The sequence below is a fragment of the Sorangium sp. So ce590 genome (assembly GCF_051521365.1).
Taxonomy (GTDB): Bacteria; Myxococcota_A; Polyangia; order Polyangiales; family Polyangiaceae; genus Sorangium.
On record NZ_CP150346.1, the window covers coordinates 9,628,509 to 9,743,851 of the forward strand.

The following is a 115,343-nucleotide window of genomic DNA, read 5'->3' on the forward strand; positions in this document are numbered from 1 at the left end:
GGCGCGCCGGGCCGGCACGCCGGTGACGAGCGCATAGTCGGGGACATCGCGGGTGACCACGGCGCCGGCGCCGATGAACGCGTGGCGACCGATCGTGACGCCGCAGACGACGGTGGCATTGGCGCCCACGGTGGCGCCGCGGCGGATGCGCGTCCGGTCGAGGAAGGCGCGACGGTCGATCTGCGCGCGCGGGTTGATGACGTTGGTGAGGACGGCGGAGGGGCCGAGGAACACGTCGTCCTCGACCAGGGTGCCATCATAGACAGACACGTTGTTCTGGATCCGGACGCCATCCCCGATGACGGCGCTGCCCGCGACGAAGACGTTCTGGCCGAGGACGCAGGCGCGGCCGAGCCGCGCGCCCGCGGAGACATGGCAGAAGTGCCATATCCTCGTCCCCTCGCCGATGTCGCAGGGCTCGTCGATGCACGCCGACGCGTGCGCGAAGAACGGCCTCGCGGGCTGGCTCACGGCGCCTCCTCCGGCGAAGGGCCGGCGGGAGGCGCCGGGCGCCGGGAACCGTCCTCCGGGGCGGCCCGCAAGGCGCCGGCCGCCGAGGGCGCGGGCCAGAGCCCCCAGGCGCCGCGCGTCGCGAGCGGCGGGCCGGCGAAGGCGATCACAGGCGGCCTGACGCGCCCGATGAGGTAGGCCGCGCCCAGGCCGGCGACGCGGCGCGCGAGCGACGCGGGGTCGTCGAAGCTCGACCGGACCGGGGGATCGCGCGGATCGATCGAGCGATCCGGGTGCGCGCCCCCGGGACGGGCCAGGGCGGCGAGCGTCGCGAGGTGGCCATAGTCGACGACCTCGACGAGGAGGGGCGCCGAGGGAGGCGTGAGCTCCGCGGCGGCGCGGCCGATGGCGACCTCGTCCGTCCGCGGGTTGAAGTGCTCGCGGCGCAGGTGGGGCCGGAAGAAGACGCCGGCGCAGAGCACGGCCAGGAGAGCGCCGCCGAGCGCCCTCCGCGCCCCGGCCGAGCCGCCGCGGAAGGCGCGCGCCGAGAGATCCCCCACGGCGAGGGCGAGCAGGAGCAACGCGAGGAGGGTCGCGCGCTCGGGGTGATGCGTGGGAGCGCCGTCGCGCACGAGGGCGAGCGAGAGCGCCGCGATCTGGAAGGCGGCGACCGCGCCGGGGAGCGCGTACGGACGGGCCGCGCGGAGGAGCGGCGGGAACGGGCGGGCGCTCCCCGATGCGGCGCCGCGGCGGGCGCGCCAGGCGATGAGGGCGAGGGCGATGGAGCTCAGAAAGAGCTCCGGCTCCTCGCGGACCATCGCGGCGGGGTACGCGAAGAGCCGCAGCAGGGTGCCGTCATCGCCCGGGCCGAGCGCGCTGCGGTAGGAGGCGACGCGGGCCAGGAAGTGCAGCGCCTCCCCGTGGGCGACGCGGTTCCATGCGATCCACGCGGCGGGCCCGGCGAGCGCCGCGAGCGCCGCGAGCGCGAGCTTCGCCTGCGCGGCGCGGCGCTGGCCGAGGCGGGCGGCCGCGAGCAGCGCCATCGCCGCGAAGGCGACGGCGACAGGCCAGGGCTCGTAACGGGAGAGGGTCGCGAGCACGAGCGCGAGCGCGCCGAGGAGGGCGCGCCCGGGCGGCGGCGCAGGCCCGGCCGGCGGCGTGACGAGCGACGCCACCGCGACGAGCGAGAGGGCCGCGGTCGACAGCTCGGGGACCGTCGCCACGCCGAGGCAGGCGCTCCACGGAAACGCGCCCGCGAGCAGCGTGCCGGCGAGCGCGGCGCGGCGGTCGCCCGTGATCCAGCGGGCGGAGAGGTAGACGAGCGCGGCCGACGCGACGCCGAGCGCGAAGGCGACGGCACGGGCGACCTCGAGGGTCGGCCCAAGAGCGCGGAAGAGCGCGCCGTTGAGCCAGAATGGGGCAGGGAGCCAGCTCGTCCCGGTCGGGTCGAGCCGGGGCGCGTCGGCCCACGCCTGCGCGAGGACCACGCGCGCGAAGTCGTCGTCGCTGACGGCCCGGAAGCCGAGCGCGAGGACCAGCGCGGAAACTGCAGCCTTGGCGAGGGCGACGAGGGCAAGGTCGCGCGCGAAAGGGGCAGCGGAGGCCACGGCCCCTCCCGCGGACGACCCCGCGTCGAGCGCCCTGCCCGCTTCCCTCCCCGACGCGGGAGCGGGCCGTAGCACGCGGGCCTACTTCTCCTGGGATTGCTCGAACTCGCGCAGCGCGCGGTCGCCCGCCGACGAGAGATAGGCGAGCGACAAGCTCGTCGCCATGAAGACGGCGGCGCAGGCGGCCGTGAGGCGGGTCATGAAGTTGCCGGCGCCGCGGCCGCCGAACACCTGGGCCGTCGCGCCGCCCATGGCCGAGCCCATCCCGCCCCCGCGGCCCTGCTGGAGGAGCACGACCAGGATCAGGAACAGACAGACGAACACGTGCAGGATGTTGAGGAACGTGTGAAGCATCGACGTCTTTCGGCTGGGTGCTCTGGCCCGCGCGACGGGCCCAGGGGGCAAGGGGGCAGGCCGGCGCTCCCGTCGCGCGACGGGAGCGGCCCGCGATCTACCCCTGTTCGGCGCGCTCCGCCAGTCGGTGCGCGGCCTCGACGATCTTGGCGAAGCCGGCGGCGTCGAGCGAGGCCCCGCCGACCAGCGCGCCGTCGATATCGTCCTGGGCGAGGAGCGCATCGGCGTTGTCGGCCTTGACGCTGCCGCCGTAGAGGATGCGCGTGACGCCGGCGAGGTCCTCCGAGGCCTTCGCGAGCAGGCCGCGGATGAACGCGTGCACCTCCTGGGCGTCCTCGGCGCGGGCGACCTTGCCCGTCCCGATCGCCCAGACCGGCTCGTAGGCGATGACGCCGAAGCCGGGCTGCTTGGCGAGCTCGTCGAGGAAGGCGCGGACCTGGCGCTCGACCACGGCGAGCGTCTCGCCCGCCTCGCGCTGCTCGAGCGTCTCGCCGACGCAGACGATGGGGCGCAGCTCGGCCGCGATCGCCGAGGCGACCTTCCGGGCGACCGACTCGTCGGTCTCGGCGAACAGCTGCCGCCGCTCGCTGTGGCCGAGGATGACCCAGGTCGCGCCCGCGTCCTTGAGCATGCCCGAGGCGATCTCGCCGGTGAACGCCCCGGAGATCTCGGCGCTCATGTTCTGCGCGGCGATGCCGACCTCGCTCCTCGCCTCCGCGAGCTCGTGGGCCACGGCGGCGATCGCGGTGAACGGCGGCGCGACCACCACCTCGGCCCGGTTGAGCTCGCGGGTCGCCTTGGCGACGGCCGCCGCCAGCGGGCAGGCGTCCTGCCCCCCGGCGTTCATCTTCCAGTTGCCGGCGATGAGCGGACGACGCGAGGCCGCCCGCGGGGCGACGCCCGTGGCTTCGGGCGTGCCCCCGTCGTTCACGGGCTTCACTCGCTCACCTCGGCCGACCGGAGCGCCTCGACGCCGGGCAGCCGCTTGCCCTCGATGAGCTCGAGCGAAGCGCCGCCGCCGGTCGAGATGTGGTCGAAGCCCTGGGCGATCTGCTCGCCGGCCTGCTTGACCGCCGCCGCGCTGTCGCCGCCGCCGACCACCGTGAAGCCGGACGCGCCGCTCATGATGCGCGCGACGTCGAACGTGCCCCTGGAGAAGGCGGGCGTCTCGAAGAGGCCCATGGGGCCGTTCCAGAACACCGTCTTCGCCTTCTCGATCGCCTTGCCGAACAGCTCGATCGAGCGGGGGCCGATGTCGAGCGCCATCGTGCCCTCGGGGATCGCGTCGACCGACGCGGGCTCGCCCTGCGTCGCGTCGATGCTCGAGGCGACGACGGCGTCGACGGGCAGCAGGAGCTGGATGCCCCGGTCGCGCGCCTTGCTCATGATCGTGCGCGCGAGCGGGAGCTTGTCCTCCTCGATCCGGCTCTTCTGGACGTTCTTGCCCTGCGCGGCGAGGAAGGTGTTCGCCATCGCGCCGCCGATGCACAGGGTGTCGACAACGTTGAGGAGCGCCTCGACGACGTCGATCTTGTCGGAGACCTTGGCGCCGCCGAGGACGGCGACGTACGGCTTCTCCGGGCGATCGGTGAGCCGGGTCAGCGCCTTGAGCTCCTTCAGGAGGAGCAGGCCGGCGGCGCGCTCGCGCACGAGGCGCGGCAGCGCGTGCACCGACGCGTGGGCGCGGTGCACGGCGCCGAAGGCGTCGTCGACGTAGACGTCGCAGAGCTCGGCGAGCTGGCGCGCGAAGCCCTCGTCGTCCTTCTCCTCCTCCGGGTGGAAGCGGAGGTTCTCCAGGAGACAGATCTGGCCCGCGCGCAGGTCGTAGATGACCTTCTTGGGCGAGTCGCCGACGCAGTCGTCGGGCAGGTGGACCTCGTAACCGGTGAGCTCACTGAGCCGCCCCCCGCACGGCTCCAGCGAGAGCCCCTCGGTCTTGCCCGGCTTCGGGCGGCCGAGGTGCGACGCGAGGATCACCTTCGCGCCCGCTTCCATGACGAGCTTGATCGTCGGGATCGCCTCGCGGATGCGCGAGTCGTCCGTGATCTTGCCCGTCTTCTTGTCGAGCGGGACGTTGAAGTCGACGCGGATGAAGACGCGCTTGCCGCTGAGGCCGCCGGCATCGCCGGCCGCGGCAAGGTCCTCGACGGAGCGGATTCCGGTGAGCTTCACGGCGCTACACGCCCTTCTTCGCCACGAGCCGCGTGAGGTCGATCATGCGGTTCGAGAAGCCCCACTCGTTATCGTACCACGAGAAGATCTTCGCGAAGCGGTCGCCGAGGACCGACGTCATGGTGGCGTCGAACGTGCTGGACGCAGGCGAGCCGATGAAGTCGCCCGAGACGAGCTCCCGCTCCGTGTAGTCGAGGATGTCCTTCATCGGACCCTGGTCGGCGGCCTGCTTCATCGCGGCGTGGATGCTCTCCTTCGTGACCGGCTTCTCGGTCTCGAGGGTGAGGTCCACGAGCGAGACGTCGACCGTGGGGACGCGGATCGCGAGCCCGTCGAACTTGCCCTTGAGCGCCGGGATGACCTCGGAGAGCGCCTTGGCGGCGCCGGTGCTCGAGGGGATCATGTTGACCGCGGCGGCGCGCGCGCGGCGCAGGTCGCCCTTCCTGTGCGGGACGTCGAGCAGGTGCTGGTCGTTCGTGTACGAGTGCACCGTCGTCATCAGGCCGCGGACGATGCCGAAGTTGTCGAGCATCACCTTGGCGACGGGGGCGAGGCAGTTCGTCGTGCAGGAGCCGCACGAGATGATCGTGTGCTTTTGCGCGTCGTAGAGCTCGTCGTTCACGCCCATCACGACCGTGAGGTCGTGGCCCTTGGCCGGCGCGCTGATGATCACGCGCTTGGCGCCGGCGCTCAGGTGAGCGGCGGCCTTGGCCTTGTCCGTGAAGAGGCCCGTGCACTCGAGGACGATGTCGACGCCGAGGCTCTTCCACGGCAGCTCGGCCGGGTCCTTCAGCGCGAGGATCTCGATCTTCTGGTCGCCGATGCTGATGTGCTTGTCCCCAGCGCTGACCTTCGCCGCCTTGAACTCGCGGTGGACCGAGTCGTACTGGAAGAGGTGGGCGAGCGTCTTCGGATCCGTCAGGTCGTTGATGGCGACCAGCTCGATATCCTTCACGCCGCGCTCGACGAGCGCGCGGACAATGCAACGTCCGATGCGCCCAAAACCGTTAATTGCGATCTTCGTCGCCATCACGAACTCCTGGGAAAGTGGCCGGCGCGATACGTAGTCACCTCGCGCGCGACGGTCAAGCAAAGCCTCAGCGCGCGCGACGCACGCGACGGAGCGGCCTCTCGCCGGGGCATCGTGGCGCGCGCGCGCCGAGGCCGGTGGGTCGGGCGGGCGTTCGAGCGGGCGGGGTGGTCGGTCGACGTTTGCCCGACGCTTGGCCCGCGTTCGAGCGGGCGAGGCGTTCGGTCGACGTCGCGGGGCTGCGTCGCGCGGGCCTCGAGGCGGGGGAGCTCTCGCTCAGACGCCGAGGAGCCGGAGGAGGTTGTCGCGGCTCGTGAGGCCGACCTGCACCCCCTTCTTCTCGCCGCCCTGGAACACCATCACCGTCGGAACGCTCCGCACGCCGTACTTGCGGGTGGTCTCCGGAGCACCGTCGATGTCGAGCTTGGCGACCTTCACCTTGCCCTGGAAATCGTCCGCGATCTTGTCGACGATCGGGGCGAGCGCCTTGCAGGGCCCGCACCAGGTGGCCGTGAAATCCACGAGAACGGGGACGGGGGATTTCAGGACTTCAGACTCGAAATTCTGGTCGGTGAGGGTGTGGACGTTCTGGCTCGCCATGTTTGTCTCCGTCGGTGCCGCGCTGTTCAGGTTCAGGGCTGCACCCGTGTGCGCAGGGTGCGACCCCACGAATTGACCGAGGCTGCTCCAGCCGATCGGCCCGATGCAGAGCGGACGCCCTGTCGGGAAAGGAAATTAACTGGCGCGCACCTTTCCGGCAACCGCCAACCGGCAAGGCCCGGGGCGTGCCCCCCACGGATCCTTCCGCTCGCGCCGCCGTTTTGGTAGATCGCTCGGCCCGGATGTCGTCGGACGAGATCACCCTGAAGCACCTCCGGCGCCCGCGGGGCCGCGGCGCTCCCGCAGCGGCCACGGGAGCCACGGCGACGACGGGCGCCTACGACGTCGAGGAGACCTGGCGCCAGACCGGCAGGGCGCTCGTCGTGCCGCTCGAGCGCGCCCTCTCGCTCCCCGCGCTCCGCGCCGCCTTCACGCGGCTGACCGTGGCGGCCGAGCGGCAGAAGCTGACGATCGTCGAGGAGCCGCTGTTCGGCCTGAGAGGCGATCCCGAGAAGGATCCGCTGCAGCGGTGGGACTACGAGGCCGTGCTCCCGATCCGAGGCGCAGCCAGGCCGGAGGGCGCCGTGAAGGTCGCGCGCGTCGAGGGCGGCATGCACTTCGCCGCGACCACGCCGCGCGGCCTCGACGACCTGAAGCGCCTGTACGGCCACCTGCTCGGGACGTCCTTCCCCGCCAAGAAACAGCGCCTGGCGCGGCCGTACATCCTCCACCGGGTCCACCGCCTCGCGGACGGCCAGGCGCGCGAGCCCGACGAGGTGCTCGCGGTCGCGGTCTATCTGCCCGCGGTGCTGTCGATCGAGCCGGTTCCGGTGCCGGCCGACGAAGCGGAGGCCTGAGCGCAGGCGGACGCGCGCGGACGCGGCGCGGGGCGCCGCACGATCCGCGCACGAGCGTCCGCTCGCGCCGCGCCGAGCCAGGATGGCCCCCCGAACCCTCATCATCACGCCGACGTACAACGAGCGAGACAACCTCGCCGAGTTCGTGAGCTCCGTCCTCGCGACGGTCCCGGACGCGCACGTGCTCGTCGTCGACGACGCGTCGCCGGACGGGACAGGCGCCCTCGGCGATGCGCTCGCCGCGCGCGACGGGCGCGTCCAGGTGCTCCACCGCCCGGCCAAGCTCGGGCTCGGCACCGCCTACCTGGAGGGGTTCCAGCGCGCGCTGGACGGCGGCTACGACGTCGCCTTCGAGATGGACGCGGATCTCTCGCACGACCCGGGCCACCTGCCGGCCTTCCTCGACGCGATCGCCCGGGGCGCGGACGTGGTCCTCGGCTCGCGCAACGTGCCGGGGGGCGGCGTCGAGGGCTGGGGCCTCGGGCGGCACGCGCTCTCGAAGGGCGGCTCGCTCTACGCGCGGACCCTCCTGGGCGTCGGCGTCCGCGACCTCACGACCGGCTACAAGGCGTTCACGCGGCGCGCGCTCCTCTCGCTCGATCTCGGCAGCGTGCGCTCGAACGGCTACGCGTTCCAGATCGAGACGACCTACCGGGCGCTCCGCAAAGGGCTCCGCGTGGTCGAGGTGCCGATCGTGTTCGTCGACCGCCGCGCCGGCCACTCGAAGATGAGCCGGAGGATCTTCGCCGAGGCGATCGTCGAGGTCTTCCGCCTGAAGCTCGACGCCGCGCGCGGGCGCATCTGACCGCCGCGCCCGGCCGGAGCGCGACCGGCGCTCAGCGCCTGCCCGTCCGCGATGGTCTCGACGCGGCGCTCGGCCTGGCCCGCTCGTCGGCATCGAGAGCGCCGAGCTCCTCGTCCTGCGCCTCGTCGAGATCGACGTCGTGGATGCGCGATCGCCCGGGGGGCTCCTGGTCCTCGACGCGCACGCGCGCCGCCGCGCCCTGATCGCGCTGGGCGGCGCCGTCCGGCGCGGGGCGCCCGCGAACGACGCGGGTGGCGCGGAGCAGCGCGAGCTCGGCGACGCGGCCGGCCCGGCGCACGCTCGGCGCGGCCTGCTCGCGCAGCACCCGACCGAACACCAGCGACAGCAGCGTCAGCACCGTCGGGACGACCACCCCGAGCGCGAGGCCGACCGCGATGCGCGCGACGGTGAGGCCGAACATCGCGCCCACGAGCGGCAGGCCGTCGAGGCCGCGCCACGGCGCCGCGGCCCCCTCGGGCCCGCGCGGGCGCCGGTCGTCCTCGTGCGCGCGCCGCGCCGCCTTGCGCGCGTCGCGGTACGCCTTGCGCGCGTCGCGCTGCGCCTTGCGGGCGTCGCTGTACGCCTTGCGCGCGTCGCGCTCCGAGGGGCGCCCGGCGCGCGGCCGCTCGGGGGGCGCGCCGCCCGCGTCGAGCTCCGCGAGCAGCGGCGCGAGGCGCGCGGCGCGGCGCTCCGGATCGGGCTCCAGCATCGCGGAGAGGGCCCGGACGAGGCGCGGATCCGCGCGGCCGCCGAGGGCCGCGGGCACGTCGATCGCGAGCCCGCGGTGCGGCAGGTTCTCCGGCTCCTCGCCGGTGAGCAGGCAGAGCGCGGTCGCGCCGACGGCGTAGACGTCCGACGCCGGCAGCGCGCGCCCCTGGAACTGCTCCGGCGCCATGTACCCGAAGGTGCCGACCACGGTGCTCCCGCCCTCGGGGCGCAGGCGATCGCGGACCGCGCCGAAGTCGACGATCGCGAAGGAGCCGTCGGGCCGGCGGATCACGTTGTTCGGCTTGATGTCGCGGTGGATGACCGCCGGCGCGCGGCCGTGCAGGTAGTCGAGCACGCCCGAGGCGTCCCGCAGGAACCGGACGACCTCGTCCCGCCCGAGCACGGCGCGGCGGCGGCGCATCGCGCCCAGGCTCTCGCCGTCGATCTTCTCCATCACGAGGAAGAGCGCTCCGTCCTCCTCGAAATGATCGAGGTAGGCCGGCAGGCTCGGATGCGAGAGCGAGGCGAGCACGCGCGCCTCGCGCTCGGCGAGCTCCACGCCCTTCCAGCTCGAGGCGCCGCGGATCTGGAACCGCTTGATCGCGACGAGCTTGCCGAGCCGCTTGTCGACCGCCTCGAGCGTGTGCCCCTGAGCCCCTTCGCCCAGGGCGCGCGTGACCACGTAGCGCCCGTCGCGCAACGGCTGGCTCGGCTCGTCACCCATCGCGGGAGCGAGGGTACACCGCCCGCGCAGCGACACCAGGGCGAAGCCGCGCCGGGACGCCCGCGGTGGCCGCGCATCGCGAGCGTCCGCCCGCGCGGCCACCGCGGGGCGCTCTGCTAGAGTCGCAGGCGATGTCCCTGATCCTCACCCTGCTCGCGGCGTTCGCGGTCTTCTACCTCCTGTCGGGGCTGCGGCAGATCAACCAGTGGGAGGTGGCGCTGCGCTTCACGCTCGGCAAGCTGACGGGCCGCGTGACCCCCGGGATCACCCTGTACCTCCCGGGGATCCAGGAGCTCCGGCGCATCGACACGCGGATGAAGAACCGCGATCTCCTCCAGCAGATGGTGATCACCCGCGACAACGTGACCACGATGGTCGATGCGGTCGTCTACTACCGCGTCGTCGATCCAGAGCGGGCCACGCTCGCCGTCGAGAACTACGAGACGGCGATGAAGGACCGCGCGAAGGTCGTGCTGCGCGACGTGGTGGGCGAGACGCGGCTCGACGAGCTGCTCGCGCACCGCGAGGAGGTCGCCGCCAAGGTGCGCGCGCAGGTCGAGGCGGTCGCGGAGGCGTGGGGGCTGCACGTGGAGATGATCGGCCTCCAGGACATCGCGCTGCCGCCGCAGATGCAGGAGGTGCTCGCGAAGGGGGCCATCGCCGAGCGCGATCGGCGCTACGTGGTCATCAAGAGCGAGGCCGACGTGGAGAGCGCGAAGAACTTCGCCGAGGCGGCGAGCATCCTCGCGCGCTCGCCCGGGGCGATGGAGCTCCGGCGCTTCGAGGCGCTGGCGAACCTCAGCCAGGGCAACACAAAGGTCATCTTCGACCTGGCGAAGCCGTACGACGACGTGCGTCATGCGGCGGTGGCCATGGCGGAGGCGGCCGTCACCGAGTCGAAGCCCCAGCGCGTCCATGAGGGGCACCGCGCGGTCGACGCCGAGGCGCAGCGCGAGGCCGAGGCGGCGCTCGAGGCGGACGCCGCGCTCGAGGAGCAGCGGACGGCGCGGCGCGGACGCATGGGCGGGGCGTGATCCAGGCGCTGACCGCGCTGAAGGCCGCCGTCGCGGCGCTGCTCGAGGCGCGCGGCGAGCGCGGGCTCTCCGCCCTCGTCGTCGGCGCCGAGCTCGCGGTCGCCGGGCCGCCGCAGCGGTGGACGATGGGGTCGCGCGAGGTGAGCGCGTCGCGCCTCTCGCTCGCCGTCGACGCGCCCGCGTTCGCGGCGCTCACGGCGGACGCGGCGCGCCTCGCGGCGGTGAAGGAGGCGTTCGCGAGCGCGGTGCGCACCCCGGAGACGGAGCTCGCCGATCTGACGCTGCTCCTGCGCCTGCCAGGCGCCGGGCGCGGGTGGAACCAGGTCTACCGGGAGGCCGCGCTCCCGGCCGCGCCGGAGCGACCGCACCCCGACGCGGTCCTCGGCGGGGCGGCGGCGCTGCTCGACGCCTCGGGCGACGCGCGGGGCGCGGCGATGCTCCGCCGCGCGCGGCTCGAGGCAGCGGAGGTCCCGGGCAGCGGCGGGGTCCCGCTGGTCCGCTGCGTTGTGCGGCTCGACCCGGCGGACCGCGCCGCGCTCGACCGCGACGGCGAGCGGGCGGAGCGGCTGCAGCGCGCCGTGCGCAGCGCCGGCACGCGCGCCGCCGAGGCGATCGCGTCCGTGGAGCTCGCCACGGCGCTCCGCCCGCTCGGCGGGGCGCCGCCGCTCGGCCCGGCCGAGGCGCCGGGCGCGCGGCTCGCGCGGGCGCTCGAGGCGCGCGGCGCCGTCGTGGTGCCCATCTCTCGCGACGAGGGCGGGTCGAGCGGCGGGAGCGTGGAGCTCGCCGTCGTGGCGTCCGGGGAGCTCCTGCGCGTCCGGATCGTCGCGGCCGCCCCGGGGGGCGAGCGTGGCCGCAACGGCTGGAAAATAGATAAAATTCGCACACTTACGGTCGATGCCCAGGAGGTGGCGGCGCCGGAGCGCGCCGCGGAGCTCGCCGCGCTGCTCCTCGGCGGCGGCGACCTCGCCTGACGGCGCGCTGCGAGGCCGAGCCCGCCGGCCCTCGCGCTCGGCCCCGTCAGGCGAGGGCGGCGCCGCCGCGCTACGTTCCCGCCCCGGCGCGCGAGCCCTGCGCAAGGATGCGCCTGAAGGTCAGGTTGATGCGCGGCCCTGCGCCGCGCTGCCTGGGCACGCCGTGGCGGTGGTGGTGCTGGGTGGTCCCGCCCATCACCAGCAGGCTTCCCCCGCCGAGCTCCAGCTCGACGGCGGGAGCGTCCTTCCATTTCCGGGCGGGCTTGAGGACGAAGCGGCGCGGCGCGCCGAGCGACACGGAGGCGATCAGCGGATTCGGCCCGAGCTCCTTCTCCGCGTCGGCGTGGAAGCCCATGGAGTCGGCGCCGCTGCGGTAATAATTCAGGAGGACGCTGTTGAACGCCGGGCGCGACGCGCGCGGAGGCTCGGCCACGGGGAGCTCGGCGCACGCCGACGCCACGCGCGCCTCGAGCTCGGCGAGCGGCGGCGACCACGGCTCGGGCGCCAGCGTCAGCCCCGAATAGGTGTAGACCGCGCCGGGGTCGCCGTACCACGCCGACAGCCGCGGCTGGAGGAGCTCGCGGCCGAAGAGCTTGATCTTGTCCTGCCGCCACGCGACCCCGGCGCGCAGCGCCTCGAAGAGCGCGTCCGCCTCCGCGCGCGGGAGCCACGGATCGAGGAGGGCGAACCAGCCGCCTTCGAGGAGGTGCTCGATCCGCGTGCACACGGGGACCGACTAGCGCGCTGGCCGCGCGCGCGCCAGACGGCGCTGGCGCAGGGCCGTCAGCTCGCCGGCGCCTTGCCGGCGGGCGGCTCGCCGGAGCGCGCGGGCGACTCCGCGCGGGTCATGCTCCGGATCGCGTAATTGAGCGCGGCGCGCAGGTTTCGCTGCGTGTTGATCTGGGAGAGATCGAGCCCGAGCGAGACCATGGTCTGCGCGACGTTCGGCTTGATGCCGGCGACGATGCCGTCGGCTCCGAGCAGCCGGATCGCGGTGACGAGCTCGATCAGGTGGCTCGCGACCTTGGTGTCGACGACCTCGACGCCGGTGAGGTCGAGGATGGCGTAGCGCGCTTGCTTCTCGACGATCTTCGAGAGCAGGCTGTCCATGACGTCGGCGGTGCGCACGCTGTCGACCGTCCCCACCATGGGGAGCGTGAGCACGCCGTCCCAGACCTCGATGATCGGCGTGGAGAGATCGCGGATGACCTGCTGCTGCGCCTCGATCTGGTGCAGCTGAGCGCGCAGCTCGTTCTCTATGCGCTTGGACTCCGAGATGTCGAACGACAACCCGAGCACGCCGCCCCCGGGCTCGCCGCGCCGGTCGTGAAGCGGGGTGACCCAGTTGTCCCAGTGGATACCGAACGATTCCGTGCGAAAGCGGCGCACCTTCCCGTCGAACCACGTGCGCATGTCGCGCATCTCGGGCGCGGGCATGTCGACGCCGGCTGCGTCTGGCTGCTTCCCATAGAAGTCGATCCAGTTGACCCCGGCGAGCTGCCCGGACTTGAGTCCGACGCTCTCGAGCCCCCTGCCATCGTGATAGAAACAGACCCCATCGGGGTCGAGCGCCCAGAACGATATGCTGGCGACGTGCTTGACCATGCTGTCCAGGACACGCGCCTTGTTGCGGAGGGTCGTCAGCTCCTCCTCGGCGATCTCGGGCGTTTCCCGGAGCGACCCGAAGACCGCGCTGCGATCGGGCGATCGCTTCGCCTTGCACGACAGCGACCGGTACGCCCCGCGCGCGTCGCGAAGGCGGACGCGGAACGAGGCGGGCTCGCCCGTCTGCTCGAGCTTCGCCCACGCCTCCAGGAGGGCGGCTCGATCCTCCGGGTGAGCGAGCTCTGCGAGCATCGTGCCCTCCTCGCTCACGGGGCCGATGACCTCTCGCAGCGCATCATTCTCGTGGAGCAGTCCGCCGGCGGCCGACGCGACGAAGAGCAGTTCAGGACAGCTGGCGAAAAACTCCGCGAGCAGCGAGTGCGAAGCGATCTCCATCACGCAAGCATCTCCCTGAGGCAAAAAGACGGGCTCGAGGCTATCGCGCGTGATCCCGCGGGGGAACCCCCATGCCCCGCTCATGCTGACGGGCAAGCGGCAAGACCCGGCAGGGGCGCCTCCTGCGCAGGTAGAGGGGCCGGGCAGGACGCGATGGCTCGATAGATCGACGCTGCGCTGCAGGCACCGGGCGTCCCTGGCCGAGGGGCGGCGCGCGTCCTACATAGCTCGTCCGTCCAAGATGCTGAGCTCGCCCGCCCCGCGAAGGAGCCCTGTTTTCCTCGCCCTCATCCTCGGCGCGCTCACCGCGCTGGGTCCGCTCTCGATCGACATGTACCTGCCGAGCCTGCCGACGCTGCAGCGCGACCTCGGCACCACCGCGTCGGCGGTGCAGCTCACGCTCGCGGCGTACTTCGCGGGGCTCGGGCTGGGCCAGCTCGCCTACGGGCCGTTGACCGATCGGTTCGGCCGCAAGCGCCCCCTGTACGCCGGGCTCGCGCTCTACGTGCTCGCCTCGATCGGGTGCGCGCTCGCCCCGAGCGTGCAGTCGCTCATCGCGCTGCGCTTCCTCCAGGCCGTCGGCGGCGCTGCGGGGCAGGTCGTGACGCGGGCCGTGGTCCGCGACCTCTACGCCGGGGCCGCCGCCGCGCGGCTGCTCTCGCTGCTCATGCTCGTCATGGGGGCCGCGCCCATCCTCGCGCCGACCCTCGGCGGCTGGTTGCTCCTCGTCGCCGGCTGGCGGGTCATCTTCGCGCTGCTCGCCGCGCTCGGCCTCGGCTGCCTGGCGCTGATGGCCGCGGCGCTCCCCGAGACGGCGGCCGCGCGGACCGAGCGGCTCGATCTCCGGGCGATCGGCGCGCACCTGCGCGAGCTCGGGCGCGATCGCGCCTTCGTCGCGTACACGCTGACGTGCGCCTTCGCGCAGGCCGGCATGTTCGCATACATCTCGGGCTCGCCGTTCGTGCTCATCGAGCTATTTCACGTCTCGCCCCAGCACTACGGCTGGCTCTTCGGCGCGAACGCGTTCGGCCTCATCGCCAGCGCCCAGGTGAACCACCGGCTGCTCGGGCGTCGCTCGCCGGCCTGGCTGCTCGCGCGGGCGACGGCCGCGATCACCGCGGTCGGCGCGGTCCTCCTCGCCGTCGCGATCAGCCGCTGGGGCGGGCTCCCCGCCATGGTCGGGTCGCTCTTCGCGTTCGTGGCGAGCCTCGGCTTCATCGGCTCCAACGCGACGGCGCTGGCGATGGACGGGCAGGGCGCGCGCGCCGGGCTCGCCTCCGCGGCGCTCGGCTCGATTCAGTTCGGGATCGCGGCCGGCGCCTCGTCGCTTGTCGGTCTCCTGAACGACGGCTCCGCGCGGCCGATGGCGGCCGTCATGGCGGCCTGCGGAGCGGCCTCCTGGGCCGCGGGCGCGGCGGCCCGGCGGCGCGACGCGCGGGCGCTCAGACCCGCGACGAGGCCTTGAACGAATCGGACACGACCTTCTTGGCGAAGTCGATGATCTGATCCTTGGGGGCGTTCTGGATCGCGTACTTGACCACGTAGCCGCCGGCGACGAGGGTGAGCTGGCGCAGGATCTTCGAGCTCGCGAGCACGCCGAGCGCAAACGCCGCCCCGCCGATGGCGAGCGGAACGATGTACGGGACGTCCTTGACCTTGCCCTGGATGTCCTTGGCGAACTTGAGCAGCATGTCGAGGCTCACCCCGCCCTCGCCGCCCTGCGCCTGCTGCGAGCTCGACTCCTGCGCGCCGCCCTCCTGCGCGCCGCCCTCGTAGATCCCGTTCTTGTACCCGGCCGACGTGTACTGGTCATTACCGATAATGGTCATAGCCCTCTACCTCGTCCTGAAATGATCAGCCTCTGAGATGGCGATAGCTCCCGGCTCTATGCGAAGCACATACCAATCTGGACGACGGCGCAACGGACGCCGCAGCGACGATGAGCCGAGCCACTTGCCGCGGCCGCCGGGGCGAGTCGCGTGCGCGGGGGCGCGCCAGCGATGGGGCAACCTGGTGATGCGTGGCAAATGATCCCGCACCGAGCGCTCCCGCGCGATCGGTGCGCTCCATGTGGGCGCCGGACGTCCTCAGGGGCCCACCACCACGCGCGCTCCCGGGCGAGCGACACGATCGCGGACGAGAGCTCGTGCGGGTCGTGGCGGAGCCGGGCGGCGACTCCGAGCGCGCGGGCGGCGAGGGTGCAGCCAAGCAAGAGCCCGGTCGTCTCAGGGAACGCTCGGCATCCGTAAGAAAAATCACAACAGCGCGCTCTCGACGAGGTCGTGGCTGTCGAGGACGTTGACGCTTGGCCGGCGCAGGAGGAACCCGGCCGCGCCGGCGCCGAGGAGAGCGTGGGGGCGTGGAGGACGTCCGCGACGCAGTCCGCAGCCCCGACCACGGGTGGTCCTCCCTCGCTCGCGCGGACCGCTCCGCACGACGCGCGCGTGACCGCGTGTGTTGTCGATTCGAGCGATCGGCCTGTGTGCTCGATCGGGCCGAGAGCGAGGTCGCATTGGAGCTGCGAGAAGCCGTCAGTCTGGTCTCGCATTCGGTCGATGCCGGCCGCTCGCATGGAGCAGCGCTCGTGCTCGACCAGCATTGCGTCGACGTCGCCAAGAATACCTCGGCGCGCGATGCAATCAGCGTGTGCACGCCGCGCCTCGGCGACGCGCGCGCGAGGGCGCTCTCCCCGGCACATGGTTTGCTCAGCCCCCACGCGCATGTCCCTCACAACGCTCCTGTTCGGCAGGCGGCTGGCCTCGGATGAGGAGGAGAAGGAACAGATAGGCCCGTTCTCCGGGATTCCTGTCCTCGGCCTCGACGCCCTCGCTTCTGCGTCGTACGGGCCCGAGGCCGCGCTCACCGTGCTCCTCCCCCTCGGCACGCGCGGCCTCCGCTACATCGTGCCGCTCAGCGCGATGGTCATCACGCTGCTCGCGATCGTCTATTTCTCGTACCGCCAGACGATCGTCGCCTACCCGAGCGGCGGCGGCTCGTACATCGTCGCGAAGGAGAACCTCGGCACGTCTGCAGGCCTCGTCGCGGCGGCGGCGCTGCTCCTCGATTACGTGCTCAACGTCGCGGTCGCCGTCTCGGCGGGGGTGGGCGCGCTCGTCTCCGCGGTGCCCGCGCTGCTGCCCCACACGCTGGGCCTCTGCCTCGGCGTCCTGATCCTGCTCACCGCGGCCAACCTGCGCGGGCTCCGCACCGCGGGCCTCGTGTTCATGGCACCGACGTACGCGTTCCTCGGCTGCCTGTTCGCGGTGATCGCGATCGGCATCGGGGAGACGCTCCTCCAGGGCGGGCACCCGGCGCCCGTGGTCGCCCCACCCTCGCCCCCGGCCACGCTCGGCACCGCGAGCATTGCGCTGCTCTGCCACGCCTTCGCCAGCGGGTGCACCGCGATGACCGGCGTGGAAGCCGTGAGCAACGGCGTCCCTGCCTTTCGCAAGCCGAGCAGCCTGCTGGCGCGCCGGACGCTCTCGTATATCGTTGCCTCGCTCGGCATCCTGCTCGCCGGGATCGCGATCCTCGCGCAGGCCTACGGCATCACCGCCACCGAGCCCGGCAAGAGCGGGTATCAGAGCATCCTCTCGCAGCTCGTCGGCGCCGTCGTGGGGCGCGGCCCGTTCTACTACGCGACCCTGTCCGCGGTCGTGGCGGTGCTCCTGCTCTCCGCGAACACGAGCTTCGCCGACTTCCCTCGCATCTGCCAGCTCGTCGCGATCGATCGCTTCCTGCCCGAGCCCTTCATCCACCGCGGCAGGCGCCTCACCTTCTCCTACGGCATCGGCGTCCTCGCAGGGCTCTCGGCGCTCCTGCTCGTCGTCTTCCAGGGGATCACCGACGCCCTCATCCCGCTCTTCGCGGTGGGCGCCTTCCTCGCCTTCACCATGTCGCAGGCGGGCATGGTCGCGCACTGGTCCAGGGTCCGCGGCGAGCGTTTCCGGCTCCACCGCGCCATCAACGCCGTCGGCGCCACGGCCACCGCCGTGACGCTCGTCGTCATCATCGTCTCGAAGTTCGCCGAGGGGGCGTGGATCTCGACCCTGCTCGTGATCGCGACCTACGTCACCTTCCGCGGCGTGCAGGCGCATTACGAGCACATCGACGAGGCGGTCCGCACCCACCAGCCGCTCGACCTCACCCCGCTCCCGCCGCCGATCGTGGTGGTGCCGATCCGGCGCTGGGATCTCGTGGCGCAGAAGGGGCTCCGCTTCGCGCTCCAGCTCTCGCCCGAGGTCTACGCGTTCCAGGTGCTCCTCGACGACCCTCGCGTCGAGGATCTGAGCGGCGAATGGCGCGATCTCGTGGAGGAGCCCGCGAGGGCGAAGGGGATTCCGGCGCCGCGGCTGGTGGTGGTCCGGTCCCGCTACCGGCGGCTCTTCCGATCGCTGCTCCGCTTCGTCACCGCCATGGCGCGCGCTCACCCCGACAGGCAGGTGGCGGTCGTCGTGCCCGAGGTGGTCGAGTCACACTGGTACCATTACCTGCTCCACAACCACACGGCCTCGGTCCTCAAATGGCTCCTGCTCATCCGCGGCGGGAAGGGCATCGTGATCGTGAACACGCCCTTCTACCTGTACGATACGCCGAAGACGGCTTGACCGTCGCGCGTGACGTGCCGCGAGCGCCCTCGGGGCTCACCACCACGCGCGCTCCCGGGCGAGCGACACGATCGCGGACGAGAGCTTGTGCGGGTCGTGGCGGATCAGCTTGCCGCCGAACAGCAGGTCGGCGGGGACGAGGAGGTCGGAGGCGAGCCGCCTGTCCGGCGAGGTCACGACCGGCTCGGAGCCGGCGGAGGCGTACTCCGGGAGGCTGGCCGAGGGCCACACGTCGTTGAACAGCACCGCGTCGAGCCGGGCCTCCCCGAGGTACATCGCGATGGTCCCCACGAAGTCCTCGACCGTGTAACCGGGCGTCTCGTTGGGCTTCGTCATGAGATTGCACACGAACAGCGCGCGGGCGCGGCTCGCCGCGATGGCCTCGCGCACCCCCTTGACGAGGAGGTTCGGGACGAGGCTCGTGTAGAGGTCGCCCGGCCCGAGGATGATGAGATCCGCGTCCGCGATCGCCTCGAGCGCCGCCGGATAGGCCGTGGCCTCGGGATCCAGATAGACCGAGAGCACGGGCGCATCGAGCATGTCGGAGAGGTTGTCGATCGACGCCTCCCCGCGGATGGTCCGGTCGTTCTCGAGATGCATCACGAGATCGACCTGATCCATCGTGACGGGGAGGACGCGGTTCTTGACGGAGAAGATCTCGTGCAGGCGCTCGACCGTGAGGGGGAGCGAGCCGGTGATCTCCTGCACCGCGGTGAATATCAGATTGCGCAGGGTGTGCCCGCCGAGGCTCCCCGACCGGAAGCGGTGGCCGAGCAGCTCCTTCAGCGCCGCCGGGTGCTCGGACAGGGCGACGAGGCAGCGCGTGAAGTCGCCGGGGGGCAGGAGACCGTACTCGTCCCGGAGCCTGCCGGAGCTCCCGCCCGAGTCCATCATGGTCACGATCGCGGTGATGCGAGCGCTCAGGTCGCGCAGGCCCGTGAGGAGCGTATAATGGCCCGTTCCTCCTCCCACCGTCACGATCCTCGGCGTCGCCATGAGGGAGCAGGGTACCATGCGGCGCAGCGAGGCCGACACCGGCCGTCACGCCGCCGAGATCTCGGCGCGCGGCCGCGGCATGCACTTCGCGAGGCGGCTCGACGCGACGGCGTGGTATGCGGGCGCGATCTCGGCGCTGTAGCAGCGCCTCCCCGCGGCGAAGGCCGCCACCGCGACCGAGCAGAGCCCGCCGAACGGCTCCCAGACGACATCGCCCGGATCCGAAGAGGCCCGGATGATGCGATCGAGCAGCTTGAGGGGCTTCTGGTTGCCGTGGACGGACCGGGTCTCCTCCTTGAAGCGCTCGGCGCCGCGGACCGCGGGCTCGCGCCAGACGTTGGTCACCCCGACCTCGCAATGGAACTTCGCGCGCAGGCTGGCCCATTCAGGGCCCGTCAGCGACCGCTTGCCGTCGACCGAGAAGTAGGGCCGCCCCTCGGGGCGGCCGTGCGCGTTCGCGAACGCGACGATCCGCTCGAACGCCTCGGCCGGAGGATAATACCAGAGGTGGCAGCGCGTGAAATACTTCCTCGTGGCGGCGTTCTTCACGCCGCACGCCTCGTTCGTGTGGCGCAGCGGGAGTCCCGAGCGCTCCCATTCGCGCCGTAGCCAGGCCTTGAGGGGCAGCCCCGCGCCGCCGCTCTCCAGGAGGACCTTGCGCACGTACTGCACGCACACCTCGCTCACGACCGGGAACTTGCGCAGCGTCCGGGTGTTCGCGTTGCCCGCGATGTGGGCGATCCCCTTGTCCCACACATTGCAGCTCCGGTACTCCCAGCCGTGCTGATCGAGCAGCGGGTGCACGGTCGCCCAGCCGATCTCGGTCCCCCAGAACCACAGGGTGGCGGACGGCAAGGCGCGCTCCGACCAGGCGGCGACGTGGGGCGCGTACCACGCGCCGAGCTCCTTGTGCGTCGGCGGGTCGCCGGGAAAGCCGGAGACGCCATAAGCGCCGTCGGAGACGATCACCGTGGGCCTCGGCCAGGAGGCGTAGTGCTCCAGCGCGTCGCCGAGCGTCAGGACGGGGTGGGGGTCGGTCGATGCGCGCTTCGCGGGGGGCACGCGGCCATCCAATCCAACTGCGCGGATCTGTCAACAAAACGGCAGAGATAGGGGCCGGCGAGGCGGCCGGCGAGGCGGCCGGCGCCGCTGGGCCTCCCCGAGGGAGCGATCTTCTCCTGGAGCGTCCTCGCGAGCGCCTGGAGCTGACGTGCACGGGTGTCGTCCGGAGGAGACAGGCTGTGGAAATGGAGGGAACACTGTTCGAATGGAATCCCGCGTGGAACCGAGTGTGGAATCCCACGTCGACCCGACCGACGCGCGTGGCTCGCTGTCGCGACGGTGATTGTAGCGGCCGGGCGAGCGGCGTATGTTGAGCAGCTTCGTGCCCCCACTTCGCTTGGCCGGCACTCCACCGCGACGCCGGCGGAGCCGCCGGTGCTGGTGTAGCCAGCCCACGCGGGACCATCGATTTCACACGGGAGGAAAGCATGAATGCAATGAATTGCATGAGCTCACGATCCGTTGTTCGCGCGCTTCCGGCCGTCGCCCTTTCGGGATTGAGCCTGCTCGCGCCGCTCCCGGCAGAGGGCCAGTCGGCCGGAGAGCCCAGCCATTTCCGATGGGCCGACACCCTCGTGGCCCACATCGCCCCGGAGAACAACGAATACGGCAGCGGCACGAGCTATGTTCAATGGGCCGGCATCGAAGGGGCCACGGCGTACCGGAGCCGCAGCCTGTGCGCGTCGTTCGTCACCCACGTCCTCAAGCGGGCCTATGGTCTCTCGAGCTACGACATGACCACGTGGTTCGGCAGCACAAGCCCCAACGCCGTCCTCTACCACGACAGGATCATCGATGAGATCGGCTTCGAGCAGGTCCTGACGGTGAGCCAGATCGAGGCGGGCGACATCATCGCGATCGAGTATCCGTGGGGGAGCACGGCCTCCGGGCACGTCGCCATCGCGGCAGGGCCCGCGGTGCTGCGCTCGGCGACCTATCCGCTCGTCGCGGGGACGAGCCAGTACGCGCTCGCCGTCCTCGACGCGAGCACCACCGGCCACGGGACGACGGACACCCGGCACAACGCGGACGGCTCCTGGCACCCGGGCGTCGGGCGGGGCGTCATGCGCATCTATGCGAGCAGCACCACCGGCGCGATCGCGGGACACGCCTGGAGCACGCAATCTGGCTCGACGTACTACGCGAAGCAGGCGCGCGATATCGTGATCGGCAGGGTCGCGGATCCCGACCTCTACCTGCCGCAGTAGCGGCGCGCCCCGACCCCCCGCGCCGCCAGGGCCGCAGCGCCGCCTGGCCCCGTCGGCAGGATGTCTGACGTACCGAGCTAGCGCGGGCTCGACGCTGTCGTCCGGCCCGCCACGCGCCGGAGCCCCGGCGCGTGCTCCAGCGGCTCCGCGTCGAGCTCGAGGCCGTCGAGCATCGCCGCCGTCGCGAGGACGCCGGGCAGCTGGACCTCCGGCGCCCACGCATCGAGCTCCATGAGCTCTCCGCCGACGACCTCCGACGAGCGCATCAGCACCCGGCCCGCGTGCAGGCACACGTTCACGTGCGCCCTCGCGTCGCGCCCCTCGCGCTCTACGAGCGCTTCGGCGAGCGCGCTGCCGCGGACGACGCGCTGCTCATCGCCCGCATCCAGGCGGCGCGCGGTGACTTCAGGGAGGCGGCGCGCCTCGTCGCGTGGGTCGCCGAGCGGTGCCTCCCCGACGCCTCGGCGCCGGCGCTGTTCGCGCTGTTCCGGACGCTGAAGCTGGTGCTCGCGGCCGAGGGGCTCGAGATCCCCGCGGGCGCGGAGGAGCAGGGGGACAGCTGGGAGGCGCTCACCGATCTCGCGGAGCGCACGTTGCCGGTGGAGGAGCTGCTCGAGGTGCTCTACTTCCGCGCGCGCGGCCGCCTCCACCGGGCGTCACTGGGAGGCGTCGGCGGTGCTCGACAGGGCGAGGCTCACCGCGCTACGGACGGCCGTTGCGATTCCATCTCTTGCGTTGTTCGGGTGCGCATCCAGCGCCGATCCGGGCACCGAGGAGGCCGTGGGACGTCGGGAGAGGCGGTGACCTCGGCCAACCGCCTCTCGATGAATCGCCTCTCGATGAATCGCCTCTCGATGAACAGCCTCTCGATGAGCCGCCTCACCGCGGACGGCCGCGCGCTGGCCACCACGGATCTGCTGCTCGACGAGGACGGTCGTGAGCTCCTCCGCTACACGATCGCCTGCGCGCTCCCCGAGGGGCAGTCGCTCGTCGGCGAGGTCGGAGCGACGAGGTACCGGTTCGATGGGCGGATCGGCCTCGCGCCCGGCTGGTTGCGCTCCCCGCTCCCCGAGAAGTCGCAGCGCTGGGTCACGGCGTGCCTGCTGGCGCACGTGAACGGGTACGGCGTCGAGGTCGCCATCTCGCTGCGCGGCCGCCATCCAGCGCTGGCCACGGACAGCGCGGAGCGGCGGATCTACCGGCAGGAGGAGATCTCCTTCTTCGGCAACGCATTCCAGCCGCTCGGCAAGCGCGACGAGCTCGGCGACATCGGCTCGCGGATGTATTCTTGCGGCGGCGCCTTGCTCCAGCTGTCGTGCGCCGAGAACGAGACCGCCTTCGCGCCGGAGCGGACGTGCGCGTCGAGGAGCGACTGCAGCCTCGACTTCCTCGGCCCGTGCCGCGACCTGTCGGACGCGAAGGGCAGCGTGTGCAAGGACGCCTCCCTCGACGGGTACGAGCGCTGCCAGGCCGCAGCGAGCAACCGGGCGGACAAGCCCAAGACGACCCGTTACGACGAGGTCGTCACGGTGTTTCTGCAGCGGCCTGACTTCTCCTCCTTCTATCCGCTCTGCACGCCCCTGTTCCCCTGAGCGAGCCCGCCTGCCACGCCGCGCAGCCGCGTGATCCGCGGCGCGGCGCGCCTCATCCTCCCGACCGGCGACACCGCCGTCGACCGGGCTGGCATGCAGGGCGGAGAGACGTGGGCACGAGCTCTTCAATGGCAAGAAGGAAGGCTGCGTGGAGGTCGAGCTCGAGCCCTGAAGGCCTGGCGCGACCGAGGCGCCGTACCGTGCCTCGACCAGACCGAGGCAATCCGTCGTTCATTGGCAAAGGGCGAATCTACCCATATGACCGAGGCCGAGGCACGCGCTCGTGCACCCGGGCGCAGGGGATTGCCGTGTTCTCCTCCACCAGCTCGGGCGGGAGCGAGATCGCAATGGCGGTTTCACAGGCCAATGCTGCTTGGCGAGGCTCGACCGGGCAACAGCGGCCCGAGTCCTCCGTTTCCAGTTGACATCCGCCACGACGCATGGATCAACCAAATTGAGCGCGTTCATGGTTGTCGACCTCGTGCGATACTCTCGCCTGCCATGCTGCTGGAGAGCTCCCATGCACCGACCCCTCCTCGCCCAAGGCCTCGTGCTGTCGCTCGCGCTGTTCGGGTGCTCGGCTAGCCCGGAAATTCCTGAAGCCTACGGCAAGGCGATCATGACCGTGAACGGGGAGGAGCTGGTGCTCGACACGGGCGATGACGGCAAGCGGCCTGTCCCCCGATTCGACAACAGCTGGGACGTTGACTGCTCCCTCCTCAATGGCGAAACCAATCTGGAGCTGGTGGATCACTCGAAGGGCAGGAGGGGCTTCTACTACCTCGATCTCCACCTGCTCGGCAGCGAGCGCGAGGGCGGCGACGCCGCTGTCGTGAACATGCGAATGTACGTTGACGACGAGCTTTTTCATGGCTCCTGTCCGGCCACGCTCCGGACGTCTCAACAGGGGTCGCACGAATGCAAGTTCTCTTTTGCCAAGTGCGATTTGAACGTGTTCGGCGGTGACCAGGACGTTATCCCGGCGCGCCTCGATCTCGCCTCATTTCACTTGAAATGGTGCTTCGTCCCGTGAGCCGGCGCGCCCGCGTCGCGATGCGTCGCGATTGTGTACCCGAGGCAGCGCTGGCCGGCGCGTCCGCCCGCAGGTAAACATCGAACGATGGTGGATGCGTCCCCCCGGCGACGGTTCAGCGCCGCGTTCGCTCGCTGGTCTCGCCGCGTCCGGCGGCGGCTCGCGCTGGAGCTGATCCTCACAGGCGCCGCCGCGGGGCTGATGCTCGGGGCGGCGGGCGCAGCGGCCGCCTGGCAGACGCGGTACGGCGCGCTGCGCCCCTGGATGGCGGGCGGCGGCTTGCTCGGCGCGGTGACCGGCGCGGCGGCGGCGCGGCGGCGGCGGTGGTCGGATCCGAACGTCGCGCTGTTCCTCGACGGCAAGCTCGGCGCCTCCGAGTCGGTCTCCACGGCCGTGGAGCTCGCGGCCGCCGAGCGCGCGGGCGACGGCGCGGCCCGGGCCGGCGCAGCGGCGGCCCACGAGGTGGTGTTCGCGCACGCCGCGGCGGCCCTCGACCGGGCGACCGCCCCGCAGGTCCGCGCGCCGCTGTGGCGGCCCTGGCACGCCGGCGCGCCGCTCGCAGCGGCGGCCATCGGCTACCTCAGCTGGCTCCCGCTGCCGCCTGCGCCTGCGGCAGCAGCGCCCCCGCCCGGGGCCGAGCAGGTGCGCCTGGCCGAGATCGCCGGGCTCGAACGGGTGATCCAGCTGGCCGAGGTCGACGCTCGGGACACCGCGCAGCGCGATCGGCTGAAGCAGCTCGCGGACGACGCGAGGCGGCTGCGCGAAAAGCTGAGGAGCGGCGTCGAGCGCCGCGAAGCGCAGGCCGAGATCGGCAGGCTCCGCGACGCGATCACGGCCGAGCGCCTGTCGCTCGGCGAGGGCGAGCAGCGTCACGGGATGGAGTCGGCGCTCGGCAAGCTCGGGGAGGACCCTCAGCTGAGACGGGCGGCGAAGGCGCTCGGCGACCGCGATCTCGTGGCGCTCGACGAGGAGATGGAGCGGCTCGCGAACCGGGTCGAAAAGACCGACCGCGAGCGGGCCAGGAAGACGCTCGAGGAGGCCGCCGAGGCAGCGAAGAGGGCCGGCGCCCCCGGCGTGGCGGAGGCGCTCGAGGAGCAACGCGAGCTGCTGGATCAGCGCGGCAAGCAGGCCGACAAGCTGAGGGAGCTGGCCGAGGCGCTCGGCGAGGCGCTCGGCGACGAGGGGCGCGAGGCGCTCGGCGAGCTCGGCCGGACCGGGAGCAGAAGGGACGCGCGGCGGCTCGCCGACAGCCTCGAGAAGGCGCTCGAGAAGCTGAGCCCCGAGGAGCGCAAGCGGCTCGCCGAGCGCCTGAAGCAGCGGGTGGCGCGGTCGCCCGAGGGCGCGCCCGGGGAGCCCGCGTCCGAGGAGCAGATGCGCGAGCTCGCGCGGCAGCTGGCGACGCCCGAGGGCCAGCGGCAGCTCGAGGAGCAGCTGCGCCGGATGGCCCAGGAGGGAGGCCCGAGCAGCGAGGAGGCGGAGCGCCAGGGCGCGCTCGACGACGCGCAGCGCGGGGCCGGCGAGGCCGAGGGGCAGCTCGGGGGGACGCCCGTCCCGATGCCGGTCGCCGGCGGCTCGGGCAGCCAGGGATCGGGCAGCGGAGAGCGCGGCCAGGGCTCGCAGGCGGGCGGCGCAGACAAGCAAGGGCCCGGGCAGCCAGGTCATTCCGAGGGAGGCGGGCCGGGCAGCCACGAGGGGCAGACCGGCGCGATCGCGGGGGGCGAGCTGCGCTCACGCGCCGGCGCGAGGCTCAATCCAGGCAGGCCGATGCCCGGGATCGCGATGGGCCGGACAGCGGGGCGCGCCGGAGACACCGCCAACGTGCAAGGCGAGGGCGCGCTCGGCGTCGTGGGTCCCCAGGAGATCGGCGGCGTCGAGCGCAGCGACGTCCCGGAAGAGTACCGCGAGCAGGTCGGTCGCTACTTTCAACCACGGTGAGCCCGGATCGGGCTCCTGGCGGCGGGCTCAGAAGCTCGCGCCGACCAGCAGGCCCTTCGCGTCGGCGGTGACGAGGGGCGCGGCGTGGAAGCGGGGGAGCGCGGCCCGCGGCGCCGGCGGCGTGCGGCCGGACGTGCTGAACGCGTACACGGCCGTCCCGGCGAGCACCACGCCGCCGCCGACGAAGCTCCAGAACGAGAGGTTGGCGAGCGTGGTCTGGCTGTCGCGCAGGTCGATGCGCCGCGCGCTGCCGGAAGGCTCCGCCGCGGCGGACTCGCCCTTCGCCGTGGAGAGGATCGCGAAGGTCACGCCCGACGCGACCCCGAGCAGACCGACCGCTCCGCCCGCGACCACCAGCGGGAGGTTCGAGCCGGCGTCGAGGCTCAGGGCGATGCTCTGGTCCGAGCCCCTCGCCACGAGCAGCGACGTCGACGTCCGGACGCCGGAGCGGCGCGCCTCGATCGTGCGCTTGCCAGGATCGACGAACACCTGGGCCTCGATGGGCGACCGGCCGATGACCTTGCCGTCGATCAGCACCTCGGCATCGTCGACATTCACGTCGATGCGGAGCGCGCCGACCTGCGATTTGGCCTCGGCGAGCCGCTGCTGCAAAAAGAGCTTCTTCTCCTCCGTGTCGCCGAGAGGAAACGTGTTGAGCGCGTACAGGAGGTGCTCGGCCGCCTCGCGGGGCTGGCTCACCTCCAGCTCGACGTTCCCGAGATTGCCCGCGACGTCGAAGCTCTGCTGGAGGTCCCACGCCGCCTGATAGCGCGCCTCGGCCTCGACGAACCGCGCCTCGTCGTAGAACCTGTTCCCCTCCCGGTAGAGCTGCGCGGCACGCTCGCCCGCGCTCGAGTTCGCGGCCGGCGCGTCGGCCGGAGAGGTGGGCATGAGCCGAGCTTTGCCGGTCGCGCTCGCGACGCCCGGCGCCAGAGCGACCGTCGAGCACAGGAGGAACAGAGGCGCGTATTTCAAGAATGGCTTTCGCATGGTGGCTGCCGGAGGATTGCAATCCGGAGAGGCGACGCCTCAGGGGAATGGGCGCGGGGGCGCGGTCGTCCCCGGGGGCGTCGTGGGCAACGCAGAGGACGCAGACGGCAGGACCGGTGGTGGGCTCGGAGGGCTCACGGACGATTCGTAGAAGTCTTCCGGCGCGACAGGCGGCTTGGGGGGACGCTTCACCTGTCCCCCAGGGCGCGCCGACGGCGGGCGGGCAGCGGCCACGGAGTGTGCGGGCGGCGAGGAGGTCCGCTCCGCGGAAGGCGACGCGGACGGTACCGGCGCGGTGGGGACCGGCTGCTCCGCGGTGGGGAGCGGCTGCTCGCTGGCCGCCACCGGAGGCGGCGGCGGCTCGGGCAGCGCGTTCGGGGTGGGCGTCGCGATGCCGGGCTCGGGGGCCGGGACGCGTGCGTCCTCGACGACGGGGGCGTCGCGAGGGCCCGAGGGGTTGGCGGCGCGCCACAGCACCCAGAAGCCCGCGACCGTCGCGCTGCCGAGAAACACGAGCAGCGCGAACAGGCCGAGCGGCGCCGCGCGGCGGCGCGCCGCGAGCGCTGCCGCGGAGGCAGCGGCGGCGACGGCGGCATCGGGGCGCGCTGCGGCCGGCGGCGGGTCCGCTCGAGGGACGGCGGCGGCGGGCTGGGGAGCGGCCGCCGCAGCCGGCCGCTGCTTGCGGGTCGGCTCTTCGGGCGGCGGCCAGACGCCGCTGCCCACGCCGACGCGGGCCGTGCGCACGCCGCCGGGGCGCGCGCCGCCCGGCCCCTCGGGAACCGCCGGCGGGGGGCTCGGCATGCCGTGCACCGGGATCCGGCGCATCGTCGGCCGGTTCCGCTCGTCAACGCCCTTCAAGAGCGACGGGGCGACCTGGATCTTCTGCAGGTCCATCGCCTGGTGCTCCCGGTTCGGGGGCAGGGTGACCGGGGGAACATACACCTGCTTGTCGCTCGGCCCCGCCTCGCGGTCCTGGCGGCGCCGCGGCCTGGGCTCGCCCCACTGCATCATGCGCTCGACGGGCGGCGCTGCGGGGGCCGGCGCTGCCTCGTCCGGCCTGCGGCGCGGATCCTGCGCATGCGCTCGCGGGTGCGCCAGCGACGGGTGCTCCTGCGGTGCGAAGCTCGGCGCGTCGTAGCCGCGCGGCGGCTGCTGCGGCTGCGTCGGCGGCTGCGGCGCGGCGTCGCCCGCAGCGCCCTGACCCGCCGGCTGCCCTGGCGAGCTCTTGTTCGCGTTCCTGTTGGTCATGCCTGCCCCTCTCGCCACGCGCAAAAGGCGCGCCGCTGCCCTGCGTGGGCAGCGGCGCATCGAGCATCCGGTCCAAAGCTCCGCGTCGTCATGGACGTGCTCCCGAGGCGATCTGCCTCGACCGCTGCTCCGCAGATGGCGCGGCGGGCGCCGCGGCAGCGCTCCGGCTGGCGCGGGTGCGCCGCGGGCCAGCGGCGAACGTGCGCTGGCCGGCGCGCGATACGTCGGAGCTCGCTCGGGGATAGGGCCACGGCATAGCCCCGAAGATACCCCACTCAGCCGTCGCCACCACGCACCCAAGCATCACGACCCTTTCGCAGCGATACAACGACGGCGTCCAGGGATGCACCGGGATCGGGAGCCACCGCCGTCACGGGCGTGACGGCGCCGCTCGGCGGCGGCGCGCGCCGGGGCCCCGGACCGCGACCTCGGGCGAGGCGCGGCCCTGCGGGCCGACCGAACGCGAAGTCGACCCTGGCCACCATCCTGCCGCCTCCCTGGACCCCGTGAGTGTTGTCCATGGCTAGGCTGGCGTGTCTTCCTCGATACCGCAGCCTCGATTTATTACACCCACCCTGCATCTGCCTGTCCCCCCACCCGGGTTGAGCCGCCCCCCACCCGGGTTGAGCCGCCTCCCACCCGGGTTGAGCCGCCCCCCACCCAGGTTGAGCCGCCCCCCCGGCGCCAGCGCTGCCCGTCCATCCCACCCACGCATGGTAGCGGTTTCGTTGCCCCGGGTGAGGTTCCTTGCAACTGCGGCGACGTCGCGGCCGTCCGTCAGCCCGCGACGCTCACCAGCAGCGCCACGGCGAAGCCGAACAGCACCACGCTCACCACCAGCATCGCCATGACCGCCAGGCTGGGCTCCGCGCGCGCCGGCCGCCGTCGCGCGCGCCTCTCCCCGCCCCGCCGCGCCTCCGGCCCGCGCGGCAGCGCAGGTCCCGAGGTGGGCTGCGCCGCCCCGCCGGGCGCCGTGAGGCCGAACGCCTCCACGGTCGCGCTCAACGTCGGTGCGACCAGCGCGCGGACCGGCGGCACCGTCAGCGGCGCCGTGCTCTGCCAGCACGACCCCGTCGGCAAGGTCGGCGCCGGCGTCGCCCCTCGCGAGAGCGCGGCGGCGATGCGCGACAGCTCGTCCGCGAACGCCGCGGCATCCGGGAAGCGGAGCTCCGGGCGCTTCTCGAGCGCCCTCATGACGGCGCGGTCGAGCTCCGGCGGCACCGGCCGCGGCGCGTGACAGGACGGCGGCGCGGGCACCTCGCTCGCGTGGGCGCGCACGAGCTCGTGCACGCGCTTCATGTGCTCGAACGGATCGCGACCAGCGATCAGCGCGTAGAGCACCACGCCGGCTGCATACACGTCGGTGCGGGCGTCGACGGCGAGCCCGCACGCCTGCTCGGGCGAGAGATAGCGCGGCGTGCCGACGAGCACCCCCTCCTCGGTCTGGTAGAGCGACGGCGCCGGCGCGCGGCCGTCGCCGCGCGGAGCGACCACCTTGGCGATGCCGAAATCGAGCACCTTCACCACGCGCCGCCCCTGCGCGTCCGCGTCGCACACGAAGAGATTCTCGAGCTTCACGTCGCGATGGACGATGCCCGCGCCGTGCGCCGCGGCGAGGCCGGCGAGCGTCTGCGTCACGAGGTCGAGCGCCTCCAGCGGCGGCAGCGCGCCGCGCGCCGCGAGCTCCTCGCGCATCGTCCGGCCGTAGAGCCGCTCCATCACGAGGAACGTCCGCCCCTCGGCCGTCCGCCCGAAGTCGGTCACCGTCACCAGGTTGGGATGGGCGAGCCGCGCCAGCGACTGCGCCTCGACGCGCATCCGCTCCACGAGCCGCGGCTCGCGGTTCAGATCGCGGTGCAGGAGCTTCACCACCACGGGCTTGTCGAGGCCCACGTGCGCGGCCTCGATCACCTCGCCCATCCCGCCCCGCCCCAGCCGGCGCACGGGCCGGTACGGCGTTCCGTACAGCAAGGTATCGCTCAGCTCGAGCGTCGAGCACCGGCGGTCGTCGTGCGAAGACAAGGCCATCCCCCGCGGGTCGAGGTGGTGCCGCTGTCGTCACGCGACGCGAGAATCGAGATCCCCTCTCGCTCCCGGACCTCGAGCGCGGGCGCATTTTTCACACGCCCTCAGGAAGCGCTCAAGATTTCGACAGATCCGCGCGCAGGCGCATCCTGAAGCATTCCCGAACGCCGATCCAAATTTCCAAACAATGAACCCGGCGCGTACGATTTCAGGGCACGTCGCGGTGACGCGCTCACGCGAGGGTGCCCGCGGCGCTCCCTGGCTCGGCGTGCTCCGGAGCGGCTGGGGGCGCCGGAGCCGCCTGTTCGGCCGCGAGCGCCGCCTCGTCTTCCTGGGCGAGGAGCGTGTCCGTCACGGCGAGCGCCGCCTCGCGCTGCGCGATGAGGGCGGCGCAGCGCGAGCGCGCCGCTGCGAGCAGGCCGAGCCCGACGGCGACCCAGGCGACGGCGGCCGTGTGCCCGGCGACGACGACGGACCCCGGATCGCTCTGCGCGGCCCTGTCGAGCATCACGAAGGCGTAGAACGGCGAGGGGGCCGCGATGAGGAGGGCGCTCTCGCTGACGCTGAGCTCCGTGACCAGGCCGGCGATGGCCGCGACGATCCACGGGCCGACCGCGATCGAGAAGAGGAGCGTCAGGAGCAGCACCCGCGCCACCATGGGCGCGGCGATCCGCGCGCGAAGAAAGGCGCCGAGCCCGACGAGGAACACGTAGAAGGCGAGCGCGTAGACGGCGAAGTACTGGAGCTGCCGCATCTGGATCTCCGGCGGCCCGAGGGGCACGCCGAGGAGCAGCCGGTGGCCGGCGGCCCAGAGCGCGGCGACGCAGGGGATCCCCACCGCGAGCAGCAGGTACGCCGAGCGGGTCACGCCGGGGCCGAAGAAGCGACGCAAGCGGCTGGCGCGGCTCCGGGCCCAGGTCACCTCGACGCGGCGCGACGGCCCGATCGGATCGCCGGCGAAGAGGCACACGCAGAAGATCAGGAACGAGAACATCGCGCACATGCCCGCGATGATCGCGGCCAGGCGCTCGGACGGCTCCACCGCGAACGCCGGCACCGCGACGGCGGCGGCGACCACCGGCGCGCAGGCAGCGAACCACGTCTTCAGGCCGGAGGAGCGATCGTCGCCCTCGCTCGTGAGGTTCGCGACGGTCACCTGGTACAGGAACCACGCGGGGACGACGACCGCCGCGAGCGGCAGGAGGATCAGGAAGAGCACGTAATCGAGGCCGAGCGGCGCGCGCTGGTACGCGACCGGGAGCCAGATGGGGGGGCCCTCGGGTACCTCCGGCCACGCCAGGTGGGCCGCGTACGAGAGCCCCGTGCCCCCGGCCGAGAACAGGCAGATCGACAGGGGGAACGCGAGCAGCAGCGTGACGAGGATCGCCCCGCGGAGGCTCGCCATCTTCGAGCTGATCGCGAGGCCGAAGGCGACGCTGAGCAGCGCGATCAGGAAGAGGAACAGGAAGGCGATCACCACCTCCATCGCGGTGATCCCGCCGAACAGGAACGGCAGCGCCCCGACCGGCGCGAGCATCACCACGTACATCGAGATCGCCGTGTAGGCGGCGAGGAACTTGCCGCGCGCGATCTCGCCGGGCGGGATGCCCGTCAGGAGCACCGCCTCCCAGGTGCGGCCCTCGCGCTCCGAGGCGATGCTGTTCGCGGCGACCGCCGGACCGACCAGCGCCACAACGAAGTACGCGAGCGAGAAGAAGACCTGGAACAGGATCACGCCCGTCTTCGCGGGCGCGATGTCCCTCGCCACGATGCCGCCGATCGACGCCACGAGCAGCGTCATCAGCACGGCGAGCACCAGGAGGATGATCGGCGTGCGGGCGAGGCGCGCGGCCTGCTTGAGCTCGCGGATCCAGATCGGGTTCGGCTCGCCGAGGAGGCGACCCACGCGGCGCCGCGCCCGATCGACGAGCCGCTGAGACGCCGGGCCGCCGGGCGGCGATGAGCCAGTCTGCACGCTCACTGCACCTCTCCTTGCGTGACCTCCAGGAAGATCCGCTCGAGCTCGTTGCGCTCCGGCTCGACCCCGATCACGCCGATCCCGCGCTGCACGAGGTGCTGCACGATCTCGGCGATCTTCACGTCGTTGCCCGTGTAGCCGACGTGCACGGCGCCCGCGACGATCTCGATGTCGGTGATCCCCGGGCCGCCCCGGAGCAGGAAGGCCGCGCCCTCGGGATCGCCGAGGACCCGCACCTTGACCTTGCGCCGGGAGAGCTGCGACATCCCGGGATAGCCTGCCGCAGGGCCAGCAGGGCCCGCGGGGCCCGCGGCGTGACGCGCGTGCGGGCCGTACCCGGGCGGCGGACCGGCGGCCTGCAGGGGATCGACGGCGGCCGGATCCCCCGGCGCCCCGGGAGGCGGGGGCGCCTCGGGCCCATACGGCGGCGCGTGATGCGCCTGCGCCGGGTACGCGCCCGGCGCGGCGGCGTACCGCGGCGGCGCGTGCCCGAGCGCCTGCGCGGCGCGCAGCGCCTCGAGGCGCGCCGCGATCTCGCCGATCGGCCCGGCGACGACGAGGCGGCCCTTCTCGAGGATGCCGATCGACGTGCACACGTCGGAGAGCTCCGTGAGGATGTGCGAGGAGAGGAAGATCGTCTTCCCCAGGCTCCGGAGCTCGAGCAAGAGGTCGCGGATCTCGATGCGCGCGCGCGGATCGAGATCGCTCGCCGGCTCGTCCAGGATGAGGACCTTGGGATCGTGCAGCAGGATCCTCCCGAGCTGGAGGCGCTGCTTCATGCCCTTCGACATCGTGGCGACGATCCGGTCCTGGATCTTGCCGAGATCGGTCAGCTCCAGGACCGCGTCGACAACGTCGAGCGACGGCACGCGGAACGCATCCGCGAAGAACTCGAGGTACTCGCGCACCGTGATCCGGTCGTAGACGCCGGCGTGATCCGGCATGTACCCGATGCTGCGGCGGACCGCCGCCGGGTCGATCGTGACGTCGACCCCGTCGATCTCGACCCGCCCCGCCATCGGCTCGAGCAAGGTCGCCATGACCCGGATCGTCGTCGTCTTGCCCGCGCCGTTCGGCCCGATGAAGCCGAAGATCTCGCCGGGGCCGACGTCGAAGGTGACGTCCCGGAGCACGTCGAGCGAGCCGAAGCGGTGCGAGAGGTGGCGGACGCGGATCGTCGGCGCAGGCCGCTCGATCTGCGCCGCGGGGGGCGGGGCGCCGCCGGGCGCGGCGCTCACGGCCGGCCTCCGAGGCCGACGATCCGCACGAGCACGCGGTCGCTCTCGATCCGCAGCCCGGAGTCGCTCGCGCGGCCCTCGCCGCCGTCGAGCTGGCCGAGCAGGACGGGCACGCCGGCGGGGAACCAGTCGACCGCGGTGCCGGCCGCCTCCTCGATGGCGAGCCACGCGGCGCCGAGCCCCGGCGCGTCGGGCTCGAGCAAGGCGACCAGCAGGCTCCCGCCGAGATCGTGGATGTCGATGCCGCCGACCCGCCGCCCGAAGCCCGCGTGCGCGAGCCAGCGCTGCCCCTCGGCCCGCGCCGCGAGATCGACCCCCGCGCGCGACGAGACCTTCTCCCCGTCCCGGATGCGGGCGAAGTAGCGGGCCGCGCCCTCCGGCAGCCACAGGACGCCGCCCCGGAGATCGCGGCCGCTCCGGTTGCTCACGACGAGCTCGCCGCTCGGCTCGGCGACGATCGCGATGCCGTCGCCGAGCGGCGCGGCGCCGTCCTCGCGCACGATCACCGTCTGCCAGGGGAGCGCCGCGACCTCCGTCAGCCGGGCCCCGTCGCGGTCGACGACGAGCCGGTCGCGCCGCCCCGAGAGCTCGGCGACCACCGCCGTGCTGATGACGCTGCTCGCGTCGGTCGTGCGGACGGTGAGCTCCTCCGCGCTCGAGACGAAGAAGCCGCGGAACCGGCGCACCGCCCCCTTCGTCATGCCGGCCCCCGCCTCGATCAGCGTCAGGTGCCGCGCCCTGCCTCGCACCCCCTTCGCGAGCAGGCCCACGCCGACGATCGCCGCGAACGCGACCGCCGCGTACACGGGCAGGTGCCGGAGCGCGCGGAGCGGCCTCCCCTGCCGCGCGGCGCGCGCGAAGTTGATCGGGCCGGCGAGCACCGCGTAGATGCAGAGCAGCAGCGCGGAGACCCCGATCGCCCAGCGCGCGCCCTCGTTCGGATCGAGCTCCCGCCGCACCGGATCCAGGTCGAGGCCCATCGCCTCCTCGCCCGGGCGGAAGGCGACCGTCGAGCGGCGATCGTGGGCGCGGCGCGCGAGATCGGCCACCCGGATCTTCACCCACGGGTCGCCGGCCGCGGGCAGGCGCGTGGGGTCGAATGCGAGCAGGTGCACCTCGCCGAGGCCGTAGAACGCCGAGCTGCCATACGGGCTCGCCCGCAGGTTTCCGCCCGACCAGCCGGAGAGCGCCTCGGCCACCTCGGGGCTCGCGCTCGGCGCGGGCAGCAGCACGTTGCCCGGCTTGCCGAGGCCGCTGGGCGCGCCCGGCGGCATGATCTCCTCGAGGGTGGGCGGCGCGACGCCGGCCCTCGAGACCTCGCCGCCGACGAGCGCCGCGAGCGTCGGGTGCCGCAGATCCTCGGGGCGCGCGACCGACAGCGCCAGCGTGCCGCCGGAGAGCACGTAGCCGGCGAGCGCGTCGAGCTCGGCGCCGTTCAACCTCGAGAGCGCGTCGGTCCGCAGGAGCACCGCGTCCGCCGCGCTGTACAGCGCCGGCCGGTCGGGCAGCAGCGGATCGCCCGTCGCGCCGTCGTAGCGCGGCTGCCCGACCCACAGGACGGCGTCCGGCGACGACCCGGGCCCGAAGCCGGTCGGCATGTACAGCGGCGCGACCGGCGCCTCGTGGAGCCCCGCCCGGAGGAGCGACGTCTCGCTGACGTCGAAGAGCACCACCGCGCGCTGCGAGGTCGACGAGAGCGCGTGCGACGACACGGTCGCGCCGCCCTCGTCGAGCGCGCGCACCAGCACGTCGCCGAAGGGCGACACCTGCACTGGCACGCGCACGTTGACCGACGCGCCCGCCCCGACGGTGTACGGCGCCGACGCGACGAAGACGCGCTGCTCGGAGGAGCGCCTCGACGAGACCTCGACCTCGCCTCTCGCCGCCCTGCCGCCGTTGTTCTGGATGCGCACGACGATCTGGTTCCACCCCCAGGGGACAGCGCCGCTCGTCCCGAACACCGGCGCCGCGTCGACGGCGAGCTCCGGCGCGCGGGGCGGCGGCGCCTGCCCGGACGCGGACCCCGCGGCCAGGAGCGCCGCGAGCCACGCCGCGCCGGCCGCGCCCTTCGCCGGCGACCCGATCCGGAGCGCCCGCGCCTCGTCGCCGCGCCTCATCGGCGGATCGCCTGCGCCACGGGCTCGGGCCGCGGCTCGACCGCGGAGAGGAGCGCGGCGACGACCTGATCCGTCGTGATCCCCTCCGCCTCGCCCTCGAAGGACCGGATCATGCGGTGGCGGAGCGCCGGCTTCGCGACCCGCTGCACGTCGGCGAAGGCGACGTGCGCCCTGCCCTGGAGCAACGCCACGGCCTTCGCGGCCAGCACCAGCGACTGCGCCCCGCGCACGCCGGCGCCGAACCGGAGCGCCCTCCGCACGATCTCGGGCGCCCCCTCGACGGCCGGATCGCTCGCTCGCGTCAGCCGCGACGCGTACCGCATCACCGGCTCGGCGACCGCGACGTCGCGGCAGAGCGCGCGGAGCGAGAGCACGTCGTCGCGGGTGAGCACCCGCGGCGGCGGGCCGCCGTCGTGGCCCGTGGTCCGGGCGAGGATCTCGGTCAGCTCGTCCTCGGTCGGGCTCGGCACGAGCACCTTGAGCAGGAACCGATCGAGCTGCGCCTCCGGCAGCGGGTACGTCCCCTCCATCTCGATCGGGTTCTCGGTGGCCAGCACGAAGAACGGCTCTTCCATGGCGTACCGCGTGCCCGCGATGGTGCACGCGTGCTCCTGCATGGCCTCGAGCAGCGCGCTCTGCGTCTTCGGCGTCGCCCGGTTGATCTCGTCGGCCAGGATCACCTGCCCGAAGATCGGCCCCTTGTGCAGCGAGAAGTGGCGCGAGCCGTCCGCCGCCGCGACGAGCACGTTCGTTCCGGTCACGTCGCTCGGCATGAGATCCGGGGTGAACTGGATGCGAGAGAACCTGAGATCGAGGCAGCCGGCGATGGTCCTGACGAGGAGCGTCTTGCCCAGCCCGGGCGCCCCTTCCAGGAGGACGTGCCCTCCCGCGATGATCCCCCAGAGCGTCTGCTCGATGACGTCGCCCTGGCCGACGACGGCCTGCCCGATCGCCTCGCGCAGCCGCGCGCTCGTCCGCTGCGCGAGCTCGAGCCTCGCCTCGAAGGAAGCCGGGGCCGCGCCCTGCTCTCCGTCACTACCTGCGCCTGATTCCGCCGCCATCTGGTCGTCCTCGGGCGACGACCATAGCCGGCTCCGCCCCGGGCGTCGATCGGGGCCGAGGCGCGAGGCGGCGGACGCCGCCATGCTATGTTTCATGAATGAGCATGCTTATCCGGATCTGTCGCCGTGCCGTCGCCTCGCTCTTCCTCACCGCGCGCACCGGCGCGGCCCTCACCGCGGCTCTGGCGCTCGGCGCGAGCGCCTGTGCCACGGTGGCCGGCGAGCATGAGGTAGAGACAAAATTCCTCGTCAAGCCGACCTCGCTGTCGACCTTCTCCGGATGGAGCGAGGTCTCCGTCTCGCAGGACCCGAATTCCGTCGACGGCGCTGAGCTCAGGTTCATCCGGCTCGAAGCGCGCGACAACAACGTGCCGGACCTGACGTTCATCAAGAGCATCACGGCCGAGGCCGTCGTCGACGGCGTCGCGACCGTGGTCGCCAAGAAGGCGCCGATGCCTGCCGGCGAGCGCATCGTCCCGCTGGATCGCGCCTATCACGGCGACATCCGGAAATTCTTCTATGACGACGCCGAGAATGACGGTTACACGGTGCACGTCGACTGGCACGGCGAGGTCGATCTGACGAAGACAATCCCGCCGGAGGGCGTGTGGATGAGGGTCATCGTCGCCATCCGCGTCGAGTGATCGCGCCGAGGCGCGGCTGCCTTCCCTGGGCCCTCAGCGGGGCACGGCCATGCGCGCGCAGCCGACGAGCTCCTTGAAGAGCGGCGAGGTGACGTACCGCTCCCCGCCGTCGGGCAGGATCACCACGATCTTCTTGCCCTGCATCTCGTCGCGCGCCGCGATCGACAGCGCCGCTGCCATCGCCGCGCCGCCGGAGATGCCGACGAGGATCCCCTCGGTCTTGGCGAGCCGGCGCGCGGCCTCGAAGGACTCGTCCTCGGACACGGGCACCACCTCGTCGATGAGCTCGCGCCGGAGGATCTTCGGGACGAAGCCCGCGCCGATGCCCTGGATGAGGTGCGCCCCCGCGCGGCCGCCGCTCAGCACGGCGGCGTTCTTCGGCTCAACCGCGATCATCTTCACGCCCGGCTTCTTCTGCTTGAGCACCTCGCCCACGCCGGTGATCGTCCCGCCGGTGCCCACGCCGGCGACCACGACGTCGACCGCCCCGTCCGTGTCGTCCCAGATCTCGCGCGCGGTCGTCACCCGGTGCGCGGCGGGGTTCGCCGGGTTCTCGAACTGCTGGAGCATCACCGCGCCCGGCGTCTCCCCCACGATCTGGCGCGCCCGCGCGACGGCCTGCACCATCAGCGATCCGGGCGTCAGCAGCACCTCGACCCCGAACGCCCGGAGCAGCGCGATCCGCTCCGGGCTCATCGACTCGGGCATCGTGAGGATCAGCCGGTAGCCCTTGGCCGCGGCGATCATCGCCAGCGCGAGCCCCGTGTTGCCGCTCGTCGGCTCGACGAGGACGCTCCCGTGGGTCAGCCGGCCCTGCCGCTCGGCGTCCTCGATCATCGCGAGGCCGATGCGATCCTTGACGCTGCCGCCGGGGTTCCGGCTCTCGATCTTGCCGATCAGCTCGGCGCGCAGCCCCTTGCCCGCAGAGCTCAGGCGAACGAGGGGGGTGTGCCCGATCGTCGCCGCGATGTTGTCGAAGATTGAACTCACGTGCCCGCCTCCGTGATGGCCCCCGCCCAGGCGGAACCGCCCGCCGGGTGGCTAGATGGAGTAGTCTTGCACGAAGATCTTCGCATCACGGAGATTTACAAGCACCCTGTCGCCTTCGGACAGGGCGAGCTCGGCGACGCGGTCCTTGGTCAGCTCGACGGAGAGCGGCTGGCCATCGGAGAGGCGGAGCTCCGCCTTGACCATCCATCCGACCCGCGACAGCCGCTCGACGCGCGCCATGCTGGCGTCGTCGGCGCCGGCCGCGCGCGACGAGTCGGGCCGGGCTTGGAGCTCGATGTCGTGCGGCCGCACGAAGGCGTGCACGCTCGCGCCGTTGCCCGTCCCGGGGGGGGCGTGCACCGCGAGGGTCCCGAGCGCGGCCTGGCCGTCGCGGACCTCCCCCTTGAGCACGTTGATCGACCCGACGAAGCTCGCCACGAACTCGGTCGCCGGCCGGTCGTAGATCTCCTCGGGCGAGCCGATCTGCTCGACCCGCCCCTTGTGCAGCACGATGACCCGGTCGGCGAGGTCCATCGCCTCTTCCTGGTCGTGGGTCACGAAGACGCTCGTGATCCCTCGCTCCTTGTGGAGCCTGCGGATCCACTCACGCAGCTCGAGGCGCACCTTGGCGTCGAGCGCACCGAACGGCTCGTCGAGCAGGAGCAGCGACGAGCCTGGCGCGAGCGCGCGCGCCAGCGCGACCCGCTGCCGCTGGCCGCCGGACAGCTCGTGCGGGAACCGGCCGCCGAGCCCCTCGAGCTGCACGAGGCCGAGGAGCTCGTCGACGGTGGCCGCGATCTCCTTGCGGGGCCGCTTCCGGATCGTGAGGCCGAAGGCGATGTTGTCGCGCACGTTCATGTGCCTGAACAGGGCGTAGCTCTGGAACACGAAGCCGATGTTCCGGTCCTGCACCCGGGTGTGCGTCGCGTTCTTGCCGTTCAGGATCACCTCGCCCGAGTCGGGGCTCTCGAGCCCGGCGATGATGCGCAGGACGGTGCTCTTGCCCCCTCCGCTCGGCCCCAGCAGCGCGACCAAAGCGCCGCCCTCGATCTCGAACGAGACGTCGTCGACCACCTTGTTCGGACCGAACCGCTTCGTGAGCTGCTCGACAACAATTCCCATAAGCGACAGCTAGCCTTCTGCCCCGTCTCGCGCGCGCCTCGGACAGAAAAAACCCAGGGCGCCCGAGCGCGGCCCAGCGTCGCTCGCCGGACGGGGAGGCGCAACCAGATTCAGAAATATACATCGGAAAGGTGGGTGTATTTGCAAAAAGCGCCTCGCCTGCGCTCCGGCCCACGCTGCTGGAGCTCGCTCGGCCGCGGGCGCGCGCGTCGCGCAGCGGGGCGGCAGCCGGCCCAATGGACGGGCTGAAGTGCTAGCATCGCCGCGCCGCGACGCGGCAGGACCGGGACGGGAGGCCGCAGGGCGGCAGGACGAGGCGGCGGGCCGCGCGGCGCGGCGCGGCGGGACCAGGACGGGAGACGGATGCGTTGTCTGGTGACTGGGGTGGCCGGGTTCATCGGCGCCCACCTGGCGGAGCGGCTGGTCGAGCTCGGGCATGAGGTGCTCGGGGTGGATCGCTTCACCGACTACTACGCCCGCGAGCTCAAGGAAGGGAACCTGGCCCGGCTGCTCGGCGGGCCGCGCTTCTCTCTCTCGACGGCCGATCTCGCGACGGACGACCTGCGCCCGCTGCTCTCGGCGCGCGAGGTGGTCTTCCACCAGGCGGCGCAGGCGGGGGTGCGCCCGAGCTGGGGGCAGAGCTTCGAGGGCTACCTGCGCGACAACGTGCTCGCGACGCAGCGGCTGCTGGAGGCGGCGAGGGCGCACGGCCGGGTGCGCAAGCTCGTCTATGCCTCGTCGTCCTCCGTGTACGGCGATGCGGACGACGTCCCCATGCACGAGTCCAGCCGGACCGCCCCTCACTCGCCCTACGGGGTGACGAAGCTCGCGGCCGAGCATCTCTGCGAGCTGTACCGGCGCAACTTCGGCTTGCCGACGATCTCGCTCCGGTACTTCACGGTGTACGGCCCCGGGCAGCGGCCCGACATGGCGTTTCACCGGTTCATCGCCGCCGTGCTGAAGGGCGAGGCGGTCCGCGTGCACGGTGACGGCGAGCAGACGCGCGATTTCACGTACGTGAGCGACGTGGTGCAGGCCAACGTCGAGGCGATGGAGAGCGGGGCGGTCGGCGTGTTCAACATCGGCGGCGGCTCGCGGGTGAGCCTGAACGAGGCGCTCGGGCTGCTCGGGGAGCTCGCCGGGCCGGTGCGCGTGGAGCGGGGAGAGCCGCAGGCCGGCGACGTCCGGCACACCTGGGCCGACACGACGGCGGCGCGGTCGGCGCTCGGGTATGTGCCCCGGGTGCCCCTGCGCGAGGGGCTCGCCGCCCAGGTGGCCTGGCAGTCGCGGAGGCTCGGGCTCACCCGGTAGCGGGGCCCGGCGCCCTCATGGGCCGGAGGTTCCGATGGGGGGACGAGAGCGACGACGCGGGGGACGAAAGCGACAACGTCACGGCGCCGCTCCCACGAGCGTTGCGTTGAAGACGCAAAAAAGGAGGATCTGCTGCGCTGGGCTGCCGTCTGCGACCTTTGGATAACATCCAGACTTTAGGTCCGGTACGGATCGGGTCTATTCAGCAGATCATCGGCCTCTCCGCCGGCGCCTTCGCACGCCACATACGCAGGGTTGTGGCGAAGTTGTAAGCGCCTGACAGCCCACCGATCCGCGTCGCCGCGGCAGGTAAGGGGATAGCGCTCGATCGCGGTGCGTGTCGATCCTTTTCCGACCACGGCTCGCGCAATTTGCGTCGCGGACGCCATTGCGATCCGAGCCGTTATTTTCTCATACCGATCGTCGTGCGTCGCGCCGCGGTCGCTGTCCATTGCGTCACCCGCCTCCGAGGCGCGCCAGCACGCACGTCACGTTGTCCGGCCCGCCGTGCTCGTTCGCGAGGTCGACGAGCAGGCTGGCCGCGAGGCTCAGCTCCTGGTGCGCCTGCAGGACCCCCGCGATTTGCCCCTCCGTCACCGGCCCCCAGAGCCCATCCGAGCACAGGAGGAAGACGTCGCCCGGCTCTGTCGCTTCCACGCGCGACGCGATCGCCACGCTCTCGTCGCACCCGAGCGCCCGTGTCACGGCGCTCGCCCGATCGCTCAGCGCCTCGAGCGCTGCCAGCGCGCCGTCGCCGTCGCGGAGCAGCTCCTCGAGCAGCGAGTGGTCCCGCGTCAGCCGCTCCAGGTTTCCTCCGCGCATCCGGTACACGCGCGAGTCGCCCACGTGCGCGATGTACGCCATCCCCGGCCCGAGCAGCACGCCGGCGAAGGTCGTCGCCATGCCGCGCCGTTCGGGCTGCTGCTGACTCGCCTCGTAGATCGCCCGATTCGCGCGGCGCACGCTCAGCACGAGCCGCACCTCGTCCCGGTCGTGCGGGCTCGCCGCGCCGTACGGCCATGTGTCCTCCAGGTTTGCTTCTTCCTCGAAGCAGCTCTTGACCACCTCGATCGCCATGCGCGACGCCACCTCTCCGGCCGCGTTGCCTCCCAGGCTATCGGCCACCATGAACAGCCCGAGGCACGGCAGCGCCGCGAAGCTGTCCTCGTTGTGGCGCCGTCGCCGCCCCACGTCCGACTGCGCTGCCGCCTCGATGGCGAGCCTTGGATACACGATCGTCCTCCTCGCACGCTCGCCGCCAGGGCAAGCCGAGCCAAGGCGCGCTGGGATGCAGGGCGCCGGGTCCTTCTATCGTGGGCAGCGCGCCGCGGCGCTGCCGCGGTGGTTCAGCGCGCGCGAGCCGTCATCTCCGCGCTTGCGTGCTCTCCTGAACGGGCGCCCTCGCAGCGGCGCCCTTCGATCATTCGTGCTCGTCGTCGTGCAGCGGGAGCTTGGGTCGCGTCCCGGACGGCGGCGTGAGCTCCTCCACCGGCTCCCCTCGAGCGGCTCGCTCTGCTCTGCAGAGCGGGCAACCGTGCTCCGGGTCCCAGTCGACGTCCTCGAGCCCCAGCTTCCGCACCATCGAAAGCTCCCACATCATCATCCGGCTCACGTGGGTCACGTTGCCCGATCGATGCATGCCGTTGCCACGGAACCGCCGCTTGGCCATGTGCGCTCCTCGTGAGGTGAGGGTGCCCATTCTGCCGCCGACGAATCGGCTCACCAAGCGTTCTTTCGCCGAAACCGGCGGCCACGCACTGACTTACGTTTAGCTGCGTGAAATTGTCATGAAATGACATGTTCAATCTCATTTCTCCCAGGACTCGTCGGTCGCGAAGTTCCAGCAGATTCCGCTCGCTCCTCTCCGCGGGCGCTCATCGCCGCTGCCGAGCAACACCGACATCGCCAGCCACCCCGCGTGCAGCTCTCGCCTCACGGTCGCTTCCTCATCCGTGCAAAGTCCGCCATCCACGTGCTCGCTCCTGGCTCTCCCGCCGCGCTCGCTGTCCCGCCGCGCGCGCACACGCCCGCCGGTCGTCGCGCCGGCCGTGGCGCGCCGTGTCGTTCCTCGTCCTCGCCGCCCCACTCCACGCGGCCGCCGCGGCGGAGCTCCGCCGCAGCGCGCGCCGCTCGCCTACCTCAGAACGCCCGCACCTCGACCTTCACGCCCGCGGCGCCCTCCCCCTCCGCGTTCGCGCCCGCGCCGCCGGGGCCCGCCTCGCTCACCTCGATCGTCACCCCCTGCGTCGATGGCATCGCGCCCTTGTACGCGATCCCGATCGCGTGCCCGCCCTGGCCGCCTCCACCGGAACCGCCCGGGCCTCCCTTGCCGCCCGCTCCTCCGGCGCATGCGTCGTTCAACGCCGTCGCGCCCTCGGTCTTCGTGCCGCCGGGACCTCCGGCGCCTCCTTCGCCGCCTTCCTGCCCGGCTCCGCCCTTGCCGCCCGCTCCGCCGCGCCCCGTCTTCAGCTTCACGTCCTCGAAGCTCAGCGCCGCGTTCAGGCTAAGCAGCGCGATGCTCGACCCGCCGGCTCCGCCGCCCCGGCCACCTGCACCGCCGCAGCCGCCCGCGCCTCCCGAGCCGCCGCTCGCCCCGCCGGCCGACGCTTCGTTCGGGCACTTGTCGGCGCCTGCGCCGCCCTTCGCTCCGCCTCCTCCGCCTCCGCCTTGCGCCGTGCCGCCCTTCGCGCCGTCGCGGCCGGTGGCACCGGTGAAGCCGCTGGCGCTGATCTCTCCGAGGCCCGTCGCGCCTGCACCAGGCCCGCCCTCGGTGCCGTTCTCTCCAGCGGTCCCTTCGGTGCACACGTCTGCCCCCTCGCCTTTGCCTCCGTTCACCGATCTCTCTGGCGTGCCCGGTGAGCCTGCGCCGCCCGGGTTCTCCTGGCCGATGCCGCCAGCACCTCCGAGCGAATCGTCGCTCGGGTCGTCCGGCGTGCCGCAGTCGTTCTTGACCGATAGCCCACCCAGCGACGCAGCGGCCGAACATGCTTCGGTTCCTTCGTTCCCCGTCGCGTCCCCCATCGCCCTCGTCTCGTACGCAGCGCCTTCCGCTCCCGCAGCCGCGTCCCCCGCCTCCAGCACGCACCGCACGAGCTCCACGTTCGCCTCTTCCGCCACCGCCGCGATCGACGACACCCCCGCGAGCCGCTCGTCCTCCGCCTCGATCCCGCGCGCCTGCACGTGCACGTCCTCCACCCGCACGCTCGCCTCGGCTCCCCCGCCGCGCATCACCAGCGGCACCTCTCCCGCCCCCGCCGTCAGCGTCGTCTTCCTCTCCCCGCCGACCCAGCCCCAGCCGTTCGCGCAGTCCAGGCCTCCGTAGATCGTCACCCCCGGCGTCACCTCCACCGCCTCCTCGAACGCCTCCGCGCACGCGTACACCCGGCGCGTCCGGCTCTCCTCCGCCAGCGCAAGCGCTGCCCGCAGCGTCCGCACCGGCGCCTCCTTCGTCGCAGCGTTCCCGTCTGCGCCCGACCCCGACACGAACACCCCGCACGCGTTGTCCACCGCGCTCACGGTCTCGCTCGGGATGCACACCACGGGCGTCTCGTCCCATCGCCCGCGGTGATACTCGCACGTGAGCGTGAACTCGCAGTCGTCCGCGTCGTTGCTCCATAGAGCCTCGCAGGCACTCGCTTCGATGGCGAGCCCCAGAGCACCGAGCGCCCAAGCCCTTCTCCGCCTTCTCATCGCGCCTCTCCCTGTTCTCCTCACCACGAGCCCACCACGGCGATGCTTGCACCGCCCGCACCCAGCCCAGTCCCAGCCTCCAAAGAGACCGCGCGCGCTGGTCGCCCTCCGGGCCAGATGGCGTACGTCAACGCAGCTATCGCCAGCGCGCCCGAGGCCACGTAGGCAAGACGCGCCGCATTCGCGTGAACGTCGACACGCGCTGCTGTCCTGCGGAGCTCTCTGCATGCAAGGGCGTGATCGTCTGGGGCGTCGATGCACGCACCGCCGGCTTGCCAGAGCGCTGTTCGCTGCGCGCGCATGTCCGCGCTCGCCCCGTTCGACGCCACCGTGAACCCTGCCGCCGCCCCGAGCCCCACCACGCTCGCCGCGCCCAGCGCGATCACCGGCGCCCAGCTCCGCGGCTCCTCCGCCCTCGCCCCCGCCGCGGGCGCCTTCGGCTTCGCGTCCCCGATCAGCAGCGCGCTCGCCGCTCCTGACCGCATCGCCGCCTTCGGCTTCAACTCCGTCGTGATCTCCTCGCGCGACCCCGCCACCGCCGCCACCGGGATCACCGCCTCCTCGTACCCCGCGTGCCGCAGCACCAGCAGGTGCTGCCCTGGCTCCACGTAGAGGTCGTGCTTCGCCTCCTCCTCCGGCACGCGCTGGCCGTCGAGGAACACCGCCGCGCCCGCGACGTTCGTCACGCGCACACGCAGCGTCCCCACCTGCGCCTTCGCCTCCGCCAGCAGCGCCTCCATCCGCGCAACCTTCTCCGGCTCGATCTCAGGCCCCACCGTGCGTACCCCGAACGCCACGTGCTTCGCCGCCGACGCGGGCTTGTTCAGCAGCAGCTGCACGTGCCCGAGATTCGTCGCGATGTCGTACGACTTCATCCGCGCCCACGCCCGCAGGTACAAGAGCTCCGCTTCCTCCAGCCGGCCTGCCAACTGCGCCGTCCGGCCCTCCTCGAAGTCACGCGCCGCGCGGTCACGCTCGCTCTCCTCGCTCGACCCCGCCGCCGCCCCCTCCTCTCCGCGCGCGCTCGTCGTCGCCGCCGTGCTTCCGAGCAACAACGACATCGCCAGCCAACCCGCGTGCAGCTCTCGCCTCACCGTCGCTTCCTCGCCCTCGCAAAGTCCGTCATCCACGTGCCCGCTCCTCGCTCGGCGCGCTCGCTGTCCCGCCGCGTGCGCACACGCTCGGGTCTTGGTGCGCCCGTAACGGGAGGCAGCAACGCGTCATCACCGCGCACGTCACCCGCCCCCGAGGCGTGCCAGCACGCATGTCACGTTGTCCGGACCCCCACACTCGTTGGCGATGTCGACCTGCAGGCTCGCCGCGAGGCTCAGGTCCCGGTGCTTCCCCAGCACGCCCGCGATCCGCGCCTCGGGCACCGGGCCCCACAGCCCGTCCGAGCACACGAGGAACACGTCGCCCGGCTGCGTCGCATCCACACGCGACTCGATCTCCACGCTCTCGTCGCACCCCAGCGCCCGCGTCACCGCGTCCGCACGGCCGTTCAGCGCCTCTAGCGCTGCCAGTGCGCCGTCGCCCTCGCTCAGCAGCTCCTCCAGCAGAGTGTGGTCTCGCGTCAGCCGTTCCAGCTTGCCGCCACGCATCCGGTACACCCGCGTGTCGCCCACGTGCGCGATGTACGCCATCCCCGCCCCGAGCAGCACGCCCGCAAACGTCGTCGCCATGCCGCGCGTCTGCTCTTGCCGCTGGCTCGCGTCGTAGATCGCCCGGTTTGCCCTCCGCACGCTCAGCACCAGCCGCACCTCGTCCCGATCGCGCGCCGGCGCCGTGCCGTAAGGCCAGGTGTCCTCGAGCTCTTCGTCCTCTTCGAAGCAGCTCTTCACGACCTCGATGGCCATCCGGGACGCGACCTCTCCGGCCGCGTTGCCGCCCAGCCCGTCGGCCACCATGAACAGCCCGATGCACGGCAGCGCCGCGAAGCTGTCCTCGTTGTGGCTGCGGCGGCGGCCCACGTCCGACTGCGCTGCCGCCTCGATGGCAACCTGTGGGTACACGATCGTCCTCCTCGCGCGCTCGTCCTCAGGACGAGCCGAGCCATGGCGCGCCAACCTCCGCGGCGCGCGTTTCCCTCGATGTGATCAGGCCGCGACGCGCGCGGCCTTCGCTACGTCGCTACCTCAGCGCAGCCGCAGCGCCGCCAGCACCACGCCGCACACGAGCCCCACGACGAGGAGCACCGCGCCGACCTGCGCCAGGCGCGACTTGCTGCGCTGCTCGGCCTCCGCCGGCGCCATGCTCACCCACGCTTCGTTGTCCGCCTCCTGCTCGGCGGCTCGCTCCTCGGCCGCCCACTTCTCCACCCAGCCAGCGAACTGCACCAGGCACGCCTCCATCCGGGCGTCCTCGATCCCGTCGATCTCCATCACCCGTCGCGCACGCACCTCGGCGAGCCGCTTCTTCTCCGCCTTCGGCGTCGTCGCGCACCACACCGGATCGCTCCACGGAGCCAGAGAGACCGATGGGTCCTTCAGCGCGGCGGTGATGTCCTTCGGTGCCTTCATCGTGCTCACCCTCCACACGGCGACTGCGCCGCGAAATCCCAGCAAATACCAGCGCTCCCCGGCACGCCGGCGCTCTCCAACGGGCCGCCGGGCGCGGCTTTGCCGCCGTCGCCGGCCGTGCTGGGCGTGAATTGCACCGCTGGCGCTGCGTTCGGGGCCGCCGCATAGGCGATGCCTACGGCGTGGCCGCCTCGACCGCCAGCGCCGGGGCCTCCCGCTCCGCCTTGGCCGCCATCGCCACCACGGCAGCCCCGGGTTGACGGTGGTGTTTCCGATGCAGTTCCGCCGGCAGCGCCGATGCCGCCGTCGGCACCGTTATGTCCGGCGACTCCGGCGCCGCCCTTGCCGGCCTTGCCCACCGTCACAGTCACGTCCCTCAGCACCAGCCTCGTCCCGAGGCTGAGGATGCCGACGCTCGACCCGCCGGCCTTGCCACCGCCGCCGCCTTTGCCGCCGCAGCCGCCGGCCCCGCCTCCGCCGCCGCTCGCGCCGGGGCCCTCCACAGTGTCCTCGCCGGCCTTGCAGAAGAGCCCTGCTTTCGCTCCACCGCCACCACCGCCCCCTTGACCGCGACCGCCCGTCGTGCCGTGCGTACCGTCGCCGCCCACAACGCCGGTCAACGCGAGCGTCGTGCTGCTTCCGGCAGTGCCAGCAACGCCGGCAGCACCTGACACGCCATCCTCTCCACGCCGGCATTCACCAGCCGCATCGGTTTGGCCGACACCGCCGAGCCCCTTGTTGTTCGGGTTCTCCTCTGGCAACGGCGCGCCGTCCTCCCCGCGTTGCCCGTTGCCCTCATCCATCCCGGGGTTTCCTCCGCGCCCGCCTCGACCGCCGCGCGTCTCGCCGTCCTCGCACGTCGTCACGCCGGGTTCTCCGTCGAGGACGAGGCCGCAAGCGTTCCCCACCGCCCCCGCCGCTGCTCCCGCCTGTGGCGCCTCCGCCGGCGTCTCGCCCTTCGCGCCATCCATCCCATCGCCCGCGGTCACGTCCACCTGCACGAGTTCCGCGTCGACGTCCGCCACCGCCACGCCGATCGACGATCCGCCGGGCTCCGTCGCGCTCGCCGCGCGCACCGCGAAGCTCCGCACCTTCGCCCCGCTCGCACCCTCTGTCAGCGTGAGCGCGATCTCGTCCGCGGGCCCCTCGATCGCGCTCCGCGCGCTGGCGCTCCACGTCCACCCCGCGCCGCAGTCGAAGCCCCCGATCACCTCGACCCCCGCGCCGATCGTCACGCTCTCGGCGAACGCCTCGCCAGCGCACGCGAGCACCCGCTTGCCGTTCGCGTTCGCGATCGCCTCCTCGAGCGACGCGTACGGCCTCGCCTTCGTCCCGTCGCTGTCAGGCTCCGCGCTCGCGCTCGCGAACACCGCGCATTCATCGATCACCGCGCCGGCATCTTGCGTTGGGTCGGCGTCGCATGCTGGGTTGCCGTTACCGCCGCCACCGCCGCTACCCGCCGGCACAGCGTCGAGACACACGCCCAGCAGGCACTCCGGTGGCTGGACGAAGCATCCTGCTCCGCTCGCGCCGAGCACCACGCCGAACGTCACGATTGCCCCGCCCCTCCATCGCGCGCCTTGCATCGCAGATATCCTCGAAGAAGGCCGGATGCCCTGACTGGACTTCGGGCACGTTGCCACCGGCGTCACGCTAGCCTGTCCCGTCGACGCCATCTTCCCAGCCCCGCAATCTCTCGCGTCCATGCGCTCCATGCACCGCCTCTTTCGCCGCACTACCACGCGCTCGTCACCACGAGACCGCCCCCGTGTACCGCCAACATCGGGCTCACCTTCACGCTCCCCGCCCGCTCGGGAGGCACCTTCGCCAGCCAGGCATAGGCTGCCGTTCCCAGGCCCACCGTCCCCGCACCAATCCAGCTCCAGATCGCCGCATTCCACAGCCCGGATGCGTCGTCGTAGCGCTCCACCGCATCACGGCAGCTCGGAGTGCGCTGCCCCGCGGCGCACACATAAACGCCTCCCTCGCGCCTCAACTCGTCTCGTTGGTCACTGGCGGCGGACCACTTGCTTGCGGCCACCACCGCCAACACCGTCCCGACGCCGGCTGCAACGCCAGCCGCAACCACGCCACCCGTGATCACCGCCGTCCTCGGCCCGCCGGCCCGCTCCTCCGCCCTCGCCCCCGCCGCGGGCGCCTTCGTCTTCGCGTCCCCCATCCCCGGCGCGCTCGCCGCTCCCGGCCTCGCCGCTCCCGGCCCCGCCGCCACCGGCGCCTTCTCCGCCTTCGGCTTCAGCTCCGGCTCGATCGTCTCCGTCATCCGCGGCGCTGCAAGCACCCCCAGATGCTCGTCCTCGTACCCGGCCCGCCGGATCACCAGCAGGTGCGGCCCTGGCTCCAGGTAGAGCTCGTGCTTCACCTCCTCCGCCGGCACGCGCTCGAGGTCCACGAACACCTCCGCGTCCGTCACGTTCTTCACCCGCACCCGCACCGTCCCCACCTGCGCCTTCGCCTCGTCCAGGAAGTGCCGCATCCGCGCGATCTGCTCCGCCTTCGCCGACGGCGGCGCCGTCCTCAGCGCGAACGACAGGAACGTCGCCGCCGAACGCGGCTTCTTCAGCTGGAGCTGCACCTCTCCGAGGTTCGCCGCGATGTCGAACGACCTCACCAGCGCCCACGCCTTCAGGTACGAAAGCTCCGCGTCCGACCACCGCTTCTGCTTGAACGCATCGTTCCCCTCCCGGTAGAGCTGCGCCGCGCGGGCGTTGTCGCCGCGCGCCTCGTCCTCCCCGGCTGCTGCCGCCGCGCTCGGCGGCGAGGCCTGCGCGAGGGCCGCAGCCGGCGCGAAGGCGCACAGCGCGCAGAGCGCCGCGCCCGTCAAGTGCATCGTCAGGTTCCTCATCGCGTGTTCCATCATCGATCCATCCCGGCGGCTCAATCGAAGTTCGGCGTGTCGTATGGGCTCGGCGGCGGCGGCGCGTCCGGTCCCGCCCGCGCAGGCGCCGCGCCCGCCGGCCGCTTCGGCGCGTCCCGCGCAGGCGCCGCCGAACCGCTCGCCCCCGGCGACGCGCGCTGCGAGGCGGCCGGCGCCCCCCGCCTGCTCTGCTGCGCGGTCATCGCCGCCGCCTCCACGCGCGGCATCGGCCGCGCGGAGACGGCAGCTCCTGTGGGCGCCACGCTCGCAACCGGCGACGCCACCGCGCTCCCGACCGGCGCCGCCTCGCTCGCAACTGGCGCCGCCGCGCTCGCGACCGGCCCCACCGCGCTCGCGACCGGCACCCCTGCGCTCGCCACAGCCATCCCCTCCGCCTGCCGGACCGCTGCCGTTGCGGCCTGCGCCGCACCGCCTGCGCCACGGGCCACCTCGCCCGCGCCGTCGCGTGCTCCCCTCCCGGATCGCACCACCGCCACCGCGATGGCCAGCAGCACGCCCATCACCAGCACCGCCGCCGCGCGCCGCCCGCCCGCCCGGCGCGCCGCGCGCCGCGCCGCCGCGATCTCCGCGAGCCGCGGTGCCCCGCCCGCTGCTCCCGCGCTCCCCGCCGGCGCGCTCTCCGCCGCCGCGTCCCCCGTCGCCGCCTCGCTCCCAGCGGCCCCGCCGTCCTCGCCTCGCCCCCCGTGCCACTCCGCCAGGATCTCGCTGTCGATCACGATCGGCTGCCGCTTCGTCACCGGCAGCCCCTCCGGCATCGACACGCCCGGCGCCCCCACGTCCGCGAGCGGCGCGCGCTGCGCCGGGTTGCGCGCCCCGCCGCCCCGCCTCGCGCCCTCCCGCGGCGCCGGCACCCGCCGCGGATCCTCGATCTGGATCCGCTCCATCTCCACCGTCGGGTGCGGCGGACGCGGCGCGACCTCGCCCACCGCGTAGGCCCTCGCCTCGTCCTCTCCCTGGCTCTGGATCGCCCGGGTTGTGTCACCGACCGGCTTGAGCGCGACAGCAAGAAGGAAGAGCAGCAGAAGGATGGATGCCCACCCCCGGTCCGTGCTCGGCCCTTCGGGCCTGCGCGCGGCCCGCCCCTCCCACGTCCCGCGCTCCGCGCGGGACGGGAGGGGTACGTCCGCCGCCGGCACCCCGGTTGTCATGGAAAGGTCCGAAGACCGCTCGGCCGTGGTCCTCCTCTCGATCCCGCCTTCGTCTCGGCCGCGAAGCTCGATGACACCGCCTCGCGTGCGGCGAGGCGCTCGACGTCCAGCGCCTCGCCCGCCGCACGCGAGCGACAGCCCCACCTGCAACACCTCATCACCGCTCACGTCAACCGCCTCCGAGACGTGCCAGCACGCACGTCACGTTGTCCGGCCCGCCGTGCTCGTTCGCGATGTCCACCAGCAGGCTCGCCGCGAGGCTCAGGTCACGGTGCCTCCCGAGCACGCCCTCGATCCGCCCTTCGGGCACCGGGCCCCACAGCCCGTCCGAGCACACGAGGAAGATGTCTCCCGGCGCGGTCGCCTCCACGCGTGACTCGATCGCCACGCTCTTGTCGCACCCGAGCGCCCGCGTCACGGCGTTAGCCCGGTCGTTCAGCGCTTCGAGCGCTGCCAGCGCGCCATCGCCGTCGCGGAGCAGCTCCTCCAGCAGCGTGTGATCCTGTGTCAGCCGGTCCAGCTTGCCGCCACGCATCCGGTAGACCCGCGTATCCCCCACGTGCGCGATGTACGCCATGCCTGGCCCGAGCAGCACGCCCGCAAACGTCGTCGCCATGCCGCGCGTCTGCTCGTGGCGCTGGCTCGCGTCGTAGATCGCCTGGTTGGCACGCCGCACGCTCAGCACCAGCCGCACCTCATCTCGGTCGTGCGCGCTCCCCGTGCCGTAGGGCCACGTCTCCTCGAGGTCTTCTTCCCCCTCGAAGCAGCTCTTGACGACCTCGATGGCCATCCGGGACGCGACCTCGCCGGCCGCGTGGCCGCCAAGCCCGTCGGCTACCATGAACAGCCCGAGGCACGGCAGCGCCGCGAAGCTGTCCTCGTTGTGGCTCCTGCGGCGGCCCACGTCCGACTGCGCTGCCGCCTCGATGGCGAGCTGTGGATACACGATCGTCCTCCTCGCGCGCTCGTCGCCGAGACGAGCCGAGCCAAGGCGCGCCGCGTATCGCGGCGCGCTCAATCCTTCTCACGACCACCTCAGCGCACGAGGCGGTGCTCCTTGCTCAGCGCTTCAGCGCGCGTGGGCCACGTCGGCGCACGCGCGTCCCTGTCAGGCGCCTGGCTGAAAAGGGGTCCGCTTCTCCTGGGCTGCTGCCAATGGCCATTGGATAGATATCCAGACTATAGGCCTGACGAAGCAGTGGAGGATTTCAGCAGACCATCGGCCCACCCGCCCGGCACTCACGCTTTCCCAGCAGTGTTGTTAGCCCCGAGCAGCCCACCGACCCGCGTTGCGGCGGCGCGACAGAAGGTACTGCCTGGGCCCTCTCTACGTCCAGCCTCCTGAAGCGATGTTGCCCTTGATTTCTCGGGGAAATCTCATTCCCTCCAGAGCGATTCAATTCTCACACGATTCACCTGATCCGAAATTCCAGCACATGCCGGCGCTCCCCGGCGCGCCGGCGCTCTCCGTCGGACCGCCGGGCGCGGCGCTGCCGCCGTCGCCGGCCGTGCCGAGGGTGACCTGCACCGCCGGCGCTGCGTTCGGGGCCGCCGCATAGGCGATGCCTACGGCGTGGCCGCCTCGACCGCCAGCGCCGGGGCCTCCCGCTCCGCCTTGGCCGCCATCGCCACCACGGCAGCCCCGGGTTGACGGTGGTGTTTCCGATGCAGTTCCGCCGGCAGCGCCGATGCCGCCGTCGGCACCGTTATGTCCGGCGACTCCGGCGCCGCCCTTGCCGGCCTTGCCCACCGTCACAGTCACGTCCCTCAGCACCAGCCTCGTCCCGAGGCTGAGGATGCCGACGCTCGACCCGCCGGCCTTGCCCCCGCCGCCGCCTTTGCCGCCGCAGCCGCCGGCACCGCCTCCGCCGCCGCTGGCGCCGGGGCCCTCCACGGTGTCCGCGCCGGCCGGGCAGAACAGCCCGGCCTTCGCTCCACCGCCACCACCGCCCCCTTGACCACGCTTGCCCGATGTGCCGGTGGCGCCGTCGCCGCCCGCGATACCGCTCAACGTCAGCGTCGTGCTGCTGCCCGCGGCGCCAGCGACGCCGCGAGCTCCGCTCTTGCCGATTGTGCCGGGCTTGCAGTCGCCGTCTGGATCCGTCTGTCCCGCGCCGCCAAGCCCGGACGCGTCTGGATTCGGCTCGGGCAACGGCGCGCCATCCGCACCGTTCTGCCCGTTGCCGTCATCCGTCCCCGGGCTTCCTCCGGGGCCGCCTCGACCGCCGCTCGTCTCGCCGTCCTCGCACGTCGTCACGCCGGGCTCGCCGCCTCGCACGGCGGCGGGTAGCGCGCACGCGTTCGACGCGCTCATCGTCTCCGCGCTCGCGCCCGCCTGTGGCGCCTCCGCAGGCGTCTCGCCCTTCGCGCCATCCATCCCGTCGCCCGCGGTCACGTCCACCTGCGCGAGCTCCGCCTCGATGTCCGCCATCGCCACGCCGATCGACGATCCGCCTGCCACCGTCGCGTTCGCCGCGCGCACCGCGAAGCTCCGCACCTTCGCCCCGCCGGCGTCCTCCGTCAGCGTCAGCGCGATCCGATCCGCGGGCGCCTCGATCGCGCTCCGCGCCTCGTCGCTCCACGTCCACCCTGCGCCGCAGTCGAAGCCCCCGATCACCTCGACCCCCGCGCCGATCGTCACGCTCTCCGCGAACGCTCCGCTCGCGCACGCGAGCACCCGTTTGCCGTTCGCGTTCGCGATCGCCTCCTCGAGCGACGCGTACGGCCTCGCCTTCGTCCCGTCGCCGTCAGGCTCCGCGCTCGCGCTCGCGAACACCGCGCACTCGTCCGTCACCGCGCCGGCGTCCTGCGTCGGATCGGTGTCGCACCCGGGCCTGATATCACCACCGCCGCCTCCAGCGCCGTTGAGCACGCAGTGGGTGAGCATGTGCTCGCAATCGTCAAGCAGAGGGAAGGGCAAGCAGCCCGCAACGGCTGCGCTCGCGATGAGCAACCCCACGATGAGCACCGATGCACGACGAGCAGTTCGACGCATGATTCTGTCTCCTCGATCCACGGCGTCCGCTCAGAGCACACCGGCCACCGAAATCCCGACGCTGTCAGCTCCTACCAACGGCGTTACCAGCACGCGCCCGTGTGGCCTCGATGGCTTCGTCGAAAACCCGTAGATCAGCGTCCCAACGCTGGCCGCCCCGGCGCCCACGAAGCTCCAGAATGCTGCGTTGGTCCAGCGTTGATGCACCTCGAATGCGTCCCTCAAGCCGGCGCACGCTGCGCTCGGTGCGTCCGCACGCGAGCATGCGCCAGCACCGTGGTTGCGGACCACAGAGTCGCGTCGTTCCTCGGCATCGCTGCCCTTCGTCACCGCCAGCACCGTGAACACCACGCCCGCGACCGCCGCCGCCCCCGCCGTCGCCGCGCCGCCGGTCAGCACCGCTTTTCTCGGCCCGCTGGCATGTGCCTCCGCGCTGCCGGCCGGCGGCGCCACGATGGGTGCCTTCGACAGCTTCGCCGGCTCCGCCTCGCTCGCCACCGGCGCCTCCTCCGCCTTCGGCTTCAGCTCCGGCGTGACCGTCTCGGTGCTTGCTGGCGCCGCGAGCACCCGCACATGCTCGTCCTCGTACCCCGCGTGCCGGATCACCAGCAGGTGCGGCCCTGGCTCCAGGTAGATCTCGTGCTTCACCTCCTCCGCCGGCACGCGCTCGCCGTCCACGAACACCTCCGCGTCCGCCACGTTCTTCACACGCACCCGCACCGTCCCCACCTGCGCCTTCGCCGCATCAAGCAGCGCCAGCATCCGCCCCAGCCGCTCCGGCTCGATCTCTGGACCCACGGCGCGCACCCCGTACGCCAGGTATTTCGCCGCTGACGCGGCCTTGTTCAGCCTCAGCTGCACCTGCCCGAGGTTCACCGCGATATCGAACGACTTCAGCCGCGACCACGCTCGCAGGTACGAGAGCTCCGCCTCCTCCAACCGACCCTCCACGTGCGCCTTCCGCCCTTCCTCGAAGTCACGCACTGCGCTGTCACGCTCATCCTCTGCACTCGCCCTCGGTAGCGGTCGTTCCTCTCCGCGGACGCTGCTCGTCGCCGCCGTGCTCCCGAGCAGCACCGACATCGCAAGCCACCCCGCATGCAGCTCTCGCCTCACCGTCGCTCCCTCGTCCGCGCAAGATCCACCGTCCACCTGCTCGCTCCTCGCCCCTCGTCGCGCTCGGCCTCGCGCCGCGCGCACACGTCCGCCGTCCGTCGCGCCAGCTCCAGCGCGACGTCTCGTCCCTCATCCTCGTCGCCTCGCTCGGCGCGGCGGCGGCGTCCTCTTCGCCGCGGCCACCGCACCGAGCTGCGTCACCTCAGAACGCCCCCACCTCGACCTTCACGCCCGCGGCGCCCTCCCCCTCCGCGTCCGCGCCCGCGCCGCCGGGGCCCGCCTCGCCCACCTCGATCGTCGCTCCCTGCGTCGATGGCGTCGCGCCCTTGTACGCGATCCCGAGCGCATGCCCGCCTCGCCCGCCTCCTCCTTGACCACCGACGCCCCCCTTGCCACCAGCACCGCCGGCACACGCGTCATGCAGCACGGTCGCACTTTCAAGCTTCTTTCCGCCGGGACCCCCAGCGCCTCCAGCACCTCCAGCCTGGCCAGCCCCGCCCTTGCCGCCCGCTCCGCCGCGCCCCGTCTTCAACGTCACGTCCTCGAAGCTCAGCGCCGCGTTCAGGCTGATCAGCGCGATGCTCGACCCGCCCGCGCTGCCGCCTCGCCCACCGACTCCACCGCAACCGCCCGCGCCTCCAGAGCCGCCGCTCGCGCCGCCGGCCGACTCGGCCAACATGCACTTGCCTTCGCCCGCGCCGCCCTTCGCTCCTCCGCCTCCGCCTCCGCCCTGCGCGGTGCCGCCTTTCGTGCCGTTGCTGCCGGTCGCGCCGGTGAAGCCGCTGGCGCTGATGTCACCCAGCCCCGTCGCGCCCGTGCCGGAGACGCCGAAATCGCCAGCCGCACCTTCGGTCCCGTCGGAGCACACCTGCGCGCCTTCGCCTCTGCCGCCGTTCAGCGTTGCACCCGGCGAGCCCTCGGTCCCGGCCCCGCCGCTGTTCGCTTCGCCGTTTCCGCCTGAGCCTCCGAGCGAATCGTCGCTCTCATCCTCCGGCGTGCCGCAATCGTTCGTGACCGACGCCCCACCGAACGTTCGCTCGCCCGAGCACGCCTCGCCTCCGCTGTTGCCCTCGGCTCCACCCAGCGCGCTCGTCTCGTACGCAGCTCCCTCGGCTCCCACAGCCGCATCCCCCGCCTCCAGCACGCACCGCGCGAGCTCCACGTTCGCCTCTTCCGCCACCGCCGCGATCGACGACATGCCGGCGAGCGACACGTCCTCCCGCTCGATCCCCCGCGCCTGCACGTGCACGTCCTCAAGGCGCACCTTCGCCTCGGCTCCCCCGCCGCGCATCACCAGCGGCACCTCTCCCGCCACCGCCGTCACCACCGTCTTGCGCTGCTCGCCGACCCACCCCCAGCCGTTCGCGCAGTCCAGCCCCCCGTAGATCGTCACGCTCCCCGCGACCTCCACAGCCTCCTCGAACGTCTCCGCGCACGCGTACACGCGTCGGGTTCCCGTCGCTTCCGCCTGCGCCAGCGCCAGCGCTGCCCGCAGCGTCTTCACCGGCGCTTCCTTCGTCGCGGCGTTCCCGTCGCTCCCCGACGCAGACACGAACACCCCGCACGTATCGCTCACGGCCGACGTCGATTCGCTCGGAACGCACGCGACGGGCGTGCCGCCGCCGCTTCCAGTCAGAAGAAAGTAATCACAGGTCAGCATCCGCGTGCAGTCGTCTGTCACGTCGACCCGCAGGGAATCGCACCCCGTGGTCATGACAACGGTCGCTGCGCTTGCCCAAATCCACTGTCTCGCTTGGATTCCCATCGCTCTTCTCTCGCGAACCCGTTACCAAGCGCCAAAGAGCGCAAGCCCTGCGCCGTGAGCACTCACTTGAGGCGACACGCGCACCCCCGTTCCCATTGGCCGTCGTGGCCGGGGCCAGAGCGCATACGTCGTCGCAGCGATCGCGAGCGCACCTGATGCGGCGTAAGCTGCCCACGCCACTCTCCCGAATGTCTCTTCACGCGACCCCGCTTCGTAAAGCCCAGAACACTCGGTGGCGAACGTGCTCGGCGGCTCGTTGCACTGACCGCCGGCCGTCAAGATGGCGTGCCCCTGAGCATCGACGTCGGCGCTTGCGTTCCTCGACGCCACCGTGAACCCCACGCCCACCCCGAGCCCGACGACGCTCACCGCCCCCAGCGCGATCACCGGCATCCAGCTCCGCTCCTCCACCCGCGCCCCCGCCGCGGGCGCCTTCGTCTTCGCGCCCCCCATCCCCGGCGCGCTCGCTGCTCCCGATGCCGCCGCTCCCGGCCCCGTCACCTCCGCCGCCTTCGGCTTCAGCTCCGTCGTGATCTCCTCGCGCGACCCCGCCACCGCCGCCACCGGGATCACCGCCTCCTCGTACCCCGCGTGCCGCAGCACCAGCACATGCGGCCCGGGCGCCACGTAGATCTCGTGCTTCGCCTCCTCCTCCGGCACGCGCTGGCCGTCGAGGAACACCGCCGCGCCCGCGACGTTCGTCACGCGCACACGCAACGTCCCCACCTGCGCCTTCGCCTCCGCCAGCAGCGCCTCCATCCGCGCAACCCGCTCCGGCTCGACCTCAGGCCCCACCGTGCGTACCCCGTACGCCACGTGCTTCGCCGCCGACGCGGGCTTCTGCAGCAGCAGCTGCACCTGCCCGAGGTTCGTCGCGATGTCGTACGACTTCATCCTCCTCCACGCCCGCAGGTACAAGAGCTCCGCTTCCTCCAGACGGCCTGCCAGCTGCGCCGTCCGGCCCTCCTCGAAGTCACGCACCGCGCGGTCACGCTCGCTCTCCTCGTTCGACCCCGCCGCCGCCCGCTCCTCTCCGCGCGCGCTCGTCGTCGCCGCCGTGCTTCCGAGCAACAACGACATCGCCAGCCAACCCGCGTGCACCTCTCGCCTCACCGTCGCTTCCTCACCCTCGCAACGTCCGTCATCCACGTGCCCGCTCCTCGCTCGGCGCGCTCGCTGTCCCGCCGCGCGCGCACACCTCCGCCGTGCGTCGCGCCGGCCGTGGCGCGCCGTGTCGTTCCTCGTCCTCGCCGCCCCGCTCCACGCGGCCGCCGCGGCGGAGCTCCGCCGCAGCGCGCGCCGCTCGCCTACCTCAGAACGCCCGCACCTCGACCTTCACGCCCGCGGCGCCCTCCCCCTCCGCGTTCGCGCCCGCGCCGCCGGGGCCCGCCTCGCCCGGCTCGATCGTCGCCCCCTGCGTCGACGGCATCGCGCCCTTGTACGCGATCCCGATCGCGTGCCCGCCCTGGCCGCCTCCCCCGAGGCCGCCCGGGCCGCCCTTGCCGCCCGCTCCTCCGGCGCACGCGTCGTTCAGCGCGGTCGCGCCCTCGGGCTTCGTGCCGCCGGGACCTCCGGCGCCTCCCTCGCCGCCTTCCTGGCCCCCGCCGCCTCGGCCTCCAGCTCCGCCGCGCCCCGTCTTCAGCGTCACCTGCTCGAACCCCACCGTCGCGTTCAGGCTGATCAGCGCGATGCTCGCTCCGCCCGCGCTGCCGCCTCGGCCGCCCGCTCCGCCGCAGCCGCCGGCGCCCCCCGAGCCGCCGCTCGCGCCGCCGGCCGATGCTTCGTTCGGGCACTTGTCTGCGCCCGCGCCACCCTTCGCTCCGCCGCCTCCTCCGCCGCCTTGCGCTGTGCCGCCCTTCGCGCCGTCGCTGCCGGCGACGCCGGTGAAGCCGCGGGAGCTGATCTCGCCGAGACCGGTCGCGCCCGCACCAGGCCCGCCCTCGGTGCCAATGTCTCCTGCGGTCCCTTCAGTGCACACGTCTACACCTTCGCCTTTGCCTCCGTTTATCGCAGCGACAGGGCTGCCATCATCACCGCTGCCGCCGGTGTCCGGGCGGCCATTGCCGCCGTAGCCGCCGAACGAATCGTCGCTCGCGTCCTCCGGCGTGCCGCAGTCGTTCTTCGCGCTCCCGCTCGTCACCACGATCGCCGCCGAGCACGCCTGCTCTCCGGGCTTCCCGTCCTCGCTCCGCATCGCCCCCACCCCGTACGCCGCTCCCGCTTCCCCGGCCGCCGCGTCGCCCGCCTCCAGCACGCACCGCACAAGCTCCACGCTCGCCTCTTCCGCAAGCGCCGCGATCGACGACACCCCCGCGAACGCCACCTGCTCGTCCGGTCCGACACCGCGCGCCTTCACGTGCACGTCCTCGATCCGCACGTCCCCCTCGCCTCCGCCTCCGCGGACCACCAGCGGGATCTCTCCAACCCCCGCCGTCAGCACCGTCTTCTTCTGCTCCCCGGCCCGGACCCACCCGCTCGCGCAGTCCAGGCCCCCGTAGATCGTCACCCCCTGCGTCACCTCCACCGCTTCCTCGAACATCTCCGCGCACGCGTACACACGCCGCTTCCCGCGCTGCTCCGCAAGCGCCAGCGCCGCACCCAGCGTCTTCACAGGCGCATCCTTCGTCGCGGCGTGCTTGTCGTTCCCGGACGTCGATACGAACACCCCGCACGTGTCGTCCACCGCGCCCGCGCTCTCGCTCGGCATGCACCCGGCAGGAGTGCTTCCGCCAGCTCCTACCGACGGTAAGTCCTCACACGTCAACGCGCGCCGACAATTCCCGGCCTCGTTGCTCCAAAGGACCTCGCAACCGCCCGCAACGGCCACCACCCCGACGGACGCGACGAGCCAGCACGCTCTGCAGATCCTCATCGTGCTTCCTTTCACGGTCATCACCAGACGCCCAGCACCGCGAATCCTGCGCCATCCGTTCGCAGCTCAGGCAGCGCACGAATCCGGCTCGTTCGCGTCTCCCGTGGCTGCCCCCACAGCGCATACGCAGCCGCACTAATCGCTAACGCTCCCGATGCCACGTAAGCCAGACGCGCTCCATTGCCGAACGTGTCGATGCGACGAAGCGCGCTGTCGAGCTCATCGCATGGGCTGACGAACGCCGCGGAAGGCTTCCTGCACTGCCCTCCCGTTTGCAGGATCGCATCACCTCGTTTGTCAACGTCCGCACTCGCCCCGTTCGACGCCACGGTGAATCCCACCGCCATCCCGAGCCCCACCGCGCTCGCCGCCCCCAGCGCGATCACCGGCGCCCAGCTCCGCCGCTCCTCCATCTGCGCCCCCGCCGCGGGCGCCTTCGGCATCGCCTCCCCCATCCCCGGCGCGCTCGCCGCTCCCGATGCCGCCGCTTCCGGCCCCTTCCCACCCGGCCCCGCCGCCACCGGCGCCTTCTCCGCCTTCGGCTTCAGCTCCGGCGTGACCGTCTCGGTGCTTGCCGGCGCCGCGAGCACTCCCAGATGCTCGTCCTCGTACCCGGCGTGCCGGATCACGATCCGATGCTCCCCTGGCTCCACGTAGATCTCGTGCTTCGCCTCCTCCTCCGGCACGCGCTCGCCGTCGAGGAACACCTCCGCGTCCGCCACGTTCTTCACCCGCACCCGCACCGTCCCCACCTGCGCCTTCGCCTGGTCGAGGAAACCCCGTATCCGCGCGCGCTGATCGGGCTTCACCGACGGCGGCGCCATCCTCAGGGCGAACGCGAAGAACGCTGCGGCGGACCGCGGCTTGTTCAGCTTCAGCTGCGCGTGCCCGAGGTTCGCTGCGATGTCGAACGATCTCATCAGCGCCCACGCCTTCAGGTACAGAAGCTCCGCGTCCGACCAGCGCTTCTGGTCGAAGGCGAGGTTGCCCTCTCGGTACAGCTGCGCTGCGCGCGCGTTGTCGCCGGCCCCGTCGTCCTCCACCTGCGCAGGCGGCGGGCTGCCCTGCGCGCGGGCAGCGACCGGCGCGAGGAGACAGGCGGACAGCGCGCAGCACGCGACCGCCGTCCAACGCATCGTCAGGTTCCTCATGGCATCTCCCATCGTTCATCCATCCCGGCGGCTCAATCGAAGATCTGCTTCTCATCCGGGCTGGGCGGCGACGGCGCCGGCGCGCTCTCCGCTCCGCGCTCTTCCGGCGCGCCCCGCGGGCTCGCAGGCGCCTCCGGCGCGGGCGCCGCGGAGCCAGTCCCCCTCGGCCTCGGCGCCGCGGGCGCGGTCGCGCTCGGCGCCGCAGGCTGCGGCGCAGCCTGCCCTCTCGGGCCGCTCTCCTGCGATGGGACCGCGGCCCCGCGCGGCCCCTCCGGGCGCGCCGCCGTCGGCGCGGAGCCCGCGGCTCTCCCCGGCGTCCCCGCTGCGTTCGCATCCGGCGTCCCCGCTGCGTTCGCATCCGGCGTCCCCGCCGCGCTCGCATCCGGCGTCCCCGCCGCGTTCGCACGCGCCGCGGCGGCCCTCTCTGCCCGCCGGGCCATCACGCCTGCGTCTTCCAGCGCCCCGCCTGCGCTGCGGGCCACCGTCACCGCGTCGTTGTGGGCGCCCCACCCCGATCGCACCACCGTCGACCCGATCGCCAGCAGGATCCCCATCACCAGCACCCACGCCGCGCGCTGCCATCTCGTGCGGCGCTCCGCGCGCTCCGCGCGCCACGCCGCTGCTGCATCCCTCGCCGTCGTCTCGCTTCTCGCCGCTGCATCCTTCCCGCTCCCCGCGCTCCCCGCCGCCTCGTCTCTCCCAGCCGCCTCGCTCCCCGTCGCCTCGCTCCCCGCCGCCTCGCCCCGTCCTCCGTGCCACTCCGCGAGGATCTCGCTGTCGATCACGATCGGCTGCCGCTTCGTCACGGCCAGTCCTTCCGGCATCGACACGCTTGGCGCCCCTACGTCCGCGAGCGGCGCGCGCTGTTCCGGGTTGCGCGCGCCGCCGCCTCGCCGCGCGCCTTCCCGTGGCGCCGGCACCCGCCGCGGATCCTCGATCTGGATCCGCTCCATCTCCAGCGTCGGGTGCAGCGGCCCCGGCGCGACTTGGCCCACCGCGTAGGCTCGAGCCTCGTCCTCTCCCTGGCTCTGGATCGCCCGGGGCGCGCCCGCCGCTTCGCCGTCCTGCTTCGCCATCGCCTTGCTCCCTGCTGCCCGCGCCGCCTACCGCCCGCGCGACCCGGGTCCTCGCTTCCCCGCGCCTTCCGCGCCTTCCGTGCCTCCTGCGCCTCCACCCGCCGGCCCATCGCCCCGCACCCCGCGCAGCACCGGCGCGCCCCACGGCTCGCCCCGCAGCAGCGGCATCTCCTTCACCCCCCGCTTCCACAGCGCCTTGCGCAGCCGCTCCCGCCCTCGCTCCAGCCGCCGCCGCACCGTGATGTACGACACCCCGAGGAACGCCTCCGCCTCGCGCATGTCCATCCCGTCCACGAACACCGCCCCGAACGCCCGCTGCTCGTCCTCGGGCAGCTCGGCGAACGCCTCCGCCAGCGCACGGATCGCCCCCACGTACGCCATGCGCTCCGCCGCCTCCTCGTCGGACACCGGCCGCCGCATCGCCGCCACCCCCGCCACGACCCCCACCGTCGCCAGCGCGTCGCAGAACTCCTGGAGCCGCCCCTGGATCTCCTCCGGGCCGTCCCGCAAGAGGTCGAACCCGCCCTGGTGGTGCTCCGACAGCGCCGCCATCGCGCGCCGCATCGCCACGTCGCGCCGCCGCGCCTGCGTCTCCGCGCGGATCAGGTCCAGCATGCTGCCGTCCATCCGCGCGCGCGCGTACCCCTCGAACGAGACGCCCTGCGCCTCGTCGTACCGGCGCACCGCCTCCACCACGGCCGCCGAGCCCGCCGCGGCGAGCTCGTCCCGCTCGACCAGCCCCGCGTAGCGGCGCGCGTACCAGCGGGCCTGGGCCTCGACCATCGGCAGCGCGCGCTCGACCAGCGCCCGCTGCTTCGGCGTGAGCAGCGGCAGCACCTCGGCGTCTTTGTCCGCGCCGCCCGTCACGCGCCCTCCCTCCCGCCGCCCGCCGCGCCCCCCTTGCGGTCGTGGCCACGCTCCGCCGGCGCGCCCTCGCACGGCACCTCCCCGCTCGACGACGGCACCGGCCGCGCCATGAGCTGACGGAGGAGCGCGGCCGAATAAGGGTTCTTGACCAGCTCGTCCTCGATCGCCTCGCGCATCTGCGCGAGCATCTCCTCCGGCACGAGCCCGCGGTACCGCGCGAGGCTCCGCTCGACCGTCTCCGCCACGACGCGCTCCGCGCGCAGCCGCTGCTCGTCGTTTCGATCGTCCTGTGACATTCCAGCCTCCTCTCCGCGCGCGCTCCAGCGCTTCGCCCTGCACGTCCCTAGAAAATCGGTGTGTCTCCGAAGGGTGGGGGCCCCTGCCGCCCCGGCTTGGCCGATGCCGCCGGCCGGCGCGGCGCGGCGCGGCGCGCCGACCCGACCGGGGTTGCCGGCCTGACCGAGGTTGCGCCCTCCGCTCCGACCGAGGCTGCGCCCTCCGCTCCGACCGAGGCTGCGCCCTCCGCTCCGACCGAGGCTGCGCCCTCCGCTCCGACCGCGGCTGCGCCCGTGGCTGCGCTCCCGGCGCCCGTGGCCGCGCCCGCCGCGCCCGTGGCCGCACCCGCCGCGCCCGTGGCCGCACCCGCCGCGCCCGTGGCCGCACCCGCCGCGCCCGTGGCCGCACCCGCGGCGTCGCGCGGCCCCTCCGGCGGGGCGATCCAGCGCGTGGCGAACGCGCTCGCGAGGGAGGCCGAGAGCACCAGCGCGATCAGCATCCACGGCGCCATGCGCACCTCGCGCCCGGCGCGGGCTCCCTCTCCCCGCTCCCCCGAACCGCGCTCGCCCTCCGCGGCCAGCTGCCGGAGCATCGGGCTCGTCGTGCGCACCGCGGGCGGCCGGGACGACCCCTGCGGCGGACCGGACGGCGACGACAGCGCCGTCACCTCCATGATCTCCGTCCCCCGCGCCGTCCTCCCTTGGCTGCCCGGCGCGCGCCCGTCCCCCTCGCGGCCCGCCGGCCACGGTCCAGGCCCGAACGCCGCCGCCCGGACGCTCTCCAGATCCATCGGCGCCGTGCCCCCGGACCCCAGGGCGGGCGCCGGCGACGCCACCACCACCCTGGCCGACGGCTCCCGCCGCGGCACCTCCAGCGTCGGCCCCGTCACCGGCGCCCGGTAGACCGCGCGCCGCGCCGGCCGGTCCGGGATCGGCGGCTCGCCGGGCGGCGTCGCCAGCGAGATCCGGCCCTCCGCCTCGTCCTGCTCGAGGCGCCTGCGCAGCGCGATCATGCCCTGCGCCATCTCGGCCATCGACAGGTACCGCGCCGCCGGCTGCTTCGCCGTCGCGCGCCGGATCACCTCGTCCACGTACGCCGGCAGCCCCGCCACCTCCGACAGCGGCGCGGGATCCGCGAAGAACTGCCAGTTCACGAGCTTCGTCCGGTCGTCGAAGGCGTCGCGGAACGGGTGGCGGCCGGCGATCATCTCCCAGAGCACGAGCCCGAGCGAGTACACGTCGAAGCGCGCGTCCGCCTCGTTCCCGGCGAGGTTCTCGGGCGCCATGTACGCGGCCGTCCCGAGGCGCACGTTCCGCTGGGTCGTCCGCATCTCGTAGGGGATGACCTTCGCGATCGAGAAATCGACGACCTTCACCGACCCGTCGACCGTGAAGGCGATGTTGTCCGGCTTGACGTCGCGGTGGATGATCTGGTTCTCGTGCGCCGCGTCGAGCCCCCACGCGACCTCGAGCGCGACGTGCAGCGCATAGAGCGGCGACAGCCGCCCCTGGCGCTCCAGGACGGTGGCCAGCGTCGGCCCGTCGAGGAACTCCATGAGCATCCAGGCCGTGCCGTCGGCCTCGCAGCCGATGTCGAAGACCTCGACGACGTTGGCGTGCTCGATCCCGAACGTCCCGTGCGCCTCGGCCAGGCTCCGCTCCGCCTTCCTCACGTCCTTCCGGTCGCGCAGGTGCATGATCTTGAGGGCGCACCGCGCCCCGGTGATCCGGTGGCGGGCCTCGTACACCTCGCCCGAGTACCCGGCGCCGATGAAGCGCACGACCTCCACCTGGTGGAAGACCTGACCCGGCGCGAACACCTGCCGCTCGATGGGTTCTCCTGCGTCGATCACGGCGCTGTCCCCCTCCTTCCCGGGGTCCACGCTACTCCACGGGGTCGAGGAAGGGATCTCGTCGGTGGCGGCCAGCGCCGCGGTGGGCAGGACGGCCGTGATGTCCGGCGGCGCGGCGGGCCATTTCGCGTTCTCCATGAGCGGGTGCCTCGCGGGCGACCGCCTCGAAGGAGGCGCCGCCGTCGGCATCCATGTCGGGCCGGCGCCGCCGGAGTGCTCACCGATTCCGCGAGACGCCTCCGAAAAAAGAACGTGCCGGCCGCCGCGAAGCGCTCCCCGGGTCGCGTGGCGCTCCCCTGATCGCGTGGCGCGCCGAGCAAGATTCCGACGGCGCACAGGGGATGAAAGCGCTTGCGGGATCGCGCGCGCCTCTCGTTAAATGCAGAGTTTCCTGGGGGAGGATGAGGGAGGAATCGATGGCATCCTATGGATACAGCTTCGTCACCGACAAGGCGTTCAGCGCGTTCGCGCGTGATCTCGATCAGGGCGCTTGGAAGAGCGTCTCTATCGACAAGTACGATGTTCCTAACCGCGTCCCGGCGGCGTTGCTCCTCGAGGCGCCGAAGCCGGTGATCTGGAAGGCGCGCGCGCGCTGGAGCATCGCGGCGCTCGACGAGGCGCTCGGCGTCGCGTCGGCCGCCGCGCTCGCCGAGCTCGACACGGAGTGGGACACTGCCCAGCGGGCGCTGCACCTGTTCCTGGCGTCGGCGGCGGAGAGCAAGGATTCCGCGCAGCGCGACGCGGCCGTCCGGCTCCGCGGCGCCCTGCTCGCGGGGGCCGGCACCGAGCAGACCCGGTACACGTACGACGCCGAGGTCGACCACGGCTGGCACCAGCTCTCGGTCGCCGGCAAGGCGCCGCTCGCCGCCGACGTGAAGAAGGTCGGCGCCGGTCCGTACCTGAAGCGCGTCGAGGAGGCGACCGAGGCGCTCGCCAAGGGGCTCGGCCGCAGCTCCGGCCAGAAGCGCGCGGTCGCGCGGTCGAAGCGCATCCGGGAGGCGGTGGTCGCGTGCACGCAGGCGTTCAACGCCATCCACGACGACATCGGCTGGCTCATCGAGCACACGCCGAGCGGCAAGCACCGCGAGTTCCTCGAGGCGCTCCACGCGCCGTTCCTCGCCCTGCTCGAGCGCAGCCCGCAGCGCGCGCCAGCAGCCGCCGCGCCGCAGGAGGAGCAGGACGCCGCCGAGGAGGACGCCGAGGCGCCAGAGGCGCCGGAGAGCACGCCCGAATGAGCGCGACCGCCAGCCGGAGCGCGACCGGCCGGCGGCTCATGCCATCCTGCCGGGCCTCCGCGGCCCTTCCCTGAACCCCTGCCGGGCCTCCGCAGCTCTTCTCCGAACCCCTGCCGGGCCTCCGCACCCCTTCTCCGAACTCCTGCCGGGCCTCCGCAGCTCTTCTCCGAACCCCTGCCGGGCCTCCGCACCCCTTCTCCGAACTCCTGCCGGGCCTCCGCACCCCTTCTCCGAACCCCTGCCGGGCCTCCGCAGCTCTTCTCCGAACCCCTGCTGGGCCTCCGCAGCTCTTCTCCGAACCCCTGCCCGGCCTCCGCAACCCTTCTCCGAACCCCTGCCCGGCCTCCGCTGCCCTTGCCTGAACCCCTGCCCCTGCCGGTGACCGGCAGCACCTTGCCTTCGCGCGAGCGACATCCGGCGGCGCTTCCCGAGGACGGAACCGCACGTTCCTGTGGCGATCTGCTATCCTCCGCCGCCGTGATTGTGGACCAACCCCCCACACCTGCCCCTACGGAGGCTCAGGAGGACCGAGTCACCTTCGGGCTCTCCGCCTTCGATCCTCGTCCGAGCCTGATGGCGCCCTCCGTTGCGCCAGCCGCCTCGGCGGCGCCGCACGTCTCGGTGGTCGTCCCGGGGCTGAACGAGGCGGAGAGCCTCGCCGAGCTCGCGCAGCGCGTCGATCAGGCGCTGAGGGGGCGCTTCACCTACGAGCTCATCTTCGTGGACGACGGCAGCACGGACGACACCTGGGCCGTCATCTCCAGGATCCGCGCGGAGAACCCCGTGGTGAAGGGCATCCGGCTGCGGAAGAACTTCGGCAAGGCGACCGCGCTGACGGCCGGCTTCCGCAAGGCGAGGGGCACGGTGGTCGTCACGATGGACGCCGATCTCCAGGACGACCCGGCCGATCTGCCAAGCTTCATCGCCAAGGTCGAGGAGGGGCTCGATGTCGTGGTCGGCTGGAAGGTCAACCGGCTCGACCCCAAGAACCGCCTCGTCCTGTCCCGCATCTTCAACGGGACGGTCCGCTCGGTCACGGGCGTGAAGCTCCACGACATGAACTGCGGCTTCAAGGCGTACCGGAGCGAGGTGCTGCGCACCATCCCGATCTACGGCGATCTCTTCCGGTTCATCCCGGCGCTCGCCGCGTGGCAGGGCTTCCGTGTCGCGGAGATCCCCGTGCGCCATCACGCCCGCAAGTACGGCAGCTCCCGCTACGGCCTGGAGCGCATCTTGCGCGGCTTCTTCGACCTCCTCAGCGTCATGTTCCTGACGCGCTACTCGAAGAAGCCGATGCACCTCTTCGGCCTCATCGGCCTCGTGTTCGCGGCCGTCGGGGTGACGATCAACGCGTACTTGAGCCTCCTCTGGCTGCTCGGATACAGGATCGGCGATCGGCCGCTGCTCCTCCTCGGCGTGCTGATGATCCTCCTCGGCATCCAGTTCTTCTCGATGGGCTTCATCGGCGAGTTTCTCACCTTCCAGATGCAGCAACGGCACCAGGCGGACGAGCTGCCAGTCCGCGAGGAGATCGAGTGATATCCGACGCTTACTTCGGACGCTTCGAGACCGCGAAATACCGGAACGCAGGCGCGCTGAAGCGGAAGCTCATCCAGCGCTTCGCTTCCGCGATTCACGATCTCTTCATCGAGGCGAATCCGGTCCAGCGCGTGCTCGAGATCGGGGTCGGGGAGGGCTTCCTCTCCGGCTATCTCTCCGAGAAGTTCCCGGAGAAGCAGTTCACCGGCGTGGACCTCAACGCCGCCGATATCGAGCGGCTGCAGCGGCTCTTCCCGCACATCCAGGCGCGCGTCGGGAGCGCCTACGATCTCGGCGAGCTGCGCGCGCTCTCGCCCGGGTTCGACCTCGTGATCTGCGCCGAGGTGCTCGAGCACCTCGACACGCCCGACCGGGCGCTCGCCGAGATCCAGCGGCTCGCACCGAAGCGCGTCCTCCTCTCCGTGCCGCATGAGCCGTTCTTCAAGCTCTCGAACCTGCTCGCAGGGAACAACGTGCTCCGCCTGGGCAACGACAGCGATCACGTCAACCACTGGAACCCGACGTCGTTCCGCCGCCTCGTCGAGCCGCGCTTCGACGTGCTGCAGATGACGACCTCCTATCCCTGGATCCTCTGCCTCGCAGCCCCGCGCTGAGCATGCGCCGCACAGTCGTCAGGGCGCTCGTCCGCCTCGTCGGACCGCTCCTGCTCGCGATCGTGATCCTGCGCATCGACGATCGGGGCGCGGTGCTCGACGTGCTCGCCTCGGCCTCGGCTGCCCCGCTCGCGCTCGCCGCGGCGCTGAACCTCGTCAACATCCACCTCAAGGTGGTCCGCTGGGACGCGCTGCTCCGCGCCCGGGGCATCCATTACCCACTCGGGCGCGCCTGGATGTCGTTCCTGACGTCGCTCTACGTCGGCATGCTGACCCCGGGGCGCGTCGGCGACGTCCTCCGGATCCGCTACCTGCGCCATGACCTCGGCGTGCCCTACGCGGAGGGGCTGGCCTCCGTCGTGATGGACAGGCTGTGCGATCTCTATGTGCTGGCCGCGTTCGTCGCCGTCGGCGTGGCGCATTACAGCGCGGTCATCGCTGGCCGCCTGGCCTGGCTGACATGGGGTGGCATTGCGCTCACGGTCCTCGCGCCGCTCGTGCTGCTCATCCCCGGGCTCGCCGAGCGGCTGATGCTCGCCGTGTCCCGCAAATTCGTGAAGGAGCCCGCGGCGGATGCGGAGCCTGGCGCGACAAGCCGTTTCCTCGTGGCGTTGCGGGCCCACGTCGGGCGGGGGCTCTTCGTCGCGCTCCCCGTCACGGTGGCGACGTTCATCGTCAACTTCGTGCAGGGCTACCTGATCGCGAGGGCCCTCGGGATACCGCTCTCGCTGTTCGACGCCACCTGCCTGCTCGCCATCGCGAACCTGCTCGGCCTCCTGCCGATCTCGATCGCCGGCGTCGGCGTCCGTGAGCTCTTCTTCTCCCTCGTGTTCCCGTCGCTCGGTTTCACCGCCGAGCACGGCGTGAGCTTCGGCCTCCTCGTCTTCGCCGTCATCTACCTCACCATCGCCGCCCTGGGCCTCGTGAGCTGGCAAATCGCCCCGCCACCCTCCGCCCCGGCCACCCCCGCCACCCCCGCCCAGCCCTGAATCCCTCCCCCCCGCACCGTTCGCGGCGCGCACCCGCTAGAGAGAGAAGGGGGTGGTCAGGGTGAGGGCCTCCCCGTTGAAGGCCGGCATGCGCAGGGCGGCGGCGCGGAAGGCGTCGCTCACGCACTCGCCGATCTCGGTCCCGACGAAGGGCAGGCCGTCCAGCTCGACCTGGGCCCCGCCGCTCGGCGCGAAGGTCACGGTCACGCTCCCCTCGCCGCTCGGGCCGTCCGGCTGCCAGCAGCGCTGCGCGCGGATCCGGCCGTGCTCGAGCGCGGCGCCCGCGGCCCTGCCCACGCGCAGGCGCGCCGCGTCGACCCGGCGCGACCCGGGATCGTGCCCGTCGTGGGAGCGCGGCAGCACCTCGGCCGACGCGGGGTACGGAGCGCCACGCGGCGGGCAGTGCGCGGGGCGCACCATCGCATAGCCCGTCGCGGTGGCGAAGCCGCACACAGCGAGCGCCACAAGCAGGGCGCGCTGCCCGCCGCCCCGGCCGTGAGGCCCGTCGAACGGGCCGTCGTCGCTGGATCCGCCGCGCAGCCGCTCGACCTCGGCTCGGATCTCGGCGAGCTCCGCATCCCGGGCGGCGAGCGCCGCCTCCCGCTCCTTCAGCTTGGCTTCAAGGGTGTCGATGCGGGCGCGGGCCGCATCGAGATGATCCCGGTAGTGCGACATGGACCCATTCTACCGCGCCCCGCGGGCGGCGCCCTGCCCTTCCGGCGCCCCCCCGCGCCGTTCCTTGACAGCGGGGGGTAGGGTCAAGTAGCCGAGGGACCCGCCTCTCCCATGCTAGAAAACCACCGCACCAGGCTGAACAGCGCGCTCGCGAAGCTCGACGGCGCTATCGAGCGGCTCGCGCGCGCCACCTTGACCCTGGCGCCGTGGCCGATCCTCTTCGGCATGTGCGTCGCCGTGACGGCCTGGGTCTTCACCCACCCGAGCCGCCTCGCCCCGTTCGCGACGAACAAGCTGAACGAGCTGGAGCGCCGCTGGATGACCGGCGGCGTCGTCGCCGCCATCGTGGGCGTCGGGCTCGCCTACTTCCTCGTGATGCTGGCGCGGCGGGTCCTGACCCGCTCGTGGGACGTGGTGGGCACGGCAGGCCGCCTCAACCGCGCCCTGCTCCCCCTGCTCGCGCTCCCGTTCGTCGCCGCGCTCAAGCTGCCGAACATCGAGAAGGACAGCCCGAAGACCGCGATCTTCTTCGCCGCCCTCGCCGCCGCGGCGGTGGGCGCGGGCGTCTACGCCTGGGGCCGCGGCGAGCGGTTCGCGCCCGGGCTCGACGAGGCGCCGCCGCGCGCCGGCGCGCTCGCGAAGGCCGGGCGGTGGTTCGCGCCGCTCGCCGTCCTCGCGCTGTGGACAGGCTACAGCGCCTTCTTCTCCCGGCTCGCGCTCACCAACCACCGCGCGCTGCACACGCGGACGACGGACCTCGGATACTACGACAACATCTTCTATCAGTCGATCCACGGCCGGCCGCTCGGCTGCTCCTGGATCAAGGCCGGATACCACGGCTCCGCGCACTTCGATCCCATCCTCGTCCTGCTCTCGCCGCTCTACCTCATCTATCCGAGGGCGGAGTTCCTCCTCGTGCTCCAGTCCGTGTGGCTCGGCGCCGGCGTCATCCCCGTGTACCTGCTCGCGCTCGACAAGCTCGAGCACCGCGGCAAGGCGCTCCTGCTCGCCGCCGCGTGGGCCATGTACCCCGCGCTGCATGGCGCGAACATGTACGAGTTCCACTCGCTCACGCTGATCTCGCCGCTCGTCGTCTGGCTCCTCTACTTCTACGAGACCGGCAGGGACAGGCTGTACTGGGTCACCCTCGCCGCGCTGCTGCTCTGCCGGGAGGACGTCTCCCTGCTGATGTGCTTCATCGGGCTCTACGCCGTCCTCGATCGGCGCGCGGGCAGGACGCGCCTCGGCTGGGTGACCATCGCGACGAGCCTCGTCTACCTCGTCATCGTGAAGCTGTTCTTCATGACGTCGGCCGGCATCATCATGTCGGGCAAGGACGCGTACTCGTTCGCCTACTACTACGAGGACCTCATGCCGAACCGGAGCGGGCTCGGCGGCCTCCTCGTCTCGCTCCTCACGAACCCTGCCTTCGTGCTCAAGGTCATGCTGGAGGAGCCGAAGATCCTCTTCCTGCTCCAGCTCTTCGTCCCCCTTTGCTTCCTGCCCTTCCTCGCCAGACCCGGGCGGTGGATGCTCGCCTACGGGCTCGTGTTCTGCCTGTTCGCCTCGCGCGACGCGGTCTTCTCGATCCACTTCCAGTACTCGTCGGTCCTCTTCCCCATCGCCTTCGCGCTGACGCCGATCGCGATCAAGCAGGTCGAGGACTCCGCACCGGCCGCGTACCTCGGGCTCGACGGGCGGCGCCTCTCGCGCGCGCTGCTCGCGGCGGTGCTCGTGGCGAGCGCGCTCGTGTCGTGGAAGTTCGGCGGCCTCGTCGACAACGCCTCGTTCAGGGGCGGCTTTGCGCGTGTGGCGCGCAACCTTACGCCCGAGCAGGAAGCCACCTACGCGTGGGTGAGGCAGCAGGTCGAGGCGATCCCGCCCGGCGCGATCGTCGGCGCGACGAACAAGATGGGGCCGCACGTGTCGAACCGGAAGGAAGCGTATTTCTACCCGGGGGACCGCCCCGCGATCCTCCAGTACGTGCTCCTCGACGAGGGGGAGCTCAAGGGCAAGGACCTGGAGCGCCACAACGCGACGGTGAAGCGCGGCGAATTCGTGGAGGTCAGCCGACTGAAGAAGATGGCGCTGTTCAAGCGGGTGAAGCCGGCGTCGAAGCGGTCGGCGCCGGCGGCGCTCGACGAGCCCCCTACCGGCGACCCGCGTCCGGAGCTACGAAAGCCGGACAAGAACGACGGCGGCGCGCCGCCCGAGCCCACCAGCACCGCGGAGCAAGATGAAGACCCTCCTCCTGGCCCATGACTTCGATGAGACCTCCGAGCTCGCCCTCGACACGGCGATCGAGCTCGCCCGAAAGCTCTCCGCGAAGATCGTCGTTGCGCACGTGTACAGCCTGCCCGTCTACACCTTCCCGGAAGGCTCGTCGCTGATCCCCTCGGCCGAGGACGCCGCGCGCCTCGCCGAGGCGGCGCAGCGGAGCCTCGATCAGGTGCTCGAGCACCGGCGCGGCGCGGGCGGCGTCGAGATCTCGGGCGTGCTGCGCGCCGGCGTCCCCGATGAGGAGATCTGCCGGCTCGCGGAGGAGATCGGCGCCGACATGATCGTGATCGGGACGCACGGGCGCGGCGCGATCGCGCGGGCGCTGCTCGGCAGCGTGGCCCAGCGGGTGGTGCGCGCGGCGAAGGTCCCGGTGCTGACCATCCGCGGCCCGCAGCCCTGAGTTGCACGGCGGGGGCACGCGCCCCCGCGATCCACCAGTGACTTCCAACACGGGGTGCCGCTTCGGGCCTAACGTAGGTGCATCAGGAAACGATCGCGTCCGGGATCGGGTGCAGCCGGATCGGGCATTAGAAATTTCCTTACTCGCTGCCAAATGCGTCCGGCCGCGGGTCCGAAACCTCGTTGAAACTTCGGGCACGTTACGCCCGAGCCATGAAGATCGACACTGGGGATACGGCCTGGCTCCTCGCATCGACAGCCCTCGTCCTTTTCATGACGCCGGGCCTCGCCCTGTTCTACGGCGGCATGGTGCGCCGCAAGAACGTGCTCTCGACGCTCATGCACTCGTTCGCGGCGCTCGCGGTGATCTCCGTGCAGTGGGTGGCGATCGGGTACTCGCTCGCGTTCGGCACGTCGCAGGGTGGGCTCATCGGCGGGCTCGACTATATCGGCATGCGCGGACTTGGAGGGGTGGAGCGGGGAACCGTGCCGCACCTCGCCTTCGCGGCGTTCCAGATGATGTTCGCGGTGATCACGCCCGCGCTCATCGCGGGGGCGTTCGCCGAGCGCATGCGGTTCCCGGCGTACCTGGTCTTCATCCTGCTCTGGTCCACGCTCGTCTATGATCCCGTCGCCCACTGGGTGTGGGCGGAGAAGGGCTGGCTCTTCGAGATGGGGGCGCTCGACTTCGCGGGCGGCACCGTGGTTCACCTCGCCGCGGGCGTCTCGGCGCTGATCTGCTCGCTCGTGCTGGGCAAGCGCACGGGGTACCCGCACGAGCGGCACGTGCCGCACAACCTGACGATGACCCTGACGGGCACGGGCATCCTCTGGTTCGGCTGGTTCGGGTTCAACGCCGGCAGCGCGCTCACCTCGGGCGGGCTCGCGGCGCTGGCGATGCTCGACACGCACCTCGCGGCGGCGGCCGGCGGCGCGGCGTGGCTCTTCGTCGAGTGGGCGCAGCGGGGCAAGCCGACAGCGCTCGGCGTCGCGTCCGGCATCGTGGCCGGGCTCGTCGGCATCACGCCGGCGGCCGGGTTCGTCGCGCCCTGGGCCGCGGTCGTGATCGGCCTGCTCGCGGGCGCGGTCTGCTACTTCGCGGTCGTCTCGAAGGAGCGCCTCCGCTACGACGACTCGCTCGACGCGTTCGGCGTGCACGGCGTGGGCGGCCTCCTCGGCGCGCTCCTCACCGGCGTCTTCGCGGAGAAGGCCCTGAACGAGGCCGGCCGCGACGGCGTGATCGCCGGCAACCCCGGTCAGATGGTGCCGCAGCTCGCCGGCATCGTGGCCGTCGGGCTGTACGCCGCGCTCATGACCTTCCTGCTCCTCAAGCTCGTCGACAAGCTGATCGGCCTGCGCGTGGCCGAGAGCGACGAGCGCGAGGGCCTCGACGCCACCGAGCACGGCGAGACCGGCTACGCGCTGTAACACGGCGGGGGCACGCGCCCCCGCCGCCCCGCCGAGCCGAGCTCGGCGGGGCCCCACCACCCCGCGATCCACCTGCGCCCTCCGATACGTTCTGCCGCTTCGGGCCCGGCGTGCGTGGCATCGGGGGACCATCGCGTCAGGGAGCGGACGCGAGGCGCGCGCGATGGGGGGCGGGCCTCGGCCGCGCTCGATCTCCTGGTCCGGAGGGGTACGGGCGGCCGAGGCACCGTCGTGGTTGCCTCCACACGGGCGCACCGCTAGAGCGACAGACGGTCCGAAACGCGGGGGCGCTGGGACCGCCAAGAGATGGTCGACCTCTCATGGCGGTCCCGGCGCCTCGGCGATCCCTCTCCTCGGACCAATCGGTGCTCCAGCTAGCGCCGAACCTTTCCCCTGGGCGCGCTCCGCGAGCGAGCGCCCCGTCATCACGGAGCAGACAGGCATGAGCGGCCATTCCAAGTGGGCCACCATCAAGCGGAAGAAGGGCGCCCTCGACGCAAAGCGCGGCAAGCTCTTCACGAAGCTCATCAAGGAGATCACCGTCGCCTCGCGCATGGGCGGCGGAGACCCGAACGGCAACCCGCGCCTCCGTAAGGCGGTCAACGACGCCAAGGGTCAGGCGATGCCCGCCGACACGATCAAACGCGCCATCCAGCGCGGCACCGGCGAGATCGAGGGCGCGAACTACGAGGAGATCCTCTACGAAGGCACCGGCCCCGGCGGGACCCTGTTCCTCTGCGAGGCGATGACCGACAACCGGAACCGCACCGTCGCCGAGATCCGGAAGATCTTCGAGAAGAACAACGGGCAGCTCAGCGCCGGCGGCTCCGCGCAGTGGGCCTTCGACCGGAGGGGGATCCTCCTCATCGCGAAGGACGCGGCGACGGAAGATCAGCTCATGGACATCGCCGTGGGCGCGGGCGCCGACGACTACAGCGACCAGGGCGAGGAGTGGCAGGTGCTCTCCAGCGTCGAGAGGATCGAGCCCGTCGTGAAGGCGCTCGAGGACGCGAAGATCCCGGTGAAGTCGAGCGGCGCAGGCTACGTCCCCAAGACAAAGAAAGAGGTCGCGGGCCGCGACGCCGAGGTCTGTCTCAACCTCGTCGACTCGCTCGACGACCACGACGACGTGCAGAACGTCTACGCCGACTTCGACATCCCCGAAGAGGAGCTCGCGAAGCTCGAGGGGTGATCCCGGCGAGGGCGCCCGAACGTCACGGGCGCCAGATCGGGAAGCTCACGATCGCCCACGAGAAGAACGCGTGGGCGAAGATCGCCGGCGGCAGGCGGCCGGTCCGGTGCACCACGCGACCCCACACGAGCGAGCAGCCGAGGCCCGCCGCGACGAGCAGCGGGTTCGGCCCGGCGAGCGGATCGCCGAGCAGAAAGAGCGTGGGGGCGTGCGCGGCGGCGAACAGCGCGCTCGACAGCAGCCAGGCGGTCACCGGACCGAACGGCCCCTCGAGCGCGCGCATGACGAGCCCACGCCAGACGACCTCCTCGAGCGCGGCAACGACGAAGACGACCGCGCCGGCGAACACGCGCGCGTCGGCCAGGGGGTCGCCGAGCTGGAGGTACAGGCGAAAGAGCCACGCCTCGCGCGGCGAGCCCCGCGGGGCGAGCGCCAGCTGCACCGCCATGGCCAGGCCGTAGAGCACCGCCGCGACGAAGGCGCCGCGCGCGAGATCGCCCGAGAGGGGGCGGAGCGCGGCGCGGAGCTCGCCGCGCCGGCGGAGCCACATCACGGTCACCGCCGCGAGGACGGCGTAGAGCGCGCCGAGCGCCGCGAGCATGCCGGGCGCGCCCGCGCGATCGGGGTGGAACGCGTACGAGACCGCGAGCGCGACGCCGGCGGTGACGGACGCGGCGATGAGCGCGGCCTCGCGGCGCGAGGCCCGCGGCGGCTCGCGCGGATCGGTCGCCCCCGGATCGCGCGGCCGGGCCAGGAGGGCCGAGCCCGGGGCGGCCGGCGGGGGCGCGACGGCAGGAGGCGCGGCGTCGCCCGGCATCATCGCGCGCACAGCTGCACGACCCTGTCGAGGATGCGGTCGGCGAGCACGGGCTTGGGCAACACGCCGAGCGAATCGGCGGCGTCGCGGGTCACGATCGTGGCGCGGTTGTCGTCCCGGCCGAACGAGTCCGCCGCGTGGTTGGCGACGATCATGTCGACGCGCTTGGCCGCGAGCTTGTGCCGGGCGTAGGCGATCACGCCGTCGTCCGTGGCGGTCTCGACGGCGAACCCGACGAGCACCGGCGGCCGCGCTCCGTCGGCGCGCGCGGCGCCGGCGCGCGCGAGGCCGACCTCGGCGAGCAGGTCGGGGTTCGGGACGAGCGGCAGCGAGGCGAGATCGGGCGTCCGCTTCAGCTTTGTCGCGTGCTGCTCGGCCGGGCGGTAGTCGGACACCGCGGCCGTCATGATCAGCACGTCGGCGCCGCGCAGGTCCTCGCCGAGCGCCTGCCAGAGGGCGGTGCGCATCGCGAGCGCGCCGCGCACGTCGACGCGCCGCGCGCCGGGCGGCGTGGCGAGCGACACGGGACCGGCGATGAGCGTGACCTGCGCCCCACGGAGCGCGGCCCGCTCGGCCACGGCGAAGCCCATCTTGCCGGTCGACCGGTTGCCGAGGAACCGCACGGGATCGAGGTCCTCGAGCGTGGGCCCCGCGGTGATGACGACGCGGCGCCCCGCGAGATCGCGCGGGGCGAGCCGCGAGAACGCCGCGGCCGCGATCGCCGCGGGATCGGCCATGCGCCCGAGGCCGCGATCGCCCGAGGCGACCTCGCCGAAGACCGGGCCGACGAGCTGAACGCGCCCGTCGGCCTCGAGCGAGGCGACGTTCCGCGCCGTCGCGGGGTGCGCCCACATGCGGGGGTGCATCGCCGGCGCGGCGAGCACCGGGCCCTTCGCGCACAGGGCGAGCGCCGTCACGAGATCGTCGGCGCGCCCGGCGGCGAGGCGGGCGAGCAGGTCGGCGGTCGCGGGCACGAGGAGCACGAGGTCGGCCTCGGCGGCGAGCGCGACGTGCAGCTCGCCCGCGAAGCCCGGGTCCCACATCGTGTCGCGCACCGGCTCACCGCAGAGCCCGCTCAGCGTCATGGGCCCGAGGAACTGCTGCGCCGCGCGGGTCATGATCGGGAGCACGCGCGCGCCGCCCTGGATCAGGAGCCGGGCGACCTCGGCGGCCTTGTAGGCGGCGATGCTGCCGGAGACCGCGAGCGCGACGGTCGGTCGCCCGCCGGCCGAGGCGTGGACAGCGGCCGGCGGAGCGGGGGTATCGGGATGAGGCGCAGGAGATGACGGTGTTCGGCCGGACATGACGCAGGTGCCAGCGTGGGGGAACCGCTTCGCGGTCCCGGCAAACATCGGTCGGGGGATCCGCTCCGCGGTCCACCTCCGCCCACCGTGGCACGAAAACCGGCAGCCGTACACGCTGCGCCGTGGGCGGATGCTACCCTTGCCGGGTGCGCTCCTTCGATCGGCCGCGGAGCCGCGCCCCGGCCGGCTCCGAGCAGCTCGTCACGGTGGCGACGTACAGCGAGTCCGTCGAGGCGCAGATGGGACGCTCGGCCCTGTCCGCTCATGGCATCCGCGCCTTCCTCGCCGATGAGCACGCGGCGACGCTGACCCCTCATTATATCGGCAGGTCCCTCGGCATCCGGCTCCAGGTGCCGCGCGCGGAGCTGGAGCGAGCAGCCGAGATCCTGAAGCCGCCGCCGCCCGTCGATGACGATCGCGAGCTCGACGAGGACGACGAGGTGGCCGAGCTCGATGGGCCGAGGTGCCCGGCGTGCGGAGCGCGCTACGCTTACCGCGAGTGGGCCCCGGGTCAGATCGTCGCCCTCATCGCGCTGCTCGGGTTGCCGCTCCTCGTCCTGAAGAAGCGGTGGCACTGCCGCAAATGCCACGCCTACTGGGCCCCGGAGGCAGCTGCGCCGAAGCGCGGAAGCCCCTACCGCGCTCCGCGCGGCGGGGCCGTGCGGCGCTCGAAGGGCTAGTGTGTCGGGCAGCGTCCGCGACGCGGCGCCCGGGTGCCCGCGCCTGCCACCGTGACGCGACGCCCAGAAATCCATGGCGGGATTTCTGGCACGCAGCACTAGCATCACCCGCCGAGAGCTCGTAATGGGCTCCCTCAGAGGAACACGAGAACCATGGCAAGCACCGTCCTCACCGGCATCAAGCCCACCGGAACGCCACACCTCGGCAACTTCGTGGGGGCGATCAAGCCGGCGCTCGCGCTCGCAGGGACCGCATCGAACGCGCTCTACTTCGTCGCGGACTACCACGCGCTCAACGCCATCCACGACGCGCAGAAGCTCCGCGGCCTGGTCCACGAGGTTGCCGTGACATGGCTCGCGCTCGGCCTCGACCCCGAGAAGGTCATCTTTTACCGGCAATCCGACATCCCGGAGATCTTCGAGCTCACCTGGATCCTCTCCTGCTTCACCGCGAAGGGGCTCATGAACCGCGCGCACGCCTACAAGGCCGCTGTCGCCAGGAACATCGAGTCCCGCGCCGGAGCGTCGAGCGCCGCGAACGTGGAGGACATGGACGACCTCGACGCCGGGATCAACATGGGCCTCTATAGCTATCCGGTGCTGATGGCGGCCGACATCCTCCTGTTCAAGACGAATGTCGTGCCCGTGGGCAAGGACCAGGTCCAGCACATCGAGATCGCCCGTGACATCGCGCAGCGGTTCAACGCGCTCTACGGCCCGACCCTGGTCCTGCCCGCGGCGCGCATCAGCGCCGACACCGCGGTGATCCCGGGCCTCGACGGCCGCAAGATGAGCAAGAGCTACGACAACACCATCTCGCTCTTCCTGCCGCCGGAGAAGCTGCGCAAGACGATCTTCAAGTACAAGACGGACTCGTCGCCCCCGAGCGAGCCGAAGGATCCGGACGCGTCGCCGCTGTTCCACCTCTACCGGGAGTTCGCGACGCCGGAAGAGACGGAGGCGCTCCGGGGCCGCTACCGGAGCGGCATCGGCTGGGGCGAGGCGAAAGAGGCCGTGTTCGAGGTGCTGAACCGCGCGCTGGAGGAGCCGCGGCGGCGCTACGCCGAGCTCATGGCCGACACGGCGGGCGTCGACGCCCTGCTCGCGGAGGGCGCGGTGCGCGCGCGGCAGATCGCGAGCGCGACCCTTCAGGAGATACGCCGGGCGGTCGGCGCGCGCTGAAGGCCGGCGCCTGCCCGGCGCCGACCGCCGCCGCCGGCGCCAGGCAGGCGCCGGTCGCTCAGCCGTCGTCGCCCTTCTTCTTCTGCCGCTTCTTGCTCTTGCCGCTCTTCGCCTCGTCGCCCGCCGGGTCCTTCTGGCCTCGGGCTTCTCTCGCCGCTTTGCTCTCGGACGCGGGCTCGCTCGTGGCCTGCATGATGGCGGTGCCCTCGGCGGGCGGGGCGTCTTCACCCCGCGCGCGGCCGCCTTCGCGGTCATCCCCCTTCGCGCGGAAGGTGCCGATCCCCGCGCGCTCGGTCCAGCCGCGCTCGCCGGTGAGCCCCGGCTCGCGGCTCTCGACGGTGCCGCCGCCCGGCTCGGGGCCGGTCACGCCGGGCGTGCGGACGTCCGGGCCCTGCGTGACGACGAGGTACTCGTCCGCCACGTACTCGGGGTGATTGTCGTCGGCCACCTTGACCGCCGGGTCGCGCGGGCCGCTCCCGACATGGACGATCTGCGTGGTCGGCGGGTAGCTGTCGCTCCACTTCTCCCGCACCCCATACGCGCCGTCGCGGACGACCCGCGAGCTCGTCGTCCTGAAGCCGGGGATGCCGCGCTGGGCGAGCACCCGTGTCCCCTCAGGCAGCTTCGGCGCCGGGCGCTCCAGCTCCTCGAACGGGACGACCGCGTCGACGCGGCGAAAGTACGTGACCGTGAGCTTGCGCGAGGGGCCGAGGATCTCGGCGCGCACGACGCCGCCGGCGACCGTCTGGTGGAGCACGACCGGGAAGTCGAACGGGTTCCTGAAGCGATAGTTGATCGTCGGATAGACGACGGTCGCGTCGAGGCCGAGCTTGATGTAGTAGCTCGGACGGGAGTGCGGATAGCGCTCGACGATCTCGAGCCCCGCGAAGAACGCGGCGCCGTGGAGCGTGCCCGAGATCTGGCAGGTCCCGCCGCCGAGCCCGTCGACGAGCTCCCCCTGGGCGATGACCGGAGCGACGCGGTACCCGTGCGCCTCGTCGCGCGGGCCGACCGTCTCGTTGAAGTCGAAGATCTCCCCCGGCAGGACGACCACCCCATCGAGCTTCGAGGCGGCGAGCCGGAGGTTATACGTCCTCTCCTTGGACCTCGCCCCGGTCGCGTAGCGCGTCTCGAAGTAGCCGAGCACCTGGTCGAATTTGACGTTGCCGAGCTGCTCCGCGACGAGCTTCGGCGCGATCGTCTCGACGCTGGCCTGCGCCGTGTCCTCGCCCGCCCGGAGGGCGGCGTCGATCCGCGCGAGCGTGCCGTAGACGTCCAGCCGATACCCGATCTTCTCGGGCCTGAGCTGCTTCGACTCCAGGTCGACATAGGCGTCGACCGCCGGCGAATCGAGCTCGACCTTCAGATCGAGCAGCTTGCCGATCGCCCGCTCGGAGTCGAGGAGGAGCGGGATCGGGATGTCGAGCGGCGCGTCCTCGTCGTCGCGCTCGTGCGCGCGGCGGAGCGCGCTCGCCGGGCGGAGCGCCTCGCGGACGAACTCGGCGAGGCGGACCCGGTTGATCTCGACGCCGAGGTCGTTGCGGCGGAGCGCGCGCGCGGAGCCGTCGGGGAGCACGATCCGGATCTCCCCTGTGGCGTAGCGGCGCACGAGGTCGAGCGCGTTGGCCACGACGTCGCCGCCCGCCGGCACCGGCACCTGCGCCACGCGGAGGACCGGCGGAGGCTTCGGGCCGTCGTCCGCCGGCGGCGGCAGCACGAGGTAGGTGATGACCAGGCCGCTCGTGACGAAGATCGCCACAAGCGCGGCGAACCGCCAGAGCTCCGGCGAGCGGCGAAGATCCATGGGAGGGAGGCCATCTTGGAAAGCCATCCCCGACCCGTCAAGGAAACGCCGCCGCCGGCGGGCCGCTACGGGGCAGCGCGCTCCCCGGGGGCGCGCCCGCGCAGCGCCTTCGACGCGGCGCGGGCGGCCCTGAGGACCGGCGCCTCGATGGAGCCCGCGCTAGGCACGATCAGACCGCCCCGCCCGTGCGACGCGCGGGGGCCGGGCGACGACCGCAGGAGGTACGCGCCCGCGAGCGCCACGAGGACCGCGAGGGCGACGGAGGCCACGGGCACGAGCCAGCGCCGAGCGCGCCCGTCGGGCGGCGGAGAGCTCGGTGGCCCGCTCGCGCCGCGCTCCACGATCGCGCGCCCGGGAGGGTCGACGGCCTCTGGCGAGCTCGACTGCGGGGGCGGATCGTCGAGCCCGATCGGGCGCTCGCGCGCGATCTGCATGGCCTCCTGGATCGCGGCGCGCCGGCGCTCGCCGCGCGGGCCGAGCCGCTGCTGCATCAGCGCGGCGAGCTCGTCCGACGTGGCGAGGGGCATCGCGAGCGACACCTGCTCGATGGCGCGGCGCAGCTCGGCCATCGTGGCGAAGCGCTCGTCCCTCGGCTTCGCGAGCGCCTTCATGACGATGCGCCCGACGTCCTCCGGGAGCGAAGGGACGAGGGTGCGCGGCGGCTCGGCGGCGGTCTTGTCGCAGATGCGGCGCACCGTCGCAGGCTCGTTCTCGGCGAGGAAGGGGTGCTTGCCCGTCACGAGCTGATAGAAGACGATCCCGAGCGTGAAGACGTCGGTGCGCCGATCGATGGGCTCGCTGCCCGCCTGCTCCGGCGACATGTACGCGTACTTGCCCTTCACCTGGCCGACCTTGGTTCGCTGCAGGTTCGAGGCGGCCTTGGCGACGCCGAAGTCGAGGATCTTCACCGACCCGTCGTAGCCGACCAGGACGTTTTGCGGCGAGACGTCGCGGTGAACGAGGCCGACGAGCTTGCCGTCGCGGCCGCGCAGCTCGTGCGCCGCGTGCAGGCCGAGGGCCGCCTCGCCCACGATGCGGAGCGCGACGGGGAGCGGGACGCCGCCGCGCGCCTTGCTCTCGCGGAGAACCAGGTTGAGCGGCTCGCCGTCGATGAGCTCCATCACCTGATAGAGGACGCCGTCCTCCTCGCCCACATCGATGGTCTCTGCGACGTTCGGGTGGTGGATCTGCGAGACCAGCGTGGCCTCGTCCAGGAACATCGCCTCGAAGTCGGGGTCGTCGCTCAGCTCGGCGCGCAGCAGCTTGACGGCGACGATCCTCGGGAGCTGACCGCTCGTCCGAGCGGCCCACACCGAGGCCATGCCCCCGAGCGCAATAGGAACGAGGAGCTCATACCGACCGAGCGTGTGGCCAGCGCGTACTTCTCCCATGGTGCTCACGTGCCGCGTAACCCCGGAACGAGGCAGTCCCCGCCGGGAATGGAGCCCCCGAGCGCGGCCTCCATGAGGTCGGGTCCGCGAGAAGCGCTCGGTGTGCCAGGTGGTGTTCTTGCTCGAGGATCGACAGCGTGCGCCCGGAGCGAAGCCGGGCGCCCGTTGCTCGGATCGTCGCAGAGAACGCCTTGGCGCTCAACCCGGAACGCTGTTCGGTCGCAGCGTGATCTTTACACGGTGCATCGCAGAGCGGGCCCGCCTGCGCTCACCGGGTGAGCGCCGGATCCTTGTCGGGATCGCCGCCGTCCTCGACCGGCGCCGGCGCGGCGGGCGGCGGGGCCTCGGGAGACGGGATGACCTTGCGCAGCGCGGACAGGTGGCGCTTTGTGACGCCGGTGACCGCCAGGATCTGAGCGTCGGTCGCGCGGCGCACGCCCTCCAGGGAACCGAGCTCCCGGAGGAGCGCCGTCCTCACCGGGCTGCCGAGCCCTGGGATGTCCTCGATCTCGGAGCGGAGGCGCCGCGCTTTGCCGAGCCGCTTGCGTGCGTGGTTGGCGAAGCGGTGCGCCTCGTCGCGCGCCCGCGCCAGGAAGAAGAGGGCCGAGCTCGTGGAGCGGAGCGGGATACCGTTCTTCTGACCAGGCAGGTAGACGCGGTCGACGAGCTTCTCGCCGGCCTGCGTCTCGCGCTCCTTCGCGAGACCGACGATCGGTAGGTCGTGCAGGCCGAGATCGCGCGCCGCCGACAGCGCGACCTGGAGCTGGCCGCGCCCGCCGTCGACGACGAGCAGGTCCGGCAAATCCCACTCGGCTCCGCCGGACTGCGCGCTCTTCGGCGCCTCGCTGCCCGGGCCGGCCGTCTGCCGCTCCGCGAACACCTGCGCAGATTCCGTCTCCGGCGGAGCGTCGCCCGCGCTCACCGGGCCGCTCGTCTCTTCGGCCGCGTCGCCGTCGGTCTCATCGCCCTCGGGCCGTTCGTTCTCGGTCACATCGCCCTCGGGCGCATCGTTCTCGGTCACGTCCTCCGTCACGTCGCCGTCGATCACGTCGCTCGCGGCCGCCTCGGAGGCGCCGGGCGCGGCGACATCGGAGTCTCCGGCCACGGCGTCTGCGAGGGCCGGCGGGCTCGCCGGCCGAGCGGCCTTGCCGCGGCGGAAGCGTCGCGCGAGCACCTCGTACATCGCGGCGTAGTCGTCGCCGTCGGCCACGCTCTTCACGTTGAAGGTGCGGTAGCGCTTCTTGTCGGGCTGACCGTCGAGGAGCGCCACGATCGATCCCACGGTGTCGCCGCCGCCGAGATGCGAGATGTCGCAGCACTCGATGCGACGCGGGAGCGTCGGGAGGCGGAGGCGCTCCCTGAGCTCCTCGAGCCGGGCCTCGAGATCGTCGGAGCTCCTCTGCTTCTCGCGGAACGCGTGAGCTGCGTTCTCGCTCGCCATCTTGAGCAGATCGGCGCGGGGCCCGCGCTGAGGCACGAAGAGCGTCACCTTGCGGCCGCGCCGATCGCCGAGCCACTCCGCGACGCCCTCCGCGCCGTCGGGCAACACGGGCACGAGGACCTCATCGGGGATCATGGTGGACGCGACGCCATAGTACTCGTTCAGGAAGCCGCCGAGCACCTCGTCGTCCGGCAGCTCCATGTTGCGGAGCGAGAAGGACAGCGTGTCTGTCACGCGCCCCTGGCGCACCATGATCACTTCGACCTCCACGAGCGTCCCCTCGCGGTAGAGGCCCACCACGTCTTGATCGACGTCCTTCACGTAGACGACGCGCTGCGCTTCCCGCACCGTCTCGACCGCCCGGAGCTGATCGCGGTAGATGGCGGCGCGCTCGAACTCGAGCTCCCGCGACGCGTCCCGCATTCGCGCGGTGAGCTCGCCCGTGAGCTCGTCATGGCGCCCCTCGAGGAAGAGCGCGACCGAGCGGACCATCTCCGTATAGAGCTCCCGGTCCACATCCATCACGCACGGCGCGAGGCAACGCTTGATCTGGTACTGCAGGCAGGGGCGCCGGCGCGACGCCATCTCGGCATCGGAGCAGGTGCGGAGCTGGAAGTGCTTGTTGACCAGGTGGAGCGTCCGCCGCGCGCTCGTCGCCGAGTGGTACGGGCCGAAATAGCGGGCCTTGTCCGGGGCGGGACGGCGGACCGTCTCGAGCATCGGCCACTCCTTCTGCGTGTCGAGCTTGAGGCAGAGGAAGTCCTTGTCGTCACGCAGCTTGACGTTGAACCGCGGCTTGTGCTGCTTGACGAGCTCGTTCTCCAGTACGGCCGCCTCCTTCTCGGTGGCGGTCACCACCGTCTCCAGATCGGCCACGATCTTCCGGAGTATCGGGATGAAGTACCGGGCGTCGCTCCCGCTCTCCTGAAAGTAGCTGCGGACGCGCGAGCGCAGGCTCTTCGCCTTGCCGACGTAGACGACGGCGCCCGTCTTGTCGATGAACAGATAGCAGCCAGGCTTCGTCGGGAGCGAGGCGAGCTTGGCTGCGAGGAGGGCTTCGGGATCCTGCTTGGCGCTCGGGTTGACCACGGCCGGAACGATCTAGAAGTCGCGCGCGCCGGCAGCAAGCGCTCCGATCACGGCCCTTCCGTCACAGGGGGGCGTCGCGGTCCGCGCCGGTTCTCCTTTACATCTCGGAAACGCCGTCATGCAGCGCGGCACCGCTCGCCGCGGCGGAAGAGACGGAACGCCCCGGTCGAGATCTCACGCCGGCCGCTCGAACGGCGAACGGCGCGAGCGGTGGATGCGCGGTGGCCTGCGCGACAGTCACACCGCCGAGCTCGTCGCGCTCGACTCGCGTGAGCGCGGCGAGAGGCTCGGCGCAGCGAATGCGCCGCTTCGTCTGGGGCACGCTCGCGGCGCCCGGCGGCGTGGTGCGCTGCCCGCGCGCGCCGGCGTCGACGCCTTCCTGATCACGGTGGCGCGGCCCTCGGTTGTCTCGCCACCGCCGTAGGACGGGCGGCGGAGACGACAGCGGTGATGCCTCACCGCGCCCGGCTCGACGCGAGACACGCCGTCGATCGGCCAGTGGACCGAGCGGCAAGATCTTCGCAGGAGGAGGTCTGCGGTGTCGCGCGTTCGTGCTTCGTGCCCTCGCGGGCGACGGCGTCTTCGCCTCGGTCGCAATCCGGCGCGACTCCTCCTCGCGCCATCGCGCCCAGTCCGTCTGGAGCTTTTTGGCCTTGAGAAAGGCCGCCCGCTGGAGAGTGAGGTTGCCCAGGCCGGCCCACGGTGCCCGCTTGTCCTCGCCGTAGCTGCGCTTCGGGTTCTCCCCGCAAGCCACTTTCAGCCCGCCGGGCGCCACGGTGACGCGCGTCTGGGGACCATCTGGGGAGCATCTGGGAGGGGCCGATGCCCGGCCGGAGCTCCATCGTTACCGCGCACCATCTAATCAGGTTGCCTGAACCCGAAAGGACTTGTATGGTCGTAACACCACCAGCGACTGCCCGTTCGATTCCCGGGTCCTGTGGCCAGAAGGCATCGGCGGACTGAGCCTGCGACGCCACCGGCCCCACCTCTGGTTCCCGTCCGCTGCCGTCCAGGTGCGCCGCTGCGCCTGGTGTCGGGTGGCCCCCGAGGTGGGAGTGCATCGAACAGCCGAGGAGTGACGAACTGTCCACCAGCGTCCATCACCGCCGCCCCGCTCGGGGGATCGATGTCGCCCCCGGCGGCGGCGGTGCCGCGCTCTGCCTCGGCTCGGGGGGGCGAGCCGCGGGCGAGCGTCACCCTGGTGCCCAGCACGAGTGTCACCGCCTGAATCAGGATGAGCGGCTGAGCAGGAGCGGCGGCCTCGTGACCTCCCGCGGGCAGACTTCCGGCTTGCCGGGGCGGCGACCGGGGCGCGGGCGCGGCGAGCGATTTGGGAGACACGACCGGAGGCTGGGCAGCTCCAGCACAGCCGCAAAAAGACGCAGCCAGACCCAAGGCGAGGTGGCCTTCGGCCAGCAACATGGGTGGGCGCATACGCCTCGGGCCGTCGCGTCGATCGGCCAGGGGGATGTCCTGGCAGGTGGGTGGGGTAGCCCTCATGACGTCGACAGCCCCGGAGGGCGGATCGGTGGCCGACACGTTGCGGTCGATCCCGGAGAGCAGCTCGGCCCGGAGACGAGAGCTCGGGCATACAGACACGCCGCCGGGGCCGAGCGGAATGCAGAAATGAAAGACCTCCGGTCCAGCGCACAGGGGTGGGCTGGAACGGCGGCCTCGTCCATGACACGTTGCCTCATCGAGGGCGGCTCACCCGGGGGGTCAGGCTCCTCCGCGCTCCCTCGGTCAGGCGCCCGCTTCGCCTGCTGCGCGGTGGGTCGCTTGTGTCCGGAGCACAGGAAAGCCAATCTTCGTGGGAATGTCGCTGGCTCCACGCGGCTCGGGGGCTGCCCGCGGCGCGCGGCGCGCGGCGCGCGGCAGCAAGAGAGGCCGCTGCGCGGCGCAGAGAGGAGCACGGCGCTGTCCATCGCACCCCTCCTGGGTTTGGGCAGAGCCTGGCTTCGCGGAGCGGTGCCACCGGGCTTCGCCCCGCTCCCGCGAAGCCACCAGGCTTGGCTTCGCGGAGCGAAGCCACCAGGGAGACGTGGTGGCTGGAGTCCGGCTCGACCGGTCGTCCCAGCACCCCATGACCGGACGGGGAGCTCGCGAGCGTGGGTTCCCGACGCACGTTGAGGGGACACCTCTCGAATTATTTTCAAGCACGGTGCTGTTCAGCAGTTGACAACTCTAGCTATTCATGGGACGCGAGATCCAATGAGCAACGTCGAAACCGAGATCAAAAGCCACGTTGATGCATTCGTCTCTCAGCTGAGCGGACTTGTCCGCAAAGCGGCTCTCGAGGCTGTCGCCGACGCCTTGCGGGGGGAGGGCCAGCCGGCCGCTGCCGCCGCCGCGCCGCGCAAAGCAGGTCGGGCCAAGGCCGCTCCTCCGGCGCCTGCGGAGGTCAAGAAGGCGGCGGGGCGCCCCGCTCGCGCCGCGAAGCCCACCCGCAAGAAGGGCGAGAAGCGCTCGAAGGAAGAGCTCGCCGCCATGACGCAGAAGGTCCTGGAGCACATCCGGGCCAACAGCGGCCAGGGCGTGGAGCAGATCGCGAAGGATCTGGGCACCACCACGAAGGAGCTGACCCTTCCGATTCGGAAGCTGCTCGTCGAGAAGAAGATCACGTCGAAAGGCGAGAAGCGGGCGACGAAGTACTTTTCCCGCTAAAGCTGGCCGCAACGCGCTCCGGGCGGGTCCGGCCAAGCCAACCGAGGTCGACGTCCAGCCTTCCCCCAGGCCCAGCAGGGGAAATCGTGGCAAGCCAGGAGCTGTCCAGGCAGCCACGGAGACGCCGTACATCGGGGCGGAGCAAGCTCCGCAGCCGTACACGCCTCTGGAACTTCCTCAGAAAAGCTCCCCCAGCAATGGTCTCTCCGCGTAACACCGTGGAGAATCCCGCGCGCGCGGTGGAGACATCCGCGCGCGCGGGCTGTCAGATCCCGCCCGACCGCTGCTGAACGGATCCGCCCGGCGACACGACGCGGGGGGCTGCGCCCGACAGCCGCTGTGCGCCCAGGCTCGCTCCGGCGCCCAGGACGCCGGGTTGCCGCCGAGCCGCCATGCCCGTGCTCCTGTCGTGGGCACGGGAAGGCGGGCAGCATCACGTCACGTCACCGCGAAGCCCCCAACATGTCGTGGGGTGACATCGATGGACCACCACATCTAGCCGCCAGGCGCGGTGGGGTGGTCAGGATTGCCAAGCTGGCAGAGCACGATCGGCGCAGCGCGCGAGCGCCGCCGCTGTGAGCGCCTGGCCCGCTCTGCCTCCTCCGGGTGTCCCGTCGCAGGCCGACGGTTGCGCGCTCGAGGCAACACCGCGTCCCGAAACGGGCTGGCGTCCAACGCACTTTCACAGACATCTGAGCAGGATGCCCCAGGCGGATATTGCGAACTTGCAACGTGAGCGAGCCCAGCGTCCGGCAAGGAGGGACCCTTGGGTGCACTCGACCTCTGTTGATCACGAAGGAACGCGGACAGCCGGGGGGTACAGCCAGGCCCCCTCGGATCAAGCATGGTCTGTGCCACCGGGGAGTCGTTCCGCGGATACGTCGGCTCATGAGCGGAGAGAACCGGAGAAAGCAAACCGCCACCGCGCTGGACAGGTTCTGACCATCCGCGTGCTCGTCTGATCATCGGCGGTGCTCGTCTCACCCTCGGTGGTGCTCGATCGACAGGCAATCCACCTGGCCGAGCCTGCACGCTGGATCGGGCGTTCCGGTGACACCGCCGAGGGCGCCGCGCCGGAGGTGCATGAAGAGATCTCGGCGCGAAGCGCGACTTGAGCTCAGCGCTCGGCCCGGGTCCCGACGATGAGGACATTCGAGAACGGCGTTTTCCCCCAGGCGGGCCTCGTCTCGCACGAGAAGCCGAGCTGCTCGAGGAGCGCCACGATCTCCCGGGCAGGGCGGAAGCGCACACGCTCGCCGCGGTTGAACCGAAGCGCAGTGAAGATGCGCTCCTCGAGGAGCGTGATCGAGCTCCTCAGGCCGCGCTCGGTGTCCGCCTCGCGGACGAGCAGGCGCCCTCCCGGGCGAACTGCGGCCGCCGCCCGTCTCAGGATCGCGTCCTGCTCCTCGACGCGGAAGTAGTGGAGCAGGTCGATGAGCAGCACGGTGTCTGCGTCTCCCAGCTCGGCCTCGCGCGCGTCCGCACACCAGAACTCAGCGGCCAGCGGGGGGGCGGCGTGGAGAGAGCGCTGCTCGCCGGACGAGCCGGGCAGCTCGGACGATCGCGGCAGAGGCGCGCCCGGGTTCCCGCCGGCCGCGCGGCGGGCGTCCTCTATCTTGGCTCGGTCCCAGTCGAACCCACGCGCGCGCGCGGCCCTGCCCAGCTCGAGCAGGAGAATCGGCAGCTGGCCAGCCCCGGTCCCGATATCGAGGACCTCTCCCAGCGCGACCGGGCGGTCGCCGGCGATGTCGGCAATCAGCCGCGCGACAGGATCGCCGAGCAGCTTGAAGCGGACATAGTGAAACCGGGTGCGCTGCCCCGGCGTGGCGCCCTCCGGCGGGCTGTACCGCGCGGCGACGCGCTCGACCGCGTGAACCCACGGCGGCGCGTCGTCGGGGAGCCGATACGGCTCCATCCCGCCGCGCTGCAGCGAGGGCGCGCGGCGCCGCTTCAGCGCGACGAGCGCGAAGACCAGGCCGCCGCCGAGCGCGGCGAGCGCGAGCCCGACCACGGGGGCGCCGAGGAACATGTGCTCGGGGAACTCGGACAGTGCTTGCGCCCAGCTCATCTTCTCATGAAAGCGCAGCCAGCGACCGGTGCGGAGGTACGCCCCGACCTGGACCTCGGCCGTGAGCAGCGCTGGCGCGAACAAGGGGTTGGAGATGTTCGCAGCGACCCAGGCAATCGCTGCGTCCAGACGGAACCACAGGCAGAGGAGGAGGACGAGCGGCGTGTGGCAGCCGAAGATCGGCTGCGATCCGATGAACAGGCCGATCGCCACCGCCACGGCCGTCCGGCCGGCTGACAGCTCGCTGCCACGGAGCTCACGCCACGCGCGGCGCGCCTCCTCGCGGAGCAGAGAGTATTTCGCCAACGCTCAGGGTTTGCCTTCCGGTGCAGGGTGATCCGTCTCCTCCGCTGCATCGGCCGTCATCGTGGACAGGAGGTCGCTCACCTCCGTGGGGGTCGCCTCGTCGAGCGCATCCCAGGAGCCGCCCCTCGTGGTGGTCCGCGATGAGTCGCGCGACACAGCGTCGCCGGTGCGCCCGCTCCGCTGCGCCTCCACCATGCGAAGGTACATCCTCGCCGTCTTGTTGTCGGGCTCGATCGCGAGCGCCTCGCGCCACTCGGCGATCGCGTGCTCGGACGCGCCGAGGGAGTGCAGCGCGACCCCGAGCAGCACGCGCGCAGGCGCGTACTTCGGGTTCGCGTCGCGCGCCGCGGCGTAGTGCTCGCGGGCGAGCGGCAGATCGCCGGCGTCGCGGTACATCGTCCCGAGGCGCAGCTGGAGATCGACGAATGTCGGGCACAGGGCCACGGCCCGCTTCAGCTCGGCGATCGCTTCCTGCGCGCAGCCCGCGTCGGCGTAGGCCTGCGCGAGATCGGCGTGCATGTTGGCGATCTTGCCGCGCGCGAACGGGTCGAGGACGCCGCCGTCCCCCTCGCCGCGCCGGATACGGGAGTAGACCTGTCGCGCCGCTTCGTATTTGCCGAGGTCGTTGTACGTGACAGCGAGGTTCAGCAGCGCCTCGGTGTAGTGCTCGTTCAGCTGCACCGCGCGCTCGAAGTGGGCCTCGGCAGCGAGGAAATCCCCGCGCTCGTGGAGGATGACGCCGAGCATGTTGAAGACGTCCGCGAAGCGGTCGGTCTTCTCGAGGATCTGCCTCAGGGCGTGCTCGGCGAGATCGTACTCGCGCCGCTCGTAGTGCTCCCTGCCGAGAACCAGAAGCTGCTTCAGCCGGTCGTCCATGAGGCCCGCCAGCTTACGCGACCAGCGTACGGTGCGGTCGGGTCTTCCGCGCAACCCTTGCGCTATCCGGGTGGTCGCGCGGTTGCAACCCCGTCGATGCCTTGGTACGGACGTCGGCGTGCCGAGTGCAGTACCCCAGAACCCGCTGGAGGCCTCCGGAGCGCCGGACGCCGCGGACCGCTCCGAGGAGCGGAACGGAGCCGCCGGCAGCACGGAGGGGCCCGGCGCCGCCGCCCCGCTGGACGCGCCGCGCGCAGAGCCCGGCGCCGCCGCCCCGCTGGGCGCGCCGCGCGCGGACCTCGAGCGCGGCAGCGCGGCCGAGGACGTGACGGACGACGCGCTGGACGCATCCAGCAGGCCTGCGACGCCTCCGCTGGCCGCGCCGCTGTCGAGCCATCGCCGGGGCGAGAGCGCTCCGGCCGCGCCCTGGTCGCGCGGCGGCGATCTGCGCGCGCGCGCGGCGCCGACGTGGGGGCAGCTTCCTCCTCCTTCTTCTCGCGGGCGCGGCGCGGCGCAATGGTCGCGCGGCAGCGATCCGCGACAGCATCCCTCGCGGCCGTCGCTCGTGGACGGTGGCCCCTATGCGGGACCCGGCATGGCCGACGGCCCACGCCTGCCCGCCGGCCTCAGCCGGCCGCCCCCGGGGCCACACCTCTCGCCGCGCATGACCGCGGTCTTCGGCGGCATCTTCGGCCTCGCGACGCTCACCTCGCTCATCGCGCTGTTGATCCAGAGCGTCCCGGTGCGCGACGAGCGCGCGCTGGTCGCAGGGAGCCCGGCGGGCTCGGCCGCAGGTACGGAAGAGGCCGCCAGGCGCTCCGCCGCACCCGAGGTGAAGGCCAAGAAGCGCACCCCGCTGCCTGGCCCGTGGCGGATCTCCGAGCTCGCGAAGGATCCGTCCGTGATCCTGGCGAGCGACGTGATGGATCGCCGGTCGTTCATCACGGCCCTCGGCGAGAAGGGCGTGCCGAAGGCGCAGATCTACCGGATCATGAAGGCCTTCGAGGGGCTGCGGAAGTTCGACAAATGCGGCCGCAAGGACCGGTTCACGGCCGCGATGGACCGCTCCACGCGCCGCGTCCGCGCCTTCGAGTACGAGGTCTCGGCGAGCGAGATCTATCAGGCGAGAGAGGGCGCGGCCGGGCTGCTCTCGGGCGCCACGCTCGACATGAAGATCGCCGAGGAGGAGGTCATCGCCGCCTTCTACGTGGGGAAGGATCTCACGAGCGCGTACCAGGCGGGCGGCCTGGAGCCGGGCGTGCTCGACGAGATCGACGACGCGCTGAGCGGGCGCATGTCGACGGAGGGCTTCGAGGAAGGGAGCACCGTCCGGCTGATCGCCATGGAAGAGACGGCGCTCGGGATGTTCTCCCGGTACAAGAAGATGATTGCGCTCGAGTACCGGCCAGCGGACCCCGCCGAGAAGCCGCTGCGCATCTACGATTTCAAGGGGCAGGAAGCCCGCGGCTACTTCGATGAGCGCGGCCGGCAGCCGTACGCGGGCGGCTGGCGCGCGCCGGTCCCGGGCGCGCCCGTGACGTCGAAGTTCAACCCGAAGCGGATGCACCCGGTGCTGCATAGGCCCATGCCCCACAACGGGACGGACTTCGGCGCGCCGACGGGAACGCCGGTGTACTCGGCGTACCGCGGCGTCGTCGAGTGGGTCGGCCCCGCGGGACCGAGCGGCAACCTCGTCACCGTCCTGCATCCGAACGGCATCAGCACCGGTTACGCCCACCTGTCGAGGTATGCCCCCGGCATCAAGGTCGGCACGAAGGTGGGCACCCACCAGCTCGTCGGGTACGTGGGCTCGACGGGCCGCTCGACGGGCCCGCACCTTCACTTCAGCGCGAAGAAGGACGGCAAGTACTTCGACGCCGAGACGCTCCAGCTCGACGGCGAGCGCGTGATGCCCGGCGTCGATCGCGCGGCGTTCGCCGCGGCGAAGGAGGCCCTCGACAAGCGGCTCGACGCCATCCCGCTGCCCGAGCCGCCGCCCGAGCCGGTGAAGCCGGAGGCCGCGGAGCCGAGCCCTCCGCCGCCCGCGGCCGCCGGCAGCGAGGCCACGGCCTCCGCGGCGCCCGAGGTCGGGCCGAGCGGGCCGACCGAGCCGGAAGCGAAGCCGCCCGAAGGCGCCGGCGACGACGAGGGCGAGGGCGAGCTCATCCAAGGCCCCGATCTCAAGAACCCGCCGGAGACGATGTGACACCGGGCGGGCCGAGAGGTCCGCTCGGAGAGAACAGAAGTACGAGGATGCCGGGACGAGCCCTCGCGTCCTCGACGTCCTCGGGTGGCCGACAGACAAAAACATCGAGGACGCCGAGGGATGAGCCCTCGCGTCCTCGATGTGTTTGCCATGGCGTCCGCCCTGAGGAGCGGCGACCTGGGCCTGCTACCGCTTCGAGTACTGGAAGCGCTTTCGGGCGCCGGGCTGGCCGTACTTCTTGCGCTCCTTCTTGCGCGCGTCGCGCGTGAGGAAGCCCGCGCGCTTGAGCGACGGCCTGCGCTCCGGATCGAGCTCGCAGAGGGCGCGCGCGATGCCGTGCCGCATCGCCTCGGCCTGGGCGCTGTGGCCGCCGCCGACGACGGTCGCGTTCACGTCGAACTGCTCGAGCACCTCCAGCAGTTCCAGCGACTGCCGCATCACCATCCGCGAGGTCTCGCGGACGAAGTACTCGTCGGCGGGCCTCTTGTTGACCTTGATGGTGCCGGTGCCCGGCGAGAGGAAGACGCGCGCGACCGCGGTCTTACGCTTCCCAGTGGCGTACGTTCTCGTTTCCGTCATGGCTTTGCTCAGCTGTAGCTAAGGGGCTGCGGCTTCTGCGCCGCGTGGGGGTGATCGGGACCGGCGTAGACCTTGAGCTTGGTGATGAGCTCACGTCCGAGCACGTTCTTCGGGAGCATGCCCTTCACGGCCTTCTGGATGGGGAGCTCCGGCTTGCGCTCGAGCAGATGACCGTACGCCTCGGAGCGGAACCCGCCAGGCGCGCCGCTGTGCCGAACGTAGTTCTTCTGCTGGAGCTTGCGACCCGTCAGAAGGACCTTCTTGGCGTTCACGACGATCACGAAGTCGCCGGTGTCGACGTGCGGGGTGAACGTCGGCTTGTTCTTGCCGCGAAGCACCGTGGCGATGCGGCTAGCAAGGCGGCCGAGGGGCTTGCCTTCCGCGTCGATCACCCACCACGTACGCTCGTTGCGGGCCTCCGCAGGCTTGGCGGAAAAGGACTTGGGCTGAGGATTCATTGGGCGAAAAACTCCGGAAGGGCGCCTGCCAAAAACGGGCGCAACTTCTACAAGGCGGCCCTCCGCCTGTCAAGCGTCTCGGGTCCTATCGTGGGGCCCTCGTCGTCATCGTCATCGTCTGGCGGGGGTCGATCAAGCGCGTCGATCCGACGTTCTGGCGACGTTCTGGTCGCACGAGCGCTCGCGCCGGCTCGCGCTTTCGAGGATTTCCTGCGGGCTCGTTTCGGAGGAGCTCACCATCAGGAGTCGACAGACTGTTCAGCTCGGCGGAGAGGGCGGGATTCGAACCCGCGGTACGTTGCCGTACACACGATTTCCAGTCGTGCACCTTCGACCACTCGGTCACCTCTCCCGATACTTCCTCGACGCGCCCCGCCTCTGCCGGACCGGCGCCACCCGCGCGTGAGCGGGCGGTCAGAGCCCACCTGGTTCAACGGGTGGCAAGCAGCCAAGCGTAGCGGAGAGAGCGGGATTCGAACCCGCGGTACCCTTGCGGGTACACCTGATTTCGAATCAGGCACCTTCGGCCTCTCGGTCACCTCTCCGCGGGCGAACATGGCAAAGTGGGGCCGGCTGGTCAAGTATCTCCTGACAACCGGCCGGTCCGGAGGCGCGCTTTCGCTGCCGGGGCCTCCCGCCGGCAGCCCGGCCCGAGCTCCTGGGCGCGCGTAGCTCGGCGCCTCCTCCGTGATGATCAACATCGCGCAGATGGCTCTCGTGGAGGGCGCTCGACCCCCCGCCCCGCTAGGCGCCGCCGCCATCGCCAGCGGCGGGTCGCGCCGGGCCGGCGCTCCCTGCGGCCACCTCGCGATCGCCCTCGGAGAAGACGTCGCGCCCGAGCGCCGCCGGGCTCCCGGGTTCGCCCGCCGCGCGTGAGGTCGAGCGCGGTCCGCCCTCGCCCTCGGCCCTCTGCGCGGCGCGCGCCGCGGGTGTGCCTGCGCGCGGGAGCCGGATGACGAAGCGCGCGCCCCCGAACGGGGAGTCGAGCACGTCGATGGTGCCGCCGTGGTCGACGACGATCTTCTTCACGATGCTCAGGCCGAGCCCGGTGCCGTCGTACCGCGTCGTGACGTAGGGATCGAAGACCGAGTCGCGCACGGCGGGATCGATGCCCGGGCCGTCGTCGTCGATCGCGATCATGTGGCTCTGCCCCTCGCCCCGCGCCGAGACACGGACCCTGCCCCACAGGGCGCGCTCTGCAGCGCCTCCGCGCGGCGCCGCACGCTGCGCGTCGCGCAGCGCCTGCGCCGCGTTGCGCACGATGTTGCCGAGGGCGCGCCGGAGCATCTCCCGATCGAGCGCGGCCGGCATCGGGGCGTCCGGCACGTCAAACTCGAGATCGACGCGCCCGAGCAGCGCCTCGTCCGAGGCGTGCTCACGCCCCGCCTCCTCGACCGCCGCGAAGCGCTCACCTTGCTCCCGCAGGAACTCCGCGAGATCCGACGGCTCGAGCTCGGCCTGCGGGAGCCGCGCGAAATTGGAGAACTCGCCGACGAGCCGGCGCAGCGTGCCGACCTCCTCCTCGACGACCTCGAGCGTGGTCTGGAGCAGGCGCTGGTAGGCCGGGTCGCTGCCCGCATAGCGGCGGTGACACTCCTCGACGGCGAGCTGGATGGGCGTCAGCGGGTTCTTGATCTCGTGCGCGAGGTGCCGCGCCATCTTCTGCCACTCGCCCATGCGCTTGAGGAACTCGATCCTCGCGCGGCTGCCCTCGAGCTCCTCGAGCATGCGGTCGAAGGCGCGGCCGAGGTCGGCGACCTCGTCGTTGCCCTGGAGCGCCACGCGCACCGAGAGATCGCCCTCGGCGACGGGCCGGGTCGCCGCGGCGAGCCGCGCGATGCGGTCGGCCACGGGGCGCGCCACGAGCACGCCGGCGAGGACGGCGAGGACGATCGTCGCGCCGAGGAGCGCGGCGAAGGCATCGCCGTAGCTCTCGTCGAGGTACTCCTTCCGGTGCTCGCGCTCGAGGGCGTGGTACGCCTGCGCGAACGCCTGCGCCGACTCGAGCTCGTCGAAGCGGGCGCTCGGCGCGGCGAACGTCGCGACGAGCGTCGTCGCGTCGCCGTCGCACTCGCCGTCCTCGGGCGCGGGCTCGGCGGGCACGCCGGGGCGGCCGGAAGCGCGCTCGATCGCCTTCCGGACCGTGAGCGTCTTCTCGTGCGCCGGATCTACCGGTCGGCCGCGCTCCCGCGCGCTGACGAGCTCGCCGCCGCAGCGCTCGACGCGGAGGGAGACCAGCGTGGCGTGGGCCGCGACGATGCGCGCGAGCTCGTCCGCGAGGAGCTCCGCGTCTCCGGCGAAGGCGCTCCGGCGCAGCGGGTCCGCCGCGGCGATCGCCTCGGCCTCGGAGCGCATGCCCTGCTTGATGGCGGCGGCCAGCTCGGCGTACACGCCGAGCGCCCTGTCCAGGTGGACGCCGAACTCGGGCTGGAACGCCGTCGCCGACACCCGCGCGATCACCGTCCTGGCGATCACGATGCTGGCGACGAGCGGGATGAGCGCGGTCACGAGGATGGCCGCGACGACCCGCCGCTCCGTTCTGCCGGGGATGCGCATGCGCGCAGCATAGCCGCGGCCCCGGACCGGCGCGCAGGCGGGGCGCGGGGCGCCCGCGCCGCTCAGGAGGGCCGCCCGCGACGCCGGAGCAAGCCCGCCGCGGGGGAGCCGCTACTCGACCGTGACCGTCTTCGCGAGGTTGCGCGGCTGGTCGACGTCGTTGCCCTTCAGGTTGGCGACGTAATAGGCGATGAGCTGGAGCGGGAGCACCGTGAGGAGCGGCCCCACCTCGTCCGGCACCTTGGGGATCCAGACGTGGTGCTGCGCGATCTCGAGGATCGCCTCGTCGCCCTTGGTGGCGATGGCGACGACCTGCCCCTCGCGCGCCCGGACCTCCTGCAGGTTGGAGAAGGTCTTGTCGTAGTGCGCGTCGCGCGGGCAGACGACGATGACGGGGAGCGCCTCGTCGATGAGCGCGATCGGCCCGTGCTTCATCTCGCCGGCCGCGTAGCCCTCCGCGTGGGCGTACGAGATCTCCTTGAGCTTGAGCGCGCCCTCGAGCGCGATGGGGAAGCCGAGGCCGCGCCCGAGGAAGAGGACGTCCTTCGCGTGGACGAGGCGCTTCGCGATCGCGTGCACGTAGTCGGCGTCGCCGAGCACCTCGCGCATGTGGCTCGGGATCTCCCAGAGGGCCTGGAGGATCTCGCGCCCGCGCTCCGCGGAGAGCGACTCGCGGCGGCGACCGAGGTAGACCGCGAGCAGGAGCAGCGCGGCGAGCTGCGTGGTGAAGGCCTTGGTCGAGGCGACGCCGATCTCGGGGCCCGCGTGCGTGTAGAGCGCACCGTCGGAGAGGCGCGGGATCGCGCTGTCGAGCACGTTGCAGAGCGCCAGCACCTTGGCGCCCTGCGCCTTGGCCGCCTTGAGGGCCGCGATCGTGTCGGCGGTCTCGCCCGACTGGCTGATCGCGATCACGAGATCGTCGGGGAAGAAGATCGGCTCGCGGTAGCGGACCTCGCTCGCGAGCTCGACCACCGTGGGGACCCTGGCGACCTGCTCGATCCAGTAGCGGCCGGCGATGCCGGCGTGGTGGCTCGTGCCGCAGGCGACGATGTAGACCCGGCGCAGCTCCCTCGCGAACTCGGGCGTGACGCCCATCTCGGTCGCGTGCACGTCGCCGGCGACGAGATCGATCCTGCCGCGCAGCGTCGCCTCGACGACGTCCGGCTGCTCATGGATCTCCTTCAGCATGAAGTGCTTGTAGCCGCCGCGCTCCGCCTGGACGGGGCTCCAGTCGATGCGCTTCACGCGCCGCTCGACCTTGTCGCTCCCGGCCACGGTCTCGATGCGGACGCCGTCCGCGCGCAGCTCGACGATGTCGCCGTCCTCGAGGAAGATCATGTCGCGGGTGTGCGCGAGCAGCGCGGGGATGTCGCTGCCGCACAGCATCTCGCTCTCGCCGACGCCGACGACGAGCGGCGAGCCATACCGGGCGGCGACGATGACGTCGGGCTGCTCGCGCGAGACGACCGCGATCGCGTAGGCGCCGTGGACCTGCCGGAGCGCCCCGCGCACGGCCTCGAAGAGCGACTTCGCGCCCTTCTGGAGCTCGCGGTGGACGAGGTGAGCGACGATCTCGGTGTCCGTGTCGGAGAGGAACTTGACCCCCTGGCTCTCCAGCTGCTGCCGGATGGCCACGTGGTTCTCGATGATGCCGTTGTGAACGACGGCCACCGGGCCCGCGGAGTGCGGGTGGGCGTTCACCTCGCTCGGGCGGCCGTGCGTCGCCCACCGCGTGTGGCCGATGCCCGTGGTGCCGTCGAGGGTCCGCTTCTCGAGCGCCTCGCTGAGCTTGACCAGCTTGCCGAGCGTCCGGACGATCTCGATGCCCTTGCCGTCATGAATGGCAATGCCGGCCGAGTCGTAGCCCCGATACTCCAGCTTGCGCAGCCCTTCGACGATGATCGGCGCCGCCTTCTTTGACCCAACGTATCCGACGATCCCGCACATGCTCGCCTCGTTCAGGTAGTGCCCGCGCGCGCCTACGCGTGCTGCGGAAAACGTAACGTTACTCCTGGCCCTGGGAGCTGACAGAAAAAATTGAGCTCCCTGACAATGAACGCCGCGCCGATCGCGCGAAGGTCACAGCCAGGACGAATGCCACCAATGCCGTGATCGAGGCGATGCCGAACGTGAGGGTGCCGCCCCCGCGCTTGTAGAGTTCGCCCCATGTGAGCATTCCGATGACGGATCCGGCGCCGGCGCTTGCGGAGAAGAGCCCCTGCGCCGTGGCGAGGATCTCCGGCGGGGCGCGATCCCGCGTGTACGCGAGCGAGGCGACCCACATCATGGCGAAGGAGACCGCATGGAGCGGCTGGATCGCGAGCAGCGCGGGCCACCAGCGCACGTTCGAGAGCAGCGCCCAGCGGAGCGAGGCGCCCGCGAAGGCGAAGGCGAGCACCGCGGGCGGCGCGAAGCGCTTGAGCAGCGGGCCGGAGAACGCCATGAGCGCGATCTCGCCGGCGACGCCGACGGCCCACGCGACCCCCACGAGCGACTCGGGGAAGCCGACGTCGCGCAGGTGCAGCGTGTAGCAGAGGTCGTAGGAAGAGTTCGCGCTCTGGGCCAGGAACGACGCCGCGAGGAACAGGCGGAAGTCGCGGCTCTGGAGGAGAGCACGGGCGCGCTCTCGCACGGAGCCTCCGGCGGCCGGCGAACGCGGCGCGCCCGCATCGCCTTCCGCGCCGGCTCGGTGGCCGAGCCGCCGAAGGGGCGCCTCGGCGCGCGCTGGCAAGGTCCACGAGATGGCGAACGCGGCCAGCAGCGCGGCGGCGATCGTGACGGGGAACGCCGCCGGCCGCGCCGGATCGACGAGGGCTCCGCTCACGATCGCCATCAGCGCGAAGCTGATCGATCCCCAGAGCCTGAGCCGACCGTAGGCGATCCCGGAGCTCAGCGACGTCTCGATCGCGACGACGTCGGCCATCGTGAACATCGGCGCTCGGAAGAACGCGAACGCGAGCGCCGCGACGAAGAGCCCGCCGAAGCCAAGTGAAACGCCGAGCGCCGACGACAGCGCGAGCAGCGCGAAGGCGACGAGAGCACCGGCGCAGGCCGCACGGATCAGCCACACCCGCACGCCGAGCGAGTCGGCGATGAAGCCGAACACCGGCGGCGCGACGAGGCCCATCGCGGGGAGCGTCGCCGCGATCGCCCCCATCGCGAGGCCCCGGACCCCCCGCCCCTCCAGCCAGCTCGGGAACAGCGGCAGGTACACACCGAGGACGGCGAAGATGCCGAAGTAGTAAAGCGAGATCGCCCGCGGTGACGGCTTGAGCGACAAAGGAAAGGACGGTGGCATCGGCGGTCAGCTGCCGCGCCCGGAGCGTGAGGGCGTTCAGCGTGCCGGTCTCTGACGCTCGCAGGGCAGCGGAGCAAGCTCCCCCGCCCGCGAACGAAAACGGCGGCGCCTCCCGGGAGAAGCGCCGCCGCGTGAACGTCGACCTAGCTCGACTCAGTACCGATCGCCGCCGCCGCGACCGCCACGGCCGCCGCGACCACCACCGCCGCCGCCGCGACCACCGCCGCCGCCGCCGCCGCCGTAACCGCCGCCGCCGCCGCTGCGACCACCGCCGCCGCTGCCGCCGCCGTAACCGCCGCCGCCGCCGCCGCCGTAACCGCCGCCGCCGCCACCACCGCCGCGCTGGACCCGCTCCTCCGCCTCGTTCACGCGAAGCGGACGGCCGTCCATCATGGCGCCATTCATCTGCTCGATCGCCTGCTGGGCCTGCTCAGGCGTGCCCATCGTGACGAACCCGAAACCTCGCGACTGCCCACTCTCGCGGTCGGTCACGATGTGCACATCCGTCACCTCGCCGCTCTGGGCGAACGCAGCCTGCACGGAGGCCTTGGTGGCGGAGAAGGGGAGATTACCAACGTAGAGGCGAGTACCCATGACACTGATTCACTTCACGGCTCTGCGAGATGCGTCAGCTTCGGTGCCGAACATGCCCTGCCGCCCCGATGGAGCCGTGGGGGATCGAGGGAGGGCGGCGCTGGGGAGGAGCCCCCGATGCGCCACACGTTGCGTCGTCCAGTCCGCGATCAATCCGCGATCCCCGAGAAGAGAAGCGTCGTGTCGAGTGCCAGTGACGTTCGTGACCAGCCGATAGTAACCAAATGTCCCCTCGGCGCAAGCGCTCGAAGCACCCCCCTCCCCGTCGGCGCACCGGCGCGCGCCGGCGCGCCGCTCGCCCGGACGTCCCGAACAGCGGCGGCGCGGTCGCGTCGGCTGCCCGGCGGGCGCCGGCGGGGTCGGCGGGTGGTGCAGTCATTTGACCATGAAGGCGGAAGGCTGAAGTAAAAACGTAATAATATTCACAACTTACAGACTTCACGGGAAACCTCTCTGGGCAATGGCGGCCCCCCCGTCGGCGGGCGTCGGGTTCCACGTCGGAGGGCGTCAGCGCCTGGCAGAACGACGGAACGTGGCGCCAAGATCCCAGCCCTCGCCGCTTCCGGCCCGCGCGAGCGCGATGTCCGGCAGCACGCCGCCCGCGATCCGGACCTCGGCGATCACTCCGAGGCGGAGCGTGGCGGTGAGCGAGCGCGGCGCTGCGGTGGGCGCGAGCCGCGGCGGATGACGGGCGAGATCGAGGGCTCGGCCGCGGTCGGCGGCGGTCGCGAGCGCGAGCAGGGCGTTGAGAGACCCCGGGCCCAGCGGGCGCACCAGCTCGATCGCGAGCGCCGCCTTGCCACGGGCCCGGCGGCGCCCGAGCTCCGCGCGCGAGACGGGCTCTGCCGTGACCTCGTGCCCGGGCCGCGAGAGGATCGGCGCGACGGCCTCGGCGACCTCGACGAGATGCGCTGCAGAGTCATCCACGAGCAGCTCCGCCGGAGGACCGCCCCACGCGGGATCGCCGTGCGCCCTCGGGAGACCGACCAGACCGAGGTGCGCGAGGCGCTCGGGCGGCAGCGCGTCGACCAGCCGCTGCGCAACGCCGGGCTGACCGAAGGGGCCGGCCTCCGCGCCCGTGGTCAGCACGATCCACCCGGCGACGCCGAGATCGAAGCGGACAGCGCCGCGGCGGTTCGTGTGCAGCCCGGCGCCGAGCCAGCCGAGGTCGTCGCGCTCGGTCTCGAACGCGCGCAGGGAGGTCGTCAGGTCCTCGGAGCGGATCACCTCGATCGCGTCGAGGAAGGCAGCGCCGCGCGCGGCGACGTCGTTGCGCGTCAGCATGATGCGCTGCGGGCCGAGGTCGGCCAGGAAGGCGCCGGTGCCGTCCGGCGCCGCGGGGTCGAAGCTGCGCGGCAGCAGCGCCACCATCGGCGACGCGAGCGCGCGGGCGACGCGGGCGGGATCCGCGCGCGGGAACACGGCGGCGAGCGGATCCTTCGGGTGCCGCTCGGGCCTCGGGACCTCGGCGAGCGCCGCGGCGGCGCCGCGGGCGCGGGCGCGCTCGACCGAGCTCACGATGTCGCGGCCGTCGAGCTTGAGCAGGCGCGCGGTGCGCAGCCCCTCGCGCAGGCGCACGACCGCGGCGTCCCCCTCGCGCGACGGCAGCGCGGACGAGAGCGTCGGGTACGGGTTGCCGGACGCGTCGAGCCCGTAGAGGCTGTCGGCGATCGCCGACGCGAACAGGGCAGCGGCCGGATCGCTCAGGTCGTGCGGGTCGAGCGCGCCCGTCGGCCACGGGAGGTGCATCGAGATGCGGCCGCCGAGCGGGGTGCGCCCCATGGCGCGGGCGCGCTCCGGGAGGGCGGCCGCGCCGAGCAGCGCGCCCGCGCCGCCGAGGAAGGCGCGACGCGGGAACGAGCGGCTCACCGCACCACCCAGATCTCGTCGGCCGTCGCGACCGCGAAGGGGGCGCGCCCGGGCCCGTCGGGCGGGCAGACGGCGAGGGCGCGCACCCCCGCCGGCGCCGGCAGGCGCAGGAGCTCCTGGGGCGCCGTGTGCGAAGGGCCGCCGTCGCGGCGCCGCCACGACCAGACCACGACGGCATCCTCGAGCGAATCCAGCACGTCGAGGCTGGCGAGCAGCTCGGGCTCGCCGTCCTGATCGAGATCGCCGATCGCGAGCTGCGCCCCGGCGCTGCCCACGACCTTGCGGCGGCCCGCGCTGTCCCGGAGCTCGACCGCGCCGCGCTCGCGCGCCGCCCAGACCGTGAACGGCTCGCCCCGCGCCGACAGGAGCTGCGCCGACGCGAGCGCGTCGTACCGGCCGGTGAGCGCCGACGTCGCCGGCGGCGGATCGGCCGGGGCGCACGGCCCGAGCGGGCCGGTGAGGAGCGACCCCCACGTCTTCGTGCAGGCCGAGCCGCCAGCGTCCGGGACCGCGAGCCCGGGGAGCTCGGCGAGCGCATTCAGCTTGCCGTCGAAGCGGACGCTGCGCGCGCGATCGGTGAGCCCCACGTCGGCGAAAGGCGGCAGGCGCTCGCCGTCCCGCTCGCGCTCGACGAGCGTGGCGAACGCGAGCGGCTCGCGGAGCGGCGACGGGTGCACCGCGATCACGTCCGGCCACGAGCGCGACGCGAGCGGCACGACCCGGCCGCCGCGGAGGCGGAGCGTCGTCACGCGCCGCCGGCTCACGCTGAGGATCTCGAGCGCGCCGTCGGCGTCGAGATCGCCGCACGCGAGCGCGACCACGTCGCCCTCGAAGTTCTTCGCGCGGTCGACCCTCGCGGCGACGAGCGGCACCGGCGCGAGGAAGCTGCGGACCTCGGCGTCGAGGGGCGCCTCGGCGTAGGCGTGGGCGACGGAGCCCGGCTCCGGATCGCGGATGCGCGCCCAGACGGTGCGCGGCACCGGGTACACGTCGGCGGTGACGCGCAGCCGCCCCGCCGCGATCTCGACGGCGAGGTGGACGAGCGCCGCGTCGTCGCGCGCGGCCTCGCGCGCGAGCGGCAGCGGGATCGGATCCTTCTGCGCTCGCGCGCCGGGGCCGAGCTTGCCGGCGAGGTGGGCAGCGAGCGTGGCCGCGAGCTGGGCGCCGCGCGGCGCCGGCGCGTCGGAGACCAGCGGCCCGGCGGCCACGAGCACGCGACCGGTCACGGGGTCGAGCGAGCGCGCGAGCGCGTCCACCGCGCGGGCGACGGCCGAGCGCGGCGGGCTCGGCGCGGGCGCCGGCGCTGCGGGCGAAGGCGACGGCTGCGCCGCGGCGGGACGCGCGAGCGCGAGGAGAGCGAGGAGGAGGAGGCCCCGGGGCGACAACGCCGAGATGTTATGCACGTCGGTGGGGTCGGGGCCAGAGCCGCAGACCCGCCGGCACCACGATGAGCGCCACGACGAGGCCGACCGCGCTGCCGAGCGCGCCGACCCGGCCCAGGTCGCGGAGGCCGTCGAAGCGGCAGAACGCGAGCGCGGAGAAGCCCGCGGCCGTGGTCAGCGCGGTGGCGGCGATCGCCGGCCCCTCCTGGCGCAGCGTCTCGCGGATCACCGCGTCGCCGCCGCCCGCCGCCTCGAGGTCGCGGGCGCGGTGGAGCAGGAACATGCCCTCGTCCACGGTGATCCCGAGCAGCACCGGGATGACGAGCGCGTCGTACGCGTGCAGGGGGATGCCGAGCACCCGGATCAGGAGGAGGACGAGGCAGATCTCGGAGGCGACGACGAGCGCGGCCAGCGCGATGTCGCGCGCGCTGCGGAGGGAGGCCGCGAGCGCCAGCAGCACGAGCGCCCCGGCGACGATCGCGATGCGCGGCATGTCGTGCGCGAGCGTCTCGCGGAGCGCCGCCTCGAGCCGGGTGTAGCCGGTGAGCATGGCCTGCGGGTCCTCCTCGCGGATCGCGCGCTCGATCCGCTCGACCGAGCCGGCCTCGCGGGGCCGCACGTAGAGCGCGACGAGCGCGTCGCCCCCGTCCGCCCCGAGGTAGCGCGAGAGCAGGATGGACGCGGGGCCGCGCTCGAGATCGGAGAGCGCCACCTCTTGCCTCGGCGGCGCGCGCATCCCGGCCAGCACGGCCGAGAAGCGTTCGGGCGCGAAGCCCGTGTCGCGGAGCGCCCGCTCGAGCTCGTCGGCCCTTCCGGGCAGGTCGAGCGCGTCGCGCGCGGCGAACCGCTCGGCCTGCGTCGAGGCGGCGGGCGCGAGCGCGGTGAGCGCGTCGACGGCCTCCACGTCGGCCTTCATCGAGGCGAGGCGCTCGGCGATCCGGTCGGCCCGGGCGCGGGCGCGCTCCTGCTCGCCGTCCGCGAGGAGCACAACCCACTGCCCGCGCCGCCCGCCGAACGCGTCGAAGATCGCCTGCTGCACCTTGAGCGGCTCGAGCTCGGCGGGCCGGATCGCGACGATGGCCTCGGCGAGCGGCGGCGCGGCGCCGAGGGCGACCGCCGCGATGGGGAGCGCCGCGAGCGCCGCGAGCGCGAGCGCGCGGCCCCGGGTCCGCGTGAGCCGGTAGAGGCCGTCGGGCCAGCGCGCCGGCGCCTCGGGCGGCGGGGGCCCCCGCTCGAGCCAGGCGCCGACGGTCGGCGTCACGAGCACGATCGCGATCGCCGTGAGCACCTCGCCGGCGGCGCACAGGAGGCCGAGCTGCCGGAGCGCGTTGATGTCCGACAGGGCGAGGGCCCCGAACGCGGCCGCCGCGGTGACGGCGGCGACGAGCACCGCGCGGAAGGTCCGCGCCCTCGCGGCGCGCCCGGCCGCCTCCGGATCGAGCCCCTCGCGCCGCGCCTCGAGCAGCGCGGCGTAGACGTGGACGCCGGTGTCGACGCCGACGCCCACGACGACCGACATGAAGGCGACCGCGATCGCGCTGAGCCCGCCCGGGAGCGCCGTGGCGAGCCCCGCGGTCCAGACGGTCCCGAGCACGAGCGGCGGCATCACCGCGGCGAGCGCGCGCATGCGGCGGAAGAGCAGCGCGAAGACGGCGGAGGCGAGCAACATCGAGAGCGACCCCGAGACGGCGAGATCGCGCGTGAGCATCTCCTCGGTGGCCGCGGCGATGGCGTGCCCGCCGGTGAGCCCGAGCGTGAGCCCCGGGTGCGCCGCGCGGATCGGGTCGAGGACGGCGTTCGCGTCGGCGACGAAGGCCCGGGCGTCGGCGCCGCGGAGCGCCTGTCCGGCCGGCTGCACCAGGACGAGGTGCACCTTGCCGTCGTCCGTGGCGAACGCGCCGTCGGCCTGCGTGCGCACCCCGGATCCGATGTCCGCGGACTCGAAGACGAGCTGCGAGAGGCGCAGCGGGTCGGCCGCGATCGTCTCGGCCGCGGCGCCGCCGCCCGGCGCGAGCAGCATGGCGCGCGTCTCGGCGAGGCGCTCCCGCATCCCCTCGGGCGAGAGCGCGACGGCGAGCCGCTCCCGCACGCGCGCGTCCGCGTGCCGGAAGGCGAGCCACGGATCGAGCGCGCGCGAGACGTCGATCCGGTCGGCGGCGCGCTGCACGGTCGGGCGCGCCGCGAGGGCCCGCGCGATCTCGGCGGCCACAGCGGCGTTCTCGTCGGGGTCGTCCCCCTTGACCATCACGACGCCGAGATCGCCGCCCCCGAACCCGCGCACGTACCGGCGCAGCGCCGCGGCGTCCCCGCGCTCGGGCAGGAGCGAGGCGACGTTCGGCTCGAGCTCTAGCCGCAGCGTCACGGCGGCGAAAGCGGCGAGCGTCAGCGCCGCGAGGACGAGCGCGACGATGAGGCGGAGCAGCCGGCGCGGGGCGTCCGCGCGGGCCGGCGAAGGCGGAGGGGGCGCTGCCATGGCGGAGGCCGGGCGCGGGCCGGCGCCGCTCCTCTACCCTCACCCCCGCCTCGCCGCGAGGACATCCACGCGCGCCGCGCTCCTTCGCCGGCGGCGCTTGCGCCCGCGAGCGCGCCGATTCATCCCCGCAGCATGGAGCTCCCCCCGATCGTCCTCGCAGGCCGAGCCGTCCTGCGAAAGCCCGCCGCGCCCGTGCCGCCCGAGGAGATCGGGACGAAGCAGCTCAAGCACCTCATCTCGACGATGGTCGCCGTCATGCGCAAGGCGCCCGGCGTGGGGCTCGCGGCGCCGCAGATCGGCGTCAGCCAGCAGGTGATCGTGCTCGAGGACAGCGAGGAGCTGATGTCCCGCCTCACGCCGGGGCAGCGCGCCGAGCGCGGCCGCGTGCCCTTCCCGCTCAGGGCGATCGTCAACCCGACGCTGAGGGTCCTCGCGCCGTCGCCCCAGGGCGCGGCGGACCCGGGGCGGGCGACGTTCTTCGAGGGCTGCCTGAGCGTCCCGGGCTACATGGCGCTGGTCGAGCGAGGTCTGTCGGTCGAGGTGAGCGGCGTGGACGCGGACGGCGAGGAGATCCGCTGGGAGGCGACCGGCTGGCCCGCCCGGATCCTCCAGCACGAGGTCGATCACCTCCGCGGCGCGCTGTACGTCGATCGCATGATCACGCGCTCCTTCTGCAGCAACGAGGAGGCGAAGCTCCTGCTCAGCCAGTCCGTCGCCGAGGCACGGGCCGCGCTCGGCGCGTGACCACGGCGCGGCGCGACGACGGGCGCGCGCTCACGGCGAGGGCGACGCGCCGGCGCCGCGCCCGGCGAGCTCCTCCACGATCCGCTCCATCCTGATCCCGCGGGAGCCCTTCACGAGCACCAGATCGCCGCGCTCGACGATCTCCAGCGCTCGGACCGCGGCGGCGCTCGCGTCGCCGGCGAACCACGCCCGCACGCCGGCCGCCTCGGCGGCGCGCGCGATCCGCGCCGCCTCGCCGCCGACGGCGATCAGCGCGGCCGGGCGCACGGCCCCGACCGCTTCGCCGAGCGCGTCATGCTCCGCCGCCGCCAGCGCGCCGAGCTCACGCATCTCGCCGAGCAGCAGGACCAGCCGCTTCCCGAGCGCCCCGGCCAGCTCGACGGCCGTCCTGAGCGACGACCGCATCGACAGGGGGTTCGCGTTGTAGGTGTCGTCGATGACCACGGTGCCGTCCGGCAGCTCGCGGACCGACAGGCGCCCGTCCCCCGGCGGCGCGAGCCCTGCGGCCGCGCGGGCCGCCTGCTCGGTCGAGAGCCGCTCGCCGAGCGTCGCCTCCACCACGGCGACGGCCGCCGCCGCGGCCAGCGCCCCCGCCTCGCCGAGCAGCGGGACGACGATCTCCAGCGCCTCGCCTCCGCGCTCGATCCGCACCGAGCTGCCGCGCACCCCGACCGGCCGCCGCCCCGCGATCCGGATCTGCGCGCGCTCGCCGAAGCCGTAGGGGACCCGCCGCGCGGCGCCGGCGCGCTCGAGCTGCTCGACCACCTTCGCGTCGTCGCCGTTGCCGAGGGCCACGCCGTCGGCCGGCAAGGCGGCGAGCAGATCCCCTTCCTCGGCGGCGACGTCCTCCAGCGTGCCGAGCCCCTCGGTGTGCTCGACGCCGATGGAGGTCAGCACGGCGAGATCCGGCCCTGCGATGCGCGCGAGGGCCGCGACCTCGCCGCGCTGGTTCGTGCCGATCTCGACGACGGCGAAGCGATGGTGGTCATCGAGCCCGAGCAACGTCATCGGCAACCCGATGGCGTTGTTCAGGTTGCCCGCGGTCGCGTGCACGTCGCCGCGGCCCGCCCCGGCGAGCAGCGCCGCGATGGTCCGCGTCGTCGTCGTCTTGCCGGCGGAGCCGCCGATCGCGACGATCGCCCGCGGCCCGTCCGGGTGCGCGCCCCTGCGCCATCGCTCGCGGTGCGCTCTGGCCAGCGCCCCGAGCGCCGCGAGCCCGTCCTTCACGAGCACCACGCCGCCTTCGGGCGGCAGGGCCACCTCCCGGGAGACGACGAACGCGGCCGCCCCGCGCTGCGCCGCGGCGTCGATGAACCGATGGCCGTCGAAGGCCTCGCCGGCGAGCGCGACGAACGCCGCGCCGGACGAGATCGTGCGGCTGTCGGTCGAGATGCCCCGCACGGCCGGCCCGGTCCTCAGCACGCGCCCGCCGGTCGCGCGCGCCAGCTCGTCGAGGGTGAACTGGGCAAGGTTCTGCGGGATCGGCGTCGCCATCGCGGCGATCACCAGCATGGAACGGGGCGCAGGGCCAACGAATCGCCTGCGGCGCGCTGCCCTCGCGCCGCGTCGAGCCGCCTCAGCGCGCGGTCTTTTCCTTCTCGACCTCTTCGTAGATGTCGTCGTTCTTCGGCCGCGGCCGCGCGACGGGCCGGGGCGCGGCGGGCGCGCTGGGGGCTGCGCTCACGCTCTGGGTAGGCGCGGGCGACGTCTCGGCGGTCGTCGGAGGCGGCTCGGTGTAGTCGATCGCGATGGGCCCTCCGCCGCCCATGCTCTGCCACAGCGTGATCCCGACGAGCGCCAGCAGGGCGATCGCCAGGATCACGCTGAGCGCGACGATGAGCGCCCTGCCGCCCTCGCGCCGCGGGACCGGCGCGGCAGGTGGCTTCTGCGGCTCCGCGCGCTCTTGCACGAAGCTCGAGGGGAGCGCCGGCATCTCGAGCCGCGCCGACGTGGTGGCCCACGGGCTCTCGGCGGGCGGCATCGCCGCGCCGTCCCACCCGCCGCCCGCCGGGGGCGCGCCGGGCACGGCCGCACCGGGAGCTGCGCCCACCGCCGGAGCAGACGCGGGCGCAGCGGCCGAGGGCGGCCCGGCCGGCGCCGGAACGCCGGCGTGCAGCGAGGGCATCGGCGTGCGCGCGGCCTCCTGGACGGGGGGCCCGGCGGCACCGAACCCGGGGCTCGCGAACCCGGGCGGCGCCGCCGGAGGGGGCGGCTGCGCCGCGTTCGCGCCCATCCGTTCCGTGGTCGGCGCCGGATGGAACGACATCTGGCTCAGGGGCATCGGGTCCGACGGCGGCGGCGCCGAGACGAACGGGAGGGCGCTCGGAGAAAAGACGCCGCTGGCCGACAGCACGTCCTGCTGCGAGACGAGCCCGGGCGGAAGGGTCCCTCCGCGCGCCGAGACGTTCGCCGCAGGCGGCTGGGTGTACCCGGACATCGCTGCCGGAGGGGAAGCCGGCGCCGCGGTTACCGGCGTTGACGACGCTGGCCCAGCGAAGCTGGGCGCCGACGGCGCCGGCCCCGAGAACGCGGGCACCGATGGCGCGGGCGCCGGGAACGCGGGCGGCACCGGTCCGGGGTACGCTGCCCCGGAGGCGGCGGGCCCGGCGAAGCTGGGTGCCGACGGTGCTGGACCGCCGAAGCCTGGCGCCGACGGTGCTGGACCGCCGTAGCCTGACGCCGACGGCGCTGGACCGGCGAAGCCGGGCGGGCCGTGCTGCTGGAGCTGGGGGCTGAGCGCGTACTGCGCGGAGAGCGGGCGGAGGGCCCCGGGCGCCATCAGCGGCGGCACGGGCAGGGGCCGGAAAGGGATCCCTGATCCATGCGCAGATGGGAGCGGTCGGCCTGGCTGCGCCGCCATCTCACTCTCGGGGGCTCCCCATCGAACGTGTTTGTCGGTCATCCGCGCGCCCCGGAGGAACCGCCCACGCGGCCCCTCCGCCTCACACTGAAGCGGAACAGCGCTTTCAATCTACCCCCAAGTCTCGGCGTCCGGCCATCCTTCTGACGCGTCGCCCCGTCCAGCGAGGCGCTGCTGCGCCGGGAATGCGCAGCGCGGCCCCGCGCTCACGCCGCCCGTTGCGGACGAAGGAGCAGCGAGGCGCGCGCCCCGGGGCTCGGCCGGTCGAAGAGCGAGCTCGCCTCCCCAACCAAGGTGCGCACGCGGCGGTGCGCTCGCGCCGCCGTCAGCGCGGCGGAAGCGCCGTCGACGCCCCCGGCGCGCGGCGCGCCTGCATCCCGGCGCGCGGCGCGCCTGCATCCCGAGCGCGGGGCGGCGCGCGCCGCCGTCAGCCGTCGCGAGCGCGGGCGCATCCGACGGCAGAGCTCGCACCGAGGGGCTGTCCACGCTTGCCGGCAACTCTCGACATGGCCGGGGGCCGCACCGCGGACGGGCGACAGCGCTCCCGCGGAGGACGCGAGCTTCTGCCGCCGCGGGGCGGCTGTCGACCGCGGCAGCACAGTGCTATGGCACGTCGCGATATGGCCGCCGAGACGATGGGCTCCCGCAGCACCTCCACCGAACCTTCTCCCAACGAGCCGCGCGAGCCCGTGCGCTACGACCACGCCGCGGTCGAGCCGCACTGGCAGCGCGCATGGGAGCAGGGCGAGACCTTCCGCGCCGTCCGCAGCGCAGGCGCCGTGCGCGAGAAGCGCTACGTGCTCGACATGTTCCCCTACCCCTCGGGGTCGGGGCTGCACGTCGGTCACCCCGAGGGGTACACGGCGACCGACATCATGTCGCGCTACTACCGCATGCGCGGGATCGACGTCCTGCACGTCATGGGCTGGGACGCCTTCGGCCTGCCGGCGGAGCAGCACGCCATCGAGACCGGCACGCACCCGGCCGACACGACGGCGCGGAACATCGCGACCTTCAAGCGCCAGCTCAAGATGCTGGGCTTCAGCTACGACTGGTCGCGAGAGCTCTCCACGACCGATCCGCGCTACGTGCGCTGGACGCAGTGGATCTTCCTCCAGCTCTTCAAGAAGGGCCTCGCGTACCAGGACGAGGTGAGCGTCAACTGGTGCCCGGCGCTCGGCACCGTCCTCGCGAACGAGGAGGTGAGCGACGGCAAGAGCGAGCGCGGCGGACACCCGGTCCACCGGACGCCGCTCCGGCAGTGGATGCTGCGCATCACCGCCTACGCCGACCGCCTGGTGGACGATCTCCGCCTTGTCGACTGGCCCGAAGGGACGCTCGCGATGCAGCGCGCCTGGATCGGCCGCTCGGAGGGGGCGCTCATCACGTTCGAGGTCAAGGGGTGGCCCAAGGGCTCCTTGAGCGTGTTCACGACCCGCCCCGACACGCTGATGGGCGTCACCTACGTCGTGCTCGCGCCCGAGCACCCGCTGACGGCCTGGCTCACGAGCGCCGAGGGCGGCGCGTCCGAGGCGCGCCGCGAGGCGGTGCGCGCGTACGTCGCGGCCGCTTCGGGCAAGAGCGATCGCGAGCGGCTCACCGCGGCCGCGAAGGAGAAGAGCGGCGTCGACACGGGCCTCGTCGCCGTCCACCCGATCACGGGCGCAGAGGTGCCGATCTGGGTCGCCGACTACGTGCTCGGCGGCTACGGCACCGGGGCCGTGATGGCGGTCCCCGGGCACGACGAGCGCGACTTCTCCTTTGCCCGCGCCTACCGGCTGCCCATCGTCGAGGTGGTGAGCCCCGACGGCGCCCTGCACGCAGAGCTCGAGGCCGCCTATGTCGACCCGGGCGTCTCGGTCCGGAGCGGCGAGTTCGACGGGCTCAAGACGGAGGAGTGCAAGCGCGCCGTCATCGCCCGCCTCGAGGCGCTCGGCCGCGGCAAGCGCGAGGTGAACTACAAGCTGCGCGACTGGGTCTTCTCGCGCCAGCGCTACTGGGGCGAGCCGATCCCCATCTACTTCCCCGTCGATCTCGCCGAGCCGGGCGGTGATCCCCGGAAGGGCGACGCGCACACGATCCGCTACGACCAGCCGATCGCGGTGGACGACGGGAGCCTCCCGCTCGAGCTGCCGCCGCTCGCCGACTTCCGCCCTGGCGACGACCCGGCGGGCCCGCTGGCGCGCGCGGTGGACTGGCGCTTCTTTCAGCAGGACGGCAGGTGGTATGCGCGCGAGACGAACACGATGCCGCAGTGGGCGGGCTCGTGCTGGTACTACCTGCGCTTCCTCGATCCGCAGAACGACGCGGAGCCGTTCTCGGAGGCCGCGTACGACGCGTGGATGCCCGTCGACCTCTACGTCGGCGGCGCGGAGCACGCCGTGCTGCACCTCCTCTACGCGCGCTTCTGGCACAAGGTGCTCTACGACCTCGGCCGCGTGAAGCACCCCGAGCCCTTCGTGAAGCTCGTCCATCAGGGGATGATCCTCGGCGAGGACAACGAGAAGATGTCGAAGTCGCGGGGCAACGTGATCAACCCCGACGACATCGTGCGGGCCTACGGCGCCGACGTCCTGCGTCTCTACGAGATGTTCATGGGCCCGCTCGAGGCGGTGAAGCCCTGGCAGTCAGGGCAGATCCAGGGCGTGGTCCGCTTCCGGGACCGCGTGTTCTCGACGTGCACGCGGCCGCTCTCGGACGCGATGGACGACGCGACGAGCCGGCAGCTCCACAGGACGATCAAGAAGGTGACCGGCGACATCGAGGCGATGGCGTTCAACACCGCGATCTCCGCGATGATGGTGTTCGTGAACCACCTGAGCTCGCTGCCGTCGCCGCCGCGCGAGGCGGTCCTCCGGCTGGTTCTCCTCGTGTCGCCCTTCGCGCCGCACCTCGCGGAGGAGCTGTGGCGGCTCACGGGCCACGAGCGCTCGCTCAGCTACGAGCCCTGGCCCACGTACGACGAGGCGCTGTGCATCGATGACGTCCTCGAGATCCCGGTGCAGGTGAACGGCAAGGTGCGCGGCCGGGTGATGCTGGCGAAGGCGGCCTCGGAGGAGGAGGCCCGCTCCGCCGCGTTCAACCTGGAGAGCGTGGCCGCGCTCTCCGCCGGCAAGCAGGTGAAGAAGTTCATCTACGTCGCAGGGAAGATCGTGAACATCGTGGTCGGCTGACGCGCCGGCGCCGCCCGGAAAGAACGAGCGCTTGCGGCGCAGCGACGTCGCGAACGGACGCTCGGAACAGGCGGCGCGGGGTCGCTTTCCGGGATCACGACCCGCTGCGCCCGCGCGTCGCCCCTCCCCGAGAGGATCGATCGCGAAGAGGCGCGCCCCCGGCGGCGCCGGGGTCGTGTGCTCGGGTGCACATGAGCCCGATCGGCGCGCCGGCCACAGCTCCCACCACAGCGCAGCGGCGTTGCTCCGGGCGCGCGTGGGCTTCCTCGGAAGCAATCCTCTCCTTCCTCAGAGGAAAGCGGCGATGCACAGCCCAGGCTGGCAGGTGCCGTGCAACGGCGGCTGGCCGTGTGCCGGAACAGCACCGCGTGGTGTACCCGAGCTGGATGCCTCCTCGTCGCTGCCGCGCTGGCCGGCTGCGCGGGAGGCGTGGACGAGCCAGGCCTGCACGGGGAGGACGCGGACGAGGCGGCGCTGGAGATCAAGGGAGGTTATCCCGACGCGGGAGATCGCGCGGTCGCCGGGCTGATCATCACGGATCGGAGAGGGCGGGTCGCGCGGACCTGCTCGAGCGCCCTGATCGCGCCGAACCTGGTGCTCACGGCGCAGCACTGCATCGCGGAGGCGCCGAAGCTCATCTCGTGCAAGACGGCGACGTTCGGTGAGCCGGTCGACGCCTCGCAGGTCTACGCCACCCTCGGCCGCGCCATGTGGGCTGCGGAGGCGCCGTGGCTCGCCGCGCGCGCGGTGCTCAGCCCGCCCGACGGCAACGCCGTGTGCGGGCGCGACCTCGCGCTCATCGTCCTGTCTTCGCCGATCCGCAGCAGCGACGTCACGCCGCTCGCGCCCCGCATCGAGCGGCCGCCCGAGGAGAGCGAGGTCTACTCCGCGGTGGGCTTCGGCGACACGGAGGGCAAGGCGCGCGACGGCGGCGCGCGGCGACGCCGTGACGGGCTCCGCGTCGAGTGCGTGGGGTACGGGTGTGGAACGCAGGAGCGCGTCACGGGGAGCGAGTGGCGCGGCGAGAGCGGCATCTGCAGCGGCGACTCGGGCGGACCGGCGCTCGACGTGGCCGGTCGGATCATCGGCGTGACCTCGCGCGGGCCGTCCGGCTGCTCCGACCCCATCTACGGAGGGCTGATCGCCCATCGCGACTGGCTCGTCGCCGAGGCGACGCGCGCCGCCGATGCTGGCGACTACGAGGCGCCCTGGTGGGTCACGGCGCCCGGCGCGACGGAGCGGCTGCCATCCCACCGGCCGCTCGACGAGCGCTGGCTCACGTGCGCGCAGGGTCCCATCGTCGGCGACGCTGGCGGGCCAGCCTCCCCGCGCGCGCTCCTCGCGGTCTTCGCGCTCTTCGCGCTGAGGCGCGCCGGGGTGACCTCTCTGCTGGCGCGCCGGCGCGCCGCACGGCGGAGCACGATTTCCGCCTGATCGCCGCTCCGTTGCGCACCTCGCCTGCTAGAATGCGGCCGTCCTGCCCCTGCGGAGTGTCCATGCCCAGTTCGCCCATCATCCGTCCGGCCGCGCTGCTCGCGGCGCTCGCGCTCGCCACGACGTCCCTCGGCTGCGGACCGACCTACGTGCGCGGCAATCAGGTCGAGGGGCTCGACGACGCGGCGATGAGCACGGGAATCGACAAGCGCGACATCGAGCAGCTCCTCCACGAGAACCTGAAGTCGCTGATGGCCTCGCCCGTGGCGAAGGCGTGGGCGCATGACGGCTCGCGGCCCACGCTCGCCATCTACCCGCTGTCGAACCAGACGAGCGAGCACATCGACAGCCAGCTGCAGGCGCTCCTGTCGGACGTCGAGACGTACATGGTCAACACGAGTCTCGTCACCGTGGTGAGCGTCGAGCGCCAGCAGCAGATGATCGCGGAGATCGAGAAGCAGCACGGCGGCGGGTTCGATCCGAACCACATCGCCGAGTACAACCGCCAGCTCGGCGCGAAGTACTACATCACCGGCAAGGTCTTCACCTCCGACGAGCGCACCTCCGACGAGCGCCGCGTCCAGTACTTCATGTTCATGCAGCTCATCGAGGTCGCCACGAGCGCGGTGGCCTGGCAGAACCGGGCCGCCTTCACCAAGGCGCTCATCCAGGAGTGATGCGCGGGCGGCACGCGGGCCACCGGGGGCGCGGGCGCGCGGTCCTTCTGCGCCTCGCGCCTCTCGCGCTGCTCCTCGGCCTCGGACAGGCGGCCTGCGCCGGCCACGAGGATCGCGTGCGCACCGCGCTCGCCGCGCTCGACCGCGGCGCCCCCGCGGCGGCGGTGGCTGCGCTGAACGAGCAGATGGAGGTCGAGACCGCGGCCGAGCTTCCGTCGCTCCAGGGCGACAACGCGCTCCTCCTGCTCGACCGCGGCAACATCCTCCTCAGCATGGACCGCTACAAGCTGTCCGCGCGCGATCTCGGGATGGCGGACAAGTCGATCGACCTGCTCGACATGTCCCGCGGGGCCGCCGACGAGCTCGGGAAGTAC

General features: G+C 72.6%; 92 protein-coding genes and 2 tRNA genes (2 of these 94 cut by a window edge). 30 read left to right on the top strand and 64 right to left on the bottom strand.

Going from position 1 to position 115,343, the window contains the following annotated elements:
• The 7 genes from WMF28_RS36460 to trxA all read right to left on the bottom strand — a co-directional run.
• A protein-coding gene (locus tag WMF28_RS36460; RefSeq protein ID WP_437598146.1) for an acyltransferase crosses the window boundary here: on the bottom strand, positions 1-471 show its 5' portion. Its footprint begins 204 nt before the window's first position; the window shows 471 of its 675 coding nt (coding positions 1-471); the start codon lies at positions 469-471; its stop codon lies beyond the left edge, outside the window.
• The gene (locus WMF28_RS36465) at positions 468-2,057 is read right to left on the bottom strand and encodes a hypothetical protein (RefSeq protein ID WP_437598147.1); all 1,590 of its coding nucleotides are present in this window, start codon (positions 2,055-2,057) and stop codon (positions 468-470) included. Before WMF28_RS36465 ends, WMF28_RS36460 begins: the two co-directional genes overlap by 4 nt.
• Before the next feature lie 81 nt (positions 2,058-2,138).
• Positions 2,139-2,411: a preprotein translocase subunit SecG gene (gene secG / locus WMF28_RS36470; RefSeq protein ID WP_437598148.1), complete on the bottom strand. Its 273-nt coding sequence runs from the start codon at positions 2,409-2,411 to the stop codon at positions 2,139-2,141.
• A gap of 97 nt (positions 2,412-2,508) precedes the next feature.
• Entirely contained in the window at positions 2,509-3,342 is an 834-nt protein-coding gene (gene tpiA, locus WMF28_RS36475) for a triose-phosphate isomerase (protein ID WP_437604344.1), read from the bottom strand.
• Positions 3,343-3,347: 5 nt separating this feature from the next.
• Positions 3,348-4,583 (bottom strand): phosphoglycerate kinase, encoded by a 1,236-nt coding sequence (locus tag WMF28_RS36480; protein ID WP_437598149.1) that lies wholly within the window; start codon positions 4,581-4,583, stop codon positions 3,348-3,350.
• Positions 4,584-4,587: 4 nt separating this feature from the next.
• Positions 4,588-5,613, bottom strand: coding sequence for a type I glyceraldehyde-3-phosphate dehydrogenase (gene gap / locus WMF28_RS36485; protein WP_437598150.1), 1,026 nt, complete (start codon positions 5,611-5,613; stop codon positions 4,588-4,590).
• A gap of 276 nt (positions 5,614-5,889) precedes the next feature.
• Positions 5,890-6,213, bottom strand: a complete 324-nt coding sequence (trxA, locus tag WMF28_RS36490; RefSeq protein ID WP_437481459.1) for a thioredoxin — start codon at positions 6,211-6,213, stop codon at positions 5,890-5,892.
• Between the two features lie 242 nt (positions 6,214-6,455).
• Between trxA and WMF28_RS36495 the strand changes: the two genes are divergently transcribed.
• Both WMF28_RS36495 and WMF28_RS36500 read left to right on the top strand, forming a co-directional pair.
• Positions 6,456-7,070 carry a hypothetical protein gene (locus tag WMF28_RS36495; RefSeq protein ID WP_437598151.1) on the top strand — a complete coding sequence of 205 codons (615 nt, stop codon included), beginning with the start codon at positions 6,456-6,458 and terminating at the stop codon, positions 7,068-7,070.
• An 82-nt stretch (positions 7,071-7,152) separates the two neighbouring features.
• Complete coding sequence (locus tag WMF28_RS36500; protein WP_437598152.1) at positions 7,153-7,875, top strand: polyprenol monophosphomannose synthase; 723 nt, start codon at positions 7,153-7,155, stop codon at positions 7,873-7,875.
• 31 nt (positions 7,876-7,906) lie between these two features.
• Here WMF28_RS36500 and WMF28_RS36505 read toward each other — a convergent pair whose 3' ends face one another.
• A complete protein-coding gene (locus tag WMF28_RS36505) occupies positions 7,907-9,307 on the bottom strand; it encodes a serine/threonine protein kinase (protein WP_437598153.1) in 1,401 nt (466 codons plus the stop codon).
• A 131-nt stretch (positions 9,308-9,438) separates the two neighbouring features.
• Here WMF28_RS36505 and WMF28_RS36510 point away from each other — a divergent pair, with 131 nt between their 5' ends.
• Together WMF28_RS36510 and WMF28_RS36515 are read left to right on the top strand one after the other, a co-directional pair.
• On the top strand, positions 9,439-10,341 hold the full coding sequence (locus WMF28_RS36510) for a slipin family protein (RefSeq protein ID WP_437598154.1): 903 nt from the start codon (positions 9,439-9,441) through the stop codon (positions 10,339-10,341).
• Positions 10,338-11,312 (top strand): hypothetical protein, encoded by a 975-nt coding sequence (locus WMF28_RS36515; RefSeq protein WP_437598155.1) that lies wholly within the window; start codon positions 10,338-10,340, stop codon positions 11,310-11,312. Before WMF28_RS36510 ends, WMF28_RS36515 begins: the two co-directional genes overlap by 4 nt.
• Before the next feature lie 70 nt (positions 11,313-11,382).
• Here the strand turns inward: WMF28_RS36515 and WMF28_RS36520 are convergent, their stop codons facing one another.
• A complete protein-coding gene (locus tag WMF28_RS36520; protein WP_437598156.1) occupies positions 11,383-12,039 on the bottom strand; it encodes an alpha-ketoglutarate-dependent dioxygenase AlkB family protein in 657 nt (218 codons plus the stop codon).
• A gap of 56 nt (positions 12,040-12,095) precedes the next feature.
• The gene (locus WMF28_RS36525) at positions 12,096-13,313 is read right to left on the bottom strand and encodes an STAS domain-containing protein (protein ID WP_437604345.1); all 1,218 of its coding nucleotides are present in this window, start codon (positions 13,311-13,313) and stop codon (positions 12,096-12,098) included.
• A 241-nt stretch (positions 13,314-13,554) separates the two neighbouring features.
• On the opposite strand from WMF28_RS36525, the gene WMF28_RS36530 reads away from it, so the two are divergent.
• The gene (locus tag WMF28_RS36530) at positions 13,555-14,778 is read left to right on the top strand and encodes a Bcr/CflA family multidrug efflux MFS transporter (protein WP_437604346.1); all 1,224 of its coding nucleotides are present in this window, start codon (positions 13,555-13,557) and stop codon (positions 14,776-14,778) included.
• On the opposite strand, the gene WMF28_RS36535 is transcribed toward WMF28_RS36530, so the two are convergent.
• Entirely contained in the window at positions 14,756-15,142 is a 387-nt protein-coding gene (locus WMF28_RS36535) for a hypothetical protein (RefSeq protein ID WP_437598157.1), read from the bottom strand. The genes WMF28_RS36530 and WMF28_RS36535 overlap by 23 nt on opposite strands.
• Before the next feature lie 891 nt (positions 15,143-16,033).
• Here WMF28_RS36535 and WMF28_RS36540 point away from each other — a divergent pair.
• Positions 16,034-17,920, top strand: a complete 1,887-nt coding sequence (locus WMF28_RS36540; protein ID WP_437598158.1) for an APC family permease — start codon at positions 16,034-16,036, stop codon at positions 17,918-17,920.
• Positions 17,921-17,956: 36 nt separating this feature from the next.
• On the opposite strand, the gene WMF28_RS36545 is transcribed toward WMF28_RS36540, so the two are convergent.
• Positions 17,957-18,916, bottom strand: a complete 960-nt coding sequence (locus tag WMF28_RS36545; protein WP_437598159.1) for a gluconeogenesis factor YvcK family protein — start codon at positions 18,914-18,916, stop codon at positions 17,957-17,959.
• Between the two features lie 45 nt (positions 18,917-18,961).
• Positions 18,962-19,720, bottom strand: a complete 759-nt coding sequence (locus WMF28_RS36550; protein ID WP_437604347.1) for a DNA methyltransferase — start codon at positions 19,718-19,720, stop codon at positions 18,962-18,964.
• Positions 19,721-20,424: 704 nt separating this feature from the next.
• Between WMF28_RS36550 and WMF28_RS36555 the strand changes: the two genes are divergently transcribed.
• Positions 20,425-21,186 (top strand): hypothetical protein, encoded by a 762-nt coding sequence (locus WMF28_RS36555; RefSeq protein WP_437598160.1) that lies wholly within the window; start codon positions 20,425-20,427, stop codon positions 21,184-21,186.
• A gap of 77 nt (positions 21,187-21,263) precedes the next feature.
• Here the strand turns inward: WMF28_RS36555 and WMF28_RS36560 are convergent, their stop codons facing one another.
• Positions 21,264-21,485: a hypothetical protein gene (locus WMF28_RS36560; RefSeq protein ID WP_437598161.1), complete on the bottom strand. Its 222-nt coding sequence runs from the start codon at positions 21,483-21,485 to the stop codon at positions 21,264-21,266.
• Here WMF28_RS36560 and WMF28_RS36565 point away from each other — a divergent pair, their 5' ends adjacent.
• The 3 genes from WMF28_RS36565 (at position 21,486) to WMF28_RS36575 (ending at position 25,746) form a co-directional block, all read left to right on the top strand.
• Positions 21,486-22,778 carry a hypothetical protein gene (locus WMF28_RS36565; protein ID WP_437598162.1) on the top strand — a complete coding sequence of 431 codons (1,293 nt, stop codon included), beginning with the start codon at positions 21,486-21,488 and terminating at the stop codon, positions 22,776-22,778.
• A 520-nt stretch (positions 22,779-23,298) separates the two neighbouring features.
• Positions 23,299-23,811 (top strand): hypothetical protein, encoded by a 513-nt coding sequence (locus WMF28_RS36570; protein WP_437598163.1) that lies wholly within the window; start codon positions 23,299-23,301, stop codon positions 23,809-23,811.
• An 87-nt stretch (positions 23,812-23,898) separates the two neighbouring features.
• The gene (locus WMF28_RS36575) at positions 23,899-25,746 is read left to right on the top strand and encodes a hypothetical protein (protein ID WP_437598164.1); all 1,848 of its coding nucleotides are present in this window, start codon (positions 23,899-23,901) and stop codon (positions 25,744-25,746) included.
• 27 nt (positions 25,747-25,773) lie between these two features.
• Here the strand turns inward: WMF28_RS36575 and WMF28_RS36580 are convergent, their stop codons facing one another.
• The 7 genes from WMF28_RS36580 to WMF28_RS36610 form a co-directional block, all read right to left on the bottom strand.
• Positions 25,774-26,637: a hypothetical protein gene (locus WMF28_RS36580; protein ID WP_437598165.1), complete on the bottom strand. Its 864-nt coding sequence runs from the start codon at positions 26,635-26,637 to the stop codon at positions 25,774-25,776.
• A 138-nt stretch (positions 26,638-26,775) separates the two neighbouring features.
• The gene (locus WMF28_RS36585; RefSeq protein WP_437598166.1) at positions 26,776-27,984 is read right to left on the bottom strand and encodes a hypothetical protein; all 1,209 of its coding nucleotides are present in this window, start codon (positions 27,982-27,984) and stop codon (positions 26,776-26,778) included.
• Positions 27,985-28,761: 777 nt separating this feature from the next.
• Positions 28,762-30,012, bottom strand: a complete 1,251-nt coding sequence (locus tag WMF28_RS36590) for a protein kinase domain-containing protein (protein WP_437598167.1) — start codon at positions 30,010-30,012, stop codon at positions 28,762-28,764.
• Positions 30,013-30,241: 229 nt separating this feature from the next.
• Positions 30,242-31,990: an ABC transporter permease gene (locus WMF28_RS36595; protein ID WP_437598168.1), complete on the bottom strand. Its 1,749-nt coding sequence runs from the start codon at positions 31,988-31,990 to the stop codon at positions 30,242-30,244.
• Entirely contained in the window at positions 31,987-33,225 is a 1,239-nt protein-coding gene (locus WMF28_RS36600; RefSeq protein WP_437598169.1) for an ABC transporter ATP-binding protein, read from the bottom strand. Before WMF28_RS36600 ends, WMF28_RS36595 begins: the two co-directional genes overlap by 4 nt.
• Entirely contained in the window at positions 33,222-35,342 is a 2,121-nt protein-coding gene (locus WMF28_RS36605; RefSeq protein WP_437598170.1) for a hypothetical protein, read from the bottom strand. The genes WMF28_RS36600 and WMF28_RS36605 overlap by 4 nt, the downstream gene beginning before the upstream one ends.
• Positions 35,339-36,403: an AAA family ATPase gene (locus tag WMF28_RS36610; RefSeq protein ID WP_437604348.1), complete on the bottom strand. Its 1,065-nt coding sequence runs from the start codon at positions 36,401-36,403 to the stop codon at positions 35,339-35,341. Before WMF28_RS36610 ends, WMF28_RS36605 begins: the two co-directional genes overlap by 4 nt.
• A 98-nt stretch (positions 36,404-36,501) precedes the next feature.
• Here WMF28_RS36610 and WMF28_RS36615 point away from each other — a divergent pair, with 98 nt between their 5' ends.
• Positions 36,502-37,047 (top strand): hypothetical protein, encoded by a 546-nt coding sequence (locus WMF28_RS36615; protein WP_437598171.1) that lies wholly within the window; start codon positions 36,502-36,504, stop codon positions 37,045-37,047.
• Positions 37,048-37,080: 33 nt separating this feature from the next.
• On the opposite strand, the gene cysK is transcribed toward WMF28_RS36615, so the two are convergent.
• Positions 37,081-38,037 (bottom strand): cysteine synthase A, encoded by a 957-nt coding sequence (cysK, locus tag WMF28_RS36620; protein WP_437598173.1) that lies wholly within the window; start codon positions 38,035-38,037, stop codon positions 37,081-37,083.
• A 51-nt stretch (positions 38,038-38,088) separates the two neighbouring features.
• Positions 38,089-39,159 (bottom strand): sulfate/molybdate ABC transporter ATP-binding protein, encoded by a 1,071-nt coding sequence (locus WMF28_RS36625; RefSeq protein WP_437598174.1) that lies wholly within the window; start codon positions 39,157-39,159, stop codon positions 38,089-38,091.
• A gap of 363 nt (positions 39,160-39,522) precedes the next feature.
• Here WMF28_RS36625 and WMF28_RS36630 point away from each other — a divergent pair, with 363 nt between their 5' ends.
• The gene (locus tag WMF28_RS36630) at positions 39,523-40,470 is read left to right on the top strand and encodes an NAD-dependent epimerase/dehydratase family protein (RefSeq protein ID WP_437598175.1); all 948 of its coding nucleotides are present in this window, start codon (positions 39,523-39,525) and stop codon (positions 40,468-40,470) included.
• A 456-nt stretch (positions 40,471-40,926) separates the two neighbouring features.
• Here WMF28_RS36630 and WMF28_RS36635 read toward each other — a convergent pair whose 3' ends face one another.
• From WMF28_RS36635 to WMF28_RS36730, 20 genes are all read right to left on the bottom strand, one after another.
• Positions 40,927-41,703 carry a PP2C family protein-serine/threonine phosphatase gene (locus WMF28_RS36635; RefSeq protein ID WP_437598176.1) on the bottom strand — a complete coding sequence of 259 codons (777 nt, stop codon included), beginning with the start codon at positions 41,701-41,703 and terminating at the stop codon, positions 40,927-40,929.
• Positions 41,704-41,890: 187 nt separating this feature from the next.
• Positions 41,891-42,139 (bottom strand): hypothetical protein, encoded by a 249-nt coding sequence (locus WMF28_RS36640; RefSeq protein ID WP_437598177.1) that lies wholly within the window; start codon positions 42,137-42,139, stop codon positions 41,891-41,893.
• 470 nt (positions 42,140-42,609) lie between these two features.
• On the bottom strand, positions 42,610-44,160 hold the full coding sequence (locus tag WMF28_RS36645; RefSeq protein WP_437598178.1) for a PGRS family protein: 1,551 nt from the start codon (positions 44,158-44,160) through the stop codon (positions 42,610-42,612).
• 20 nt (positions 44,161-44,180) lie between these two features.
• Positions 44,181-45,290 (bottom strand): hypothetical protein, encoded by a 1,110-nt coding sequence (locus tag WMF28_RS36650; protein ID WP_437598179.1) that lies wholly within the window; start codon positions 45,288-45,290, stop codon positions 44,181-44,183.
• 105 nt (positions 45,291-45,395) lie between these two features.
• Positions 45,396-46,172 carry a PP2C family protein-serine/threonine phosphatase gene (locus WMF28_RS36655; RefSeq protein ID WP_437598180.1) on the bottom strand — a complete coding sequence of 259 codons (777 nt, stop codon included), beginning with the start codon at positions 46,170-46,172 and terminating at the stop codon, positions 45,396-45,398.
• Positions 46,173-46,295: 123 nt separating this feature from the next.
• The gene (locus WMF28_RS36660; protein WP_437598181.1) at positions 46,296-46,679 is read right to left on the bottom strand and encodes a hypothetical protein; all 384 of its coding nucleotides are present in this window, start codon (positions 46,677-46,679) and stop codon (positions 46,296-46,298) included.
• A 5-nt stretch (positions 46,680-46,684) separates the two neighbouring features.
• Positions 46,685-48,067 carry a hypothetical protein gene (locus tag WMF28_RS36665; RefSeq protein WP_437598182.1) on the bottom strand — a complete coding sequence of 461 codons (1,383 nt, stop codon included), beginning with the start codon at positions 48,065-48,067 and terminating at the stop codon, positions 46,685-46,687.
• Between the two features lie 347 nt (positions 48,068-48,414).
• Entirely contained in the window at positions 48,415-49,542 is a 1,128-nt protein-coding gene (locus tag WMF28_RS36670; protein ID WP_437598183.1) for a hypothetical protein, read from the bottom strand.
• A gap of 32 nt (positions 49,543-49,574) precedes the next feature.
• Positions 49,575-50,723: a hypothetical protein gene (locus tag WMF28_RS36675; protein WP_437598184.1), complete on the bottom strand. Its 1,149-nt coding sequence runs from the start codon at positions 50,721-50,723 to the stop codon at positions 49,575-49,577.
• Positions 50,724-50,892: 169 nt separating this feature from the next.
• Positions 50,893-51,669 carry a PP2C family protein-serine/threonine phosphatase gene (locus tag WMF28_RS36680; protein WP_437598185.1) on the bottom strand — a complete coding sequence of 259 codons (777 nt, stop codon included), beginning with the start codon at positions 51,667-51,669 and terminating at the stop codon, positions 50,893-50,895.
• Positions 51,670-52,119: 450 nt separating this feature from the next.
• Positions 52,120-53,610 (bottom strand): hypothetical protein, encoded by a 1,491-nt coding sequence (locus WMF28_RS36685; RefSeq protein ID WP_437598186.1) that lies wholly within the window; start codon positions 53,608-53,610, stop codon positions 52,120-52,122.
• Positions 53,611-53,748: 138 nt separating this feature from the next.
• Positions 53,749-54,657 carry a hypothetical protein gene (locus tag WMF28_RS36690; protein WP_437598187.1) on the bottom strand — a complete coding sequence of 303 codons (909 nt, stop codon included), beginning with the start codon at positions 54,655-54,657 and terminating at the stop codon, positions 53,749-53,751.
• 379 nt (positions 54,658-55,036) lie between these two features.
• Entirely contained in the window at positions 55,037-56,548 is a 1,512-nt protein-coding gene (locus tag WMF28_RS36695) for a PGRS family protein (protein ID WP_437598188.1), read from the bottom strand.
• Between the two features lie 72 nt (positions 56,549-56,620).
• Positions 56,621-57,748: a hypothetical protein gene (locus tag WMF28_RS36700; RefSeq protein ID WP_437598189.1), complete on the bottom strand. Its 1,128-nt coding sequence runs from the start codon at positions 57,746-57,748 to the stop codon at positions 56,621-56,623.
• A gap of 163 nt (positions 57,749-57,911) precedes the next feature.
• Positions 57,912-59,306: a PGRS family protein gene (locus tag WMF28_RS36705; protein ID WP_437598190.1), complete on the bottom strand. Its 1,395-nt coding sequence runs from the start codon at positions 59,304-59,306 to the stop codon at positions 57,912-57,914.
• A 185-nt stretch (positions 59,307-59,491) separates the two neighbouring features.
• Positions 59,492-60,622 carry a PEGA domain-containing protein gene (locus WMF28_RS36710; RefSeq protein WP_437598191.1) on the bottom strand — a complete coding sequence of 377 codons (1,131 nt, stop codon included), beginning with the start codon at positions 60,620-60,622 and terminating at the stop codon, positions 59,492-59,494.
• Between the two features lie 32 nt (positions 60,623-60,654).
• Entirely contained in the window at positions 60,655-61,698 is a 1,044-nt protein-coding gene (locus WMF28_RS36715; RefSeq protein ID WP_437598192.1) for a hypothetical protein, read from the bottom strand.
• A 27-nt stretch (positions 61,699-61,725) separates the two neighbouring features.
• The gene (locus WMF28_RS36720; RefSeq protein ID WP_437598193.1) at positions 61,726-62,565 is read right to left on the bottom strand and encodes a sigma-70 family RNA polymerase sigma factor; all 840 of its coding nucleotides are present in this window, start codon (positions 62,563-62,565) and stop codon (positions 61,726-61,728) included.
• Positions 62,562-62,861, bottom strand: coding sequence for a hypothetical protein (locus WMF28_RS36725; protein ID WP_437598194.1), 300 nt, complete (start codon positions 62,859-62,861; stop codon positions 62,562-62,564). Before WMF28_RS36725 ends, WMF28_RS36720 begins: the two co-directional genes overlap by 4 nt.
• Positions 62,862-62,908: 47 nt before the next feature.
• Positions 62,909-64,831 (bottom strand): protein kinase domain-containing protein, encoded by a 1,923-nt coding sequence (locus tag WMF28_RS36730; protein ID WP_437598195.1) that lies wholly within the window; start codon positions 64,829-64,831, stop codon positions 62,909-62,911.
• A 278-nt stretch (positions 64,832-65,109) separates the two neighbouring features.
• Between WMF28_RS36730 and WMF28_RS36735 the strand changes: the two genes are divergently transcribed.
• From WMF28_RS36735 to WMF28_RS36750, 4 genes are all read left to right on the top strand, one after another.
• On the top strand, positions 65,110-65,928 hold the full coding sequence (locus WMF28_RS36735; protein WP_437598196.1) for a hypothetical protein: 819 nt from the start codon (positions 65,110-65,112) through the stop codon (positions 65,926-65,928).
• A 573-nt stretch (positions 65,929-66,501) separates the two neighbouring features.
• On the top strand, positions 66,502-67,467 hold the full coding sequence (locus WMF28_RS36740) for a glycosyltransferase family 2 protein (RefSeq protein WP_437598197.1): 966 nt from the start codon (positions 66,502-66,504) through the stop codon (positions 67,465-67,467).
• Positions 67,464-68,081 carry a class I SAM-dependent methyltransferase gene (locus WMF28_RS36745; RefSeq protein WP_437598198.1) on the top strand — a complete coding sequence of 206 codons (618 nt, stop codon included), beginning with the start codon at positions 67,464-67,466 and terminating at the stop codon, positions 68,079-68,081. Before WMF28_RS36740 ends, WMF28_RS36745 begins: the two co-directional genes overlap by 4 nt.
• A gap of 2 nt (positions 68,082-68,083) precedes the next feature.
• On the top strand, positions 68,084-69,070 hold the full coding sequence (locus WMF28_RS36750; RefSeq protein WP_437598199.1) for a lysylphosphatidylglycerol synthase transmembrane domain-containing protein: 987 nt from the start codon (positions 68,084-68,086) through the stop codon (positions 69,068-69,070).
• Positions 69,071-69,106: 36 nt separating this feature from the next.
• Here WMF28_RS36750 and WMF28_RS36755 read toward each other — a convergent pair whose 3' ends face one another.
• Entirely contained in the window at positions 69,107-69,745 is a 639-nt protein-coding gene (locus WMF28_RS36755; protein WP_437598200.1) for a hypothetical protein, read from the bottom strand.
• Positions 69,746-69,856: 111 nt separating this feature from the next.
• Here WMF28_RS36755 and WMF28_RS36760 point away from each other — a divergent pair, with 111 nt between their 5' ends.
• From WMF28_RS36760 to WMF28_RS36775, 4 genes are all read left to right on the top strand, one after another.
• Complete coding sequence (locus WMF28_RS36760) at positions 69,857-72,007, top strand: DUF2079 domain-containing protein (RefSeq protein ID WP_437598201.1); 2,151 nt, start codon at positions 69,857-69,859, stop codon at positions 72,005-72,007.
• Complete coding sequence (locus WMF28_RS36765; RefSeq protein ID WP_437598202.1) at positions 71,982-72,425, top strand: universal stress protein; 444 nt, start codon at positions 71,982-71,984, stop codon at positions 72,423-72,425. The genes WMF28_RS36760 and WMF28_RS36765 overlap by 26 nt, the downstream gene beginning before the upstream one ends.
• 212 nt (positions 72,426-72,637) lie before the next feature.
• The gene (locus tag WMF28_RS36770) at positions 72,638-73,852 is read left to right on the top strand and encodes an ammonium transporter (protein ID WP_437598203.1); all 1,215 of its coding nucleotides are present in this window, start codon (positions 72,638-72,640) and stop codon (positions 73,850-73,852) included.
• A 442-nt stretch (positions 73,853-74,294) separates the two neighbouring features.
• Positions 74,295-75,044 (top strand): YebC/PmpR family DNA-binding transcriptional regulator, encoded by a 750-nt coding sequence (locus tag WMF28_RS36775; RefSeq protein ID WP_437598204.1) that lies wholly within the window; start codon positions 74,295-74,297, stop codon positions 75,042-75,044.
• A 22-nt stretch (positions 75,045-75,066) separates the two neighbouring features.
• Here WMF28_RS36775 and WMF28_RS36780 read toward each other — a convergent pair whose 3' ends face one another.
• Positions 75,067-75,864: a CPBP family intramembrane glutamic endopeptidase gene (locus tag WMF28_RS36780; protein WP_437598205.1), complete on the bottom strand. Its 798-nt coding sequence runs from the start codon at positions 75,862-75,864 to the stop codon at positions 75,067-75,069.
• Positions 75,861-77,165: a bifunctional phosphopantothenoylcysteine decarboxylase/phosphopantothenate--cysteine ligase CoaBC gene (coaBC, locus tag WMF28_RS36785; RefSeq protein WP_437598206.1), complete on the bottom strand. Its 1,305-nt coding sequence runs from the start codon at positions 77,163-77,165 to the stop codon at positions 75,861-75,863. Before coaBC ends, WMF28_RS36780 begins: the two co-directional genes overlap by 4 nt.
• A gap of 146 nt (positions 77,166-77,311) precedes the next feature.
• Here coaBC and WMF28_RS36790 point away from each other — a divergent pair, with 146 nt between their 5' ends.
• On the top strand, positions 77,312-77,845 hold the full coding sequence (locus WMF28_RS36790; RefSeq protein WP_437598207.1) for a putative signal transducing protein: 534 nt from the start codon (positions 77,312-77,314) through the stop codon (positions 77,843-77,845).
• Positions 77,846-77,998: 153 nt separating this feature from the next.
• The gene (locus tag WMF28_RS36795; RefSeq protein WP_437598209.1) at positions 77,999-79,027 is read left to right on the top strand and encodes a tryptophan--tRNA ligase; all 1,029 of its coding nucleotides are present in this window, start codon (positions 77,999-78,001) and stop codon (positions 79,025-79,027) included.
• Between the two features lie 58 nt (positions 79,028-79,085).
• Here the strand turns inward: WMF28_RS36795 and WMF28_RS36800 are convergent, their stop codons facing one another.
• From WMF28_RS36800 to uvrC, 3 genes are all read right to left on the bottom strand, one after another.
• Positions 79,086-80,831: a VanW family protein gene (locus WMF28_RS36800; protein WP_437598210.1), complete on the bottom strand. Its 1,746-nt coding sequence runs from the start codon at positions 80,829-80,831 to the stop codon at positions 79,086-79,088.
• A 65-nt stretch (positions 80,832-80,896) separates the two neighbouring features.
• A complete protein-coding gene (locus WMF28_RS36805; RefSeq protein WP_437598211.1) occupies positions 80,897-82,222 on the bottom strand; it encodes a serine/threonine-protein kinase in 1,326 nt (441 codons plus the stop codon).
• A 268-nt stretch (positions 82,223-82,490) separates the two neighbouring features.
• Entirely contained in the window at positions 82,491-84,752 is a 2,262-nt protein-coding gene (gene uvrC, locus WMF28_RS36810) for an excinuclease ABC subunit UvrC (RefSeq protein WP_437598212.1), read from the bottom strand.
• A gap of 118 nt (positions 84,753-84,870) precedes the next feature.
• Between uvrC and WMF28_RS36815 the strand changes: the two genes are divergently transcribed.
• Positions 84,871-85,176 (top strand): hypothetical protein, encoded by a 306-nt coding sequence (locus WMF28_RS36815; protein WP_437598213.1) that lies wholly within the window; start codon positions 84,871-84,873, stop codon positions 85,174-85,176.
• A 1,787-nt stretch (positions 85,177-86,963) separates the two neighbouring features.
• Entirely contained in the window at positions 86,964-87,416 is a 453-nt protein-coding gene (locus WMF28_RS36820; protein ID WP_437575826.1) for a DNA-binding protein, read from the top strand.
• Between the two features lie 1,117 nt (positions 87,417-88,533).
• On the opposite strand, the gene WMF28_RS36825 is transcribed toward WMF28_RS36820, so the two are convergent.
• Both WMF28_RS36825 and WMF28_RS36830 read right to left on the bottom strand, forming a co-directional pair.
• Positions 88,534-89,790 carry a DUF2062 domain-containing protein gene (locus WMF28_RS36825; RefSeq protein WP_437598214.1) on the bottom strand — a complete coding sequence of 419 codons (1,257 nt, stop codon included), beginning with the start codon at positions 89,788-89,790 and terminating at the stop codon, positions 88,534-88,536.
• 3 nt (positions 89,791-89,793) lie between these two features.
• Complete coding sequence (locus WMF28_RS36830; protein ID WP_437598215.1) at positions 89,794-90,666, bottom strand: tetratricopeptide repeat protein; 873 nt, start codon at positions 90,664-90,666, stop codon at positions 89,794-89,796.
• Positions 90,667-90,784: 118 nt separating this feature from the next.
• Between WMF28_RS36830 and WMF28_RS36835 the strand changes: the two genes are divergently transcribed.
• Positions 90,785-92,872: a peptidoglycan DD-metalloendopeptidase family protein gene (locus WMF28_RS36835; RefSeq protein WP_437598216.1), complete on the top strand. Its 2,088-nt coding sequence runs from the start codon at positions 90,785-90,787 to the stop codon at positions 92,870-92,872.
• A gap of 186 nt (positions 92,873-93,058) precedes the next feature.
• Here WMF28_RS36835 and rpsI read toward each other — a convergent pair whose 3' ends face one another.
• The 11 genes from rpsI to WMF28_RS36890 all read right to left on the bottom strand — a co-directional run bounded on the left by rpsI (position 93,059) and on the right by WMF28_RS36890 (position 106,081).
• Complete coding sequence (gene rpsI, locus WMF28_RS36840; RefSeq protein WP_437598217.1) at positions 93,059-93,451, bottom strand: 30S ribosomal protein S9; 393 nt, start codon at positions 93,449-93,451, stop codon at positions 93,059-93,061.
• A gap of 8 nt (positions 93,452-93,459) precedes the next feature.
• On the bottom strand, positions 93,460-93,909 hold the full coding sequence (gene rplM, locus WMF28_RS36845) for a 50S ribosomal protein L13 (protein ID WP_437481539.1): 450 nt from the start codon (positions 93,907-93,909) through the stop codon (positions 93,460-93,462).
• A 267-nt stretch (positions 93,910-94,176) separates the two neighbouring features.
• Positions 94,177-94,261 (bottom strand) — tRNA-Ser (locus WMF28_RS36850).
• Between the two features lie 106 nt (positions 94,262-94,367).
• A tRNA-Ser gene (locus tag WMF28_RS36855) sits at positions 94,368-94,454 on the bottom strand.
• A gap of 199 nt (positions 94,455-94,653) precedes the next feature.
• Positions 94,654-96,465, bottom strand: coding sequence for an ATP-binding protein (locus WMF28_RS36860; RefSeq protein ID WP_437598218.1), 1,812 nt, complete (start codon positions 96,463-96,465; stop codon positions 94,654-94,656).
• 111 nt (positions 96,466-96,576) lie between these two features.
• Positions 96,577-98,412: a glutamine--fructose-6-phosphate transaminase (isomerizing) gene (glmS, locus tag WMF28_RS36865; RefSeq protein WP_437598219.1), complete on the bottom strand. Its 1,836-nt coding sequence runs from the start codon at positions 98,410-98,412 to the stop codon at positions 96,577-96,579.
• Positions 98,413-98,470: 58 nt separating this feature from the next.
• Positions 98,471-99,745: an MFS transporter gene (locus tag WMF28_RS36870; protein WP_437598220.1), complete on the bottom strand. Its 1,275-nt coding sequence runs from the start codon at positions 99,743-99,745 to the stop codon at positions 98,471-98,473.
• A gap of 171 nt (positions 99,746-99,916) precedes the next feature.
• Positions 99,917-100,357, bottom strand: coding sequence for an RNA recognition motif domain-containing protein (locus WMF28_RS36875; RefSeq protein WP_437598221.1), 441 nt, complete (start codon positions 100,355-100,357; stop codon positions 99,917-99,919).
• Positions 100,358-100,864: 507 nt separating this feature from the next.
• On the bottom strand, positions 100,865-102,226 hold the full coding sequence (locus WMF28_RS36880) for a hypothetical protein (protein ID WP_437598222.1): 1,362 nt from the start codon (positions 102,224-102,226) through the stop codon (positions 100,865-100,867).
• The gene (locus WMF28_RS36885) at positions 102,223-103,629 is read right to left on the bottom strand and encodes a hypothetical protein (protein ID WP_437598223.1); all 1,407 of its coding nucleotides are present in this window, start codon (positions 103,627-103,629) and stop codon (positions 102,223-102,225) included. Before WMF28_RS36885 ends, WMF28_RS36880 begins: the two co-directional genes overlap by 4 nt.
• Entirely contained in the window at positions 103,622-106,081 is a 2,460-nt protein-coding gene (locus tag WMF28_RS36890; RefSeq protein WP_437598225.1) for an MMPL family transporter, read from the bottom strand. The genes WMF28_RS36885 and WMF28_RS36890 overlap by 8 nt, the downstream gene beginning before the upstream one ends.
• Before the next feature lie 132 nt (positions 106,082-106,213).
• Here WMF28_RS36890 and WMF28_RS36895 point away from each other — a divergent pair, with 132 nt between their 5' ends.
• On the top strand, positions 106,214-106,825 hold the full coding sequence (locus tag WMF28_RS36895) for a peptide deformylase (protein WP_437598226.1): 612 nt from the start codon (positions 106,214-106,216) through the stop codon (positions 106,823-106,825).
• 30 nt (positions 106,826-106,855) lie between these two features.
• Here the strand turns inward: WMF28_RS36895 and WMF28_RS36900 are convergent, their stop codons facing one another.
• Both WMF28_RS36900 and WMF28_RS36905 read right to left on the bottom strand, forming a co-directional pair.
• Entirely contained in the window at positions 106,856-108,319 is a 1,464-nt protein-coding gene (locus WMF28_RS36900; protein ID WP_437598228.1) for a UDP-N-acetylmuramoyl-tripeptide--D-alanyl-D-alanine ligase, read from the bottom strand.
• A gap of 82 nt (positions 108,320-108,401) precedes the next feature.
• Positions 108,402-109,262 carry a hypothetical protein gene (locus WMF28_RS36905; protein ID WP_437598230.1) on the bottom strand — a complete coding sequence of 287 codons (861 nt, stop codon included), beginning with the start codon at positions 109,260-109,262 and terminating at the stop codon, positions 108,402-108,404.
• A gap of 1,028 nt (positions 109,263-110,290) precedes the next feature.
• Between WMF28_RS36905 and leuS the strand changes: the two genes are divergently transcribed.
• The 4 genes from leuS to WMF28_RS36925 all read left to right on the top strand — a co-directional run.
• Positions 110,291-112,858, top strand: coding sequence for a leucine--tRNA ligase (leuS, locus tag WMF28_RS36910; RefSeq protein ID WP_437598231.1), 2,568 nt, complete (start codon positions 110,291-110,293; stop codon positions 112,856-112,858).
• Positions 112,859-113,188: 330 nt separating this feature from the next.
• On the top strand, positions 113,189-114,292 hold the full coding sequence (locus tag WMF28_RS36915; RefSeq protein WP_437598232.1) for a trypsin-like serine protease: 1,104 nt from the start codon (positions 113,189-113,191) through the stop codon (positions 114,290-114,292).
• Positions 114,293-114,354: 62 nt separating this feature from the next.
• Positions 114,355-114,969: a penicillin-binding protein activator LpoB gene (locus tag WMF28_RS36920; RefSeq protein WP_437598233.1), complete on the top strand. Its 615-nt coding sequence runs from the start codon at positions 114,355-114,357 to the stop codon at positions 114,967-114,969.
• A protein-coding gene (locus tag WMF28_RS36925) for a hypothetical protein (protein WP_437598235.1) crosses the window boundary here: on the top strand, positions 114,969-115,343 show its 5' portion. The gene runs 1,011 nt beyond the window's last position; the window shows 375 of its 1,386 coding nt (coding positions 1-375); it begins with the start codon at positions 114,969-114,971; the stop codon falls past the right edge of the window. The genes WMF28_RS36920 and WMF28_RS36925 overlap by 1 nt, the downstream gene beginning before the upstream one ends.

Bases quoted from the DNA above. Each gene is read 5' to 3' on its own strand.
- WMF28_RS36705 (WP_437598190.1), bottom strand. From the start codon at position 59,306: ATGCCGAGCGAGAGCGCGGGCGCGGTGGACGACACGTGCGGGGTGTTC.
- WMF28_RS36730 (WP_437598195.1), bottom strand. From the start codon at position 64,831: ATGGAGAACGCGAAATGGCCCGCCGCGCCGCCGGACATCACGGCCGTC.
- gap (WP_437598150.1), bottom strand. From the start codon at position 5,613: ATGGCGACGAAGATCGCAATTAACGGTTTTGGGCGCATCGGACGTTGC.
- WMF28_RS36805 (WP_437598211.1), bottom strand. From the start codon at position 82,222: ATGGGAGAAGTACGCGCTGGCCACACGCTCGGTCGGTATGAGCTCCTC.
- leuS (WP_437598231.1), top strand. From the start codon at position 110,291: ATGGCACGTCGCGATATGGCCGCCGAGACGATGGGCTCCCGCAGCACC.
- WMF28_RS36575 (WP_437598164.1), top strand. From the start codon at position 23,899: ATGGTGGATGCGTCCCCCCGGCGACGGTTCAGCGCCGCGTTCGCTCGC.
- WMF28_RS36660 (WP_437598181.1), bottom strand. From the start codon at position 46,679: ATGAAGGCACCGAAGGACATCACCGCCGCGCTGAAGGACCCATCGGTC.
- WMF28_RS36920 (WP_437598233.1), top strand. From the start codon at position 114,355: ATGCCCAGTTCGCCCATCATCCGTCCGGCCGCGCTGCTCGCGGCGCTC.
- WMF28_RS36505 (WP_437598153.1), bottom strand. From the start codon at position 9,307: ATGGGTGACGAGCCGAGCCAGCCGTTGCGCGACGGGCGCTACGTGGTC.
- WMF28_RS36685 (WP_437598186.1), bottom strand. From the start codon at position 53,610: ATGCTCACCCACTGCGTGCTCAACGGCGCTGGAGGCGGCGGTGGTGAT.
- rplM (WP_437481539.1), bottom strand. From the start codon at position 93,909: ATGAATCCTCAGCCCAAGTCCTTTTCCGCCAAGCCTGCGGAGGCCCGC.
- WMF28_RS36625 (WP_437598174.1), bottom strand. From the start codon at position 39,159: ATGGGAATTGTTGTCGAGCAGCTCACGAAGCGGTTCGGTCCGAACAAG.
- WMF28_RS36670 (WP_437598183.1), bottom strand. From the start codon at position 49,542: ATGAGGAACCTGACGATGCACTTGACGGGCGCGGCGCTCTGCGCGCTG.
- WMF28_RS36555 (WP_437598160.1), top strand. From the start codon at position 20,425: ATGAGCTCACGATCCGTTGTTCGCGCGCTTCCGGCCGTCGCCCTTTCG.
- WMF28_RS36765 (WP_437598202.1), top strand. From the start codon at position 71,982: ATGAAGACCCTCCTCCTGGCCCATGACTTCGATGAGACCTCCGAGCTC.
- WMF28_RS36615 (WP_437598171.1), top strand. From the start codon at position 36,502: ATGAGCATGCTTATCCGGATCTGTCGCCGTGCCGTCGCCTCGCTCTTC.
- WMF28_RS36630 (WP_437598175.1), top strand. From the start codon at position 39,523: ATGCGTTGTCTGGTGACTGGGGTGGCCGGGTTCATCGGCGCCCACCTG.
- WMF28_RS36905 (WP_437598230.1), bottom strand. From the start codon at position 109,262: ATGTCCGGGTACACCCAGCCGCCTGCGGCGAACGTCTCGGCGCGCGGA.
- glmS (WP_437598219.1), bottom strand. From the start codon at position 98,412: ATGTGCGGGATCGTCGGATACGTTGGGTCAAAGAAGGCGGCGCCGATC.
- WMF28_RS36890 (WP_437598225.1), bottom strand. From the start codon at position 106,081: ATGGCAGCGCCCCCTCCGCCTTCGCCGGCCCGCGCGGACGCCCCGCGC.
- WMF28_RS36735 (WP_437598196.1), top strand. From the start codon at position 65,110: ATGGCATCCTATGGATACAGCTTCGTCACCGACAAGGCGTTCAGCGCG.
- WMF28_RS36535 (WP_437598157.1), bottom strand. From the start codon at position 15,142: ATGACCATTATCGGTAATGACCAGTACACGTCGGCCGGGTACAAGAAC.
- WMF28_RS36770 (WP_437598203.1), top strand. From the start codon at position 72,638: ATGAAGATCGACACTGGGGATACGGCCTGGCTCCTCGCATCGACAGCC.
- trxA (WP_437481459.1), bottom strand. From the start codon at position 6,213: ATGGCGAGCCAGAACGTCCACACCCTCACCGACCAGAATTTCGAGTCT.
- WMF28_RS36610 (WP_437604348.1), bottom strand. From the start codon at position 36,403: ATGGCGGCGGAATCAGGCGCAGGTAGTGACGGAGAGCAGGGCGCGGCC.
- WMF28_RS36760 (WP_437598201.1), top strand. From the start codon at position 69,857: ATGCTAGAAAACCACCGCACCAGGCTGAACAGCGCGCTCGCGAAGCTC.
- WMF28_RS36710 (WP_437598191.1), bottom strand. From the start codon at position 60,622: ATGAGGAACCTGACGATGCGTTGGACGGCGGTCGCGTGCTGCGCGCTG.
- WMF28_RS36645 (WP_437598178.1), bottom strand. From the start codon at position 44,160: ATGAGAAGGCGGAGAAGGGCTTGGGCGCTCGGTGCTCTGGGGCTCGCC.
- coaBC (WP_437598206.1), bottom strand. From the start codon at position 77,165: ATGTCCGGCCGAACACCGTCATCTCCTGCGCCTCATCCCGATACCCCC.
- WMF28_RS36695 (WP_437598188.1), bottom strand. From the start codon at position 56,548: ATGACCACGGGGTGCGATTCCCTGCGGGTCGACGTGACAGACGACTGC.
- WMF28_RS36495 (WP_437598151.1), top strand. From the start codon at position 6,456: ATGTCGTCGGACGAGATCACCCTGAAGCACCTCCGGCGCCCGCGGGGC.
- WMF28_RS36775 (WP_437598204.1), top strand. From the start codon at position 74,295: ATGAGCGGCCATTCCAAGTGGGCCACCATCAAGCGGAAGAAGGGCGCC.
- WMF28_RS36715 (WP_437598192.1), bottom strand. From the start codon at position 61,698: ATGGCGAAGCAGGACGGCGAAGCGGCGGGCGCGCCCCGGGCGATCCAG.
- secG (WP_437598148.1), bottom strand. From the start codon at position 2,411: ATGCTTCACACGTTCCTCAACATCCTGCACGTGTTCGTCTGTCTGTTC.
- WMF28_RS36750 (WP_437598199.1), top strand. From the start codon at position 68,084: ATGCGCCGCACAGTCGTCAGGGCGCTCGTCCGCCTCGTCGGACCGCTC.
- WMF28_RS36605 (WP_437598170.1), bottom strand. From the start codon at position 35,342: ATGAGGCGCGGCGACGAGGCGCGGGCGCTCCGGATCGGGTCGCCGGCG.
- WMF28_RS36795 (WP_437598209.1), top strand. From the start codon at position 77,999: ATGGCAAGCACCGTCCTCACCGGCATCAAGCCCACCGGAACGCCACAC.
- WMF28_RS36500 (WP_437598152.1), top strand. From the start codon at position 7,153: ATGGCCCCCCGAACCCTCATCATCACGCCGACGTACAACGAGCGAGAC.
- WMF28_RS36540 (WP_437598158.1), top strand. From the start codon at position 16,034: ATGTCCCTCACAACGCTCCTGTTCGGCAGGCGGCTGGCCTCGGATGAG.
- WMF28_RS36725 (WP_437598194.1), bottom strand. From the start codon at position 62,861: ATGTCACAGGACGATCGAAACGACGAGCAGCGGCTGCGCGCGGAGCGC.
- WMF28_RS36820 (WP_437575826.1), top strand. From the start codon at position 86,964: ATGAGCAACGTCGAAACCGAGATCAAAAGCCACGTTGATGCATTCGTC.
- WMF28_RS36525 (WP_437604345.1), bottom strand. From the start codon at position 13,313: ATGGAGATCGCTTCGCACTCGCTGCTCGCGGAGTTTTTCGCCAGCTGT.
- WMF28_RS36900 (WP_437598228.1), bottom strand. From the start codon at position 108,319: ATGGCGACGCCGATCCCGCAGAACCTTGCCCAGTTCACCCTCGACGAG.
- WMF28_RS36875 (WP_437598221.1), bottom strand. From the start codon at position 100,357: ATGGGTACTCGCCTCTACGTTGGTAATCTCCCCTTCTCCGCCACCAAG.
- rpsI (WP_437598217.1), bottom strand. From the start codon at position 93,451: ATGACGGAAACGAGAACGTACGCCACTGGGAAGCGTAAGACCGCGGTC.
- WMF28_RS36740 (WP_437598197.1), top strand. From the start codon at position 66,502: ATGGCGCCCTCCGTTGCGCCAGCCGCCTCGGCGGCGCCGCACGTCTCG.
- WMF28_RS36640 (WP_437598177.1), bottom strand. From the start codon at position 42,139: ATGGCCAAGCGGCGGTTCCGTGGCAACGGCATGCATCGATCGGGCAAC.
- WMF28_RS36780 (WP_437598205.1), bottom strand. From the start codon at position 75,864: ATGATGCCGGGCGACGCCGCGCCTCCTGCCGTCGCGCCCCCGCCGGCC.
- WMF28_RS36545 (WP_437598159.1), bottom strand. From the start codon at position 18,916: ATGGCGACGCCGAGGATCGTGACGGTGGGAGGAGGAACGGGCCATTAT.
- WMF28_RS36510 (WP_437598154.1), top strand. From the start codon at position 9,439: ATGTCCCTGATCCTCACCCTGCTCGCGGCGTTCGCGGTCTTCTACCTC.
- WMF28_RS36580 (WP_437598165.1), bottom strand. From the start codon at position 26,637: ATGCCCACCTCTCCGGCCGACGCGCCGGCCGCGAACTCGAGCGCGGGC.
- WMF28_RS36895 (WP_437598226.1), top strand. From the start codon at position 106,214: ATGGAGCTCCCCCCGATCGTCCTCGCAGGCCGAGCCGTCCTGCGAAAG.
- WMF28_RS36830 (WP_437598215.1), bottom strand. From the start codon at position 90,666: ATGGACGACCGGCTGAAGCAGCTTCTGGTTCTCGGCAGGGAGCACTAC.
- WMF28_RS36800 (WP_437598210.1), bottom strand. From the start codon at position 80,831: ATGGATCTTCGCCGCTCGCCGGAGCTCTGGCGGTTCGCCGCGCTTGTG.
- WMF28_RS36570 (WP_437598163.1), top strand. From the start codon at position 23,299: ATGCACCGACCCCTCCTCGCCCAAGGCCTCGTGCTGTCGCTCGCGCTG.
- WMF28_RS36530 (WP_437604346.1), top strand. From the start codon at position 13,555: ATGCTGAGCTCGCCCGCCCCGCGAAGGAGCCCTGTTTTCCTCGCCCTC.
- WMF28_RS36585 (WP_437598166.1), bottom strand. From the start codon at position 27,984: ATGACCAACAGGAACGCGAACAAGAGCTCGCCAGGGCAGCCGGCGGGT.
- WMF28_RS36590 (WP_437598167.1), bottom strand. From the start codon at position 30,012: ATGGCCTTGTCTTCGCACGACGACCGCCGGTGCTCGACGCTCGAGCTG.
- WMF28_RS36860 (WP_437598218.1), bottom strand. From the start codon at position 96,465: ATGCGCATCCCCGGCAGAACGGAGCGGCGGGTCGTCGCGGCCATCCTC.
- WMF28_RS36755 (WP_437598200.1), bottom strand. From the start codon at position 69,745: ATGTCGCACTACCGGGATCATCTCGATGCGGCCCGCGCCCGCATCGAC.
- WMF28_RS36815 (WP_437598213.1), top strand. From the start codon at position 84,871: ATGCAGCGCGGCACCGCTCGCCGCGGCGGAAGAGACGGAACGCCCCGG.
- WMF28_RS36675 (WP_437598184.1), bottom strand. From the start codon at position 50,723: ATGACAACCGGGGTGCCGGCGGCGGACGTACCCCTCCCGTCCCGCGCG.